This is a genomic window from Methylobacillus methanolivorans (assembly GCF_044751345.1).
GTDB lineage: Bacteria > Pseudomonadota > Gammaproteobacteria > Burkholderiales > Methylophilaceae > Methylobacillus > Methylobacillus methanolivorans.
In genome coordinates this window covers 1-115,343 of record NZ_JBIWXY010000003.1, presented here as the reverse complement: position 1 = coordinate 115,343, position 115,343 = coordinate 1, and the positions used below count along the sequence as shown (strand labels likewise).

Genomic DNA, 115,343 nt, shown 5'->3' with positions numbered 1-115,343 from the left:
TGGCCATGCGCCAGATCAATCCAAGCCATGACAGGCTCTACTGTCTGCTAAGACAGTAGAGCAATAGCCAAATTCCCCAAAGTAGCCTCAATAGTAAAATTTTATTTGCTATCACTCACAAAAAAGGCAGGGATGCCCCCTGCCTGAGTGAAAGCTTACGCTTTGGCAAATACCATACGCCCGCCCTTGAAATCTACGTGCACGGTATCCTTCGCGGCAAAGCTGCCGTTGAGGATTTCCTTGGCGAGTGGATTCTCGATCTCGGACTGGATGGCACGCTTGAGTGGACGCGCGCCATACACGGGATCAAAACCAGCACTGGCAATTTCAGCCAGGGCTGCATCACTCACATCCAACTGCATATCCAGAGCAAGCAGGCGCTTGGCAAGGTTCTGCAACTGGATGCTGGCAATCGATTTCACATGCGATTCGCCCAGTGCATGGAACACCACCACCTCGTCAATACGGTTGACGAACTCAGGCCTAAAGTTAGCCTTCACTTCGCCCATCACAGCAAGCTTCACCACCTGGTAGTCATCGCCACTCATGTTCTGGATCATTTGCGAACCCAGATTAGAGGTCATGATAATCACCGTGTTCTTGAAATCGACAGTACGACCTTGTCCATCCGTCAGACGGCCATCATCCAGCACTTGCAACAGCACATTGAACACATCCGGGTGAGCCTTTTCCACCTCATCCAGCAAAATTACCGAATAAGGCTTGCGGCGTACAGCCTCGGTCAGGTAGCCACCTTCCTCGTAACCCACATAGCCAGGAGGTGCGCCAATCAGGCGCGCCACGGAATGCTTTTCCATGAACTCGCTCATGTCGATGCGGATTAGGTGGTCTTCCGAATCAAACAGGAAGCCCGCCAATGCCTTGGTCAGCTCTGTCTTGCCGACGCCAGTAGGCCCGAGGAACAAGAAAGAGCCATAAGGCTTATTCGGGTCGGACAGCCCAGAGCGTGAACGACGGATCGCATCACTCACCAAGCGGACTGCTTCATCCTGCCCCACCACACGCTCGTGCAGCTTGTCTTCCATATGCAGCAGTTTATCGCGCTCGCCTTGCAGCATTTTAGAGACAGGGATGCCTGTTGCACGCGAGACCACCTCGGCAATCTCTTCTGCGCCAACTTGCGTACGCAGCAAGCGATGTGGTTTTTGCTCGCCTTCTTCCGCACTGGCAGCCTGCTTGAGCTGGGTTTCAAGCTGCGGCAGCTTGCCATATTGCAGCTCAGAGACCTTCTGCCATTCACCCTTGCGCGTAGCTTCCTCAATCTGCAGCTTGACCTTCTCGATTTCCTCTTTCAGGTGCTTGCTGCCCTGCACCTGAGCTTTTTCCGCCTTCCAGATTTCCTCCAGATCGGCAAATTCCTTTTCCAGGCGGCGGATTTCGTCCTCAATCAACGACAAGCGCTTTTGCGAAGCCTCATCCTTTTCGCGATGCACGGCTTCACGCTCAATCTTGAGTTGAATCAGGCGGCGTTCCAGCTTATCCAGTGCCTCCGGCTTGGAATCGATTTCCATCTTGATGCGCGAAGCAGCTTCGTCGATCAGGTCGATGGCCTTGTCCGGCAGGAAACGGTCAGTAATGTAGCGATGACTCAATTCGGCAGCAGCCACAATTGCAGGATCAGTGATCTCCACGCCATGGTGCACTTCATATTTTTCCTGCAAGCCGCGCAGGATGGCGATGGTCGCCTCAACTGACGGCTCATCCACCAGCACCTTCTGGAAGCGACGCTCCAGCGCAGCATCCTTCTCAATGTATTTCCGGTATTCATCCAATGTAGTTGCACCCACGCAGTGCAGCTCACCACGCGCCAACGCTGGCTTGAGCATATTGCCTGCATCCATGGCACCTTCCGCCTTGCCTGCACCCACCATCGTATGGATTTCGTCAATAAAGACGATGGTCTGGCCTTCATCCTGCGCCAACTCCTTCAATACGGCCTGCAAGCGCTCCTCGAATTCACCACGGTACTTGGCACCGGCTAGCAAGCCAGCCATGTCCAGCACCAGCACGCGCTTGTTCTTGAGCGTTTCCGGCACTTCGCCATTAACGATACGCTGGGCCAAGCCTTCAACAATGGCGGTCTTACCCACGCCAGGCTCACCGATCAATACCGGATTATTCTTGGTGCGACGTTGCAATACCTGAATGGCGCGACGGATCTCATCATCGCGCCCGATGACGGGGTCGAGCTTGCCGTGACGCGCACGCTCGGTAAGGTCTACCGTGAATTTCTTCAAGGCTTCGCGATTGCCCTCAGCCTCCTGGCTATTGACGTTATCAGTGCCACGAACAGCGTTTACGGCTTGCTCAAGTGCAGGCTTGGTCAGGCCATGGGTTTTCAGCAGGCGACCGGTATCGCCCTTGTCATCCGCCAGGGCGAGCAGGAACATTTCGCTCGCAATATATGCGTCATTCCGTTTCTGGGCGTTACGGTCAGTGACATTCAGGAGGTTATTGAGCTCGCGGGAAATAGACACTTCACCGCCGTTGCCTTGCACCTTGGGCAGCTTGTCAATCGCAGCCTGCAAGCCAGCTTTAAGCGGGGCGAGGTTGGCACCGGCACGTGCCAATAACGATGCCGTACCGCCATCATCCTGGCCCAATAATGCCAAGAGCAAATGTGATGCTTCTATATTCGGGTTGTCATTGCCGACGGCAATACTTTGAGCATCGGCTAATGCTTGTTGAAACTTGGTAGTCAGTTTGTCGAAACGCATGCTTGCCTTCCTTCAATGTTGAGTTGTTTGACTACTAAGTGGTGGTCATCTAGGTGAATTCAAGCACCAATAGCAACTAAATCCTACATGCTGCTAGCGCTGCTTGTTCCAGGTGCGGCCCTCGTCGTCAGACATCATTTGATGCAATAATGAGGAGCCATCATTGCGAATCTCCAGCCAATTGAGGTTGACCTGTGTATTGAGCGATGTCAGCTCGATATAACTGACATCATCGGTGGACATACGCTTGGGCGGTGAGGATACCCAGGCCGCACCATCCATGCGTGCGTAATACACCCCCTTATTCATGCGCATCCATACCAAGTGCCAACCCCATTGCCCACCCTTGACGATAGCAAGCAAAGGAAAGTGGCAACCCAGGCTGCGACTACCACCATAGGTCACGCGACGAATCCCTTGCAGACGGCCCTCGAGAGAAGTCGCCATCACCAAGTCACGCGTACCGTCATTAAATGTGTGTTGCCAGAAAAATACCGGCTGATCGTTGCTATCTCGCGTAGCGGCCACCCGGCAATTGCTAGGAATACGTTCTGCCAACTGGCGCAGCTTGATATCGTCCTCCTGATTGACGACATCGCGACCAACTTCGGCCGCCAGCGCTGAGCAACTAAGTAATACCCCGATAATTCCAATAATCTGTTGTTTCATGTTTCATTAACTCATGTAGAGCATGACGCAAATGGTGTAGGTGCGACAATCTGCCGCACGCTTAGCAAATCGTTTTGTTGTTATTATCCGCGCCTGGTTGCTAGTAGGCAAAAAACACCAAGAGCTCTTTGGCACAGCTTTTACAGGGATGAATACACACTCGTATCATCTCAAGCCATGCAACTGACAAGACACTGCCTGACCAGCTTTAAACCAGACGGCAAGTATATGCTTTTCTTGCGCAAACTGGCAGGCTTCATGGTAGTTGTCTCATGACCAACAATATGCAATATCGTTTATACAATTATTGCCTCCTCAGGAGCATCTTCATGCCTTATCGTTACCGCGTTATTGCGCTTTTGATCATGACGGCCTGTAGCCAGCGAGCTGTTGCTGACCATGTAGCAACAACCGCCAATGAGCAAGATTCGACCATGACGATTGGTGGCATCGTTGTCACTGGCAACCGCTCCTCCAGCCTGCCTGCACGTAGCATCCTTTCCTCCGTGGACGTGATTGGCAAGGAAGCCATTGAAAACCAGACCGTACAAAACAGTTGGCAGCTGTTCTCCCGCGCGCCTGGCGTCATGCTAACCGAGTACCGCATGGGGACCTCAACAGGAAAATTTTCATTCCGTGGCTTCAATGGCGAAGGCGAGATCAATGCCGTGAAGCTATTGATCGACGGCATCCCCAGCAACAGCAACGATGGCAACATGCCTTATCTCGACATGATCATGCCACTGGATATCGAGGCTATCGAAGTAGTGCGTGGTACCAATGATCCACGTTACGGCCTGCACAACATTGCTGGCAATGCCAACGTCGTCACCCGTATCGGCGGCAACTATACGACAGCACGTGCCAGCTATGGCAGCTTCAATACACGTGAATTGCAAACAGCGATGGGCATTGAGAAAGACGGCTTCAGCCAGAATTATTTTGCTGCAGTGCAGGAATACGATGGTTATCGTGCCCACTCTGATTCCCGCAAGCACTCAGTGGCTGGCAAATGGTTTTACGACTCCAGTGACGGGCGCTTGCGCACCGGCTTGATCGCCCGCCACTACCGGCAGGATGCACAGGAGGCTGGCTACCTCACCTACGATCAGGCACGCGCCCACCCTCGTCAATCCATGCCGCATAACAGCACAGATGGCGGCGAACGTGAGCTCAACCAGCTCAGCCTGCACCTGGACTGGGCCATCAATGACCGCTGGTTTCTTTCCAACAAGGTCTACCTCAACACCATGGATGACCAGCGCTGGGTGCGCTTTTCCATCATGAACCCCAATCAGCAGGAACGCCTGCTCAGGGAAAACCATACCGGGCTACTCTCCACCCTTACGTGGAGACCCAATATCGAGCATCTGGGCCTGCATAGCCTGGCGGTTGAAAGTGGCCTGAGTGCCGAATGGCAGAACAACGAGAACTACCGCTACACGACGAATGCACGTCAGCGACTCAGCGCAACACGCAACCAGCACTATGCCTTCGATACCTATGGTGTTTACCTGCAAGCAGTCATCCGTCCTACCGCGAAGCTCAAGATCGTGCCCGCCTATCGTGTAGATCGCGTAGAGGGGGATTTCAGAAATGTCCTCACAGGCACCACGGCAGATGTCCAAGACTATGGCGCAATCCGCCAACCCAAGCTCAGCGCGGTATATAACTTTTCAGAACATTACAGCGCGTATGGTAATTGGGGCCGCAGCTTCCAGGTAGGCATAGGCGCAGCGACTTATAAAACCAACCCGCTCGCCCCCGACCTCAAACCCTCGATCAATGAGGGTTGGGAGCTGGGCCTGAAGTTCCAGCCAACTCATTGGATGGATGGGCGCATTGCGGCCTGGGAGCAAAAAGCCAACAATGAAGCTCGCCGCATCTTGGGGGGTTCCAGCAACGACTCTGAAAACATTGGCGAGACCTTGCGCCAAGGGATAGATTTCCAGGCTAACCTGCGCCCCACTGAAAAACTGGATATCTGGGCCAATCTCTCGGTGCAACGCTCCGAGATCACCAAACCTGGCAATACTGAGCTTTCTAACAAAGGAAACGAGATTGATCATGTTCCCCGGCAGATTTATGGCCTGGGCGCAGATTACCGCGTATTGCCCACGCTCAAGCTTTCGGCCTGGGGCAATGGCCAAGGCGACTATTATCTTGAGCGTTCCAACACTTGGGGAAAATATGGCGGTTATTTCCTCCTCAACCTCAGCGCAGCCTGGCAAGTGCAGAAAAATATCAGCCTGGAGTTGCAAGTACGTAACCTGATGGATCGTTACTATGAATATGCATACTACGATACTGATTATGCGCAAACCCTGCACTCTCCCGGCGAAGGCCGAGGCGTATATGCTTCCCTCCGGCTGGATATCTGACTGCGATAGCTGCTCATCAACCTCAAAAGGATAAAATAGCAACTTCATCAGGATTAAAAGCAAAGAAAAAGGCTGGGTACCAGCAAGTACCCAGCCCCTGAAAAAAGGCCATAGACCTTTAGATGAGGAATCCTTAATCGGATAAGGGAAATATAAATGCTGTCCTCCAGCCTGTGAATGCGACACGTTGTCGCAGCCTCCAGCCCCTCTTACTCCGGCATAGCAATGATACATCCGTGACATTTTGTCACATGCCCTGCCTGATCATGTCTAGGTTACCATTACGCCATGTCTTCCCTTGCCTTTACCACTAATCTGCGTCGGTTGTTATGGCTACGTGTGGTCATGATGACCGCGCTGGTCATGGCGAGTGTTGTCGCCGCTCAGGCATTTGACATCGTGCTCCCCACGCTCAAGGTCGCCAGCGCCATTAGCTTGATGCTGGTAGTCAACCTCATCAGTTGGTTGAGGCTGTGGCGCAAAGCACGCATTCATGAGCTGGAGTTGCTGACTCAGCTATTGCTCGACATCACCCTGCTCACATGGCTGTTTTATGCAACGGGAGGCTATAGCAACCCTTTTGTCTGGATGTACTTACTACCGCTTTCAGTGGCCGCCGTGGCACTCCCTTGGCGTTATACCTGGCTGATTGCCGCACTGGTCATCACCGCTTACAGCGTGCTCATGTTTTGGTACGAACCTTTAACCATCCATAGCCATATGCAGCATGGCGCACCATATCACGAGCATGATGAAGGCTTCAGCCTGCATTTGCTCGGCATGTGGGGTGGCTTTGTCGTCAGTGCAATCGTCATTGCGTTTTTCGTCGAACGCATGGGACGCAACCTGAGGGAATATGACAAACTACTTGCGGAATCACGGGAAAAAGTACTCGCCAGCGAGCGCATGCTGGCACTTGGCACACTAGCAACAGGGGCCGCTCACGAGCTAGGCACGCCGCTTTCCACCATGGCAGTCATTACTCAGGAGCTAGTACAGGAGCATCAGCACGATCAGGAGCTGACAAGCTCACTCACCCTATTGCGCAAGCAAGTCGACCGCTGCAAGGAAATACTCTCATCCATTACCGCATCGGCAGGCATGATTCGTTCCGATGCGAGCAGCGCCATGCCTGCGCATGCATTTATCCAATACGTCGCGGAGCGCTGGCAAGATATGCGCCCCGCCACGCCGCTCACGCTGGATATACAGCTCACTACATCTTCTCCCATCATCATCGCCGACCTGGCACTAGGCCAGGCTATCAGCAACTTGATCAATAATGCAGCCGATGCCTCGCCGGAGGGAATTAGCCTGGTGGCCAAGATCGCACAAGACAACCTGGTGATTGATATTCATGACCAAGGGCTATTCCCTGGCGCGGACCACCCGGCCTTGCTGGGTAAACCCTTCAACAGCAGCAAGCAAGCCGCTGGCGGATTAGGGTTGGGTATCTTTCTGGCTAAGTCTGTACTGGAAAAATTTGATGGTGAAGTCACCTTTACCCCGCGGGAGACGCAAGGCACGCTTACCCAAGTGCGTATTCCACTGAAGAAACTACAACTGAAACTGCCATCGACACCAGCGCCATGACACAAGAACTCTTACCAGACCAACCGACGATGCTGCTGGTTGACGATGATGAAATTTTTACCCAGGTGCTGGAAAAAGCCATGCATAAACGCGGCTTTCTTGTGCAAATCGCTCACAATGTCGCAGAAGCCATCTCCATGTATGTGGACGAAAGTCCGGAATATGCTGTGATTGACTTGCGCATGCCCGGGGATTCCGGGCTGGCATTGGTCAAACACCTGCATCAACTGGATAACGAAACGCGTATCGTGGTGCTGACTGGTTATGCCAGCATTGCCACCGCCGTAGAGGCCGTCAAGTTGGGAGCCACGCACTATCTTGCAAAGCCTGCAGATGCCGACCAGATTTTGGCCGCTTTCGAGCGCGTCGAAGGTGATATCACCACCCCCGTGCCTAATACGGCACTGTCGGTTAACCGCATGGAGTGGGAGCACATCCAGCGCGTGCTACAGGAAAACGACGGTAATATCTCAGCCACTGCGCGTAGCCTGAATATGCACAGGCGTACCCTGCAACGCAAATTGCATAAGCATCCCGTCAAGAAATAAGGGAAATTCCCAGATAGCTAGATAGCCCCTAGCCCATTTGGACTAGTGCCTGACCTACCCCAACTCACTGCACAGCGTTTACAATCCTGGATTATTGCGTTTGCAAGGGGATTTTTTGTTGTCGCCTTACCGTGACAGGTGACACCAAAGCCCAGAATAAGGCAAAATATTGGTTTTCTTATCTACATCCCCTTAAAATCTTTAGCTTTTTTAGTATCACGCTCCCCAAGCAGCTGCACAGCTCCATGGAAAGCCATACTGAAACAAAAACTTACGTGCGCCCAGCGCTATGTAATTGATGGAGAGTAAACATGTTGGATTACGTAATCGCCTTTGACAAGCTGCGCATCACCGATGTGCCTGCAGTTGGCGGCAAGAATGCCTCTTTGGGCGAAATGATCAGCCAACTCACAGCCAAGGGCGTACGAGTACCAGGTGGTTTTGCCACAACAGCCCACGCCTATCGCCAGTTCCTGGCACAGGATGGCCTCGACAAGCGCATCAATGCAGAGCTCGACAAGCTGGACGTCGATGATGTTGATGCACTGGCTGCCACCGGCGAGAAAATCCGCCAATGGATTGTCGACACGCCTTTCCCTCAGGAATTGCAAGACGCGATTGCCGCGCACTACAAGACACTGACCGCCGACTCTGGCGACGACATGACATTTGCCGTGCGCTCATCCGCCACGGCTGAAGACTTGCCTGATGCCTCTTTTGCCGGTCAGCAGGAAAGCTTCCTCAACATTCATGGCTTGGACAACATCCTGCACGCCATCAAGGAAGTGTTTGCTTCCTTGTATAACGACCGTGCAATTTCCTATCGTGTGCACAAGGGTTTCATTCATGCTGATGTTGCCCTGTCTGCTGGCGTACAGCGCATGGTGCGCAGCAACCTGGGTAGCTCGGGCGTCATGTTCACCATGGATACCGAGTCCGGTTTCCGTGACGTGGTGTTCATCACCTCCTCCTACGGCCTCGGTGAAACCGTGGTGCAAGGTGCGGTCAACCCTGACGAGTTCTATGTACACAAGCCACTATTGGCCAAGGGCTTCCCGGCTATCGTGCGCCGCACGCTGGGTTCCAAGCTGATCAAGATGGTATTCAGCGACAGTAATGTTGCTGGCAAGAGTACTCACACTGTAGAGAACAGCAAGGAAGAAAGCGCACGCTACTCCATCGCTGATGAGGAAATCCTCGAACTCGCACGTTTTGCCGTGCTGATTGAAGAACACTACAAGTGCCCAATGGACGTGGAGTGGGGCCGTGACGGTGTAGACGGCAAGCTTTACATCCTGCAAGCTCGCCCAGAGACCGTGAAGTCGCAAAGCGGCAACATCGTCGAGAAATTCCAGATCAACAGCAGTGGCAATACCGCGATCATCACTGGTCGTGCCGTTACTCAAAAAGTAGGCTCTGGCCCAGTACGCGTGGTCAAGCACGCTTCTGAAATGAACACCGTGCAGCCTGGTGACGTATTGGTGGCTGACATGACCGATCCAAATTGGGAACCCGTCATGAAGCGCGCATCCGCACTGGTCACCAACCGTGGTGGCCGTACTTGCCACGCCGCCATCATTGCACGTGAATTGGGTATCCCCGCTATCGTCGGTAGCGTCAACGCCACCGATTTGCTGGAAGATGGCCAGATCGTGACTGTTTCCTGTGCTGAAGGCGAAACTGGCTATGTCTACACTGGTGCCGTACCTTTCACCGTAACCCAGGAAGAAGAGGCTAAGCTGGCCCCTGCACCGGTCAAGGTCATGATGAACGTCGGCAACCCCGATATGGCATTCAGCTTTGCACAAATCCCGAACGATGGTGTTGGCCTGGCCCGCCTGGAGTTCGTGATCAACAACATGATCGGCATCCACCCCAAAGCCATCCTCAACCTGGATAGCGTGCCTGCCGACCTGCAAGAAGAAATCAAGCGTCGCGCCAAGGGCTACGACAGCCCACGCCAGTTCTACATCGACAAGCTGGCAGAAGGCGTTGCTACCATTGGTGCAGCTTTCTGGCCCAAGCCTGTCATTGCCCGTATGTCCGACTTCAAGTCGAACGAATACCGCAAGCTGATTGGCGGCGAAATCTACGAGCCGGAAGAAGAAAACCCAATGCTGGGCTTCCGCGGCGCAACGCGCTACATCTCTCCTGATTTCGAAGACTGCTTCGAGTTGGAGTGCATTGCCATGCGCAAGGTACGTGAACAGCTGGGCCTCACCAATATCGAATTGATGATCCCATTCGTGCGTACTCTGGACGAAGCGCGCAAAGTGGTCGAGATCCTCGCCAAGCACGGCCTCAAGCGTGGCGAGCATGGCTTGCGCCTGATCATGATGTGCGAGATTCCTTCCAACGCCTTGTTGGCTGAGCAGTTCCTGGAATACTTCGATGGCTTCTCCATCGGTTCCAACGACCTGACCCAGCTCTCACTGGGGATGGACCGTGACTCTGGCCTTGTTGCAGCAGGCTTTGATGAGCGCGACCCTGCGGTCAAGGTATTGCTGGAAATGGCGATCAGCACTGCTAACCGCCTGGGTAAATACGTTGGCATCTGCGGTCAAGGACCTTCCGACCACCCAGATTTCGCCGAGTGGTTGGTAGAAAAGGGCATCAAGTCTGTCTCGCTCAACCCTGATACCGTGATCAATACCTGGCAACGTATCAGCAAGAAGTAATTCATCAGGCTAAAGGGATAGCGCGCCATGCAACAACGTAGTGTATTTTTCATTTCCGACGGTACCGGGATTACTGCCGAATCCGTCGGACATTTGCTGGCGCACTTCCCGACGGTAAGTTTCAAGCATATCCGCCTGCCTTTCACCAACTCTGAACAGAAGGTGGAAGAGGCTTTGGTGAAGATTGCCGATACGGAAAAAGCCGATGGTGCACGTCCTATCATCGTGATGACGCTGGTCAATACCGATCTGCGCGACAAGCTCAAGCAAAGTAATGCCGTGCACTTAGATGTGTTTGGATCATTCGTCGATCCATTGGCAGAAGAGTTGCAAGAGCAGCCCTCGCGCACCTCGGGCATTGCCCACAGCGTTCTGGGTAACAGCTATTACGAGCGTATTGATGCCATCAACTTCACGCTCAATCACGATGACGGCATGACCGACTTCGGCCTGAGCGAGGCACAAGTCATCCTGGTTGGCGTCTCCCGTTGTGGCAAGACACCCACCAGCTTGTACTTGGCCATGCAGTTCGGCATCAAGGCTGCCAACTACCCGCTCATCCCGGAAGATCTAGAGCGTGGCACACTGCCCGAAGCCTTGAAGAAGCACCCAGAAAAGCTCTATGGCCTCTCGATCAACCCAGAGCGCCTGCACAGCGTGCGTAGTGAGCGTCGCCCTGATAGCCACTATGCATCACTGGACAACTGCCGCCAAGAAATCCGTCAAGCGGAAAACCTGATGCAGCGTGAAGGGATCAGCTGGATAGACTCCACCAGTCGCTCCATTGAAGAACTCTCTACCATCATCCTGCAAAAAATCCGGGTAAACCCCCATCAATAAGGCAGCTAGGGCGTACAAAACAAAGGAGCTTATCGCTCCTTTTTTATTGCCCTTCGTTACGCACATCAATTAATTATGCTTATCAATTAAATAGAAACAATCAATTTTTAGTACATGAACGTCATAGGTAAGATGGTTGTCATCCAAGAGGCGCTGTTTTATAAAAGTACTGTGGTATGAATAAAACATTGCCTAAGATAAATAAACAATATACAGCCACCAACCTAGGAGAAAGTCATGAGCACCTTGACCACATCGGCAGGAGCACCGGTTCCAGACGATAACAACAGCATCAGTGTTGGTCCACGCGGACCTCTAACGTTCGACAACCACTACCTGTTCGAGAAGCTTGCACATTTCAACCGTGAACGTATCCCCGAGCGTGTCGTACATGCGCGTGGCACAGGTGCCTATGGCACATTCACACTAACCAAGAGTTTGAGTGATCGCACAATAGCGAGCTTTTTGCAGCAGATAGGCGATAAGACCGAGGTATTCGTACGCTTCTCCACAGTAGGTGGTGGTCAGGACTCCAGTGACTTTGCCCGCGACCCCAGGGGCTTTGCCATCAAGTTTTATACGCGCGAAGGCAATTTTGATCTCGTCGGCAACAATACACCGGTGTTCTTCCTCAACGACCCGATCAAGTTCCCTGACTTTATTCACTCACAGAAAAAAGACCCGCAGACCAATCTGCCCAATCCAGCTAACGCTTATGAATTCTGGGCCAATCACCCACAGTCGTTACATCAGATGACCATCCTCATGTCTGATCGCGGCATTCCTGCGTCTTACCGCCACATGCATGGCTTTAGCTCGCACACACTCAGCTTCTGGAATGACAAGGGCGAACGCGTATGGGTCAAGTGGCACATCAAGAGCAATCAGGGTATCAAGACCGTCACAGCAGATGAGGCTGCCAAGCTGCCCACGCATGGCACACAACAAGACCTGGTAGAAGCAATTGCCAGGGGCGAATTTCCCTCTTGGACTGTCAAAGTGCAGATCATGACGGAAGCTGAGGCGCGCACCTATAAGATCAACCCGTTCGATCTCACCAAAGTCTGGCCCCATAGCGACTATCCCTTGATCGAGATTGGTCAGCTTGAGCTGAACCGTAATGTCGACAGCTACTTTGCCGAAACCGAGCAATCGGCATTTGCGCCCAGCAACCTGGTGCCAGGCATTGGTGCCTCGCCAGACAAGATGTTGCAGGCACGCTTGCTGGCCTATCAGGATGCGCACCGCTACCGTGTTGGGGTCAATGCCAACCAGTTGCCCGTCAATGCCGCACGTTGCCCAGTACACCACTACCAGCGTGACGGCGCCATGGCTGCAGGTTGCCCGGTGACAGGCCATGGTGCATCTGCCAACAGCCTTCACCAAATACCTAACTTCTATCCAAACGACAGAGCAGGTGTATCGCCAGCACCAGCCGCCCGTTATGCCCAACCAGCGCTGCCTGTACTTGAGGATGCCTGGATTGGCTATCACGATCAATCGGATGAAGACTACTACAGCCAGCCTGGTGCCTTGTTCCGTCTGATGGATGCAGAGCAAAAACAGCAATTGTTCAACAACATTGCCGCTGGGTTATCGCAGGCGAATGCCTCTATCCAGGAGCGTATCCTGGCTCAATTCCACCGGGCAGACCCAGCGTATGCAGCAGGGGTGAAAGCCGCGCTGGAGGCCATTGCCAAGGCATAAGCAGCATCGCAGGTAGTATAGATGTGTGCGTCAGCATGGCATCCCCGGCAAAATTGTTTTATGGTGGAGCTTGGCGGCAGATGATATTGATCTGCCGCCAACCATTCCAAATATGAAGCCGAGGAGAAATGAATGAACCAGTATGCACATGTCGTTGGACGTATCCTGCTTGCCATCATTTTCATTGTTGCGGGTGTAGGCAAAATTGCGGATCAGGCTGGCACTATCGCTTATATGGAGTCTGCCGGAATACCGGGCATCCTGTTATGGCCCACCATTGCACTTGAGCTTCTCGGTGGTATTGCCATCATCATTGGCTTCCAGACAAGACTGGTTGCCTGGGCGCTCGCGATTTTCTGTATCGCAGCAGCCTTTCTGTTTCACTTCGATCTCAAAGATTCAATGCAGACTATTCTGTTCCTGAAGGATCTCGCCATGGCTGGCGGCTTCCTGATCCTGGCAAGCTCTAGCGCACTGTGGTTTGCAGTCGATAATCGTCGCAGCTAATCTCGACTCCACTTCAACCCATACCCCACCTGGCCTATCCAGACCAGTTGGGGATTTTATTATTCATTTTTCAGGAATTGTGAAATGAAGTTATTTCCATTCATTGGATCAATGAAGCACGGCATAATCATGCCATCCTCTGATTGTTAACCGTTTTTCATTTCGCCAGGAGCATCGCCATGACCAAAGCCATCAGCTATGCAGCACATGACCCCAAGTCACCGTTATCCCCGTTCACCTTCGAGCGTCGCGAGGTAGGAGCCAACGATGTGCAGATCGAGATTTTGTACTGTGGCGTCTGCCATTCAGACTTGCACCAAGCCAGGGATGAATGGGGCAACTCCACTTTCCCCATGGTGCCTGGTCACGAAATCGTTGGCCGCGTCACCCAGGTTGGTAGTCACGTGAAGAAATTCAAGGCTGGCGACCTTGCCGGCGTCGGTTGCCTGGTAGACTCCTGCGGCACTTGCCCAGACTGCGCAGAGGGCCTGGAGCAATTCTGCAACCAATCCGTGTTCACCTATAACAGCCCGGATAAACAGTCCCCCGGACAATCGACTTATGGTGGTTATTCCAACCTGATCGTCGTCGATGAGCGTTTCACGCTCAAGATTTCAGACAAGCTGAATCTGGCTGCCACAGCGCCCCTACTCTGCGCAGGCATTACCACTTACTCTCCGCTGCGCCACTGGAATGTCGGCCCTGGGCAAAAAGTCGGTATTGTTGGCCTGGGCGGTCTTGGCCATATGGGTGTGAAATTTGCCAAGGCATTTGGTGCGCATACGGTATTGTTCACGACCTCTCCAAGCAAAGTAGAAGATGCCAAGCGATTGGGTGCCGATGAGGTAGTAATCTCGAAAGATGCTGCGCAAATGCAGCAACATGCCCTCAGCTTTGATTTCATCCTGAATACTGTCGCCGCGCCACATGATCTTGATCAATTCATGGGCCTGCTTAAGCGCGATGGCTCCATGTGCCTGGTTGGCGTGCCCGATAGTCCACATCCATCCCCCAGCGTCGCCAACCTCATTTTCAAGCGCCGCAAGCTGGCAGGCTCATTGATCGGCGGTATCAAGGAAACCCAGGAAATGCTCGACTTCTGCGCCGAGCACAACATTACCTCGGATATTGAATTGATCCCCATCCAGGAGATCAATACCGCATTCGAGCGCATATTAAAGAGCGATGTGAAATACCGCTTTGTGATTGATATTGCCAGCCTCAAACAAGCTGCTTAAGCCACACTTCATGCAACAAAAAAGCACACCTAGGTGTGCTTTTTTACTTTTCCATACTGCCAGTATCTCAGGCTTTTTTCCTGAAGCTGTCCAGTATCAGCAACGCCACACCTACGCAAATCGCGGAATCTGCCACATTAAAGGCTGGCCAGTAGTATTCCTGGTAATGGAAGAACAGGAAATCAACCACGTAGCCCAAGGTGACGCGATCATAAAGATTGCCCAAGGCACCGCCCAGCACCAAGGCCAGCGCAAAACAAAACAGATGCTGCTGCGGATGCTTACGCAACAAGCGAATGATGATCGCTGACGCGACCACGGCAATCGCACTGAAAAAGATGCGCTGCCAGCCGCCAGCTGCGGCGAGGAAGCTGAATGCCGCCCCCTCGTTGTGATAGCGCACCAAGTCAAAAAATGATGTTAGCGGCAGGTGTTCGCCATACTCAAACGCCTTGAGCACCCAGTGCTTGGTATATAAGTCCAATGCGATCACGATGCCGCTCAGGCCTAGCCATTTAAGCATAATGACGTGACTCACCCTTGCCAAAGAGATTGCTCACGCACCGTCCACAGATCGTGGGATGATCCGCATCGCTACCCACATCGGCACGGTAATGCCAGCAACGGTCGCACTTGGCATGCGTGCTAGCACTGACCTGTACTTCCAGCTCGCCTTCACCTGCATGCAAGGTAGCGCGCGAAGCCATCAGGACGAAGCGCAAATCCTCATGCAATCTTGCTAGTGCAGCATGGGTCTCACCGCTGGCGTAGATATCCAGCTCGGCCTGTAGTGAAGCGCCTATCTTGCCTTGCGCACGTTCGTTCTCGATGGCTTTATTGGCAACATTGCGCACTTCAAGCACGGCTTGCCAATCTTGCAGCACTGACGCATCCAGACCATGCGCCGGCAATACATACCAGACCTCTTCAAATACCGTGGCCTGGGCATCCAAGCCTAAGGTATTCCAGATTTCATCTGCCGTGAAACTCATGATAGGTGCCATCAGGCGCATCAAGGCATGAGTAATATGGTGTAGCGCACTCTGTGCGGAACGACGCGCGTGGGATTGATCTCCCGAGGTGTACAAGCGGTCTTTCAGTACATCCAGATAGAAGCCGCCTAGCTCCTCGGAGCAGAAGCCCACCAGCTTTTGTACGGCGAGGTGGAATTCATAACGATCAAAATCAGCAATCACTTGCTCCTGCAATTGCTGCGTCAATGCCAGGCCAAAGCGATCCAGTTCCAGCCATTGTTCAACCGGCAGCAAATCCTGCTTGGCATCGAAATCTGCCAGGTTAGCCAGCAGGAAGCGCAGGGTATTGCGAATACGGCGATAGCTATCGGTCACACGCTTGAGGATTTCCTCGGATAACGACATTTCGCCGGAATAATCAGTGGAGGCAATCCACAGGCGCAGCATGTCAGCGCCCAAGCGGTTGCAGATATCCTGCGGCTCAATACCGTTGCCGCGAGATTTGGACATCTTGTAGCCCTTCTCGTCCACGGTAAAACCATGCGTCAGCAAGGCATGATAAGGCGCACGCCCATCAATGGCGCAACCGGTGAGCAGCGAAGACTGGAACCAGCCACGGTGCTGGTCTGATCCTTCCAGATACAGGTCGGCCGGGCTTTGCAGCTCAGGACGGCGCTTTAATACCGCCGCATGCGTAGCACCGGAATCGAACCAGACGTCTAGTGTATCGGTCACCTTTTTATATTGGTCGGCATCCTCTGGCGCATGCTGGTCCAGGAAAGCCGCGCCATCCAGCGAGAACCAGGCTTCAATACCTTGCTGCTCGACTTGCAAAGCCACGGTTTCCAGCAACACCGCAGTTTGCGGATGCGGCTCGCCTGTCTCCTTATGCACGAAGAACGGCATAGGCACGCCCCAGTTGCGCTGGCGGGAGACACACCAATCAGGACGATTCTTGATCATCGCTTCAAGGCGAGCACGCCCCCAGGCCGGGAAGAAAGCCGTATCATCCACCGCCTTGTTGGCCAGCTCGCGCAACGACTTGCCATTGCTACCTACCTGGTTCATGCCGATGAACCACTGGTGAGTGGCAAGTTGCATCAGTGGTGTTTTGTGGCGCCAGCAATGCGGAAAGCTATGGTTGAGGCGTGCACTGGCGAACAACGCGCCTTTTTCCTGCAATACGGTGAGGATGACCTTATTGGCCTCTTGGCGGTTAAGGCCGCGGATAGCAGCAAGCTCAACCAGTTCGCTAGTGAAGAACTTGCCATCGCCGCCGATCAGCACACGCGGCTTTTCTTCAGGGTAGTTGGCACGCATCACCAACCAGTCGTCATTACCGTGAGCAGCAGCCGTGTGCACCAAGCCAGTACCGGCATCAGTAGTGACATGCTCGCCGGTAATAACAGGCACCGTGCGTTGGTCAAAAGGATGTTGCAACAGCAAGCCCTTTAGTGCCACGCCCTTGGCAGAGCCCAGCACTTGCGCCTCTTCTTCACCATAGCGCTTGAGCGTTACCTCGACCAGATCATGCACCAACACCAGCAGGCCTCGCGAAGTTTGTACCAGGTCGTAATCCAGCTCAGGATGGACACTCACTGCCTGATTGGCAGGCAAAGTCCAAGGGGTAGTCGTCCAGATCACGGCATAAGCATCGCCCGTGATGGCGGTATTAAACGCTACGCCCAGCGCGACATTGTCGACAAACTTGAAACCAACATCGATCGCTGGCGAATTGACATCTTCATACTCAACTTCAGCCTCAGCCAATGCGGAACCGCAATCCACACACCAGTGCACCGGCTTGGAACCTTGGTAGAGATAGCCATTGCTATAAATATCGCCGAGTGCACGAATAATGTCAGCCTCGGTATGAAAATCCATGGTCAGATAGGGATGATCCCAATCGCCCAACACGCCGAGACGAATGAAATCCTGCTTTTGCTTGGCTACCTGCTCGGCAGCATAAGCGCGGCATAACTCGCGGAACTGGGCAGGCGGGATATCCTTGCCATGCTGCTTCTCAACAGCAAGCTCAATCGGCAAGCCATGGCAATCCCAGCCCGGCACATAAGGCGCATCAAAGCCGGATAAAGTCTTGGACTTGACGATGATGTCCTTCAATATTTTATTGACTGCATGTCCGAGGTGAATCGCACCGTTGGCATACGGAGGGCCATCGTGCAGGATGAATTTCTTCGCACCTTTGCGTGCATTGCGTATACGCTGGTACACCTGTTTTTCCTGCCAGCTCTTCAGCCATGCGGGTTCACGCTTTGCCAAGTCTCCACGCATAGGGAAGCTGGTTTCTGGCAGATTCAACTTGTATTTGGTGTTTTCGCTCATCGGTCTAGTGTCTATCTATCTTCAAAATCTTTTTTAAGGATAGCTGCGGAAATAATCACGCGCCATCTCTGCGTCCTTGGCAATCCAGTACTTCAATGTATCTAGGCTGTCGAACTTCATCTCATCCCGTATCTTGTGCATGAACTTCACCCGTACATGCCTGCCATAGATATCGCCATTAAAATCAAACAAATGCACTTCCAGCGTCGGCTTGCCATTTTGCTTGACCGTTGGCCGCACGCCAAGGCTGGCAACGCCGGGAAGGTCTGCCCCATTGCCTTCAGCCAAACCCTCTAATTTTACCGCATAGATGCCAAACAACGGTGGCCTATCGTGCAGCATATGGATATTCGCCGTCGGGTAACCTAGCTCTCGCGCCAGCTTATCGCCATGTACCACCTTGCCGCTAATGCTGTAAGGGCGCCCCAGCAAGCGCGCAGCCTCCACCAGCTGGCCTTGGGCAAGCGCTTCACGCATGGCAGTACTGGAAACACGCTTACCATCAAGGTTGACCTGCGGCTGACTTTGCAGATTAAACCCGGCGCGGACAAAGTCCTGCATGCTGCCCTGCCGCCCTGCGCCGAAGCGAAAATCTTCGCCGACCAAGACCGCACGTGCATCTAGCGCATTGCGCAAAATGTCCTGCATAAAAGCTTCGACGGTGATCGCAGCGAAACGGCGATTAAAATGGCAGACATAGACGTACTCCACGCCAGCCTCGGCAAATAACTCCAGCTTCTCACGTAACGAAGTCAGCCGCGCAGGTGCCTGATCAGGCGCAAAAAACTCTCTGGGATGCGGCTCAAAAGTCATCACTGCCGATTTAAGACCTTGTGCTGCTGCCACTTCATTGAGGCGCTGCAACAAGGCCTGATGCCCTAAGTGCACGCCATCAAAATTGCCAATTGCTACAGCGAGTGGATGATGAGCGGCCTGGTGAAAATGACGGAATATCTGCATACAACCAGGCTCCTCAGCTCACACTACGCTTGATGAAATCACGCACACGCAAGCCCATCAACCACAAGGCAGAAAAATAGACCACTACGCCCAGGCCCACCAATCCAATCAAGTAAACAAGCTTTTGCCATAAGGTGGCTTGGAGCCAATATGCGCTATCTCCTGCGCCCCACCATAGAGCAACACCCATGACCAGCAAAGCCACGACAACGCGTGCAATGAAGCCCAACCAACCAGGCTGTGGCTGGTAAATCGCGCTCTTGCGCAGGTTGTAATAAAGCAATCCAGCGTTGATGCACGCCCCCAGACCTATAGCCAATGCCAGGCCAGCATGCTGGAAGATACCGACAAACGCCAGGTTCATCAGCTGAGTAGCGATCAAGGTCACCACGGCAATCTTGACCGGCGTCTTGATGTTCTGGCGCGCATAAAAGCCAGGCGCCAGCACTTTCACCAAAATCAGGCCGAGCAAGCCCAGGCTATACGCGATCAAGGCCTGGCGCGTCATCCAGACGTCATGCTCGGTAAAAGCACCATAGTGGAATAAAGACGTTACCAAGGGCACAGACAATACCGCCAACGCCACGGCAGAAGGCAAGGCCAGAATCAAAGTCAGGCGCAAACCCCAATCGAGCAATGCGGAGTATTCCTGCTCAGCCTTATCCGCCACGCTCTTGGATAAGCTAGGCAGCAGAATCGTCCCGAGCGCCACGCCAAGCAAGCCAGTGGGGAACTCCATCAGGCGATCTGCGTAATACAGCCAGGAAACACTGCCGGTGGCCAGGAAGGAAGCAAAAATGGTGTTGATCAGCAATGACAGCTGAGCAATGGAGACACCGAATACCGCCGGCCCCATGAGGCGCAGGATACGCCAGACCCCTTCATCATGGAAATCGAAGCGTACACGGGGCAACATACCGATCTTGCGCAAGAAAGGTAATTGGAAAGCCAGCTGTAGCACACCGCCCGCAAATACCGCCCAAGCCAGCACCATAATAGGAGGATCAAAGTAAGGCGCAAAAAACAATGCCGCAATGATAAAAGCAATATTGAGCCAAACTGGAGTAAACGCTGGCACAGAGAACTTGCTGTAAGTATTCAACACCCCACCAGCAAGCGACACCAGGGAGATCAGCAAGATATACGGGAAAATAATGCGCAGCATATCTATCGTCAGCGCAAAGCTTTCCGGCTCGCTATGCGCCCAACCAGGGGCGCTAACATAGGCAATGGCAGGAGCGGCCAGCATACCGAGCAAGGTCACACCCATGAGCACAAGGCCCAACAGAGTGGCTACTTTGCTGATCAGATCATAGGTTTCATCGTGGCCACGGCGATTCTTGTACTCGGCGAGAACCGGCACAAATGCCTGGGAAAAAGCCCCCTCGGCAAACAGACGGCGCAAGAGATTGGGTATCTTGAAAGCGACAAAAAAAGCATCGGTGTAGATCCCGGCACCGAATACGCGTGCAATCAATGTATCCCTGACAAACCCCAAGATGCGGGAAAGAAATGTCATGCTCCCGACAGCAGCCAACGCTTTTAACAGATTCATTGCACACGCATCACAGTCATCAAGTCCAACGGATAGACCAAAGCGGTGATTTTATCACGGCTAGTCCATCAACTCACTGAAAGCGCAACATAGGGATTGCGTTTACTCAGAATATTAGTTAATATGCTGGGCTTCGATTTCAATTTACAGGAATTATCATCCATGGCTAATAGCGCACAGGCGAGAAAGCGTGCACGTCAGGCAATCAAGCAACGCGCCCACAATGCAAGTTTGCGCTCGGCTCTGCGTACCGCGGTCAAAAAGATCATTAAAGCGGTAGAAGCCGGCGACAAGACTGCAGCACAAAGCGTGTTCAATGAAAATGTCAGCGTGATCGACCGTATTGCAGACAAGAAAATCATTCACAAGAACAAGGCAGCTCGCCATAAGAGCCGCCTGAGTGCAGCGATCAAGGCTCTTGCCTAACAAGCTCACTTACTTGTGTAAAAAAGCCGGGATATCCCGGCTTTTTTATTGCCCTCAGCTCCAGAAATTCCGAATATCCTCTTAGCCACTCGAGCGCTATCCGATGATTGAAACAAAAAAGCCAGGCACTCGACCTGGCTTTGACATAATCAGAACCTTAGTCCTCAATCCCTAATGCATGACGCACCTTCAAGGCACCCTGCAAGGTCTGCTCCATTTTCTCGCCAATAACGGTAAAGTGGCCCATCTTGCGACCCGGCCTGGCTTCATGCTTGCCATACAAATGCATCTTCAGGCCAGACTCGGCATAGGCCTGATCCCATGCAGGCTCACCATCACCCCAGATATCTCCCAGCAGGTTGACCATGACCGCAGGACTATGCTGGCGCGCATCACCCAGCGGCAAGCCAGCCAACACACGAACCTGCTGCTCAAATTGATTAGTGACACAAGCATCAATGGTGTAATGCCCGGAATTATGTGGGCGCGGCGCCATTTCATTGACCAGCAAACGACCCTCACTTACAAAAAACTCCACACCCAACACACCGGTGTAATTAAGCTTTTTCGCCACTTCAATCGCTAGCTGACGCGCCTGATCGCGAATAGAGGCATCCCCACGTGCAGGTGCAATGCTGACATCCAGAATGCCATTGAGGTGACTATTTTCTGCCACAGGGAATGTTTCAACATTGCCATCTGCGTCACGCGCCAGCACCACGGAAACTTCATAATCCAGCTTGAGCATACGCTCCAAGACGCAGACTTCCGCGCCAAACTTCTCAAATGCAGCATGCGCTTCTTCTGGCGTTTTTATCCGTGCTTGACCTTTTCCGTCGTAGCCAAAACGCGCCACCTTGAGGATTGCAGGATAAAGCCCACTATCTTCCGCCGGAATATCAGCTTCCTGCTGGATCACAGCATAAGGCGCCACAGGCAGGCCAGAATCCCGGAAAAAGTTTTTCTCTGCTACGCGGTTCTGCGCAATAGCAACAGAAGCCGCAGCAGGGCGCACAGTCCTGTGCTGCGCAAGAAATTCCAGCGTCGAAGCTGGCACATTCTCAAATTCGGTGGTGATGGCGGCACACTGCTCGGCCAGAGACTGCAATGCCACTTTGTCGTCATAAGCCGCACAAAGATGCACATCGGCAATCTTGCCAGCAGGACTGTTGCGGTCAGGGTCCAACACTGCCACCTTGTAGCCCATCTCATGCGCCGCAATAACGAAGAAACGGCCCAATTGACCGCCACCCAACATCCCCAGCATTGCTGGGGGCAATATGGTTGTTGCACTACTCACGTACAAGCTCCTTAAAACTCAATATCCAGCATTGCAATCAAGGCTGGTCTTGCAATGTCATATCCAACACGCGCGCAGACTGCGCGGCACGGAAATCAGCCAGCTTTTGCGCCAGCGCAGCATCGGTGGTCGCAAGAATGGCAGCAGCAAAAAGGCCAGCATTCGCCGCCCCCGCTTCGCCAATGGCGAATGTCGCCACAGGGATTCCCTTAGGCATTTGCACGATAGACAGTAAAGAATCCTGGCCTTGCAAATGCTTGGAAGGCACTGGCACACCCAGCACCGGCAATGTCGTCTTGGCTGCCACCATGCCCGGCAAGTGCGCAGCACCGCCAGCACCTGCAATGATCACACGCACGCCACGCTCGGCTGCCTGCTCGGCAAACTCGAACATCAGGTCTGGCGTACGGTGTGCCGAGACAACGCGCGCCTCATAGGCAATACCGAAATCCGCCAGCATTTGTGCGGCAGCACGCATCACGGGCCAATCGCTATCAGAGCCCATGATGATGCCTACTAATGGTTGAGACATGATTTCCCCTTATACCAGAATCAGGTTATCGCGATGAATGAGTTCAGCCTCATCGACATAACCCAGAATATGTTCAATGTCGTGACTAGGCTTACGCAATATGCGCGCCGTTTCCAGGGCGCTGTAATTTACCAAGCCACGGGCAATTTCCCGCCCTTCCGCGTTGACGCATGACACAACCTCGCCACGTTCAAAGCTACCCTCAACGGCGATCACGCCAATCGGCAACAAGCTGCGCCCACCTTCAAGCAAAGCCTTGGCAGCGCCGTCATCCAGCACCACTTTACCAGCCAAGCGTAAATGATCAGCCAGCCACTGCTTGCGTGCCAAGGTCTTGACCTGGCCCGCCTTGAGGTGAGTGCCTAGCACATCACCTTGCGCAAGCCTGATCAGCACGTCTGGCTCACGCCCGGAGGCAATAATGGTATGTGCACCGCTACGCGCAGCACGCTTGGCAGCAAGTATTTTCGTTAACATGCCACCACTGCCAATCAATGTACCAGCGCCGCCCGCCATTTTTTCCAGCGCAGGATTTCCAGCGGTTTCATGCTGAATGAATTCCGCATCTGGATGCTTGCGTGGGTCGGCTGAATACAAGCCCGGCTGATCGGTCAAAATAACCAGGGCATCAGCTTCAATCAGATTGGCCACCAAAGAACCCAAGGTATCATTGTCGCCAAAGCGGATTTCATCCGTCACCACCGTGTCATTTTCATTGATGACGGGGATCACGCCCAGATCGAGCAAGGTGCGCAAGGTAGTGCGGGCATTCAGATACCGCTTGCGATCTGCAAGATCAGCATGCGTGAGGAGGATTTGTGCAGTGTGTAGCCCATGAGAGCTAAAACAGGTTTCATACATCTGCACCAAGCCCATTTGTCCCACAGCCGCCGCCGCCTGCAATTCATTGATAGCTACCGGGCGCTTTTTCCACCCCAGGCGCTGCATGCCCTCGGCAACCGCACCACTGGAGACCAGCACCACCTGCTTGCCAGACTGCACCAGCCGGGCAATCTGATCTGCCCAGGCGGCAATGGCAACCTTATCCAAACCAGCACCATTATTGGTGACTAGACTGGAACCAACCTTGACTACCAAGCATTTCGCATTCAACAACAATGACGTCATGTCCGCCTATCCGCCAGCCTAATACCCAGTAACTGAGTCAGCCCCAGCACTGGCAGCTGCTTCGTGATCGGCACGACTCGTTTCTTCCACATGCTCCATGATGGCATAGGTCAATTCACGGCAGCCAATGCCAGCCAAGGCTGAAATCGCAAAATAACGGCCTTCCCAGCCCAGCTTCTGGACAAACTCAGCAACCTTTTCTTCGCTGTCTTCCAGCATGTCAACTTTATTGAGCACCAGCCAGCGCGGTTTGTTATACAACTCTTCGTCATACTTGCGCAGCTCTTCCGTGATAGCGATCGCCTCGCGAACCGGATCTACTGCCTCATCAAATGGCGCCAAATCAACCAAATGCAGCAACAAGCGAGTACGTGAAAGATGACGCAGGAATTGGTGGCCAAGGCCTGCACCTTCAGCCGCCCCTTCGATCAGCCCTGGCACGTCGGCAATCACGAAGCTGCGATTAGCATCTACACGAACAACACCAAGGTTGGGATGCAAGGTGGTAAAAGGATAATCCGCCACCTTGGGCTTGGCCGCAGAAACTGAACGAATGAACGTAGATTTTCCAGCGTTGGGCATTCCCAACAAGCCAACATCAGCCAACACCTTCAGCTCAAGATAGAGTTCGAACTCCTCCCCTGCATCGCCCTTGGTACACTGGCGCGGCGCGCGGTTGATACTGGACTTGAAATGGATATTGCCCAAGCCGCCATTGCCACCCTTGGCAACCATCACCCGCTGATCATGCTCTGCGAGGTCAGTCAGCACCTGTCCTGTCGCCTTGTCACTAATGACAGTGCCGACAGGCACCCGCAGCACCATGTCATCGCCACCCGCACCATATTGATCCGAGCCACGACCATTTTCACCGCGCTTTGCGCGGAAAACACGCGTATAGCGATAATCCACCAGGGTATTGATATTGCGGTCAGCGATCATGTAGATAGAGCCACCACGACCGCCATCCCCACCATTGGGGCCACCCATGGCTTCATATTTCTCGCGGCGGAATGTGGCGACACCGTTACCGCCATCACCTGCATAAACCTTGATCGTGGCTTCGTCTATAAACTTCATGATCGCTATCTGTTAAGGGTTGAACCGATTAAGGCAGTTATCATACTGCCTGAAATAAAAAAGCCCTATCAATGCGATAGGGCTTTTTCCGAATCACGCCAGTATTAAGCTGGAACGATGCTGACCAACTTGCGACGCAATGCGCCTTTCACGGAGAAAGCCACTTTGCCGTCAACCTTGGCATACAAGGTGTGATCCTTGCCAATACCAACATTTTCGCCTGGGTGCATCTTGGTACCACGCTGACGAATGATAATGCTGCCAGCGGAAACAAACTGGTCGCCAAAAGCCTTAACACCCAGTCGCTGCGCTTGTGAGTCGCGACCGTTACGGGAACTACCGCCTGCTTTTTTGTGTGCCATTTTTCACTACTCCTTACTTAGCAGCAATCTTTTCAATCTGGATTTCAGTAAAGCTCTGGCGATGGCCTTGAGTTTTACGATAGTGCTTACGACGACGCATCTTGAAGATCAAGACCTTGTCGCCACGACCGTGAGCCACAACCTTGGCTTGTACGCTCGCACCCTGAACCAGAGGAGCACCAATGGTGGTGTTTTCACCATCAGAAACCAACAATACCTTGTCGAGGGTGATTTCGCTGCCGACTTCGCCCGCCAACTTTTCTACCTTAAGCTTGTCACCAGCGGCTACGCGATATTGTTTGCCACCAGTTTTGATAACTGCATACATGGTTATGCCTCGTTTGCTACGCATTCAAATGAATCGGGCATTATACGGAAAACTACACGGAAAGCAAATGCTATTATTGACCATGCTAATTAGCCACGAAAACGGCAATTTTAAAATGCCTCTCCGGCATGCGGGCGCTGTTTCCGCTATTGCATATGCTAGAATCCCGAGACTTATTTTTGGCAGCCAGACGTGTCCCTAGCTTTTATTCAATCCTGCATCGCAGAAGACATGCAAAAAGTCGATGCGGTGATTCGCAAATCCCTGCATTCCGATGTCGTCCTGATCAATCAGGTGGCTGATTATATCGTCAATAGTGGCGGCAAGCGCTTAAGACCTGCCTTGGTACTACTCTCTGCCGGAGCATTTGGACGTATCGAACCGCAGCATCACGAACTGGCTGCCGTCATTGAACTCATCCACACATCGACGCTACTGCATGATGATGTCGTCGATGAGTCTTCATTACGGCGCGGCAAGGCAACTGCCAATACATTATTCGGCAATGCAGCCAGCGTACTGGTGGGTGACTTTATTTATTCACGCACATTCCAGATGATGGTCAGCATCAAGAGCATGCGGGTGATGGAAGTGTTATCCGAAGCGACCAACACGATCGCTGAAGGTGAAGTGCTGCAACTACTTAATGTCCACGATGCCGACATCACGGACGAAGCCTATTTAAAGGTTATCCACTACAAAACCGCTAAGCTGTTCGAAGCGGCCACACGGTTAGGTGCCATCATCTGCGGCACCGACGCTCAGGATGAAGCCGCGATGGCAGAATACGGCATGCGCTTGGGCACAGCATTCCAGCTGGTTGACGATGTGCTCGACCTAAGCGGCGACAGCACAGAAATTGGCAAGAATCTGGGGGATGACCTTGCTGAAGGCAAGCCCACCCTGCCCTTGCTATATGCCATGCGCCATGGCACCGAAGCTCAACGTACGATTATTCGCCATGCCATCGAGCAAGGCGGCTTGGATGAGTTGCCTGCGGTAATTGATGCAGTCAAGAATACTGGCGCATTGGAGCATGTACGCAAAGTTGCCAGTGATGAGGCTGCCACTGGCTGCAAAGCCATTGCCCACTTACCAGAAACCCCTTACAAGCAGGCCTTGTTACAGCTGGCTGAATTTGCCGTCTCGCGCAGCTACTAAACGTAGCAACGATTTAAGAGCCAAACTCTATTTGCCCATATCCCAACAGGGTACCAGTGGTATAAGCCACATCGATCAGCGCCACCTGGTAATCCACCAGGGCACGTATTTCCTTGATCTGCGACTCGCCTAGCCTACTCAGCATTTCCAGCACCTCGGTCATGTTGCGCAAGCCTTCATTAAACTGTTTCAACTCACCATCATAATTGACACCCGCCAGCATCACTTGCTGCCTCGCGGCAATCATGCGCTGCCAATGCTGCTCTGCCCGGTCTACGCCATCATGAATCTCGCGCTTGACCGTCAACACTTGTAACTCCTTGGTTGCCAAGCGCTGCATGCGCTGCTGCACGGCCTGTTGCAGCTGGTTACGGCGCGCCTCATTGGTCATGGGCAACTCGAAACGCAAGCCCACGGACCAATCATTAAAGCGATTATCGAAGGGGCTGTTATAAACTTGGGAAAGACTATTGTCTCCAGCAGACAAGGCCCCATAACTGTAATCTAGTGTGAATAACGGCAATGTCTGATTCTGCAAATACTCGATCTTGTTGAGATCGGCAGCAAGCTTCAGCTCAAGCTCCAGCAACTCCAGCCTTCCCTGCATCGCTGAATCCACCAGCCTATCTCTATCAAACTCATAATGCACAAGGATGGGCTCGGATTGCGGACGAATCAACGCATGGCCTTCAAAGGTATATTGTGGATCATTAAGCAAGAACTGCAATTGGCGCTGGCTAAGCTGCAAGCGGGTCTTCGCCATGATCAATGCTTCTATGCGATCAGACACGCCGATTTCTGCACGACTGGCCTCAATGCTTGCCACCAGCCCCTCTTGCACCTTGCGTCGTACCATCTCAAGGTTACGCGTAGCCAGTTCGTACTGTTGCTGCCTTACCTCCAACTCTGCCCAGGCAGCATACAAATCCCAATAAGCCTTGTCTATCAAGGCAATGACACGTATGGATTGCAAGCGGGTACTGGCATCTACCGCCTGCCTATCTAAGTCAGCAATGCGAATACTGGCCTCGTTGACCTTGATGCCAGCATTGCGCAATAAGGGCTGGCTGATTGAAAACCGCGTGGCGCGCCTGTACTCATCAGTACCCAACGCCCCCTCGGTCAGCTTGCGTTCAAAAGGCGTACTCAAACGCACCGTACCACCGGTCCTCAGCGGAATGGCAATGCCAGCTTCACCATCTAGGTAATCGATTTGCTGCTCAGCCTTGTTCAACTTGACCAATTGCCCATCCAGCGAGGCATCCTCCGCCTTGAGCTGCACGATATCGCCACTGGTCAATGGACGATTTTCGCGCGTGCGTCGCAAGCTGGCATAGATGATGTTATCGAACTTGGCGCGTTCAGCCCCCAGAACGCTTTGCGCAATTTGTGGATCAAACTGCACCACTTTAAGAGAAAGGTTGTTACGTAAGGCGCGTGCCCTTACATCCGCAATCGTCAGCCCATGCTCAACGCCAGTCGGCGCCAATACCTGCCCAGGATGCTCCGCCAACAAATCATCGAGTTTGATATTGAGCTTGTTGGGCGAGGATAATTTGTATTCTTGCTGTGTCGCAGCATAGTCTTCATCCAACGTGGTTGCACGCCCTTGACTCATACTGTTGAGGTCCAGGCGATCTGGCAGGCGAATCGCCTGCGCTGGTACATCTCCTGCCATTTCTGTTGCAGCCCAGGCCGCAACTGGTGCCAGGGCGACAAAACCCAGACACACCAATACTCGGCAATGGTTGATGATTGATTCCGGCCTCATACCCTTCACCATCATGTTCCCTGATGACTCCCAGCCGTAACTTGCGGCACACGTGGAGGGAAACCATTGAGCACACGCCAGATTTCATAGCCGATTGAGACCTCTTCCAACAGTATCCAGCCTCGCGATGAGCTGCCCTGCCGCAAGAAGCGCTCACCAGGCCACTTTTGCACACTTTCATCGGGCACCACCATGACGCGGAAACGTCCCGTGCCGTCATCACTGGCATCCACAAAAGCCACTTTGCCAGCGAACGTGCCGATAGCCACATTAGGCCACCCAGACACCTGGAGCGCCGGCCAACCATCAAACTCCAGCCGAACGCGACTGCCTGGCAAGATCAAGGCAGCATCAAGACCACTGACGATCAATTCCACTGCCTGTTGCTCGGTGTCAGGAATAATCACCAATAGCGGCTGTCCCTGGCTGATCACCTGGGATTGCGAATTCACCGGCACTCTGAACACGGTGCCTGCTCGTGGCGCCCTCACCAATTGTGACTCCTGGCGCGAAACGCTGATCTCGAGATTGGTCAATTCATTCTGCGTATCGGCGACCTCAGAGCCTATCTTGCTCAACAAGGCGCGACTTGCATCAATATTGGCCTGGGTTTCCGCCTTCACTTGCACCAAATTAGCAGCGGCAGTTTTTTCCTCGGCCCGCGCTGAGTCCAGGGCGGCCTTGACGCTATTCACACTCCTGAGCGCCACGGCCCTGTCGCGCTCCGCCACTTCGACATCGCGCCTGGAAACCAGGCCTTCCTGCACCAAGCGCTGCATTCTGCTCACCTGAAAATCCGCTGCATCCAACGTGGCTTGTGCTGATTCGACATTCTCCGCCGCTGCCACCACCTTTTGCCTGGCAACATCTAATCCATATTCTGCAGCATTGACCCTGGCCTGGCGCACGGCAAGCAAATTCTGCAACTGCACTTCGTAAGCCTGTAGCTCATCCTGCTTGGCCTTGAGCTTGGTCGCACTGGTCTGCCGCTGCGCAGCCAAACGCTCCTTGAACTTTGGGTCAACATCACTAATTTGTAGCAGAGGATCGCCCGCTTTCACACGTGCTCCCTCGCGCACAAACCATTGCTTGATAACACCACCAACTGGCGCATCCACGCTTTGACGCCTTTCCAATGGTGCAAATGCGGTAACCGAGCCCATCGCTTGTACGTTCTGCTGCCAGGGCAGGAACAACATCAAGGTCGGCACAATAAAGCACAACACGACGATCCATACCAAGATGCGCTTCACCATCCTAGGAGTTGCGGTATATTTCTCGAACTGCTGATGATCGCTCAACTTATATGCCATGATCATGCACCTCCAACGTCAGCACCTGCGAGCAGCGCTGAGCGATCGATGCATGGCGTGTCAAAATAACGACGCTGCATGCGGGCAACTCCAGTAATAATGGCAAGGCACGATTCAAATCTGCCTCATCTAGATAATCCAGCAAGCCATCAACAATCAACAATCCCGGTTGACCAACAATGCCACGAGCCAGCATCAGCAAATTGGCCTGGGTTGTCGAAAGCGGTGCCCCATTCACAGCAAGCAGGGTATCCAAGCCACTGGGTAACCGATTGATACTGGACATCAAGCCTAGCTTATTCAGCAACTGGGTGACATCTCCTAACGGAATATCGTCACGCCCAACCAAAACGTTTTCAAGAATGCTACCCTCAATCACCTCCAGCTTACCTACACACCCAAGATATTGACGCAAGGTATTCAGGTTGTATTGCTCAAGCGCAATGTCATTGAACTCCACATGCCCTTGCTCAGCTTGCTTCAAGCCTGTGAGCAAGGCCGCCAACGAGGACTTTCCTGCGCCAGCAACCCCGAGCACAGCCAAACTGCTACCTGGCTGCAACGTAAAACTGATGCCAGACTGTGAAGCGGTATGCCGCAGATAATCGTAACCAAGGTTCACTGCGCTTAACTTGATGGGGCGCTTGATCTCGAAGTGACGGGTAGATACCTTCTCCTGTGGCAGATCTTGGATATAACCGATCTTGTCGAGGCTGGCGAGCAAATCGTAATAATACTCAAGCTGGCCGATAAACCTCAGGAAAGAAGCCAGCACGGCAAAGATGATCAGCTCAGCCGCGACAAACTGGCCCAAATTGATCTGCCCCTGGATCACCAGCGTGCCTCCTAAAGCCAGCATCGCCGTACCACCCAAGGCATAAATGACCACACCCCCGAGATACTGCTTGATGAGCACACGGAAATGCGCACTGCGCTTTTTCAGGTATTCAGCCGCCAATTGGCCAGTTCGCTCCTGTGCCAGACGCACCCCGGAGGAAAACTTGAAGGTATTGAGGTTACGGGCAATGGTTTCCAACCACGCCGCCAATTCAAACTTGGCATGGGATTCCGCAATTGCAGTCAGTGGTGCCTTACGCCCGATCACATACACAATGACCAGGATGATGAGCATGACCAAGGCCACTACCACGGCAAAATAAACGCTGTAGAACACCAGGATAATACTGCCCACCACCCCCTGAAGGATCGTGGCCACACCTATAGTCAACAAGGTGGCAACAGACTTTTGTACCGACGTCACCTCAAAGAAGCGGTTGATGAGCTCCTGCAAGTCATCCGCACTTGCCACATCGTATTTTGCCCCTTGAGTCTTGCTGGCCGAATCTATGGCAATACGGCAGAAAATCCGCCGCTGGATCAGCTCGACAATAAAAATCTCGAGCACGTAAAACAATCCCGCCAATAGCAAGAATATGAACAACATGAAGGAGATAATGAGCAGCGGCTTCATCAAGCTGCCCATCGTGACCGTATTGATGAGCGCTTGCACTGAAATAGGTATCGCGAGATTGATGAAACCAACCCCACCCATCAGGATAATAATCAGTAATATATCTTTGCGCTCTAGGCTCAGAAGATCAATCAACCTTTGCCTAGGCAGCATTTTGTATTCAGCGTTATTGTTCATACTCTAGTGATCACATCAGGCCCTGCAAAACGACACTAAGCGCTGGAGTTTAGTTCCTAAAACTGAACAATAAACACATTAAAAAGCCCTGCAAGCAGGGCTTTGGTTCATCCTCAATTCAAGGTGATCAATTCTCCGTTCTCTGCATGGTAGTAGCTGAGATGCGCGCAATCACTGGTTCTCGTGGTCAAGGAACCATCAAACAAGGATTGCCCATCGACATCAACAGTAGCATAGCCATTATGATAGAGAGTGATTTCCGCCTGCTTACGCCCATGACGCATGGCAAAACTCATGTAGTTTTCGTCCTCGGCTTCGTCATAGACCTCCCAATGCGAGTTCCCCGTCAGTTGTTCCAGCCAACCCGACAAATCGACTTCAACGCGGCAAATAACAGGGGCATCCCATGCAGCTTGCGTTTCGGTATTCATCATATGCATTCCTTTCAGGCTAGTGACGAGAAAATGTGAGCAACACATAGATGGCGATCTTCCTGCCTATTTCAAGCCCATCCGGGCCAACGCCACTGCGGTTGCCATACTTATATAACGGTGCGATGATGCGGAAAGTTTACCGACAATCTAATTTATGCCTGATTTTGTTTTTGTATTCCTCGATACATTGAGGGACAGCCCCGGCTTCTTTATCATCTTTTCCACCTTGCTTGGGCTCATGGTGGGCAGCTTTCTCAATGTGGTCATCCACCGTCTGCCGCGCATGATGGAACTGGCCTGGCAAGCAGAGCACCTGGAAGCAGAAGGTAAGCCCCAGCCAGAGCGAACCCGTTACAACCTTGTCACGCCCAGGTCACGTTGCCCCCACTGCCAGCACGTCATTGGCGCCATGGAAAACATCCCTGTCTTCAGCTACCTGCTATTGGGCGGCAAATGCAGGCAATGCAAAACCAAGATCAGCCCACGCTACCCATTGGTAGAAATATTCACTGCAGCCCTGACTGGCCTTGCCAGTTGGCACTTCGGCTACTCAAGCCTGGCCGTGGCAAGCTGGTTTATCATCTTCGCCCTGATCGCCTTAACCTTTATCGATCTTGACACCCACTTGCTACCGGATGACATCACCCTCCCCCTGCTCTGGGCTGGCCTGTTATTCAATCTCAGCGATGGCTTTACCGACTTAAGCTCTGCCGTAGCAGGCGCTGCGGCAGGCTATCTCGTATTATGGTCGGTATATTGGCTGTTCAAGCTGGTCACCGGCAAGGAAGGCATGGGTTATGGCGATTTCAAGCTTCTGGCCGCACTGGGGGCATGGTTTGGCTGGCAATTGCTACCCGCTGTCATTTTATTATCATCCATTGCTGGTTCCATCATCGGGATTGGCTTGATCGTACTGACTAAGCATGGCCGCGAAACCCCCATCCCATTTGGGCCTTACTTGGCATTAGGAGGAGTTGCCGCACTTTTCTTCGGCAAACAACTCTCACAACTATATCTAGGAGGCTGATCAATGTATGTAGTTGGATTGACTGGCGGCATTGGTGCCGGCAAAAGTGAAGCAGCAAGAATGTTTAGCGATCTGGACGTACCCGTCGTAGACGTCGATGTCATTTCCCGCCACCTGACGAGCGCAGGCCAACCACTGGTCAGCAAAATTGCAGAGGCCTTTGGCACAGAATACGTCACTGAGGATGGTGCCATGGATAGGGGAAAAATCCGTGACCGTATCTTCAATAATGATGCAGATCGCCGGATGCTGGAATCCATCCTGCACCCTGCCATACACAGCGAAGCATTACGCGAGCTGGAGCAATACAATCAGTCACCCTACCAGATACTGGCTATCCCTTTGTTTTTTGAGTCCAATCGCTACGAAGGCATCGTCAACCGCACTTTATTGATTGATTGCGACGAAGAGAAGCAGATCAGCCGCGTCGTCAATCGCAATGGCTTTACCGAGAAGATGGTGCGCTCCATCATCGCCGCACAAGCATCGCGCAGTTTCCGTCGCGCACTAGCCAACGACATTATTGACAACAATGGCAGCATTGAAGAGCTGCAACAAAAAATTCACCAAATGCATGAAAAATTCATTAAGACTTGCATAGTTAGCGAATAAATCTGATAATTCACGACAACTACTATAAACAAACGGATCAGCCTCGAGAAGCCCGTGCCTAGTTACGATTACCCCTTTAATGAACGCATCCGTACCCTGTTGCGTCTGGAAGACCTCTTTATCAAGGTCTTGCACAATATTGAGGGTGAACACGAGTTTATCCACCATAGCGTCCTGCTTTCCATCTTCCAGATACTAGACATCATTGAGCGCGCAGAGCTCAAGATGGATCTGCTGCAGGAGTTAGACCGCCAAAAAATGGTGATGAACAACCTGCGCGGCAATCCATCCATTGAGGAAAAAGTACTCAATGACCTGGTCACCGATATAGAAAACGCTGCACGCCCCTTGCGCAATACGCCCGGCAAACTAGGGCAAACCCTGCGCGACAATGAATGGTTAATGAGTATCAAGCAGCGCTCGGTGATCCCGGGTGGCGTCTGTGAGTTCGATTTACCGTCTTACCATTACTGGCTAGGCTTGAGTAGCGAGCGCCGCAAGCATGACCTCAGTGTCTGGATGAGTCCGCTAATGCCGTTGCATGATGCCATCCGTATCATTCTGCACATTTTGCGTGGAAGTGGCATGACTTCCAACATGACAGCAACCAACGGGGCTTATCAGCAGATGCTGGGCGGCGCCAAACCAGCCCAAATGTTACGCGTGGAGATCAGTGACGATACACCCTGTTTCCCCGAAGTGAGCGCTAACAAGTACGCCATTAATATCCGCTTCAATAGCCTGGATAATGCCCAGCGCCCGCGTCCCTGCGATCACGATATCAACTTCTCACTGACACTGTGCAACCTGTAAGCAAGAAAAAAATGGTCGCCTGCCCGCAATGCGGGGAGCTGGCTGAATACTCCAGCACCAATGCCTATCGCCCATTCTGCTCAGAGCGCTGCCGCCTGATCGACCTCGGCCAATGGGCCAGCGAAAACTATCGCATCCCCGATACCAATCCCAAGCTCGACGAAGAAGACTACTAGGCCAATCTGTTACTGGGTAGTCAATGTCAATTGATAATGTGCTGGGAGAGCTTGCGATGAATGCTTGATGTCAATCAGCATGATCCAGTCACTGCGCCCGCTGACGCACAACGGCAATGTCACCATAGCACGCCAACTCCCATCGGGCTGACGCTGGAAGCGATAACGATTCATCCCCATCTGCATATCCACCATATCGAAGCTCGCATGCACAGATTCTGCGCCAGGCGAGCTGATACGCACCTCGAATGCCTGCATAGTAGTAGGCGGAGTCATTGCCCGTACCGTCAGGTCTCCATGCGTACAGCCCTGCACAATAGCATCGCAGACAATGGTTTCAATCGCATCGTGGTTTGATTTCAGCCAGAAATAACCCAAGCTACCCAAGATCAACAGCAAAACAATGCCCCATCGCAGCGGTCGCTTGAAGGACATGATTAGCCCCATGCTCCGCGCATCATGGCGATACCATGAGCCCCCTGTTGCCAGGCCTGCTCCAGATATTCCGGCTGCATACCGCCAAGCGCGTAAACCGGCAGGCTACTTTCATGCGCCAAGTCAGCAAAACCGTCCCAACCCAAGACTGGAGCATCAGGATGACTCAATGTTGGCAGCACAGGCGACAACACGACAAAATCCAGCGCCAAGGATTGCGCATGCGCCAACTCGCGGGCATCGTGGCATGAAGCCGCGCACAGCATTTGCTGTGGACGCTCCGACAATGCCATCAGGCTGGCAGCAGAGAAATGTACACCTGAAAAACCCAATGCTCGTGCAGTGTCGACATCGCCGTTGAGTAGTACTCTCGCCTGATAAGGCTGTGTCATTTTCAACACCTGTTCAGCGAGACGCTGCAATCCGTCAGCAGACAGATGCTTTTCACGTAATTGCAGCAAGCGCAACCCTTGATCCAAGGCAGACTGCAGGCGATTCAGAAAAGCCTTTTCACCCAACTCGGCAGCATTGCTGATGGCATAGATGGATGGCAGGCTCAAGGCAGCAAGAATAGGCTCGTTCGCCGGCAACATCGGGCCTACAGTCAATGCAGTCGGGTGCTGCCAGCTTAATTGCTGCCCCTCGCAACTACGTGGCTCATGCTGCCAATCACGTACAATAAAGAAATGTAATTCGACTTTGCGATCAGGGTAGTCAAAGCGACGTAACATCCAGGGCGTCGCCTTTTCCACCTCGACGCCAAGCTCCTCGCGCAACTCACGCACCAAGGCATGAAAAGGGGTTTCACCTGCCTCTATCTTGCCTCCAGGAAACTCCCACCAGCCTTCCCAAGGCTTGCCTACTGGGCGCTCGGCCAACAACACCTGCCCATCAGGGCGTTGCAAGATAGCTACGGCGGCACGCACAACACTCATGACACCTTGCCTCCGGCTAATGATTGGCGGCCCACATGATCACGGGCAAATTGATAGGCTACTCGGCCACTACGGGCGCCACGGGTATGAGAAAACAGCAAGGCTGCGCTACGGGTTGCTTCATCCACTTGCTCAATACCGTAATGCTTGAGCCATTGCTCCACCACGGCCAGGTATTCGTCCTGATTGAAGGAGTAAAACGATAGCCAAAGGCCAAAACGCTCCGACAACGAGACTTTTTCCTCGGTGGTGTCCCCTGGCCGGATTTCCTCGCTATGTCGCGTTACCTCAAGATTTTCCGACATGAACTCAGGCATCAAGTGGCGGCGATTGGAAGTGGCATAGACCACGACATTATCGGACGTCGCGGCAATCGAGCCATCCAGCACCACCTTGAGAGCCTTGTAGCCCGGGTCACTAGACTCAAATGACAAATCATCACAAAAGATGACGAATCGCTCCTTGCGTTCACGCAGCAAGCTGACGATTTCCGGCAATGCCACCAAATCCTGCTTATCGACTTCGACCAGGCGCAAGCCCTGCTCTGCAAATGTACTCAGCACTGCTTTGACCAATGAAGATTTTCCGGTGCCACGGGCACCAGTCAACAACACATTATTGGCAGGATAGCCATGCACAAACTGCTCGGTGTTGCGCACAATCTCGGCCTTTTGCTCATCCACATTGCGGATGTCATTCAGGCTGATGTGATGGGGATGCTCCACAGCCACCAAATGCCCACGACCATTGAGGGTTTGCCAGCGCCAGGCAATGGCACTCCAGTCAGGTGCGGGAGCAGGCGGTGGCAAGAAGCTTTCCAGCCTTGCCAGCACAGCCTCGGCTCGCGTGATCAACTGCTCAAAATCAGCCATCCTGCACCCTAGCTGCGGTAGTCCGCATTAATGCGAACATAGTCATAAGAGAAGTCGCAAGTCCACACCGTGGCATTGGCCTGCCCCCGATTCAGCACCACACGCACGGTAATTTCAGCTTCCTGCATCACGGCAGCACCTTGCTCTTCGACATAGCTTGCAGCACGACCACCATGCTCCGCCACCAATACATTACCCAGGTAAAGCTGCATGGCGTTCACATCCAGATCATCAATACCAGCATAGCCGATAGCCGCCAAGATGCGGCCTAGATTAGGATCTGAGGCAAAGAAAGCGGTCTTGATCAATGGAGAGTGCGCAATTGCATAAGCGACCTTGCGGCACTCTTCCACATCTTTTCCAGCTTCGACCTGGATAGTCATAAACTTTGTCGCACCTTCACCGTCACGCACAATCGCCTGCGCCAGCTCAATGGATAACTCGGTAATAGCATCCTGCAATTGCTGGAATTCTGTACTGTCTACATCACTGATCTCGGCATTACCCGCCTGACCAGTCGCCATGACAATAAAAGAGTCGTTGGTAGAAGTATCGCCATCTACGGTAATACAGTTGAAAGAACGATTGACGGCATGATCAATCAAGGCCTCCAGCGCAGCCTGGCTAATCGCAGCATCAGTCGCCACATAACCCAGCATGGTCGCCATGTTGGGGTGGATCATGCCAGAGCCCTTGGAAATACCGGTAATCGTCACAGTCTTGCCACCCAGCGTGATTTGCCGTGATGCCCCCTTGGAGACAATATCCGTGGTCATGATGGCTTCGGCAGCATCAAACCAGTGCTGCTCGCCCAGATTAGCAACACATTGCGGCAAGCCAGCAAGCAAGCGCTCCATGGGTAAAGGTTCTAGGATGACGCCAGTAGAGAAAGGCAAGACTTGCTCAGACTTGATGTTCAGCAACCCAGACAGTGCCTCACAAGTAGCCCTTGCATTCTGTAAGCCTGGCTCTCCAGTGCCCGCATTAGCATTGCCAGTGTTGACCACTAGCGCACGAATACCATGCCCTGCTGCCAAGTGCTGCTTGCACACAGTCACAGGTGCTGCACAGAAACGGTTTGTGGTGAACACGCCAGATACGCGTGCGCCTTCTGCCAGTTTGATTACCAGCATATCCTTGCGGTCTGGCTTACGGATATGCGCCTTGGCAATACCCAGCTCCACACCTGGAACTGGCAACAGGGAGTGCGCCTCGGGCGCGACAAGATTGACTGGCATGATAGCTTTTCTCAGAAAGGCAAAAACCTGATTTTACCGTAATCAGGTGACGCTTGCCCCATGGCAGCATGGCATGTGCACAATAAAAAAGCCGGGAAATCCCGGCTTTTTTATTGAATGCTACAACTGTCATGGCTAATGCTTGGCAGTAGGTCGCCTGGCTTCAATCACCTTGAGCACTTGCAAGCGCTCGCGGTCACTCATGGTACGCCAGCCCCTGATTTCTTCGAGCGTACGCCAGCACCCTGTGCAATGTTGCCGCTCACTATCCAGCGCACATACACCAATACAAGGAGAGGCGACCTGAGGAACTGATTGCATCCCTGCAGACGCTTAACTCAGCTTGCCATGGCACTGCTTGTACTTCTTACCAGAGCCGCAAGGACATGGATCATTGCGACCGACCTTGGCACCTACGCGCTCGAATGTCGATGCTGAGGCTTCATCATCGGCTTCATCGCTGCTGCCAAGCGCTTCATCATAATCCGCATGCTGGTATTGCACGTTCTCAAGCTCGGCAGGTTTCTCAACCGCCTCGACATCAGCTTCGCTCTGCACCTTCACCAGCATGGTCACCTGGGTCACTTCACGCTTGACGGTGTCCAACAGGCTGGAGAATAAGGCAAAAGCTTCGCGCTTATATTCCTGCTTGGGATTTTTCTGGGCATAGGAGCGCAAGTGAATACCTTGACGCAAATGATCCAACGCAGCCAAGTGCTCGCGCCAGTGGTTATCCAGGCTTTGCAGCATCACGGCACGCTCGAACTGACGCAACACAGACGCAGATGCCTGATCTTCCTTGGCCTGATAAAGCGCATTAGCTGCATCCACAATGTGTTCACGCAGGGTTTCTTCATGCAGATTGGGATTTTCTTCCAGCATCTTTTGCAATGGAATTTCCAGGCCTAGGTCTGCCTGCAACGCTTTCTCCAACCCAGCAACATCCCACTGTTCTTCCAGGCTTTCTGGTGGGATATAAGTCGCGATCAGGTCATGAATCACGTCGACACGCATCACAGCAATGGTTTCACCCACATCAGCAGCTTCAAGCAACTCGTTACGCTGTTGGTAAATCACTTTGCGTTGGTCATTCGATACATCGTCATACTCAAGCAATTGCTTGCGAATATCGAAGTTACGTCCCTCAACCTTACGCTGGGCATTCTCGATTGCACGCGTCACCCAGGGATGCTCAATCGCCTCGCCTTCAGGCATCTTCAAGCGCTCCATGATGGCAGCAACACGGTCAGAAGCAAAAATGCGCAGCAGTTGATCTTCCAACGAAAGATAGAATCGACTGGAGCCTGGGTCACCCTGACGACCAGCACGACCACGCAACTGATTGTCAACACGACGGGATTCATGGCGCTCGGTACCGATAATATGCAAACCACCGGCAGCCAGCACGGCATCATGCTGCACTTGCCACTCTGCCTTCAACTTGGCAATACGATCAGCCTTGTCTGATTCAGACAAACTTTCATCGGCCTCAATCACGGCAATCTCAGGCTCGGGGTTACCGCCCAACACAATATCGGTACCGCGGCCAGCCATATTGGTTGCAATCGTGATCATGCCAGGACGACCCGCTTGCACAATAATGTGAGCTTCACGTTCATGCTGCTTGGCATTCAGTACCTGATGGTCTAGCTTGGCCTCGTTGAGATATTTTGAGATTAACTCGGAGTTTTCAATAGAGGTAGTCCCGACCAGCACAGGCTGGCCACGCTTCTGGCACTCTTTAATATCTTCAATAACAGCCTGATACTTTTCCTTGCCTGTGCGGTATACCTTGTCCATCTGGTCTTTACGTTGCAAGCCACGATGGGTAGGAATCACGACAGTTTCCAGGCCGTAAATCTGGTTGAATTCATAGGCTTCGGTATCGGCAGTACCTGTCATACCAGACAGCTTGCCGTACATGCGGAAATAATTCTGGAAGGTAATCGAAGCCAGGGTCTGGTTTTCCTTCTGGATGGTCACACCTTCTTTGGCTTCAACAGCCTGGTGCAAGCCATCAGACCAGCGGCGACCAGCCATCATGCGGCCGGTAAATTCATCGACGATCACGATTTCGCCATCGCGCACCACATAGTGCTGATCGCGGTGATAGAGCGATTGCGCACGCAGCGCAGCATACATATGGTGCACCAGGCTGATATTGGCAGCATCGTAGAGGCTGCTACCTTCAGCCAGCAAGCCCGCTTCGGCCAGCAGAGCCTCTGCATGCTCATGTCCTTGCTCCGAGAGCAAGACCTGGTGTGACTTTTCATCCACCCAGAAATCACCTTCGCCATCTTCTTTTTCCTGGCGAATCATCTTGGCAGCAATGCTGTTCATCTGCAGATACAGATCAATACTGTCATCGGCCTGGCCGGAAATAATCAGTGGTGTACGTGCCTCGTCAATCAAGATGGAGTCAACTTCATCAACCAGGGCATAATTAAGGCCGCGCTGCACGCGCTCCTCTGCGGTAAACACCATATTGTCGCGCAGGTAGTCAAAACCGAATTCGTTATTGGTGCCGTAGGTAATATCGGCCGCATAAGCCTTTTGCTTTTCGTCATGCGGCATTTGCGACAGGTTAATACCCACGCTCAATCCCAGGAAGTTATACAGGCGAGACATCCACTCAGCATCGCGTCGTGCCAGGTAATCATTCACGGTGACAACGTGCACACCCTTGCCACTGAGAGCATTCAAGTAGGCTGGCAATGTCGCCACCAAGGTCTTACCCTCACCGGTACGCATTTCGGCAATCTTGCCTGCGTTCAATACCATGCCGCCGATCATTTGCACATCGAAGTGGCGCATATTGAGCACACGGCGACCACCTTCACGCACTACGGCAAACGCTTCTGGCAACAACTTGTCGAGCGACTCGCCCTGCTGGTAGCGCTGTTTGAATTCATCTGTCTTGGCTTTGAGCTGTTCGTCCGTCAATGCCTGCATGCTGGGTTCCAGCGCATTAATAGCCTTGACGTTTTGTGCATACTGCTTGACCAGCCGTTCGTTACGGCTACCGAAGATTTTTTTGAACAACGCGGAGAACATGAAGTGGCACCACTTTTCCGTTAGACGGAAACCTCTAGGTTAGCTTTATAAGTTAGTTAATAAATCAAATATTTAATTTGCACTTTGCAAATACTTGCGTGGATCCAAGGCTGCTCCATTCAAGCGCACCTCGAAATGCAGGTGTGCCCCGGTAGAGCGCCCAGTACTACCAACGCGGGCGATCAACTGCCCACGCTCAACCCGCTCCCCTGCCTTCACCAACAACTGTGACGCATGGGCATATCGTGTTTCCAGCCCCGAGCCGTGGTTAATCTTCACGATTCTACCATAGTCGGGGGTCTGCTCCGCAGCCGTTACAATTCCTGCGGCAGATGCATAAATCGGTGTTCCGCTGTCCGCGACAAAATCCAGGCCTTCATGAAAAGCCTCCTTGCCAGAGAAAGGGTCCACTCTCCAACCATAACTGGAAGAGTTATAAGCCACCACCGTCGGCATGGTGCTCGGCAATGTACTCGCCTTCAAGCGCTGCTGCAACATCGTGGCCTCAAGCAGGCTTAATTTATCGCCATTAAGCTCTATGGATTGCGTCAAGGCATGGATGTGTTTCTCCAGCTCAACACCTGACATAGTGCGCGCATCCACCATAGGGCCACCACGCCCAGGCGGCAAGGCATCTGCATCCGCCCCCTTGACTCCAGCCAGGTTCGAGAGCCTTGCCCCCAAGGCATCAAGCCGCAATACCCGGGCCTCCATCTCGCCCACCTGTTGCGCCAAGGCGTCAATATGCGCCTGCTCGCTGGCACTGACGAAATGGATCGAGGTGGGGATGCCTTTGTGCTGGTGTGTGCCATGTGGCACAATAAGGGCCCAAACCAGCAAGGCTGGTAGCAAACTCAACAGCCCGATGATAAGCAAGACCAGTGGCAACGAGATGCTGCGCGTCCGTGCTGTACTATTCGATACTAATATGATGTTCATTGCTTCCCCTTGGGAGAGTCCGGCATGCTGCGTGTAAGTGCATTGTTTACTGAAAGCGCCGAACTGGCAGCGCTGTCGCAACAAGCAGAACAATTGACACTGTCGCAGCAAAAATGGAATGCCGTCGTTCCCGCTGCACTGAAACCTTATACGCAAGCAGGAAGTCTCAGCCACAAGCGCCTGACGGTCTATGCCACCAATGGCGCCATCGCTGCAAAAATCAAGCTAATGCTGCCCAGCCTGATGCTTGGGCTGAAAAAACAAGGGCTTGAAGTTACTTCAATTCGGGTGGAAGTGCAAGTGCAATCTGTCGCAGGAAAACCTGCCAAACAAGTGCGCACGCTAAGCCCAGCCGCAGCAGCCAGCCTTGAAAAACTGGCGAAGGAATTGCAGGGTTCTCCGCTTGGAGATGCGATCGCACGACTGTCGAGTCGACGATAGTAACCACCCACCCTTCCTCTGTTATTGATCAGGATAAAGTCAGACCTTCACTATGGAATTTTTACTCTACTTCATTGCCGGCGCCGGGGCAGGTATCCTGTCGGGTCTACTAGGCGTAGGTGGTGGCACGGTGATTGTGCCCATTCTCGTCTTCATCTTTACGGCGCTCGCGTTTCCGGCACAGCACATCATGCATATTGCGCTAGGCACATCGCTGGCGACCATCATCGTCACCTCGATCTCCTCAGCCCGAGCACACCATAAAAAACAGAATGTGCATTGGCCTGTGGTCAAGCTCATTACGCCCGGGATTGTCATGGGCACCCTACTCGGAGCAGTGTTGGCGGGCCAACTCAACACGGTCATACTCAAAGTCATCTTTGCCGTGTTCGCATTATTGATTGCCACCCAGATGGTGCTGAACTTCACACCAGCCTCCCATCGGCAATTGCCCGGCAAGTTCGGCACCTTGAGCATGGGCGGCCTGATCGGCGTTTTGTCCAGCCTAGTCGGTATTGGTGGAGGATCGCTCTCAGTACCTTTCCTCCTCTACTGCAATTTCAACGCACGCTATGCCATCGGTACTTCTTCGGCGATAGGCCTACCGATTGCCGTCGCTGGCACCATGGGGTTCATCATCACCGGATTAGCGCAAGGTAATTTGCCGGAATACAGCCTCGGTTATATTTACCTGCCAGCATTCATTGGCATTGCACTTGCCAGCATGCTAACTGCCCCTTTAGGCGCTTATCTGGCACACAAATTACCTGTTCCGGTATTGAAAAAATTATTTGCACTATTGCTTTACATCGTTGGCCTTAAAATGATCTGGAGCTTGATATGAGCCCAGCACTCGTGATTGAGGTTCAGGGCCTATACAAATACTTTGACCAATTCTGCGCCGTCAACAACCTGAATTTCCAGGCAAAGCGCGGCGTTACCACCGCCTTGCTGGGTGGCAATGGCGCAGGAAAAACCACGACGATTGCCATGCTGTTGGGCTTGCTCACACCGAGCCAGGGGAGCATCCGCATCTTGGGTGAGGATATGCTGCAACATCGCTACCGCCTGTTGCACCGCATGAACTTCTCCTCACCTTACGTAGACCTGCCGCAAAGACTTACCATTCGCCAGAACCTCACGGTTTACGGCCACCTTTACCGCTTACCCGCACTGAAGCAGCGCATTGAAGAGTTAGCCACTGCCCTTAACCTTGATACATTACTGGACAAACGCTATGGACAACTTTCTGCTGGGCAGAAAACCCGTGTTTCCCTGGCTAAATCCCTGCTCAACAAACCAGAGTTACTACTGATGGACGAACCAACGGCATCCCTCGACCCTGATACTGCCGACTCAATTCGCAGCTATCTGGAGCAATACCAGCGCGACACTGGCGCCAGCATTCTGCTGGCTTCACACAACATGGCCGAGGTCGAGCGTATGGCTGCGGATGTCATCATGATGCGCAAAGGGCAAGTTGTGGACATTGGCACACCCGCCAGCCTGATCGCAAAATATGGCCGCAACAACCTTGAAGAAGTCTTTATCGACATCGCTCGCAGCCAGGAGCTTGCCTGATGCAAGACGTGCACTTTTCCTTGCGCCGCATCGGCGCAGTAGCATTACGCCACCTTTACCTCATGCGTTCATCCTGGCCGCGGGTGCTGGAGATGGTGTACTGGCCTACCGTGCAAATGGTGCTATGGGGCTTCATCACCTTATACCTGCAAGGCAATAGCAGCCTGATTGCACAGGCTAGCGGCATCCTGCTTTCGGGCGTATTGCTATGGGACGTACTCTTCCGTGGCCAGCTCGGCATTGCGCTCGTCTTCATGGAGGAAATGTGGTCGCGTAACCTGGGGCATTTATTCGTCAGCCCTTTGCGCCCGTATGAAATGGTAGCCTCCCTGCTGCTCATGAGCCTGATCCGCACCTTGATTGGCATCGGTGGTGCAACACTGATCGCCATCCCGCTATTCGGCTACAACATCTACGACATGGGCCTGCCTCTTATCGCCTTTTTCCTCAACCTCATCGTCATGGGCTGGGCGATTGGCCTGATGGTATCCGGTATCGTACTGCGCTACGGCATGGGGGCTGAAAGCATTGCCTGGGTCAGCGTCTTCGCGATCCAGCCTTTATGCGCTATCTATTACCCGGTTGCTACCTTGCCACACTGGCTACAGCCTGTTGCGCTGGCATTGCCTGCCAGCCATGTGTTTGAAGGCATGCGCGAATTGCTGCTGGAGCACAGCTTCAACCTGCATCACATGCAATGGGCGATTGGCCTCAACATTGTCTTCATCAGCATTGGCATTGCCGTGTTTTTGGGCTATTTCAGAATTGCCCGGCAACGAGGCCTTCTGCTACAAGTCGGTGAATAGCGTTATTCTCCAGCAATAAAAAACGGCGCTTAAGCGCCGTTTTTTATTCATGCCAATCCAGAAAAACTTACTTGCCGTAACGCGCTACGCCAGCAACGATTTCTGCCTTGGCTTCATCTACACCCTTCCACTCGCCGACCTTGACCCACTTACCTTTTTCGAGATCCTTGTAGTGCTCGAAGAAATGGGCGATTGGCGCCAGCTGGAACTCAGGGATATCGTGATAGCTCTTCACATCCTTGTATTGTGGGCAAATTTTGTCCACAGGCACAGCCAGCACCTTGGCATCCACACCACCATCATCTTCCATGGTCAGTACACCAATCGCACGGCAACGGATCACGACGCCTGGCTGCAATGGGATGGGCGTGATCACCAACACATCAACCGGGTCACCATCTTCTGACAGCGTTTGCGGGATATAGCCATAGTTGCATGGATAGTGCATGGAAGTACCCATGAAACGATCAACGAATACTGCACCGCTATCCTTGTCCACTTCGAACTTGATGGGCTCGCCACGCATGGAGATTTCGATAATGACGTTAAAGTCGTTAGGGATGTCTTTGCCTGCTGGCACATTAGAAAGGGACATGCGGTTATCCTTAAAATATGGGTTGGTTTGAATGATGGATGGTTTTTGCAAACCACGTAAAGTTAACGCGGGATTTTAGCCTAAATCAGCAGTAAAAATCACCTGGGGCTTGCCTCGCGTGCGGCGACTTCGCGCCTGCATTCCACGACTACCTCTATCGGCACACACCTGACGCCCAGGTAGAACAAGGCTGGAACAATGACCAAGTCATCCAGTTGCCCAAGAATGGGAATAAAGTCAGGGATCAAGTCAAATGGCAATAGCAAGTAACCCACTGCCAAACCTAGCAGCACCTTGGCAAGCCAAGGCGTCTGCGGGTGGCGCAACACCAAGCGATAGACTTCCAGCTCAGTCTTGAGCTGTCGCGCCAGTGATTTCAGCTTATCTATCAATGGCACTTATCCAGCTACCTAGCGTTAAAACGGCTTGCCAGTCAGGCGTTCGTAGGCCTCGCGATACTTGGCAGCAGTGCTTGCCGCAACATCATCAGGCAATTGCGGGCCAGGAGGAGTCTTGTTCCAGCCGGTAGATTCAAGCCAGTCCCTGACATATTGCTTGTCAAAACTGGGCGGGTTGCTACCCACCTGATATTGATCCTGCGGCCAGAAGCGTGATGAATCAGGGGTTAATACTTCATCGATCAAGTACAGCTCACCCGCTTCATCCAGACCAAATTCGAATTTGGTGTCAGCGATGATAATGCCGCGGCTCAAGGCATAAGCTGCAGCCTCCTTGTATAACTGCACGCTGATACGGGCGACTTTGTCAGCCAGCTCTTTTCCGAGTAACTGGGCGCATTTTTCCAGGGTGATGTTCTCATCATGATCACCCACCTCTGCCTTGCTCGAAGGCGTAAACAATGGCTCTGGCAACTGTGATGCCTCTTGCAGGCCTGCTGGCAGGGGGATGCCACATACGCTCTGGCTGGCCTTGTATTCTTTCCAGCCGGAACCCGCGAGGTAACCACGCACAATCGCCTCGATTGGCAAAGGCTTCAACTTTTTCACCACCAATGCACGTGGCCCAAGCTGGGCTTTCTCAGCGGGGTCAGTCACAACGCTATCAGGGTCGATACCCGTCAAGTGGTTAGGCACCACATGCTGGAGTTTCTCAAACCAGAAATTGGCAATCTTGGTGAGAATCGCGCCTTTATCCTGGATAGGCGTTGGCAGGATCACATCGAACGCTGATAAACGATCACTCGCCACCAGCAACATATATTGGTCATTAATATCGTAGATATCCCGTACCTTGCCCTGATTAATCAGTTTCAGGCTCTTGATACTGGACTGCATGAGGGGAGTAGTCAAAACGCTTACCTTTATCAAAAACTATTTCGAGTGATGGTCCTGTTCAGGGCCATCGGAATAAGGGAATTTCACATGCCCGTAGCGCACCACCAAGATGGCAATCGCTATCAGCAGGATAGAAGCTGCCACGGCAAAAATACGCCAGGCCTCCAGCTCCTTGATGTCGAGCACCAAGTAACGCGCCAGCGCGATAATGCCGATATACAAGGGATAACGCACCGGCAATGTGCCCGAGCTCAAGTAATGGTTGAGCATGGTGAGAATTTCGAGGTAAAGAAATAACAGCAGCAAATCTGCCACGGTTACCGCCCTCATTTCCCAGATATGCAACGCGGCCTGCCCTGTAGCCACGATCGTTGCCAGCGCAATGAATACCAGCAGGGCCTGCTCGACCAAACCGATGCCTTGTTGACCTAATTTACTGTATTTATTGGGCTGCATAGCGATAAGTACCAGGCAAATAATCCCGGCATTATACGCTGTAAATTCTGCACAACGTGAGCAATGAGATCAGGTTAAAAAATAGCGCTGAGCCATTTTCTCGAGTGGAATTGGCTTGATTTTCGCCGCATGTCCTGCTGAGCCAAATGCCTCAAAACGCTCCTGGCATAAGCCCTGCATCGCCTGGGTCGCCGCCGCCAGTATTTTACGTGGGTCAAACTCGGCCCGGTGTTGCGGCCGCCCAAGGAAATGGCGCAAAGCCCCGGTAAAAGCCAGGCGCAGATCAGTATCAATATTTACCTTACGCACGCCGTTTTGTATGCCTTTGACGATTTCTTCCACCGGGACGCCATAAGTCTCAGGGATTTCGCCACCATACTCATTGATTACACGTAACCACTCTTGCGGCACGGAAGATGAGCCATGCATCACTAAATGCGTATTCGGCAGCTGGGCGTGGATTTCTCGAATACGGCTGATGGAAAGCGTTTCGCCAGTCGGTGGGCGCTTGAATTTATAAGCCCCATGTGAAGTGCCAATCGCAATCGCTAACGCATCTACACCTGTCTGCGCGACAAAATCCACTGCCTCAGCCGGACTGGTGAGCAACTGGCTGTGATCAAGATGCCCCTCAGCCCCCACACCATCCTCCTCACCTGCCAGGCCAGTTTCCAGTGAGCCAAGTACGCCAAGCTCCCCTTCCACCGACACGCCCACGGCATGGGCTGCCAGCACCACCTGTCGCGTTACCTCGACGTTATAGGCATAGTTCGATGGCGTCTTCGCATCCTCCAGCAAAGAACCATCCATCATCACACTGCTAAAGCCGTGCTTGATGGAATGCAAGCATACAGCCAGGCTGGTGCCATGATCTTGATGCAGCACAACAGGAATATGCGGATAACTGCTGATCGCAGCCTCCATCAACTTGAGTAGAAACTCCTCGCCCGCATATTTGCGAGCACCGGCAGAGGCCTGCATGATCACTGGGCTATCACAGGCATCTGCCGCCTGCATGATGGCCTGCACCTGCTCAAGGTTATTGACATTGAACGCTGGCACGCCGTAATCGTGCTCGGCCGCGTGATCCAGCAATTGACGTAAGCTAATCAGTGCCATGGGCACATCCTCTCATGTTGTTGAGCGGCCTCGTCGCTCTCGCCTAATGTTGTTCACGCCTGTGCTCGCCCACTTTAACAATCTGCAAGGTATTGGTGCCCCCCGCCTTGCCAATGGGCTCCCCAAACGTCAGCATCATGAGATCATCGCGCTGCACCGCACCAAGGCGCAACAGCAACTCTTCGGCATCGTAGAGAATCTTGCCTAGCTCGCGGCTAGGCTGCTCGATGTGGTACGGGTATACGCCGCGATACAGCGACAGCTTGCGCCGCGTGTTGCGCTCGGTCGTGAGCGCATAAATCGGCACATTAGTGTTGGAACGTGACAACCAGGTGACAGAAGACCCTGACTTGGTCAGTGCCGCAATCGCCTTCACATCCAGGTGCTTGGCCGTATATACCGCCGCCATCGCAATCGCTTCATCGATAAAACCAAACTCATCATGAATAGGCGCTTTCAAGTGCTGGCTGTCGTATTCTTTTTCCGCCTCTAGGCAGACGCGATGCATGGCCTGGATAGCCTCCACCGGATAATGCCCTACTGCGGTCTCGCCCGAGAGCATCACTGCGTCGGTGCCATCCAACACCGCATTCGCCACATCAGAAACTTCCGCCCGGGTTGGGATCGGGCTACTGATCATGGATTCCAGCATCTGCGTTGCCGTGATCACCAGCTTGTTGCGCATGCGCGCAGTGCGGATCATGCGCTTCTGCAAGCCAGGCACCGCCGCATCACCGACTTCTACACCGAGATCACCACGCGCGACCATGATCACATCGGCCGCATCGATAATCTCCTCTAGCGCATCAATCGCCTCCGCGCGCTCGATCTTGGCGACAATGGCTGCATGACCGCCAGCCTCTTCCACCAACTGGCGAGCAAGCTCTATATCCGCACCACTGCGCGGGAATGAGACCGCAATATAATCCGCTTCTAACGCCACTGCAGTCTGGATATCTTCCTGGTCTTTCAGCGTCAGTGCCGGGGCAGAGAGCCCGCCACCTTGACGATTGATGCCCTTGTTGTTGGAGAGCATCCCGCCAGCCGTGACCGTACAATACACCTCGCCACCATTCACGGCGTCCACACTCAATACAATACGTCCATCATCCAGCAGCAACACCGCCCCCGGCTCCACCTCGGATGGCAAGGTCTTGTAATCCAGCCCCACCCGCTCCTGATTACCCAGCTTGCATGCTGCATCCAGGATGAACTTGTCTCCGACCTTGAGCAAAATGCGGTCATTCTCAAATTTACCGATGCGTATCTTCGGCCCCTGCAAATCACACAACACCCCCACAGGGCGTCCACTACGCCGCGATATATCACGCACCAGTTCAGCGCGGTCTATATGATCCTGCGCCGACCCATGCGAAAAATTCAACCGCACCACATCCACGCCGGCATCCACCAACCGCTCAATCACCGACTCCTCACTGGAAGCCGGCCCCAGCGTCGCCACAATCTTGGTTTTACGTAATGCCATAAACATTTTCCTAACTATTCCTCTAGGGACTCATGTTAAAGCTGACAGCACCTAGGGGGAATGGTGCATATTTTGTGCCATTAAAATAGGCTTAGGTGACGTGTTGCAATCAGATGTGGGCACCCTACGCAATGTGTTGCCCGTGGACTGAGGAAAGAAGTAAGCTTCGAGGCTATAAGCACTAAGCTAGAAAGAGATGCTTATGGCAATCCAACATCAGCTTTATGCTTAAAAAAGTTGCGGACATCTTTTAAATCCGCCCCTATGACTGACGAGCAAGATGCATCTTGCATTCGCCAGACACCATCTCAGCACAAGCTCAGTTGCCAATCACCTAACAGCATTGAGCAAAGCTGGCTGTCCAAATTCCAGCAATTGCGCATTAGAGCGCTGAAAATATTGTTTCCAAAAATTTTCCAGCGCCTGCATTGTTTGCGGTGACCGATAGACTGATTTTGTCTTAGCATCATCAGCCAACAGACCTGCACCAATGACATACACTCTCGCTCCGGCAAAATCACCGAACAAGCCGTGCTTCTCTACGAGCGCTAATTCTTTCTCTGGCTGAATAGTGCGCACTGCCTGATTAGCATAAAAACTGGTCACCGAAGAGTTCTCTAACATATCTGAAGCCACTAGCACGACTTTCTGACTAGCTGATGATTGACGTACCCTGCTTGAAATATCTTTAAGGCTGCCGATCACATCAGATTTACTAATAGATGCACTACTCCCTCCAAACGCTTTTTTTAGTGCCGCTCCCGCCAACTGCGCAGCTAGTTTAGGCTGATTGTCCATACACTGATCAAACTTGGACAAGATAGGCTTGGATATGTCGTTTCTAGCACTTTGCTCAATCAATGGATCCAGACTACCAGCAGACAATATTTCAGTATATTGCCCTTGTGTGTAGGCTGAAAAACGAATGACAGAAAATGCATTGTTGGCACTTAAAAACGGACGCACATTATTTGCAATCGATTGCTTCAATGCATTGTCAAACATCGTGGTCTGATCCACGACAACAAAGATTTCAGTGTCTGTTTTAACGCCTTGAGGCAGAAGCTTGGCCTGATAACAGGTAGGTACCGCGCCTCCTGCCTGCGCCAACCCGGACAAAAACAGCATCCCAACCGAAGCTATGAGGTGGTTATATTTCATAATAAATCATCCAATTCCGAATCCAGCTTGGAGCGATTCACTTTTTCCTGCTCTGCCAGCTTGGCCTTTTTGATAGCTTCAAGCACCTCTGTCTGTAACTCGACTGGTAAGCTATGAATAAAGTCTTTCTTTGCGTTTTTATCTTGCAGACTATCAAGCGTACGCAATGCATCTGGCAATGAAACCACTACACTAAAATCCTGAGCATTTGTCACAACCTTTGTCTGGCGTGCTTCAGCCTGACGCTGCGTATGTTGACGTTGGCTTTCACGATCCTTGGACTCTTCTTGACGACTCAATTCCAGAAAATCGTAAAAACTTTTACTTGTATGCATACCATCTGTTCCATGCTGCGCATTTCTATCCATCAACTTTTGTTGTAGCGTTTCAAGCTTGGATTGTGCCGTATCAGTAATCTCTTGATAGTGCTCGCGAACGTCCGAGTACGTGTTGTAACGCCCATAACCAATATCAGCAAATGCCGCTGCGCTGTTCTGACCTGCAAATCCCCATCGGTGACCAAATATCACCCCAAGAATTTGTAAGAACACGAAGACAAATGCCAGCACAATAAAAGTTGCCCAGCCGCCATGACGATCTATTGAGGTTTCATCGGCGCGAGCCTTATCCACCGCTGCTTGGTTTTGAGCCAAATCAGCTTCCGGCAACACAAGATCATTCGAGAAGTCCAAGCCATCTGCATTGTTCGCACCGACTACCTGACTAGCTCCAACCACCTCCTGATGCAAGGATTTCTCCAATACTTGCCCGCGAACATATGTTGCAAATACTGCAACAGAAACGACAAACACTGCCGTGAGAATAGTAATCTTATAGCTGGGATGCGTACCTACGCGGTTGCATAACTGGGTATAACGCGGTTGATCATCATCAATCGATTGTGGTTTGGCTAAAGCAACCGTCCCGGTCGTCAGTTTATGCTTGCGCCCATCCTCAGCCCATTCGCGCCGCGCATGCGCAATCTTTCCTGACTTATACAACTCATGTCCGGCAAAATGGGTTAAGGCCACCAAGATTATAGATATTAGGAAAGCGATACCGTAAGCACCGGTTTGTTGTAGATTCTCACTTGCGCCTGGCAAGGTATATCCAGCGAGGACATAACTAAAACCCATCGCCTCGACAAACACCATAGCGACGGTCAGTATCCATATCCACATAGGAATCGCTTTGCGTCCGTTATCTCCGGCTTTAGTCAAATATTCAATCTTGTCATTGAAATCCAGCTCATTCTGGATCCTGATAAACTTTTTGTAATCTCGGCAAAGCGCCTTTTCTGCCTTGAACCATGAAGGATTTGTTACATCACGGTTCAGGTCTTTGGACAACGTGTTAATTCGTCCGATGAGAGGAAAACTCATCCAGGTATTCAGCCACCACCACTTTACTTGATCCCATAATGCCACTACCACCACCAAGGCAATCATAGTGCTGACCACGCTCCAGGCTAGCAATGGATAGGTTGCAAAAAACTCTTGCATATTATTGTTCCCCTTTAAGTTGTTATTATCGAATTACTTTGTAGAGTTGATCAGTTTAGGTTTGAAATCAACTACGTACTCATTGCCAGAACGACTATAAAGTATCTTGCCTGCCTTGGCAGTGACCAGACCACTGTCCTGAGGCCAAAGAATATCCATACATTTCATGCCAGCCTCCCCTCCCATAAACACACGATAAAGCAAGCCATTACTGCCTTGATAGGTATTGACTACAGGAGTGAGGTCGACATCTGCCTTGGATTTTGTTTTGGATGCGTCATATTGGGTATACACCTTCACCCCTGGTGCATTAGCAGGTGCAGCGCCATCGCGCAGCACAGACACATTGTTCAGCACGACTAAATGTCCTCCGACACTATCGTACCAGCTACGCCCATAAAGCCCTGGCAAATGCTCACTCGTTGCGACTGCCTTATCTCCTTTCAGGGATTTGACCGCACCAGTTTGGCGAGGTCGATCCAGGTCACAGGTGCGGATAGCGGACATATCACTGGCCTCAGCCTCACTGATCAAGCGCAAAGTGCGGCCGGATGGCTTGATTTCCCCTACATCAAGACTCGCCACTTTTGTGCTGAACGGCACACCGCCAAAATCAATGGTGTTGGAAGCAGGGACAATAACGGGCGCAGGTGTTTTAGATCGTGTCTTCTCATCTTTAGGAGTAGACAGGGGCAAACTCTTGGAAATTTTGGTTTCAACCACTTTCTTATTCGTTTGTTTGACTACGGCAGCCTCTTGATGAGCCGACTTCATCACAGGATTTTCTGACTCAGCAGGTCGATAATAGGCGGTATTAGCACGGCGTGTTTGCAAATAAAGATTAAATACCTCCTCATTACTAAGGTCGACAATCTCTACACGCCGATTTTTCGCGCGTCCATCCAGCGTGCGGTTATCTGCGATCGGCAGAGTTTCGCCTGCCCCTTGATAATAAAGTTGCTCCTCACCAACACCATTGGCTTTGAACAGGGCAGCCACAGCACGTGCACGCTGTTCCGAGAGATCAGCATTCAGTGTCGTATTACCAGTGTCATCGGTATGCCCAATCAATAACACTCTTTTCACCTTAAATGCTTGATCTACCTTGTCTTTTTCCTGATGAGAGGCATTACTCCCCAAAGCCTCAAGCTGAGCTTTCAAGGAGTATTGCCGGGCAATTTCAGCGAAATGTATCTTGGCATCAGGTTCCAGGTTGGCAGAGCCTGAATCGAATTGAGGTTTACCATCCACATCCACGACAGAAACCGACAAGCCAACTTTCTGCATCTCAGCTGGTTTTGAAGCACTGCCTTCAACGGCCTGTACCTCAATTGGGATAACCTGCATCTCTAAATCGTATTTTTTCTGAATCTTGGCTAGTTCGCATTGTCGCTTATCAACCTCAGAGCCGATCAGCCCACCCACAGCACCACCCAAACCCAAACCAATTAACGTACCCACAACCTTGTTACTGCCACCGACTTTATTGCCGACCAGTCCACCAATCAATGCACCTGCCACAATCCCAATATTACGAGCATTGTTAGCACAGGGGTCATCACTCGCAAAGGTTTGCTTGAAAGTTTCACCGAGAGAAGGCCGACCTGTTTTTGGATCTGTAGTGACGCAACTCTGAAGACCAAGAGATAAAGATACGACGATGACTACCCATCGCTTAGGATATGGCACAGATGACAAACGAGACTCCCCCTTGAATATATGCTGTTAATTTATTATTAGAAGTCCCAAGTTTGAGATAACGCAGATGTACCTGTCAACTCAAGCGCTATAATTTCCAAGCTTACTCTCAGAATGACAACATCAACATTCTTGCTTATGCCCAAGGAGCATAAGTAAAAAAAGAGCCCACAGGCTCCTTTTTATCAAACTAATCTAAACAATCAACTCTTGGCACGCTGCTCCAAAATTTCCACTGCTGGCAATTTCTTGCCCTCAAGAAACTCTAGGAATGCACCGCCAGCTGTCGAGATGTAAGACACCTTGTCGTAGATGTCGTATTTCTGGATGGCAGCGATGGTGTCGCCGCCGCCAGCCAGTGTAAAGGCCTTGGTCTTGGCGATGGCATCGGCGATGGTTTTGGTGCCTTTGCCGAATTGATCAAATTCGAATACGCCGACCGGGCCATTCCAGACCACAGTGCCGGCATTCATGATGATCTCGGCAAGCTGCTTGGCGGATTCTGGGCCGATGTCGAAGATCATGTCATCAGCAGCAACATCATCGGCAGACTTGAGCACGGCGGGCTCATCGGGGTCGAATTGCTTGCCGCAGACCACATCCACGGCGATTGGCACAGCGGCACCGCGCTTGGACATTTTTTCCATCAGGCATTGTGCGGTGGGCACGAGATCGTCTTCATTCAATGAGCGACCAATCGGCTTGCCTGCGGCCTTGAGGAAGGTGTTGGCGATGCCACCACCGACAACCATTTGGTCGACTTTTTCAGCCAGGCTTTCCAGCACTGTCAACTTGGTGGAAACCTTGGAGCCACCAACGATAGCGACCATCGGGCGTGCAGGCTCGCATAAAGCCTTGCCCAGGGCATCCAACTCGCCAGTGAGCAGCAAGCCAGCAGCAGCGACGGGGGCATACTGTGCGATGCCATAGGTAGAAGCTTCTGCACGGTGGGCGGTACCGAAGGCGTCCATGACAAAGACATCACACAAGGCAGCGTATTTGCGTGCGGTTTCTTCGAGATTCTTTTTCTCACCCTTGTTGAAGCGGCAGTTTTCCAGCAGCACCACTTCGCCTTCTGCCACCTCAAAACCGCCATTGACCCAATCCTTGATCAGGCGCACAGGCTGGCCGAGCTTGTCAGCTAAGACATCAGCAACGGGTTGCAAGGAATTTTCCTCTGAATACACGCCTTCTTCCGGGCGTCCCAGGTGGGAAGTCACCATGACGCATGCCTTGGCATCCAAAGCCTGGCGAATCGTTGGGATGGATGCCGTGATACGTGCATCGGAAGTTACCTTGCCATCGCTGACTGGCACATTGAGGTCAGCGCGAATAAAGACGCGCTTGCCCGCCAAGTCGAGGTCTGTCATGTGGATTACTGTCATGGTCTACTCCCCGGCTTAGCTGGCGATATGACGCACCAGGCGCATCATGTTGCAGGTGTAGCCATACTCGTTGTCGTACCAAGCCACGATCTTGACGAAGGTAGGATCAAGCTGGATACCAGCATCAGCGTCAAAAATGGAAGGGTAGGCATTGCCACGGAAATCGGTGGAGACAACTTTTTCATCCGTGAAACCAAGTACACCCTTGAGCGGGCCACTTTCAGAGGCAGCCTTCATGGCAGCAACGATCTGCTCGTAAGTGGCTTCCTTGTTCAGCTCAACGGTCAAGTCGACGACGGATACATCGCTGGTCGGGATGCGGAACGCCATGCCAGTGAGCTTTTTATTCAACCCAGGAATCACCTTGCCCACGGCCTTGGCAGCACCGGTGGAAGAAGGAATGATGTTTTCCAGGATGCCGCGACCACCGCGCCAATCCTTGTTGGAAGGGCCATCGACAGTTTTTTGTGTCGCAGTGGCTGCGTGTACAGTGGTCATCAAGCCGCGCTTGATGCCGAAACTGTCGTTCAATACCTTGGCAACAGGTGCCAAGCCATTGGTGGTGCAGGATGCAGCAGAAACGATCGCCTGACCCTTGTAGGTGTCATGGTTCACACCGTAGACAAACATGGGGGTATCGTCCTTGGAAGGGGCAGATTGCACAACCTTCTTGGCACCTGCGTCAATGTGCTTCTGGCAGGTTTCTTCGGTCAAGAAAAAGCCGGTACATTCCACCACAACATCGACACCGACTTCATCCCATTTCAGGTTAGCAGGGTCACGCTCTGCAGTCAGGCGGATAGTTTTGCCATTCACGATCAGATTATTGCCACTGACGGCGACATCGCCATTGAAGCGACCATGCACGGAGTCATGCTTGAGCATGTAAGCCAGGTAATCTGGCTCCAGCAGGTCATTGATTGCGACTACTTCGATATCAGTAAAATCCTTGATCGCCGCACGGAATGCCATGCGACCGATACGGCCAAAGCCATTGATGCCAACCTTGATTGTCATGAGTTTTTCCCTGTCCTGATTGTGTTCTTTAAAAACAAAAAGGGAGCCAGCATGACTGGCCCCCTTTTTTAGTTACTACCTGTCATTACAGCACGGACTTGACGGTCTTCACTACGTTTTCAACAGTGAAGCCGAAGTGCTTGAACAGCGCGCCACCTGGAGCGGATTCGCCGAAGGTATCGATACCAACAACAGCACCTTCCAGACCAACATACTTGCGCCAGAAGTCGGTTACGCCAGCTTCAACAGCTACGCGCTTCACACCTGGAGTCAATACGCTGTCCTTGTAGGCTTGGTCTTGACGGTCGAATACGTTGGTGGATGGCATGGAAACCACGCGCACCTTGGTACCAGCAGCGTTCAGCTCAGCAGCAGCCTTGATCGCCAGATCCAGTTCGGAACCGTTACTGATGATGATGACATCAGCCTTGCCTGCAACGTCAGAGAACACATAACCACCCTTGCGGATCAGGTCGAAGTGCTGCTCGTCGTGCTTGATGCCAGGCACGTTTTGACGGCTCAATACCAAGCTGGAAGGACCATCGTTACGCTCAACTGCAGCTACCCATGCAATCGCAGTTTCAACGGAATCAGCAGGACGCCATACATCCATACGAGGAATGTAACGCAGGCCAGCAGTGTTTTCGATAGGCTGGTGAGTAGGACCATCTTCGCCTTGACCGATAGAATCGTGTGTCAGGACAGCGATAGTGCGCTGTTTCATCAGGGCTGCCATACGCAGTGCGCTCTTGGCGTAGTCGGAGAACATGTGGAAAGTACCGCCGAATGGCAACAAGCCACCGTGCAGTGCCATACCGTTCATGATCGCGAACATACCGAATTCACGCACACCGTAAGAGATGTAGTTACCTGGGTTCTTGCCATCAACGTGCTTGAAGCTGGAGCAGCTAGTCAGGTTGGAACCTGTCAAGTCAGCAGAGCCGCCGAGGAATTCTGGCAATACAGGTGCCAGGGCAGCAATCGCGTTTTGGGAAGCCTTACGTGTAGCAACGCCTTCAGCCTTTTCGTTGGTTGCCTTGATGAATGCATCAGTGGCTTCCTTCCAGTTAGCTGGCAGCTCGCCTGCCATACGGCGCTTGAACTCAGCAGCTTCTGCTGGGTAGATCTTGGCATAAGCGTCGAACTTAGCATCCCAATCGCTTTCCAGCTTGGAACCCTTAGCCTTGCCATCCCAGCCAGCGTACACCTCTTCAGGGATAACGAATGGCTCGTGTGTCCAACCCAGCGCTTCACGAGTGGCTGCAACTTCTTCCAGGCCCAGTGCGGAACCGTGGCAGTCGTGGGAACCAGACTTGTTCGGGGAACCCTTGCCGATGATAGTCTTTGCAGCAATGAAAGTTGGCTTGTCAGTAACCTTCTTCGCAGCTTCGATAGCAGCGTTCACAGCTTCAAAGTCGTGACCGTCAACGCTAATCACGTGCCAGCCGTAAGCTTCAAAACGCTTCACTGTATCGTCTGTGTACCAACCTTCGATGTGACCATCGATAGAGATGCCGTTGTCATCCCAGATTGCGATCAGCTTGCCCAGACCCCATGTGCCAGCCAGCGCAGCAGCTTCGTGGGAAACACCCTCCATCAGACAGCCATCACCGAGGAAGCAGTATGTGTAGTGGTTAACGATGTCGTGACCAGGCTTGTTGAATTGGTCAGCCAGCAGCTTTTCAGCCATCGCAAAACCAACTGCATTGGTGATACCTTGACCCAGAGGACCAGTCGTAGTTTCAACGCCAGGAGCATAGCCATATTCAGGGTGGCCAGCGCAACGTGAATGCAGTTGACGGAAAGACTTGATGTCATCCATGTTCAGGTCGTAGCCTGTCAGGTGCAGCAAGGAGTAGATCAACATGGAGCCATGGCCGTTGGACAGAATGAAACGGTCACGGTCAGCCCAGTTAGGGTTGCTTGGGTTGTGGCGCAGATGGTGGTTCCACAGAACTTCTGCGATATCTGCCATGCCCATCGGTGCACCAGGGTGTCCAGAGTTTGCCTTCTGAACTGCGTCCATGGATAACACGCGGATGGCATTTGCCAATTCTTGACGAGTTGCTGCCATACATATCTCCCTACGGTTGAAGAGAAAAAGGCTTCTCCAGCACATACAAGGCTGGAGGAAGCCTCACTCAAATTCTTGAAAAACCTCTGAATAGTCAGGATGCCGAAACAATTGCAAGCCTCAGCGACGAAGAGGTATTTAGCCCATAATTATTCCTTAGATGAGCCTTTTCAGCAATACCAACAGGAGATTAATCCTGTTGATGCCACAGCATATTCATTTATATTGTTAAACGGCTATGCCACTTCACGCCACTTGATGGAGCAACCAATCGAGGGCGTCTGCTCCGCCGGGCCACGCCCAGTTTCGGCCACCAGCTTCATTGCGCTATATAGATCGCGTGTGGGGTTATCCACTGGTGTCATCACCCGTCCCTGGTTGTCAAAACGCCCCCGGTACTGCAATTCAAGATGGGCATTGAAGCCAAAGAAATCAGGCGTACACACCGCGCCATAAGCCTTGGCGACTTGCTGGCTATCATCAAACAAGTAAGGAAAAGGAAAGTGAAACTCGCGGGCCACCTCGGCCATTTTTTCAAAGGAGTCATCGGGGTAAGCCTCTGCGTCATTGGAGGAAATCGCGACGGTATTAATACCCAACTCACGCAAGGCACGCACGTCTGCCACCAGTCGCTCGCGAATGGCCTGCACATAAGGGCAATGATTACAGATAAACATCACCAGGGTGCCGTTAACGCCTTTTACCTGAGACAGCGACCAGTCGCGTCCATCAACACCGGACAGCTTGAAATCTGGCGCTTTCCAGCCAAAATCACACACTGGTGGATTTAGACTTGCCATAACGCATGCTCCTTCCATTAGAATTCTTGTAAATTAACCGCCAATATTACACCACCTCATGTCCGCACCCCGCTTTTACCACCCTGGCGCACTATCTCCCGGCCACGAAACCACATTGCCAGACAATGCCGCAATTCACGCGAGCAAAGCGCTGCGCATGCAAGTGGGCGATGCTGTCATCCTATTCAACGGCGATGGGCACGATTACCTGGGCAAGCTGACGTCTGTCCGCAAGCAGGAGGTCAATGCCCTGACGATTGAGGCGCACCCACGCCCCACAGAGTCGCCGCTCAAGATCACACTGGCACAAGCCATTTCCTCTGGCGACCGCATGGACTTCACTATCCAGAAAGCGGTAGAGATGGGCGCATTTGCCATTCAGCCCATTGCCAGCCAGCGCAGCGTGGTCAAGCTAGCGGGCGAACGCGCAGAAAAACGTCGCGAGCATTGGCAGAATGTCGCCATTTCTGCCTGCGAACAGTCTGGCCGCGCTTTTGTGCCTCAAGTTGCATCACCCCTAAGCCTGCCTGAATGGCTAGCGCAAAAACCTGCAGCAGATGCATTGATCACCCTGGCACCGAATGCACCACAAACACTGCCACAGCTCAAGCTCACAGGCAGCAACATCTGCCTATTAATCGGCCCTGAAGGTGGCCTGACCGACCAGGAAATCGACATGGCGGCACAACATGGCTTTACCCCGGTGCGCATGGGCCCGCGCGTGCTACGCACAGAAACTGCAGCCCTTGCTGCCATCGCCAGCATGCAGATCTTGTGGGGCGATTTCACTGCATAACACCCCTCCTGACGCAGATCAAAATTGCACCTGAAGTGCATTTACTGTAAAAATATGCTTTATCTGCAAATTCAGGACAACTCAACATGGCGCTAGGCAGTGCAATCCGTAAACGCCGCAAGGCACTCAACATGACGCTGCAAGAGCTTGCGCGCAAGGTTAACGCCAATAGCGGCAACCTTTCCCGCATTGAACGCGGCGCACAAGGTGTTTCTGAAGCCATGTTGCGCAAGCTTTGTACGGCACTGGATTGCACCGCAGCACATCTTTATGCGCAAAGCGATGCAGAAAGTGGGCACAGCACCAATACCTCGCGGCTGACACTGCACCAGCCACAGGAGTTCGTGCGCTGGTTTCGCTCTGCCGCGCCTTATATTCATGCATTTGGTGGTCGCACTTTCGTCATCGCGTTTGGTGGCGAGGTCGTGGATGACGGCCAGTTCGTTGCGCTTTCGCATGACCTTAACCTGCTCGCCAGCCTGGAAGTCCGGCTGGTGCTGGTACATGGTGCCCGCCCGCAGATCGAAAGCCGCCTCAAACGTGCCCGCCTGCAAACTCGCCTGGTCAATGGCCTGCGCGTGACAGATGACGAGGCAATGGAAGCCGTGAAAGAAGCCAATGGCGCCGTGCGCGTGGAGATTGAGTCCCTGCTCTCCATGGGCCTGATCAACTCACCAATGGCGGGTGCGGATATCCGGGTTGCCAGTGGCAACTTCGTTACCGCCAAACCGCTGGGGGTGCGTGAGGGCATTGATCTGCAACACACTGGCGAAGTGCGCAAGGTCGATGCCATCGGCATCCAGAAACGTCTGGACGATGGCGAACTGGTATTACTTTCACCGCTAGGTTATTCGCCGACTGGCGAGGTGTTCAACTTGACGCTGGAAGATGTCGCCACAAGCGCAGCCATTGCCCTGGATGCAGATAAATTGATCTTCCTCATGGATTCCAGCGGCGTACATAATATTCGCGGAGAACTGCTGCGCGAAATGACTACCGACAAGGCCAAGAACCTCCTGCGCCACATCGGCAACAACGGCGCACAGCAAATCACGGAAGACGAATTCTATTACCTGCCCGCTGCCGTCCGCGCCTGCGGCCAGGGTGTGGCCCGTACCCACCTGATCAGCCGCCACGTCGATGGGGCCATCCTGCAAGAGCTATTCACGCATGATGGCATAGGCACCATGATCACCGAAGACCCGCTCGAATCCATGCGCCCAGCCGATATCGGCGATGTGGGCGGTATTTTGCAGTTGATAGAGCCACTGGAAAACGAAGGCATTCTGGTACGGCGTGGCCGCGAACGACTGGAAATGGAGATCCATCATTTCCATGTCATGGAGCATGATGGCAAAGTGATTGGCTGCGCAGCACTCTACCCTTTCCCTGACACCAAAACCGCAGAGCTTGCCTGCATGGCAATTCATGCTTCATTCCGTCGCGGCGGGCGTGGCGACCGCTTGCTAAGCTATTGCGAGGAACAAGTCCGGGAGCTGGGCCTGAAATCAGTGTTCGTACTCACCACTCGCACCGAGCACTGGTTTCTCGAGCGTGGATTCACGGAAGGCAGTGTCGAGCAATTGCCGGGCGAAAAACAAAAGCTCTACAACCTGCAACGGCGCTCCAAGGTATTTATCAAGAAGATTTAAGTCGCCACACAAAAAGGCTCACATTCGCCATTGACCTTTTAAATGATAATAATTAACATTAACTCATTCATCGCTACTCAGTGAGTTGCACACCTCCCGAGCAGTCATGAATGTCCTACCCCGGTACGGCAATCTCCCAGCACTCAAGGGAGGTTGCCGTTTTTATTTGCCCGCATGGAATTGCCAAACAAATCCGTTTAATAAAGGCCAGTCACACGACCCTCGTCATCAATATCAATCCTCGTCGCACAAGGCTCCTTGGGCAGGCCAGGCATGGTCATGATGTCATCACAAATCATCACCACAAACTCTGCCCCCGCACACAACCGCACTGCGCGCACAGTCAGGATATGCTCGTGTGGCAAGCCTCTTTGCGAGGCATCGGTAGAAAACGAATATTGGGTTTTGGCAATGCACACCGGGTAATGCCCATAGCCATCGGTCTGCAATTTATCGATCATGGCCCGCACCCGCCTTGGCGCATGCACCTCGACAGCACCATAGATATTGCGGGCAACCTTGCCTAGTTTTTCCCATAATGAGTCTGCATCTGCATAAACATAACGCATCTGTGCCTGCGCAGACTCTACCAAACTCAACACACTCTTGGCCAGTTTTTCAGCGCCAGCACTACCCTTGGCCCAATGCTCGGCCAGCACCACTTCCACACCACGCCGCGCCATGCGCTCGGTCAGCAAGGCCAGCTCCGCAGCAGTATCATGATCGAATCGGTTCAATGCCACCACGGCGGGCAAGCCATATTGCTGGGTGACGTTTTCCAGATGCTTTTCCAGATTGGCAATCCCTAGTGCCAAGGCCTGCAGATTTTCCTGCGACAATGCAGATATCTCCTGCCCACCGTGATACTTGAGTGCCCTGATGGTAGCCACAATGACACAAGCATCAGGCTTTAGCCCTGCCTTGCGGCACTTGATGTCGATGAACTTCTCTGCGCCGAGGTCGGCACCAAACCCAGCTTCCGTAATGACGATCTCGCCCAGCTTGAGTGCAGCACGTGTAGCAATCACCGAATTACAGCCATGCGCGATATTGGCAAACGGCCCGCCATGCAGCAGGGCCGGGGTATGCTCCAGGGTCTGCACCAGATTAGGCTTGATGGCGTCCTTGAGCAACACGGCCATGGCACCATGCGCCTTGAGATCACGCGCCGTCACGGGATGACCATTCAAGCTATAGCCGATGACAATATTGCCCAGCCTCTCGCGCAAATCATGCAAGGAGTCCGCCAGACAAAACACAGCCATCACTTCAGACGCCACGACAATGTCAAAACCATCCTCGCGGGGCTGGCCATTGACCTTGCCTCCCAGCCCAATCACCACTTGACGCAGTGCACGGTCATTCATATCCATCACGCGTTTCCAGGTCACTTGGCGCGGGTCGATCTGCAATGCATTGCCATGATGAATGTGGTTGTCGATCATGGCAGCCAATAGATTATGTGCCAGCGCAATCGCGGCAAAATCACCGGTAAAGTGCAGGTTGATATCCTCCATCGGCACCACTTGGGCATAGCCACCGCCCGCAGCGCCTCCCTTCATGCCAAATACCGGCCCCATGGAAGGCTCGCGCAAGCAAATCACGGCGCGCTTGCCCAAGCGCTGTAACGCATCGCCCAGACCCACGGTGGTGGTGGTTTTCCCCTCACCCGCCGGTGTGGGGCTGATAGCCGTGACCAATATCAACTTGCCATCAGGGTGCGCCTGCAATTGTGGATTGGCATCAAGGTCTATCTTGGCCTTATATCGCCCATAGGGGATCACTGACTCATCGCTGAGACCAAGCCGGGCGGCAATGTCGGTGATGTGCTTGAGGGTTGCCTGTTGGGCAATGTCGATATCGCTGGGCATGCGCATTCCTGTTCTGGTTGTTGACGGATGCCAAGAAAGTGAACACCTTTCAAACCGAGTTTACCGCTGCCATGCCAGGTTTGATAGTGAGTTTTAGCGCGCTGTCGCGTGATTTTCATATTAAACCAGTTAAAATGGGAGGATATTTATTCACTCGCATTCAGAGAGAGTCGATGCTCAACCAAACTACCGCTATCCAGAAAGCCCAAACCCTGGCCGAAGCCTTGCCTTACATCAAGCGCTTCTTCGATAAAACCATCGTGATCAAATACGGCGGCAACGCCATGACGGACCCACACCTCAAGGAATGCTTCGCCAGCGATGTTGTATTGCTCAAGCTGGTTGGCATGAACCCAGTGGTTGTGCATGGTGGCGGCCCACAGATCAACGAACTGCTGGATAAGCTGGGCAAAAAAGGTGAATTCATCCAGGGCATGCGTGTCACCGATGAAGAAACCATGGATATTGTAGAAATGGTGCTAGGCGGCCAGGTCAACAAGGAAATCGTCAACCTGATCAACCGCAACGGCGGCAAGGCGGTTGGCCTCACAGGCCAGGATGGTAACTTCATCCACGCGCGTAAACTGCTGATACAGGACCTGCAAAACCCGAGCAACATGATTGATATCGGCCAGGTCGGCGAGATTAGCGGCATAGACCCTAGCCTGATCCAGTTTCTCGACAGTGGCGACTTTATCCCGGTGATTGCCCCGATTGGCGTAGGTGCCGATGGCGAGACCTACAACATTAATGCTGATGTCGTGGCAGGCAAGCTAGCGGAAATCCTGGGCGCGGAAAAACTCATCCTGCTCACCAATACCCCTGGCGTACTGGATAAATCAGGCAACCTGCTCACCGGCCTGACACCGAAGCAGATCGACGACCTTGTCGCTGATGGCACGCTCTCTGGCGGCATGCTGCCGAAGATCAGCTCCGCCCTGGATGCGGCTCGCAGTGGCGTCAAGTCTGTCCATATCATCGATGGCCGTGTTGAACACGCCTTACTGCTCGAAGTATTGACTGACGCTGGTGTGGGCACACTCATTACTGCCAAGTAACATATAGCAAGCACGCCTGATGTCGCGCAAGGTCTGGATTTTTGACCTCGACAATACCCTGCATGATGCAGATGCGGAGATATTTCCGCATCTGCATGTTGCGATGACACGCTACATCATGAGTGAGCTGAAGCTGGAGGAAGAAGAAGCCTGCCTCCTGCGCCAGCACTATTGGCGCATCTATGGCGCAACCCTCAAAGGCCTCATGCGGCATCACCGTGTACACCCCCGCCACTTCTTGCAACAAACCCACCAGCTAGATGAGCTTGAACACATGGTCAGCACAGTCAAAAGACTGCGACACACGTTGCAACAGCTCTCTGGCCGAAAGGTAGTATTCACTAACGCACCGATGAGTTATGCAAAAAGAGTGTTAAAATTGCTCGCTATCGACGATATATTCGATCAGGTTTTCAGCGTGGAATCTTCTGGTTTTCACCCTAAACCTGCCATGCGGGGGTTTCAACACTTGTTGCAAACACTCAAGGTCAACGCTGGAAATTGCATCCTGCTTGAGGATAGCCTGCCAGCGTTGATGACTGCCAAACGCCTGGGGATGAAGACCATCCACGTCTCACCCAAGCCCAGGCGCCCCAGCTATGTCGATGTGCGCATTTCCAGCGTGCTGGAGCTACCGCACACCTGGCTTTATAAAACATATAACAATGCAGAATGTCACCAGAGATAGAGCGCTGGCTTCTGCCTGAATCAAGAGGTAAAAAGAAATGGCTTTGAAACCCGGAGAACGTAAGCAGCAAATCCTGGAAACCCTGGCAAAGATGCTGGAATCGCCCAAGCGCGAAAAAATCACTACAGCATCCCTGGCTGCCAAGCTTGAGGTCAGCGAGGCTGCGCTCTATCGCCACTTCCCCAGCAAGGCACGTATGTTCGACAACTTGATCGAGTTCATCGAACAAACCTTGTTTGGCCTCATCAACAAAATCACCTCGGAAGAGGAAGAAGGCCTACGCCAAGCACGCCGTATCGTCACGATCTTACTATTGTTCGCGGAAAAGAATCACGGCATGACGCGCGTATTGATCGGCGATGCGCTGGTCAACGAAGACCCTGCACTGCAGACCCGCATCAACCAGTTGTTTGACCGCATCGAATCCACACTAAAACAAAGCCTGCGTATTGCAGAAACCCAGACCGGCCGCAAGTTCGACCCTGAATCCCAGGCCAACCTGCTGCTGTGCTTTGTGATCGGGCGCTGGCACCAATTTGCCAAGAGCGGCTTCAAGCGCAAGCCGATGGAGTTCGTGCAACAGCAACTGACGTTGCTGTATGGGCTGGAAGAGTAAAACCCCTCCCGTCCAAAAGCCTCTTTAAGATTGGATTGCCCACGAAAGACTGGATATTGATCTACCTTTCGTGGGCATAAAAAAACTTGTCCAATCGCAACAGAAATTAGAAACTACCGCGTAAAGTCAGCATCGCACTACGCGGTTCACCGTAGAAATTCCCCCAACTCACTGCGCCTATCGTCGAGTAATAGCGTTTATCGAAGATGTTGTTCAGGTTCAATGCCAGGCTCCATTTGTCATCCAGACGGTAATTGACCCTAGCGTTCCAAACTGCATATCCTCCTTGTTGAACCTTGATAGTACCAACCTGGCGGTAATTATCACTTTGCAAGTTCACACCACCACCAAGGCTCCAGCGCTCCAGATCACCTCCGAATTTGTACTCTGACCAAGCTCGTAACAAGTGCCGAGGAACATAACTGTTATAGGCAGTGCCTACATTCGTAACAGTAATATCCTTGAGATATTCAGTCTCAGTGTAGGTATAGCCTGCCATTACTTGCAAGCGCTCCAACAACTGTCCGCTTACTTCTGCTTCAGCCCCCTGCGCACGCACCTTACCAGTAGCTGCATAGCAATACCCATCTAATGAGCCTACACAAGATGAGTTGTAATCGGTTTCTGCGCGATTTTTTTCCACAGTCCGGAATAGCGTAAATGCAGTATTCAGGCGCCCATCCAACCAGTCGCCTTTAATACCTATCTCATAACTAGCACCTGTTTTCGGCTGTAACTTGCTGCCATCTGCAGTGACATACGTACTCTGCGGTTGAAAAATATCGGCGTAGCTTGCATACAGCGCCAGGTTAGGCGTGATGTCATAAATCAATGCAGCAAATGGCGTTACTTCGCCAGACTCCTTCGACTTGTCATGCTGCCAATAATCCCAGGCCAAGGTATAGGAATCACGCTGATCTCGATACCAGCTGACTCGGCTACCCAGCACCACAGTCAATGGATCGGTCAGTTTGTAACGCAGATTAGCGTACATGCCATATTGCGTTGTTTTGTTACGCGTCGGAATCGGACCACCACGATAGGCATTGGGCGCATAAACACTATCATCCGGCTCGGGAATATGATGGTTCAGAGCAAATAGGTTCAATGTCTGAGGTAAACGAATAAGCGCCATATAATCATGCTTCTTGGAGCGACTTGCATTCATACCCACGGTCAGCTCATGTTGACGGCCAAATGCAGCAAACTTTCCTGTCAGGTTGGCATCAATACCGTAATCCTGCTGATTGTAATCGAACAGACCGGAATAGAGTGTTTGGCTGGTCGCCGAAGCACCTAGCGGAACAGCGTCATTAGAATAGGCATATTTGTTATCTTGCAGATTGTGGGTATATACCGATGCCACACTGAGCAGCCAATCTTCATTGAGTTTGTGCTTGATATCAGCGAATAATGTACTACGCTCACTCTGCCAGTTATTCCAGTTTGCACTCGGACATGTAGAACGCTTTAACTTGAGGTCGCTGCCGTTCGCATAACGCGGCAAGCCGTGGAAACAAGGCGTCGAATCGAGTCGTTCATATGCATAGGCCACACCAACAGTTGTTGCCGGTGAAATATCATAATCAAGTGCGGCATAAAATATCTGGTCCTTGCGGTCGCCCAGATCATAGAAAAACTGTCTATCCTGCAAAGCAATCACAGTACGCCCTCGCAAGCTGCCATCTTCGTTCAACGGACCGCCGACATCGATCTGAGCGCGATAGTTATCCCATGATCCAGCAGAGAATGTGATCTGGTTCGTGAACACATCCTGTCCTCGCTTACGCACCAGGTTGACCGCACCACTGGAAGTACCTACCCCCTTCATCATGCCTGCAGCACCCCTCAATACTTCAACGCGATCGTAATAAGCCATATCACCACTGAAGCTATCAGCCTGAACATAATTGCCACCAGTATCCAGCGGCACGCCATCATACTGATATTGCCCTAACATCATGAACCCGCGCGAATAGAAATACTTGCCCCCCATAGGGGAGTCATACACGGTAATGCCTGGCGTTTTTTCCATGACTTGCTCAATGGTATTGAGGTTCTGGTCATCCAGAAACTTGCGCGTTAATACCGTTACTGATTGCGGAGTTTCCTTGAGGCTATGCGCTCCCTTGCCAATCGTGATTGCCTGGGCAGCATAAGAATGACTGCCTTCGGTCGCTACAACCCTTTCCGCCCTGGCCTCCACGCTGACTTCTGGCAACATATCGCCCTTTGCATTGGCAGCAACGGGAGCCGGCTTGAGGCTGAAACTACCCACATCGGTCACCACAAGTCTAAGGCCCGTCCCTACCAAGGCCTGCTCCAGTGCTTGTTGCACGGTATATTGCCCATGTACAGCAGCTGCCTGTTTGCCTGCAACCAAGCTGGCATCAACGGTCAAGGCAACCCCTGCCTGCTTCGCGATAGTGTTTAACGTCGACGCAAGCGAAGCTGCTGCAATATCGTAAGTCTGTATTGTTTGGGAGGTGACTACTTCAGCTGCATAGGCAGTCGAAGCAGAAACACTGGCTATACTCAAAGCCAAGACTGCGGCCAATGGCCGGAGGCGCGCATGATTCATGGATGGAAAAACGATGGAAAACAATCTGAACTCCCCTATTAATGAGCGCCAAGAACAGGCGCCTTCCTGTATCTGTCGAAGCAGTCAGGAAAAGTGATAGGGATAAATAGAAAAAATTCTTATTTTTGTTATTTTTCGTTGACGTTCTGTTCGCGCTTCTGGGCAAAACCAATATCTTTCAAGTGCGTAAGATTCCGCCACAACCCAGCAATATTAGTCACACGCACTGGTAATGTCTGCGTAATCGCCGCAATGGAATAATCAATATCGTCGATAGGGAATGTGCCAGTAATCCGCAGGGCAGCCACATCAGGATGCACCCTGATAATGCCAACACGATACCGCGCCAACTCTGCAACTACATCTTCCAGCGTTGTATTCTCAACCACCAGCATGCCGTCCTTCCATGCATCAATGAACGGCGGGCTTGCCAAAGGCTGGGAAAATACCTCCGGATGTAAAACGATGGATTGTGCTTCCCGGACAACGACTTCAGCGCTGCATGCTTCATTGGCGCGGATACTACAACTGGCTGGTCGTACTGCTACAGCTGCTTGCGTTACACTGAGCAATGTAGTGCCCTCGCTGAGCTTGCGTACGACGAACCGTGTACCTAGCGGACGCAAGCTGCCTGACTCCGTCGCTACCATTAATGACAGGTTTTCAATAGTGCCATGGCCGGTTTCTACTTCAATTTCGCCGTCACGTAGGATAATGGTGCGTTGCTGCGCGTCTTCCTCGATATCGATGGCGGTGCGGGTATTGAGGCGGATCATGGTATTGTCGGGCAACACCACCAACTGCCGCTCGCCGGTGGCGGTATGGTAATCCGCGAACCAGCCGCTCCATGGCTGGTACTGGCCATACAATGCAGCAGCCGATGCAATCGCCAGCACCGCTCCCAGCGAGCCAGCGATGCGCTTGGCCTTGCGCGCCTTGAGCAGCTGGGTCAGTACATGGCGTACAGGTTGGGACTCGGCGGGAGCAAGCGAGGCATCCAGGCGGACAAGCTGTTGCCAGGCCCGGGCATGATCCGGATGCGCGGAAAGCCAGAACTCCAACGCGATCGCATCACGCTCGGTGCTTTCCCCGGAACTCATACGCACTTGCCAATCGATGGCCTGGTCCAGCACGCGCCGGGAAACCGGTGAATCAGGATGGCTCATGTCTAGCAGACTGGCGCACGACGCGAATCTCGTTGGCGCTGGTCTCCTCGCTGCCGTAACGCATCAGGTATGCCTGCCGCGCCGCACGCGCCAGGTATTGGCGCACGCGAGGCACTGACACCCCGAGCAACTCGGCAATTTCCGCATGCTTGAGGCCATCCAGCCGGCTATACAACCAGGCAGCACGCGCCCTGGTGCTCAACCCATCCAACAGCCTGTCCATTTCCTGCAACAGCTGTATGGTTTGCAAGCGCTCCTCAGCGGAAGGCCGCATGGTTTCGGGCAATTGCGACAAAGCTTCGAGATAGGCGCGCTCAAGGTCGGCGCGGCGGAAAAAATCCGCCATCAGCCGCTTGGCAATAGTAGTAAGATAGGCCCGGGGTTCGACGATTTCAGACACCGGTCGCAAATCTTCAGCTGCAAGAATGCGTGTAAATGTGTCCTGGGCAAGATCCGCTGCATTGTCAGGGCATCCCAGCTTCTTGCGCAGCCAAGACTGCAACCATGCGTGATGGTTAAGGTATAAAGCTTGCAGCAATGAAGGAGGAAACTTGCTCATGTGTCATTTTATGATGAGCGAGGCCACCATTTAATTGAGAACGTTTCTCATTTTATCAGCGAGCGGGAATTTTGGATAGCCGCAGCAGCGATGCTCACTAACCGACAGATTCTTTGAGCGGAAACCGGTACATCGACTCCATCGCCGTCACCCGTGCAGCAAATACGGCTTCCTTGATAGCTTCTGGGCTGTTTTGCTGGCGGGCAATTGCTCCAGCATCCACCGACATGACAAGATTCAATATCTCCAGCAATAGCGGAAACAGCGGCAACGCCTGCTGCTCAAAGCCGGTACGCCCACGGGCATCGGCCTCGCAGGCCCGGAGAAAATCGCAGAACCGCTGGGGCTGGCGCAGTGCATCGGTCTCTTGCAGGAAACGCAGAACGGTCGCTGCCTTCATCTCGCCGACTTGATGCACCTTGCCATGAAATTTGGCCACCACCAGCGCAAGCTCCTTGCAATCATTCGGTACGCGTAGACGCTTCACCAATGGTTGCAGCATATTGACGCTACGTTCCTCATGCCCGATATGCCTGGGCAGGATATCGGCGGGCGTCGTCCCTTTGCCCAGATCGTGCGTCAATGCGGCGAAGCGCACCGGTAAGCTGAAGCCCGCCTGCGCGGCATAGTCGATCACCATCATCACATGCACGCCGGTGTCGATCTCGGGATGATATTGGGCAGTTTGCGGCACGCCAAACAGGCGATCCAGCTCAGGCAGAATACGTTGGAGTGCGCCGCAAGCACGCAGCACTGCGAACATGCGGCTGGGTTGCTGCTCCATGAGACCCTTGGCCAGCTCCTGCCACACCCGCTCTGGCACCAAGGCATCCACCTCACCATCCTCAACCATATTGCGCATGAGCGCCATAGTTTCGTCAGCAACGCTAAACTCGGTAAACCTTGCTGCAAATCGCGCTGCGCGCAGGATACGCACCGGGTCTTCGCTGAATGCGGGGCTGACATGGCGTAACACTCTGGCCTGGATATCGCTGACACCGTGATAAGGATCAATCAATTGACCATGCTCGTCCTCGGCAATGGCGTTAATGGTGAGGTCGCGCCGCGCCAAGTCTTGCTCCAGCGTCACATCGGGGGCCGCATGCACCTGGAAGCCTTTATACCCTTTGCCAGTCTTGCGCTCGGTGCGCGCTAGCGCATATTCCTCGTGGGTGTTTGGGTGCAGGAACACGGGAAAATCTTTTCCCACGGGGCGGTAACCCAAACTCGCCATGGCCTCGGGGGTGCTGCCGACGACGACATAATCCCGGTCCTTGACTGGCAAGCCGAGCAGCTTATCCCGGACTGCGCCACCCACCGCATATATTTGCATGGCTCAGCGCCTGCCGAAAGTTCTGCCTGCCAGACTACGGAAGCGGTCATAAGCACCGCGAGGGGTATCACCGACCAGATATTCTGGTGCAACAGCTTCCAGTGCCGTGGTCGAATTGCCAAACAGCTCCTTGACTGGTGCGGCACAGACGCTATCGACTTCCATGCTGAAGAGGTTGTCTCGCGTCATCAGCTTTACCGGCAGCTTTTCCATGACATAGGCTTGGTAGTAAGAGAGCTTGTCATTCAGCGGTACGATACGGCGCTTCTTGCCGAGCAAGAAAGCAACAAACTCAATCAACTGCTGCAAGGTATACACCTGCGGGCCACCCAGATCCATGCTGCGGCCGTAAGTGCTGATATTTTCGAGCGATGCCACGAACACATGCGCGACATCCTCCACCCAGATCGGCTGAAAACGCGCATGAGGCTTGGCAACCGCAATCACTGGCAATATCTTCACCACATTGGCAAACAGGTTGAGGAACTGGTCGCCACGCCCAAAAATAACGGAAGGACGGAACACCGTGACATCCACCTCACGGGCACGTGCCAGCACCGCAGCTTCTCCTGCTGCCTTGGAGCGCAGGTAAGCACTCTTGGCATTTGCACTGGCTTGCAGTGCACTCATGTGCAACAGGCGCTTCACGCCTTGCTTGCAGCAGATATCAGCCAAACGTGCAGGTAACTCGGCATGCAACTTGTCGAAGCGGGCCTGTGATGTCTCATGCAGGATACCTACGAGATTGATCACGGCATCCTGCCCATGCAAGTGTCCAGATAGCGCCGTGTCATTAAAGATATCGCATTCCACAACCTGCACATTGGGTAACAAGATCAGGTGCTTGCTGCTCTCGCGCCGCCGCGTCAACACCTTGACGTCATAACCTGCGACGCTGAGCTTGTGCACAATCGCACTTCCCACAAAGCCAGAGCCGCCAATCACACATATTTGCCTGATACGTTGCATTACTTCATGTCCCTTTTTTTCCTGCTTGAAGCAGGGTTAATCTTGTTCCGGATTAATAGGCTCGCCCACGCCAGGCACCACGCCCAAACGCTGTTTCAAGCTCTGGGGCTTGGTGCCCAATTGCTGTGAGTAATACATGGAGTTGCCCAATACTTTTTTCACGTAATCGCGCGTTTCGCTGAAGGGAATGGTTTCTGCATACACAGCACCTTCCAATGGCTTGTCCGAAGCCCAGCGCTTGGGCCTGCCCGGTCCGGCATTGTAGGCGGCGGTCGCCATCAATGGCTGCTGATCCATCCTGTCCATGGTATAGCGCAGGTAGTGCGTACCAAACTTCAGGTTGGTATCGAGTTGGTTGATCATGGCAGGCTTGTAATCACCCATGCCCATACGCTTGGCAATCCACTTGGCAGTTTCCGGCATCACCTGCATAAGGCCGGAGGCGCCCACCACCGATTTAGCCCAACTGACAAAACGGCTTTCCTGGCGAATCAGGCCATAAATCCAGGCTTCATCCAGTGAGTTATCAGCCGCATAGCCCTGCATGATGTCGCGGTAAGGCGCAGGGTAACGCAAGGCAAAATCATGCAGTAGCTTGGTGCGATCAGCCGTACTGATCGCCACGTCATACCATCCCTCGCGGAAGGCAATTTCCGCGGTGGCTATCAATTGCTTGTCGTCGAAATCACGGCTGGCATAGCGCCATTCGTCGCGGGATTCGGTGCGCATTTCCAGCCGCCGCAATGCCAAGGCACGCTGGATACCCGCGTTATCCAATACCGCCCGCATCTCTTCTGCATTGGCTTTATAAGGTGCAGGAGTCGCGGTGATCACATCTCCCATTTCCTCTTCTGCCAATAGCCCGTAATAGGTATTTTCCTTGGAGAGCTTCACCAGGATCAGATTAGCCGCAACGATCTGCTTTTGCTCCTTGAGCGCACGGGCCTTCCAGTATTGCCAAACTTGCTCTTCCTGCTGCGATTCCGGCATTGCCGCAATGGTCAGCTGTAATGCTTTCCAGTCACCCGCACGCATGGCGGCCCTGGCTTTCCACTCTTGCTGGTCCTTGTCCAGCACAGCGCTTCCAGCCCTCTGGAAATAAGTAAGCGCCGCAGGGTCGTGTTTACGGGCGGCATGCAAAGCGAAACGGCCCCAGAAATAATCACGATCAGCGACATCAAAGTTAGTATGCAGTTTTTCCCATAGATCCAACGCCAATGCAGGCTGGCTACGACTCAAGCGCTCCAGCGCATAGAGATTAAGCTCTTTGCCCAATCGGGTCTTAAAGCTGATTTGGCGTTTTTCCAGCACTTGCTGCGGGTTCTGGTAAGCCTTGTCCAATAACTTGAGATTATTCTTGTCGATATTCGGCAATCGTTGCAGCACGGTCTTGGCAACCGTCATTTTGGAACCTTGCAACAGCAAGCGGGTACGTGCCCAGATATCTTCCTCGCGCAATACCCCGCCGGTCTGCAAACGCTCAAACACCGCACCACAATTGGCAGGCAATTCATTGCCCGTCATCCACAGCGCTTTGCCCTCGCGTACAGCCGATTCCTGCCCCTGTTGGATGCCACCATCAGCAGCATAGCAACTCACCGCCATATCATCGCGCTGAAGCTTGGGGTATTCCTCGAAGAAAGTGCTCCAGTCCTGACGCCGGGCAAGCACCTTCAACCACTCTCCGCGCAGGCGATCAGCGAATGGAGCATCGCGATACTGCTCCAAGAAAGCCTGTATCGAGGCTTTATCGGCCTGGTTAAGATCAAGTAAGAAACGCCAATAATCGGTATAAGGAGCAAGAATATAGCGCTGCGCATGCAGGGCTTGGGAAGCAGAGGTCAACGCATTGAGATTTCGCGTGTTGTAGGCATTGCGTGCACTCAGGAACAGGTCATCAGGGCTGTCAGCATGGACAACTTGACCACAGGCGAGCAAGCCCACCAACAAGCATGAAGCGATTAGCCTCCTGCCAATTCCCCCTGGCAAGCGTGCCAGGGCAACACCAAACTTACTTAACTGCATTGTGTATACCCAAACCATGACGCTTGACCAAGGATAGCATAGCCATCCACCGGATGACGGCCCTTTGCGCAAGCTAATAGAGAACGATACGACCCATGGCAATGACCAAGGCGACCACCATGAGCAAGACCAAGGTGAACTTGATGAGTTGCCAAGTGAACTTGAGATAACGCTTGTCACCTGAAATGACGTAAATACCCAGCGACACCGCGACCGAGATCACCCCCAGTATCAGCAGTATGCGTAAGACCAGCATGGCTTAGACGTATTGCAGGGCCGGCGGCATGCCGATAGGCGTTTGGAAGGCGCCGGGCGCTTCCTCGAACTTGTCGAAAGTCGCGTATTCCCAGGCGTCACTGTCAGCAAGCAAGGTGCGCAGCAACTGATTGTTCATGTAGTGACCAGCCTTGAAAGCGCTGAATGCGCCAATCAGGGGATGGCCCAGAACATAAAGATCACCAATCGCATCCAGCATCTTGTGTTTGACGAACTCATCGTCATAACGCAAACCGTCGCTGTTCAGTACGCGATACTCATCCAGCACGATGGCATTATCCAGGCTACCACCACGGGCTAGGCCCATAGAGCGTAATGCCTCCACTTCATGCATGAAGCCGAAAGTGCGAGCGCGGCTGATTTCCTTGATGTAGGAGTTATCAGCGAAATCAATGGTGATACGCTGCCCAGTGTGCTCCACGGCAGGATGGTTAAAATCAATGGTGAAGTCGAGCTTGAAGCCGAAATAAGGGTCAAAACGCACCCATTTATCGCCTTCGTGATATTCAACGGTTTTCTTGATACGGATGAATTTCTTCATCACGGGTTGTTCGACAATGCCAGCCTGTTGCAGAAGGAATACAAAAGGCCCGGCACTGCCGTCCATAATCGGCACTTCGCCTGCATTCAGCTCAATGAGGATGTTGTCTATGCCTAACCCGGCAAGGGCAGACATCAGGTGTTCAATCGTGGCAACCCGGGCACCGTTGCACTCCAGCGCAGAGCACAACTTGGTATCGGTAACGAGATGAGGCTGCACCTTGAATTCAGCGGTGTCGGGCAGATCGACCCTACGGAATACAATACCAGTGTCAGGGGCCGCAGGGCGTAAGGTCAGGGTAACCTTGTCGCCCGAATGCAAGCCCACACCGGTGGCGCTGATTTCAGTTTTCAGTGTTCTTTGTTTAAGCACTGCTGTCCCTCTCGCGAGAGTCCTCATTCATATAGTTGCCACAATTATAACACGCGACGCTGCGCCCACCCGAGCAGGCAGCCAGCCTCACCATGCCTATGCAGGCTTATTGCTTAGTCAGCCTGCTTGCGCAGGAATGCAGGAATATCATATTCCTCCACGCCTGACATCTTCATGGCTTCCACCTGGGCGCGACGGCCATTGGAGCTGAATACCGCAGGGCCTTCATCATCCATGCCACCCATGTAGACAGGCTGGTTGGTCGTACCATCACGCACCTGGGTCATCACACGCAGCTCAGGCTTCTGTTGGCGACGTGCTACTGCACCATTCAAGCCAGTGGCCACCATGGTCACACGCAGGCCGTCACCGATGGACTCGTCAAACACGTTACCAACAATCACGGTTGCATCTTCAGCGGTGAATTCCTTAATGGTGTTCATCACATCGTAGTACTCCTTCATCTTGAAGGAAGTGCTTGCTGTAATGTTCACCAGCACGCCACGCGCATTGGCCAGGTTCACGTCTTCCAGCAATGGGCTGGCAACCGCTTGCTCAGCAGCAATACGTGCACGTTCGCTACCAGTCGCTGTAGCAGACCCCATCATTGCCATGCCCATTTCGGACATCACGGTACGTACGTCGGCAAAGTCGACGTTCACCATGCCTGGGCAATTAATGATTTCTGCGATGCCTGATACAGCGTTGTGCAACACATCATTCGCTGCCTGGAATGCTTCCAGGAATGGCACATCCTCACCCAACACTTGCATGAGCTTTTCATTGGGGATGATGATAAGAGAGTCGACGTGCTTGGAAAGTTCTTCCAGGCCTTCTTGTGCCACCTTGGTACGCTTGCCTTCAAAAGAGAATGGCTTGGTCACTACGGCAACAGTCAAGATACCCATTTCCTTGGCCACTTCCGCAATGATAGGTGCAGCACCGGTACCAGTACCACCGCCCATACCCGCAGTGATGAACAGCATATCTGCGCCATCAATGATCTCGGCAATGCGGTCACGGTCTTCCAGCGCAGCTTCGCGACCGATTTCTGGCTTAGCGCCAGCGCCCAGGCCCTTGGTGATGTCAGTACCAATTTGCAATACCGTCTTGGCATGGCTCTTTTTCAAGGCCTGCATATCGGTATTCGCGCAAATGAATTCCACGCCGCCAACTTCCTTGGCAATCATGTGTGCCACGGCATTACCACCGCAACCACCCACGCCTATCACTTTGATCACGGCCTCTTGTGAGTCCCTGTCCATAATCTCAAACATGTTAAATTCCTCCAAAGTTACGTCTGCCTAAACTCGAAAAAAGCACTATTGCTTACACACAATCGCTTACAAACACGCTACTCAACTACTAGAAATTACCCTGGAACCAACTCTTCATCCGGCTCAACACCTGGCTGAAAGAATTGGATTCCATCTGTCCCTGGAGCTGACGTTCCACTTGCTGCTGTCCCATCAATACCAGTCCCACCCCGGTGGCATAACGCGGATTACCTACCACCTCGGACAAACCTCCCACATTGCGCGGCATGCCAAGGCGCACCGGCATGTGGAAAATCTCTTCACCCAGTTCCACCATCCCCTTCATGAGGGAGGAACCACCTGTAATCACAATGCCGGAGGCAATCATTTCCTCCATGCCGCTACGGCGCAATTCGCCGAGCACAAACTCATATAGCTCAACCACGCGTGGCTCGATCACCTCAGCCAGGGTCTGTACCGACAATTGGCGCGGGTCACGGCCATCAACGCCCGGCACTTCCACCACCTCACGTGCATCAGCCAGCTGGCGCAAGGCGCAGCCATGCTTGATCTTGATTTCTTCTGCCGATTGGGTCGGCGTGCGGAAAGCAACGGCAACGTCGTTGGTGATCTGGTCACCCGCAATCGGCACCACGGCGGTATGGCGGATCGCACCCTGCTTGAACACGGCAATGTCGGTTGTGCCACCGCCAATATCCACCAGGCACACGCCCAGTTCTTTTTCGTCTTCAGTCAATACCGCCAGGCTGGATGCCAAGGGCTGCAAGATAAGATCGCTTACTTCCAGGCCGCAACGCTTGATGCACTTGACGATGTTCTGCGCAGCAGAAACAGCGCCAGTGACGATATGCACTTTGACCTCCAGCTTCATACCACTCATGCCCAGAGGCTCGCGTACGTCTTCCTGACCATCGATAATGAATTCCTGCGTCAAGATGTGTAGGATCTGCTGGTCGGATGGCAAGGCAATCGCCCGCGCAGTCTCGATCACACGATCCACATCCATCTGCGTCACTTCGGCATCCTTGATCTTCACCATGCCGTGCGAATTCAGGCTCTTGATATGCGAGCCTGCAATGCCGGTGAACACGGTGCTGATCTTGCAATCCGCCATGAGCTCGGCCTCTTCCAGCGCACGCTGGATCGCCTGTACGGTGGAGTCGATATTCACCACCACACCCTTCTTCAAGCCGCGCGAGGTGTTTTGCCCCAAGCCGATGACCTTGAGGCTGCCATCCAGCTGTAGCTCGGCCACAATCGCCACGATCTTCGAGGTGCCAATATCCAGCCCGACTATCAGGTTCTTATCTTCCCGGACCCTGCTCATTTATTTCTCCAATTTTCCATAGTACTCAGGCTGCTCCTGTCTTGCGTTTTGGCGGCAATCCCTCGGGCTTGCGCACGGCAAACCCATTGGGATAGCGCAAATCGGCGTAGCTGATTGCCACTTTCAGCCCGCCCAATGTCTGTTTGTAAACGCTGGCAAACTTCTGCAAGCGCGTTTCCATATCTTCCCGGCCCAGCTCAATCACCATGCCGCTGTTGGTCTTGATCTGCCAGGCACGGCGCGGGGTCAATGCCAACTGCGCGATATGCATGCCTGTGCTTGTCCCCAATATCTGGCTATACACGCCATATTGCTTGGCCACTTCCGCCACACCATCGCCAGGCCCGTAGAACACCGGCAAATCACTATCCGACGCTGCATGGAACAACTCGCCATACGTGTTCACCAAGGCAATATTGCCCCAGCGCGCCAGTTCCTTTTGTTCCTCAACCACCACTTCCAGCCGGTCTGGCCAGCGCTTCCGTACGCTAACCTTGCGTGCCCACGGCAGCTTCTGGAAGGCATCCCTGGCCTTCACCACATCCACCGTAAAGAAATTACCCTGCAAGTGCCTATCGACGATGAACTTGATCTGTTCACGCGTCACATGGTCCAGCTTGCCTTCCACCCGCACTTCCTTGAGCGGGAAAATCGGCAGGTGCACAATCACATACACCAGCCCGTACAAAAACATGACTGCTGCCAGCGCATTCAGCAGGTTCGCGATCCAGTTAAGGACGCGCGGCTTATCCCACATGCGCCAGCTCCAGCACCTTGAGCACCAGCTCATCGAAACTCAGGCCGATCGCCCTGGCCCCCATGGGCACGAGGCTATGGTCTGTCATGCCAGGTGAAGTATTCACCTCCAAGAAATAATGCTGCCCGGCTTCATCCATGAGGAAATCCACCCGGCCCCAGCCTTGGCCGCCCACCACGCGGAACGCCTGCAAGGCCTCTGCCTTGATTTTTTCTTCCAGCGCAGCATCCAGGCCACATGGGCAGAGATACTGCGTATCGTCGCGCAGGTATTTAGCTTCGTAGTCATAGAACTCGTTGGCAGGCACGATGCGGATCACCGGTAACACCTGATCACCGAGAATACCCACGGTATATTCGCCGCCGCCGACAAACTGCTCCGCAATGACCAAAGGGTCAGACTTGGCAGCCAGTTCATAAGCTGCCTTGAGGCCGCCTGCCGCTTTGACCTTACTAATGCCAATGCTGGAGCCTTCATTGGCAGGCTTCACGAACAATGGCAAACCCAAGCGCTGCTCTATCGCAGCAAAATCGCTATCGGCATTCACCAATTCAAATTCCGGCGTCACAACCCCGGCAGCACGCCACAGCAGCTTGGTGCGCCATTTATCCATGCCCACGCTGGAAGCCATCACGCCGCTGCCGGTATAGGGAATCCCCATTAACTCCAGGGCACCCTGGATAGTGCCGTCCTCGCCATAGCGACCATGCAAGGCAATAAAGACGCGGTCAAACGCTTTCAGTTCGCTCAGTTCACGCGTTGCAGGATCAAAAGCATGGGCATCCACGCCTCCGCGTAACAAGGCCGCCAGCACTGCAGCACCGCTTTTTAGCGATACCTCGCGCTCACCTGACTTGCCGCCAAACAGCACGGCTACCTTGCCGAAATTCCTACTCATGCCCATTTTCTCCAATCACTCTCACTTCTGGATGCAGTGCCACGCCCTGCTGTTGCTTCACCACTGCCTGCACATGCAGGATCAGCTGCTCAATATCCGTTGCCGTTGCTTCGCCCTGGTTGACAATGAAATTGGCATGTTTTTCCGACACCTCTGCCCCACCCAGGCGGTAACCCTTCAAGCCACTCGCCTCGATGAGTCGCGCAGCATGATCACCCGGCGGGTTGCGGAACACCGACCCTGCATTGGGCAAGTTCAGCGGCTGTGTCGCCAAGCGCCTCGCCAGCAGTTGCTTGATCTTTGCTTCAGCCTCCGTCGCATCGCCATCAGCCAGACGAAACCAGGCGGCCACGAACCACTCATCTGCCACCGGCATGTCTACATGGCGATAAGCCGTGCTAAATGCCTGGTGGTTACGCTCATGCACCTCACCAGCGCGGTCTATGGTCAACACTCGCTCGACGATTTCCCAGGTTTCGCCGCCATGGCAACCAGCGTTCATTGCCAGTGCACCACCCACGGTGCCTGGAATACCCGCCATGAACTCTGCGCCGTGCAAATGCTGGCGTGCAGCGAACTTGGCAAGCTTGGCACTGGTGACACCTGCCTCGGCATAGACCATGCCGTGATCCAGGTGTAATGCGCTCAACGCACCATGCATCAGGATGACCGTTCCCCTCACACCACCGTCACGCACCAACAGATTGGAACCCAGGCCAATGAAATACACAGGCTCACCCGCTGGCAGACCAGACAAAAACTGTTGCAAATCTTCGAGGCTGGCTGGCACATACAGGCAATCAGCCGCACCACCGGTGCGCCAGCTGGTATAACGCGCCAGCGGCTCGTTATGCAGCAGCTTGCCTGTCACGACAGTGGTCATGGCTGCACAGCCTCCAGCGCCATCGGTTGTACCGATGCCATGTCTTTGGTATTGGCTGCCACTTGGCCGATGGAGCCTGCCCCCATGACAATCACCACGTCGCCATCCTGCGCCATATCGATAATGGTTTGCGGCAACTCCTGCGGCGTATCAACAAACAGGGGCTCCACCTTGCCTGCCACCCGGATGGCACGCACCAATGAGCGGCCATCAGCGGCTACAATCGGCGCCTCACCCGCGGAATACACTTCGGTCAACAGCACCACATCCGCACCGGACAGCACCTTGACGAAATCCTCGAAGCAATCACGGGTGCGCGTGTAGCGATGCGGCTGGAAAGCCAGCACCAGCCTACGTCCTGGGAAGGCATCGCGTGCCGCAGCAATCACCGCATTCATCTCAACCGGGTGATGGCCATAATCGTCAATCAGGGTGAAGTGACCGCCATCCTTAGCTGGCACCTCACCGTAGCGCTCGAAACGACGGCCCACGCCCTTGAACTCGGCCAGCGCCTTCACAATGGCGGCATCAGGCACATTCAGTTCACTTGCTACAGCAATAGCCGCCAGCGCGTTCAGCACATAATGCTTACCCGGCAAGTTAAGCGTGACATCGAAGGTGGTGGTCACGCCGTTGATGCGGCTCACGGTGAAATGCATACGGCCATTCTCTGCCCGCACATTGCTGCCACGGATACGCGCTTCCTCCGAGAAGCCATAAGGCATCACCGGTTTGGACACTTGTGGCAGGATGGCACGGATATTCGGGTCATCGATGCAGACCACGGCCATGCCGTAGAACGGCAGGCGTTGCAGGAACTCGACAAACGCGCCCTTGAGGCGCTCGAAATCATGACCATAAGTATCCATGTGGTCAGCATCGATATTGGTGACCACGGAAATGATAGGTGTCAGGTGCAGGAAGGAAGCATCGGACTCATCGGCCTCGGCCACAATAAACTCGCCGGTGCCCAGGCGTGCATTGCTGCCAGAGGCTTCCAGACGCCCACCAATGACAAAAGTAGGGTCCATCCCGGCCTCTGCCAGAATGCTGGCAATCAGGCTGGTAGTCGTGGTCTTGCCATGCGTACCGGCAATTGCAATGCCCTGGCGGAAACGCATGAGCTCTGCCAGCATCAAGGCCCGCGGTACGATAGGGATGCTACGCTCACGCGCTGCCACGACTTCGGGATTATCATCCTTGACCGCGCTGGAAATCACCACCACATCCGCTTGCCCCAGGTTTTCTGCCGCATGCCCCAAGTGCAAGGTGGCGCCGAAGCCAGCCAGCCTGCGCGTGGTCGCATTATCTGCCAGATCAGAGCCGCTCACGCTGAACCCCAGGTTGAGCAGCACCTCGGCGATACCGCTCATGCCAGAGCCACCGATACCAACAAAATGTACGTGTTTTACTTTATGTTTCATGGGCGCGTCCCTCCCTGCACTGGCAGGGCAATACTTTCCAATTCGTTGGCTATCGTGTCTGTTGCTTGTGGCCTGCCCAGCTCGCGTGCGGCTTGCGCGATGGTCAGCAAACGGCTGCGTGTTAACTCCTGCAACAAACCAGCTAACCTTTGCGGCGTCATTTCCTGCTGCGGCAAATGAATCGCCGCATTGTGCTCAGCCATCCAGCGCGCGTTGTCGCGCTGATGTGACGTTGTCGACACCACCAGCGGCACCAGGATGCTGGCGACACCTGCAGTGGCCAACTCACTCACCGTGATTGCCCCGGCTCGGCATACCAACACATCAGCCTGTGCATAAGCACTGGCCATATCATCAATAAACGGCACCACATTGGCCTCTACACCAGCTGCCGCATAAGCTGCACGCAAGGCATCAATATGCTGAGCACCAGATTGATGCGTCACCAGTGGACGCTGTTTGGCGGGCAACAAAGCCAAGGCCTTAGGCAAAGTGGCATTAAGCACTTGCGCCCCCAGACTGCCCCCCACCACCAACACATGCAGCGGACCACTCCGCTGGGCGAAGCGTTGCTCTGGTGTTGCAATATTCATAATCTCGGTGCGAACCGGGTTACCTGTCACGCGTGCCTTGAAAGCCATATCGCCCAAGGAGGTCGCGCCACCGTCAAAACCAAACAACACACGGCGCGCATGCTTGACCAACGCACGGTTCGACATCAGCAGTGCCGCATCCGCATTAACTAACGCCAGCGGCACACCAGCCACTCGTGCCGCCCAGCCTCCTGGCACAGTCACGTAACCACCCATACCAAGCACAACCTGCGGCTTCAATGCACGCATCAAACGCCATGCAGATAATGTTGCACCGACCAAGCGGAACACACCCAACAGGCTATGCTTCCAGCCCTTGCCTCGCAGTCCTGAGAACTGGAGCTGCGTCATCGGCAAGCCACTAGGTGGCACCAGGCGGTTTTCCATGCCATGCGTCGTGCCTAGCCAATGTACCGTCCAGCCGCGTTCCTGCATTGCCTTGGCAATAGCCAGGCCTGGCATCACGTGTCCACCAGTGCCGGCAGCCATGATGAGTACAGTTTTACTCATGCTGGCAATCCTTTTTGAAGCCGACGATTTTCCCAATCAATGCGCAGGAGAATTGCCAGGGCAATACAATTAGCCAGAATGCCGCTACCGCCGAATGACAGCAGAGGCAAGGTCAGCCCCTTAGTAGGCAATACGCCCATATTCACGCCGATATTGATAATGCTTTGCACGCCGATCCAAACACCTATGCCTTGTGCAAGCAGGGCGGAGAAGTAGCGCTCGTTGGCAACCGCTTCCTTGCCGATGCGGAAGGCACGAATTACCAGCCAAGCAAACAGGCCAACCACCACCATGACACCGATAAAGCCCAGCTCCTCGGCAATCACCGCCATCAGGAAGTCGGTATGTGCTTCAGGCAAATACAGGAGTTTTTCCACGCTGGCACCCAGGCCAACGCCTAGCCACTCACCACGGCCAAAGGCAATCAGCGCGTGTGAAAGCTGGTAGCCCTTGCCGAATGGGTCGGCCCAGGGATCCATAAAGCCAATCACGCGTTGCAAGCGATATGGTGAACTCCAGATCAAGCCCACCACGGCCACCGGCAGCAAGGCCACCAGTCCGCCAAAAATACGGCCATTAATCCCGCCCAGCCACAGAATCGCCATCGAGATAGAAACGATCACGCTAAATGCGCCGAAATCAGGCTCGCGTAGCAGCAGCCAGCCTACAACGACCATAACAGCGACCATCGGCAGGAAACCACGCTTGATGCTATCCATCACCTCAGCCTTGCGGATGGTGTAATCGGCTACATAGATCGCGGCAAACAGCTTCATGAATTCAGAGGGCTGCAAATTGATCACGAAGAGCGACAACCAGCGCTGGCTACCATTGACGTTGCGCCCCACGCCGGGCACCAACACCAGCACCAGCAGGAACAAGCCCAGCATGAATAGATAAGGGGCCATCTTCTGCCAGAAGCGCGTAGGCACCTGGAAAGCGACCAGGCCTGCCAGCAGGCTTATCACCAGGAAGATGCTATGGCGCACAAGGAAATACGTGGGCTGATGCCCTGTCATTTTGTCGGCCTCGGCCAGCGCGATAGAGGCGGAATACACCATGACCAGGCCTATGCCCAGCAGGGTCAACACTACCCAGACCAATGCTTGATCATAAGTAGAGGAGGAAGAAGGCAGGCGGTCACGACCACTCAGCATGTACATCATGTTCTTCATGCCCGCACCTCACTTACTTGCAGGTCATGCACGGCCTGCACAAAAACCTCGGCGCGGTGCACGTAATTGCGGAACATATCCAGGCTGGCGCAAGCGGGTGACAACAGTACGGCATCGCCTGGCTCGGCCAGTTTGAAAGCTTGCTCCACAGCACTTTCAAGGCTGGCGGCAGGCTCAAGTTGCACACCTGTCTCCTGCAAGGCTGTAGCGATCAAGCCAGCATCGCGCCCGATCAACACAACAGCACGTGCATGCTGAGCCACAGGGGCTTGCAATGGGCTGAAATCCTGCCCTTTGCCATCGCCACCAGCGATCAAGACAACTTTGTTCGACAGGCCATTGAGTGCCGCGCAAGTGGCTCCAACATTGGTGCCCTTGGAATCATCATAGAACGAGACACCACCCACATCAGCCACCCACTGCACGCGATGCGGCAAGCCTGTGAAATCACGCAAGGCTTGCAAAGCCACGGCTTCATCAATATGTAGCGCACTGCACAAGGCCAATGCAGCTAATGCATTGGCTGCATTGTGCAAGCCAGCAATTTTGAGTTGGGAAACCGGCATCAATTGGCGCTGGCCTTGCGCCAGCCAGACATCGCCCGCTTCGTGTAGCAAGCCAAAATCCATGTCGCTGACAGGCAGACCCAAGCCAAACGTCAGCTTCGCTATGCCGTCAATCGCCATTTCACGGCTCCAGGCATCATCAGCATTGAGCACTTGCAGGCTGGCATGGGCAAAAATACGTGCCTTGGCATTGGCATAGGCCTGCATGCCTTCGTAACGATCCATGTGGTCTTCGCTGATATTGAGCACCGTGGCTGCATCAGCCTGGAGACTGTAAGTCGTTTCCAATTGAAAGCTGGATAGCTCCAGCACATAAACTTCAGCGGCTTCATCCATGGCCTCAAGCACGGGCAGGCCGATATTGCCTGCCACCACGGTCTTGAAGCCAGCGGCTTTACATATTTCACCCACCAGCGTGGTCACAGTGCTTTTGCCGTTAGCCCCGGTAATGGCAATCACCTTGGCATTCGCCGACTTTGCCTGGGCAAATAGCTCAACATCACCCACAACCGGAATACCACGCACGATAGCTGCCTGGATTTCAGGCTCAGCAACAGGAATACCAGGGCTAACCACGATCAACTCTGCATGCTCAAATGCCGCTGCAGTCAATGCGCCCAAATGAATGCTGAGCCCCGGAAACTCCTGCTTGATGTCCTCCAGGCCAGGCGGCGTTGCACGCGTGTCTGCAACGGACAGGCGCGCACCCTGGCGCGCAAGCCAGCGCAATGCCGAAAGGCCGGTATTACCCAGCCCTAGCACCAGCACTTGTTTGTCCTTGAGTTGCAGCATATTGTCTTGACCGGTTTCTTATCTCAACTTCAATGTAGAAAGACCTACCAGCACCAGCATCATGGTGATGATCCAAAACCTGACGACGACTTGCGTCTCTTTCCAGCCCTTGAGCTCATAGTGGTGATGCAAAGGCGCCATGCGGAAAATCCGCTTGCCGGTGAGCTTGAATGAGCCGACTTGCAACATCACGGAAATAGTCTCCATCACGAACACGCCCCCCATGATGAACAACACGATTTCCTGGCGCACGATCACCGCGACGGTTCCCAACGCTGCACCCAGTGCCAACGCGCCAACATCGCCCATGAATACCTCTGCCGGGTAAGCGTTGAACCAGAGGAAGCCCAATCCAGCCCCACCGATGGCGGCACAGAACACGGCCAGTTCACCGGCACCTGGCACATAAGGCACGCCAAGATACTTGGAGAAATACAAGTGGCCCGCCACATAGGCGAAGACGGCCAACGCGCTCGCCACCATCACGGTGGGCATGATGGCGAGGCCATCCAGGCCATCAGTCAGGTTGACGGCATTACTGGTGCCGACAATGACGAAATAAGTCAGCACGATGAAACTCACCACACCCAATGGCAGCACCAAGTGCTTGAAGAATGGCACGATCAACTCGGTTTCAGCAGGCACCGTCGCGGTGTAAAACAAATAAACTGCGACGCCCGCACCAATCAATGATTGCCAGAAGTATTTAGCCTTGGCGGACAAGCCCTTGGGATTGCGGTAGACCACCTTGCGCCAATCATCCACCAGCCCAATCACGCCAAAACCTAGCGTCGTGATCAGCACAACCCAGACAAAGCGATTGGTCAGGTCGGCCCAAAGCAAGGTCGAGACTGCTATCGCAATCAGAATCAATGCACCGCCCATGGTGGGCGTACCTGCCTTTACCAAGTGGGTTTGCGGGCCATCGTCACGCACGGACTGGCCTACCTTGTATTCGGTCAACTTGCGGATCAGCTTGGGCCCGACCAGGAAAGAGATAGCCAATGCCGTCAATGTCGCAAGCACGGCACGCAAGGTAATGTAATTGAACACATTAAAGCCGCGAATATCCTGGGCCAGCCAGCGAGCGAGTTCAAGCAACATGATGGTTCTCCTTTTGTTCTTGCAGCAGGTCGACGACCCGCTCCATGCGCATAAAACGCGAGCCCTTGACCAGGACCGTGGTATCAGGTGTCAGTTCAGGTAGTAATGCAGTCGTTAGTGACTCAACCGTGTCGTAGTGGCTAGCGCCGCTGCCATACGCCTGGACTGCCTGTTCGGCCAATGCGCCCAATGCATACAAGCCATCCAGCCCGGCTGCCTTGGCATAAATCCCCAGCTCAGCGTGCAATGCCTGCTCGTTCTCGCCAAGCTCACCCATATCGCCCATCACCAACAAACGCTTGCCAGACTGGTGAGCCAATACATCAATGGCAGCACGCATGGAGGCAGGGTTGGCGTTGTAGGTATCATCAATGATCAAAGCACCTTGCTGGCCGGGCTTGCGCTGCAACCGCCCCTTGACGCCACCAAAGCCGTTTAGCCCCATTGCGATTGCATCCAGGGATGCCCCTACGGACAAAGCTGCAGCAGTAGCTGCAAGTGCATTCCTGATATTGTGCAAACCTGGCACAGGCAAACGGAACGATTGCTCACCGACAGGCGTCGACAAATGCAACTTACTGCCATCGGCCTCCAAGCTATACTCAGCACTGACATCTGCCCCTGCATTGAGACCGAATGTAAGTACCTTGTGCTCAGCCGCCAATGTTTGCCAGAAACCCGCAAAGGCATCATCCACATTGATGACTGCCGTGCCATCTGCCACTAAGCCTTCAAAAATTTCACCCTTGGCTTTTGCCACACCCTCGACTGAACCCAGGCCGCCCAGGTGGGCAGAGGTCGCGTTATTGATCAGGGCCACATCAGGGCAGCCAATCTTTGTGAGATAACTAATCTCGCCGGCATGGTTCATGCCCATCTCTACCACGGCATAACGGTGCGTTTCACGCAGGCGCAGCAAGGTCAATGGCAAGCCGAGATCATTATTAAGATTGCCTTGGGTTGCCAGCACGGCATTCTCCGAACCGGCTGCAACACGCAGGATAGCCGCCAGCATTTCCTTGACACTGGTCTTGCCATTGCTGCCGGTAATCGCCACCACAGGAATACTGAATTTTTGTCGCCAGTAAGCGGCCAGGCAACCAAGCGCCAAACGGGTGTCATCCACCAAGACCGCAGGCAACGCATCAACCTCATGCGACAACAGCACGGCTGCCGCACCTTGCTTCAATACATCGCAGGCATAATCATGGCCGTCAAAATGCTCACCCTTGAGCGCAACAAACAATTGCCCGGCTTCCAGCTTACGGCTGTCGGTACCGACAGACTGAATCAGTACATCCTCACCCAGCAGGGTGCCGCCTGTCGCCTTTGCGATTTCAGACAAATACATCATGCCGCGGCTCCCAAGGCGCTAGCAGCCACTGCAGCATCGTTGAATGGATAACGCACACCGGCGATTTCCTGGTAATCCTCATGCCCCTTGCCCGCAATCAGCACGACATCTCCAGCCTGGGCAGACCTGACTGCCTGGACAATAGCGCGTTCGCGGTCTGGCTCCATTTGCGCCAACCCATGCAAGCCCTTCACGATCTCATTGATGATCGCTGCTGGCTCTTCACTACGTGGATTATCTGAAGTCACCACCACCTTATCTGCTAGCCTTGATGCAACCTCTGCCATGAGTGGGCGCTTACCTTTATCTCTATCACCACCACAACCAAATACACAGACCAGCTCTGCCTTGGCTTGCTCGCGCAAGGCTAACAGTGCTTTTTCCAAAGCATCGGGCGTATGGGCATAATCCACTACCACCAGCGGTTGATCACCCCCACCCAACTGCTGCATGCGGCCTGGTGCAGGACGAATCTCAGCCAGCACACTCACGGCATCTTGTAACTCAACGCCTGAAGCCAACAATGTCGCAAGCACCGCAAGCAGATTGCTGGCATTGAAACGGCCGACCAGCTTGGCATGCAGCGTCGCGGCACCTTGCGGGGTCTGTACTTGCATATGCAAGCCATCTGCATCGAAATACAGATCATGGCCGCGTACATCGCCACCGCTCAAGCCATAGCTCAAGGTTGGCTGACCGCGGGATTTGAGCTCGCTCAGTAGCTCCCGGCCAAAAGCGTCATCCTGGTTGAGGATGGCCATTTGTAAACCGTCGACATAAAATAATTTGCGCTTGGCATCAGCGTAGCTGGCCATATCGCCGTGGTAATCCAGGTGGTCGCGCGTCAAGTTGGTCAACACCGCTACCTTGAAGGCCACCCCACTCACGCGGCCTTGATCCAGGCCGTGCGAAGACACTTCCATCGCAGCAACTTGAGCACCAGCGTGCAAGTAGTCTGCGAGCATAGCTTGCAGGTGGATGGGATCAGGCGTGGTATTAACAGCCACAGATAAAGCATCCGGGAAGCCATTACCCAACGTGCCAATCACAACCGCCTTATGCTGCAAGGCATTGAATGCCTGTGCCAGCCAATGGCTGCAAGAAGTTTTGCCGTTGGTACCCGTCACGCCTATCATCCAAAGTAAACGCGATGGGTGTGCATAAAACTGCCCGGCGATTTGACTCGTTTGCTGCCGCAGGCCAGAAATTGGCTGATTGAGCACAATCCATGCAGGGTTCCAGTCAAAACCTTCCTGCTCCCAAAGTACGCCCGTAGCGCCTTGCGCAATGGCCTGCCCAATAAAGCGACGGCCATCGGCCTGCTCACCTGGATAAGCAAGAAACAGGTTGCCAGCCTTCACTTGGCGGCTATCAGAGGTAATGCCAGTGAAATGGTTTACATCAAGGCTAGGCAGGCTCATACCACCTCCTTGATTTCAGGCAGATCATCTACCGGAATGACGACGTTATTGTTCGGTGCATCCTGCGGCACAGCCAGCATACGCAAAGCACCAGCCATCACCTTGCTGAATACCGGTGCAGCCACCGTACCGCCGTAATACTTGCCGCCGCTTGGATCATCTATCATCACGGCAATGATCAGGCGTGGATTGGATGCGGGTGCAAACCCGACAAATGAAGACACATAATGATTAGCCTGGTAGCCGCCTACGCCTGGCTTATGCGCCGTACCAGTCTTGCCACCTACGCGATAGCCCAGCACCTGCGCACGAGGTGCGGTCCCACCAGGCTGGATCACGGTTTCCATCATATCTTTCAAATGCCTTGCGCTTTCTGGCTTATAGACTTGATGTCCTACTGGTGGCTCCTTGAGCTTGAGCAAAGATACCGGCAATACGGCACCATCATTGGTGAATACCGTGTAGGCCCGCGCCAGCTGTAACAAAGTCAGGCTGATACCATGCCCATACGACATGGTAGCCTGTTCAATCGGACGCCAGGTTTTGTAGTTGCGCAATTTGCCAGAAGCCTCCCCAGGGAAGCCAATGCGCGTGGGAGAGCCAAAACCCACTTGGTTGTAAATGCTCCACATGTAATGCGGCTCCATGCTTAGCGCCATTTTGGCGGAGCCGATATTGGAGGATTTCTGGATGACTTGAGCCACTGTCAGCAAGCCTTGTTGGTGGGCATCACGTATTGTGGCCGTGCCTATACGCATCGCACCAGGCGATGTTTCGATCAGCGTGCTGGGCTTGTAGCGCCCACTATCTAAGGCCGCCGCCGCTGTAAATGGCTTCAGTGTAGAGCCAGGCTCAAAGGTATCGACAATGGCACGGTTGCGTGACCGCCCGCCGGTCAGGTTCACAGGATTATTCGGGTTATAACTGGGGACATTGGCCATGGCCAATACTTCGCCAGTCTTGGCATCCAACACCACTGCAGAACCGGCCTTGGCCTTGTGTTCTTCCACCGCAGCCGCCAATTCCCGATAAGCCAGGTATTGGATCTTGCGATCAATGGACAACGTTAGATCATGACCATCCTGCGGCACCTTGACTGCCTCCAGGTCTTCCACAATACGGCCTTGCCTATCCTTGATCACACGGCGGCTACCGGGCTTGCCTGACAACCACTTTTGCGAATGCAGTTCAAAGCCTTCCTGGCCGTTGTCATCAATTCCGGTAAATCCAACCAGGTGAGCAGTCACTTCCCCAGCAGGATAGTAACGGCGGTATTCACGCTGCATGAATACACCAGGAATACCTATCCCCATCACTTGTGCGGCGAGCTCTGGTGGCAAGCGTCGCTTGAGGTACACAAACTCGCGCTGCGTGTTATCAAACTTGGCTTTTACCACTTCCCGCTTGAGCTTGAGTATGCTGGCTAGCTTTGTCAGTTGTTCAGGTGTTGCCTTGACATCGGGCGGGCTGGCCCAGATAGATTCAACCGGCGTGCTGATCGCCAGCGGCTCACCATAGCGATCCGTAATCTTGCCGCGATGCGCAGGCAAGCTTAGTAAGCGGCTGTAACGCGCATCGCCTTTTTGCTGTAAAAATGCTTTATGCACACTTTGCAAATACACACTGCGCCCCAGCAGGACGGCAAAACCGCCCAGCACCACCGCCAACAATAAACGGCGACGCCACACTGGCAGCCTGACTACCACGCGCGGTTTAGAACCAACGCCACGGGTACGCATTGCATGCATCATGGCGCCACCACCTGTATACGAGCAGGGTCTGGCACCTGCATATTCAGGCGCTTCTCAGCAATGCGCTCAATACGTGAATGCATGGCCCAGGTGCTTTGCTCCAACTGCAATTGTCCCCACTCAATCTCGTACTGTTTCGCCATATCCTCTTGCTGCTGCAACTCGATATACAGCTTGCGCGCCTTGTGTTGTGACGTAATCACGCCGAGCGCCGCCACAATAACCACCAAAAAGAGGATAAGGTTGAGCTTCACCATCATTGCACCGCGGTTCTTTCCGCGACGCGCAGCACCGCGCTACGCGAGCGAGGGTTACGCTTCACCTCAGCTTCACTTGGGCGAATGGCACGACCAACCGCCACCAAGCGTGGCTGTGGCAAGTCTTTAGCGCGCACCGGGAAATTGGCAGGCAAGTCGTCCCTATCCTGCTCAGCACGCACAAAGCGCTTGACGATGCGATCCTCCAGCGAATGAAAGCTGATCACAGCCAAGCGACCTTGCGGAGCCAGCACAGATAAACACTGAGGAAGTGTCAGCGACAATTCCTCAAGCTCCTGATTGATGAAAATCCGTAGAGCTTGAAAGGTGCGCGTCGCCGGGTCTTGGCCAGGCTCGATTTTGGGGACCGCCCCTGCCACGATCTTGGCAAGTTGTCCGGTAGTGGAGATGACCATCCCTCCTGTGCGCTGCGCAACAATCGCCCTTGCAACCTGTTTAGCAAACCGTTCTTCACCATATTCCTTGATTACCCCCGTCAATTCCTGTTCAGTCGCCGTCGCAATAAACTCCGCGGCAGTCTGCCCACGACTTTGATCCATACGCATATCAAGCGGGCCATCAAACCTGAAGCTGAAGCCGCGCTCGCCCTCGTCGATCTGCGGAGAAGAAATCCCCAGATCAAGCAACACACCATCTACTCGTTGAATATTCAGATCTGCCAGCACTTGTGCCATGGCAGCAAAATGACTATGGACGATCGTGAATCGCGCATCCTGGATATTCCGTGCCGCCTCAATGGCAGCCAAATCACGATCCAACGCGATCAACCGCCCTTGCGGCCCCAGTTGCTCCAGCATCTTGCGACTATGCCCGCCGCGACCAAACGTACCGTCGACATAAATGCCATCGGGCTTGATCGCCAGAGCCTCCACTGCCTCATCCAACAAAACCGTTACATGCTGAGAAACCTGGGGAGCGGGTACATGGCGAATGCCTGCACTCACAGCGAGAAGCCCTCCAACTCGGCCGGCAACTCCATATTCTCGGCTGCCATCACTTGCTGCAACTGAGCGCGCCAAGCCTCCATCCCCCACAACTCGAAATGGCTACCCTGCCCCACCAGCATCACCTGCTTCTCAAGCCCGGCAAATTCACGCAAGACTGGTGAAACCAGCAAACGACCAGCGCTATCCAGCTCGACATCCTCGGCAAAACCAACCAGCAAACGCTGCAAGGCACTGGATTGACGATCAAAACTGGAAAGTGCCATCACCTTGGACTGGATAGGCTCCCAGGAAGGCTGGGGATATAGGAGCAAGCAACGATGAGGATGCGCAGTCAGGACAAGACTGCCCTCACTTTGAGCGTGCAGGGCGTCACGGTGCTTAGCTGGCACAGCCAGCCTGCCTTTGGCATCCATATTCAAAGATGTCGCACCGCGAAACATGAGGCCCCTTTACCGGATACTGGCACCATTTCGCACAGGTGACAGCATGTTGTGTTAATGAAATCAGGAGTCGAGAATCGCCAACCACCTGGAGATGAGCAATCAACTTTTGGCTGGCGATACCCCACAAAACTCCACTTTTCTCCACTAACACCCACTATAGATAAAAAAAAATGCCAATGCAAGGGCTTTTTTAGGATTTTTCCTTTACAGGACAATGACTTAGACGATTTCCATGAGAAAATTTTTATCCTTAAAAAATAAGGAGATAGGAAATGTAGTGAAAGTGCTTTATGAGAAACGCTAAAGAGGTGATTGAATCTTGGTAGAAGGGATGAAAAAGAGAAAGTATTGACCGGGCTGGTCGCAAAAATACAAGAAAATGAAGCTGGCCGATAAGCCGGGTTTTGTTCCCGCAATGCGGGTGGCAGCCATTCATCTAGGCCTGGCGTTACCGCCAGGCTCGAGCAGCCTACCCGGTAGCAGCGCGAGCCACGCCATTGCTACCCTATTTGGCCTTGCTCCGGATGGAGGTTACCGCGTTTCACATCCACCTTGCGGCTTACTCGTCTCTGTGGCCCTATTCCTCGCCTTGGCCTTCATGTTTTGCAACATAAAGGTTGCTGCGTACGGCCGTTAGCCGTCATCCCGCTCTATGGAGCCCGGACTTTCCTCCCCTCGCTTACGCGAGCGGCGGCTGCCTGGCCAGCTTCGGCGTCAGTTTACCACAAGCCCTGCCTAGAGCACGCAAGGACCAGGGCAAACCAAGCAATGCTTACTTCAAGCGCCAGGCAATGGTGCTGCCTGCACGCAAAGGCACCAGCTCATCATCGACAAATGGCAGGCTGACTGGCACTTCCCATGTCGCCTTCTCTAGCGTGACCGTATCCACATTGCGGGGCAAGCGATAAAAATCTGGCCCATAAAAACTGGCAAATCCTTCCAGTTTATCCAACGCACCTGCCGCCTCGAATGCCTCTGCATATAGCTCTATGCCAGCATGTGCGGTGTACATGCCCGCACAACCGCAAGCCGCTTCTTTTGCAGACTTGGCATGGGGAGCACTATCTGTACCCAGGAAGAACTTGGCACTGCCAGAAGTCGCCGCGGCAACCAAGGCCAGGCGATGCTCTTCGCGCTTGAGTACAGGCAAGCAATAATGATGTGGCCGAATCCCGCCATTAAACATGGCATTACGATTCATCAGCAGGTGATGCGCTGTCACGGTAGCTGCGATATTGTCAGGCGCCTGGGCAACAAAGTCAGCCGCATCCTTGGTCGTAATATGCTCAAATACCACACGCAAGCCCTGGAAGCGCTGCAACAAGGGGATCATATTACGCTCGATAAACACCCGCTCACGGTCAAACACATCAATATCGGCATCAGTGACTTCCGCATGCACCAGTAAGGGAATGCCGTGTTTCTCCATAGCTTCCAATGCTTGCACACAATGACCAAGATTGGTCACGCCAGAGTCCGAGTTGGTCGTCGCACCAGCTGGATAAAGCTTCACACCATGCACAATGCCACTTTCCTTGGCCAATGCTATGTCTTCCGCACTGGTATTATCTGTCAGGTACAAGGTCATCAAGGGCTCAAACCTTGAACCTGCTGGCAAAGCCTGCAAAATGCGCTCGCGATAAGCCCGCGCCAGCGCAGTGGTCGTCACAGGCGGGCGCAGATTGGGCATTACGATCGCACGCCCAAAGCGCTGTGCAGTATCAGGCAGCACTGCAGATAAAGCTGCGCCATCGCGCAAGTGCAGATGCCAATCATCAGGACGGGTAATCGTGATCGTAGTCGTCATGAAACTCTCTATTCAATATATCTAACTATAGTATTCAGGATTGCTTGAGACTGAGGGCCAACTCATAAAGTGCATTTTTCTTGGCCCCGGTAATCTCAGTGGCAAGCTTGACCGCCTGCTTCAAGGGCAACTCAGCCAATAGCAAGGTCAGCACCCGCACCGCCTCATCATCAAGTACAGCGACTTCCTTTACAGGTGCAGGCGCTACCAACAGTACAAACTCACCCCGCTGGCGATTACTATCAGCTTCCAGCCACTCCCTCGCTTGTGCCAATGGCAAACGATGTATGGTTTCAAAGGTCTTGGTCAGCTCACGGGCAATAATCAGGGTGCGATCCTGCCCGAGCACAGTAGCCATATCTTCCACGCTATCCAGCACCCGGTGCGGCGCCTCATAAAACACCAGCGTTACCGCGACATCTGCCAACGATTGCAAGGCAGAGCGACGCTGGCTACCGCTAGCTGGCAGAAAACCATGGAACTGGAACCCTGGCGTCATCACGCCAGATGCCGACAGCGCAGCCACCACGGCAGAAGCACCTGGCAACGGCACCACCTTAATGCCTGCTGCGTGCGCCAAATCAACTACCACAGCCCCAGGATCACTCACGCCCGGGGTACCGGCATCACTGACCAGCGCGACAGACTCCCCTGCCTGCAAGCGTTGTATCAATTGCTCACCCGCCTTGCGTTCATTGTGCTCGTGCACCGCCACCAGCTTTTTCTGCAGGGCGAAATGCGATAGCAGCCCTGCCGTATGCCGCGTATCTTCCGCGGCAACCACATCCACCGCTTTTAGCACCTCCAGCGCCCGCAAGCTGATGTCTTGCAGGTTTCCAATTGGCGTGGCTACCACATATAATGTTCCACTATGATCCAAAGACTGCTCGCCCTTCTGTATTTCACATGGATGTTGCTGCCCATGCAGGTTATGGCAGCGACGACTGTTCCCAACACCGTCCCGCCCGAGACTCGATTCCACGAGGGCATGGTATGCCTGCAGACCCGCAACATCGATTGTGCCACGCTGGTACTGAACCGGATTCCCAGCCAGTCGGCTTATGCCAAGCTGTTGGCAGGTAATATTGCTGCTGCGCAACAGGACTTTGATTCTGCCTTCAGGCTACTGCTGCCATTAAAAGCCAACCCATCACTCAACAACGAAGCAGCCGCAAGTTTACACGCAAGCCTTGCGCTCGCCTATGAGCAAGAGCCTGATCCCTTACGTGCATTGACTGAACGGGTCATCGCCGAGAAGTTTCTGGATGATGACCCAAGCCGCAATCAGAATCATGAGAAAATCTGGGTTGGTTTGAGTCAGCTCAGTCGTGAGGACCTCGTCAACATCCGTGGCGAAAGCCCGGATACTGATATCCAGGGCTGGATTGACCTTGCCCTGGCTGCCAAAGAGCAAAACGATAGCGCACTGAAAACCTGGGCCGACTTTTACCCCGGCCACCCGGCAAGCAAAGGCTTTAGCCAACAGCTCCTTGCCCAGCGCCCACAAAACGCAGCAACAACCACAAATACTGCGGCCATCGACAATCAACCGGGCGGCAAGATAGGCATTATCCTGCCCTTCGCGGTAGAGGCTTACTACCCAGCTGCGGATGCTATAGAGCAGGGGTTTGCCGCTGCCCAATCACAAGCGAAAGATCAACGCGAACTCACGCTATACGCGACCGATGGCAACCCGGCCAATATTGCCGACACCTACCAACATGCCGTCAATGATGGCGTGCAAGTGATTGTGGGGCCGCTCACGCGAGATGAAGTCACCCGCTTAAGCCAACAGGCAATTACCATCCCCACCCTGGCCTTGAACCAAAGTGACACCGCTGCCAGCAACACACCCAACCTCTATATCTTTGGCCTGCCGCTTGAAACGGAAATTGCTCAACTCGTCAGACTGGCACAACGCCTGGGCATGCAAACTGCCACGATCGCAACCGGCAGCAACCACTTAGCTGAGCGCATGGCCGAAGCCTTCAATAGCGCATGGACCGCAGCAGGCGGACGCATTACGCAACAGCTGGCATTTACGGACGGCAGCAACCCAACAGAACTACAGGCCAAAATCACCGCAAGCCCGGCAGATATGATTTTTCTTGCGGCCAATTATGAGGAAGCCAGGACCATCCGACCTTATCTTGATACAGCCACGCCCACCTTTGCCACCTCACACATTTATGCAGGCGTAGCACAAGATAAAGAAAACGATGTCCTGAATGCGGTACGCTTCCTGGATATGCCCTGGTTACTCAAGCCAGATGCAACGGAATTTGCCAGCCTGCGCCCCTCCGCTGCTGACCTTCCGCCGGGAGAAATGCAGCGCTGGTTTGCATTAGGTGCAGATGCCTATCGCATCCTCACTCACCTGAGCCAGCATCCGCAGCAAGCACAGACTTTGCAGGGACTCACAGGCAAGATTAGCATTTCACCTGAAGGCGTGATTAGCCGCGAATTAGCCAATGGCCGCTTCAGCGCACAAGGTGTCGTGCTGGAAACCACTCCTTGAAGCAACTCGGAGATGATGCCGAAGCCCTGGCCGCCAATTACCTGCAAAGCCAAGGTTTATCATTGCTGGCACGCAATTATCGTTGCCGATTTGGCGAAATAGACCTCATCATGCAACAAGGCAGCAGCATTGTTTTTGTTGAGGTGCGCATGCGCAGCCAAACCAGATTTGGCGGTGCCGCTGCCAGCATCAATGTTCCCAAGCAGCAAAAACTGATTCGCACTGCCGAACACTTTCTGCAACAACACGGCAACCAAGCTCCCTGCCGCTTTGATGCAGTGTTGCTCACGGGACTCAACACAAATCATATTGAATGGATTCAGGACGCATTTAGCGCCTGATAGCGAAAATAACTACCGACATCACACCATGAATGATCTTCACACCCGCATTACCGCACATTTTGAAGAAAGCGGACACCTCAAGCTTGAGCTAGCCGAGCTGCTGGCAACACCCATTGCCAACTCCGCAGAATTGATTGTTCAAGCACTACTCAATGAGAAAAAGATTCTTGCATGCGGCAATGGCGGCTCCGCCTCGAATGCACAATACTTCGCATCTCGCATGCTCAACCGCTATGTGCATGAACGTCCTGGATTAGCCGCTATCGCCCTGCCTGCCGACATTTCAACCCTGACATCGATTGCCAACGACAATCACTTTGAACAGGTGTTTGCGCGGCAAATCACTGCTCTCGGCCATCACGGAGACATCCTGCTGGCCCTGAGTACCAGCGGCAACTCTAAGAATATCCTGCACGCCATCTCAGCAGCCAAGGAAGCAGGCATGCACGTCATCGCCTTTAGCGGTGGGGATGGTGGCGAGCTCGTGGAACTTCTGACAGAAGAAGATATCCATATCGGGGTGCCGCACGAGCACCCTGCCAGAGTCCAGGAAGTTTATATGTTGACCCTGCATTGCATCTGCGATGCCATTGATTGTCTTTTGTTAGGAGTGAATTAATATGCGCGCACTTTCCCGCTTACCACTAGCCCCCGTATTCCTGGCGCTGGCTTTATCTACCCAACTTGCCGCTTGCGTGCCCGCCGTCATTGGCGGCGCAGCGGCTGGCGGTGCCATGGCTGCCGACCGCAGAACTTCTGGCATCTATATCGAAGACCAGAACATAGAGCTCAAGGCCTCTCACGCCGTGAAGCAAGAACTTGGGGAAAAGAACAACATCACGGTCACCAGTTACAATCGCAATGTCTTGCTCACCGGTGAAGCTGTAGACGCAGCCAGCAAGGAAGCTGCTGAAAAAGCCGTGCGCACTGTCGATAACGTACGCAATATCACCAATGAGATCGTGATTGATACCAAGAGCACCTTTAGCGAGCGTAACAATGACACCTACATCACCTCCAAGGTGAAAGCACGCATGGTGAAGGAAAATCGCTTCCCCTCTAACTATGTCAAGGTAGTGACAGAAGCTACAACCGTGTTCCTGCTCGGCATTGTGACCAAGCAAGAGGCTGAAGATGCCGTAGACATTGCCCGTAGCACCAGCGGCGTAAGCAAGGTCGTCAAGGTATTTGAGTATATCGACTAAGCAACACTATCACACTGCCACCCAATCAGCCCGTGCGGCTCGATTGGGTGCTAGAATGCCCTACAAGATTGAGCGAATGGTTATACAAGTATGAGCACGACAGAAAAATCAGGCATCAACGAAATCATCATTCAAGGCTTAACCCGTGCTGGCAAGCCTTTCCGTCCCAGCGACTGGGTAGATAGAATGTGCAGCACATACGCCAGCTTCGGCGCAGATCGCAAGTTGCGTTACTCACCTTATCTCAAGCCTCGCGTTATTGAAGGTGTACGTTGCCTGGCTGTCGACCTGAAGCTAAAGGATACAAACCCTGAAGGCTTCAACCAACTCATGCATTTTGTCGATGAGAACCAGCTCAATGTGCTGGATGCCGACGGCAACAGCATTTCTGCGCAATAAATACTCTCAACCAGTCCACCACATAGGTAAGAAGCCGGTAAAGCGCCACAGGCTTTATTCAGGCAGTGACAAAACAACCAAGACTAATTACCATCCCCACTTTAAAGGGGATTAAGATGAGGGGACGGTCTTGAATTTGAATGTACCAGTGCTGGTGGATCATCCACTCATTGTCGCGGAGACAAGGCCAGCCAAGATTCTCAAGTTCCTGAACGCGCTTCCGGTCACCAATATTCTGGAAACCTCCCAAGCGTTGCAAGAAGAGCTGGAAATCCTGAATAGGCAAAAGGTTGCAGCGGATACCAGGATCAAAGCACTGGAAACTTACCGCCCGGCGATCATTTCGACCACGGAGTCGCTTGCTAACCACTACTGCAACGCGCCGCTTCCTCTCCCTGAGCAAGAAAAGCAATATGCGGCTTTAGCCAATACCTTGTGGACGGAAATGGCCTACGGCTACAAGCTTGCGCTGCTTGACTTTGAAGCCAAGCTGTTCAAATTTGGCGGCACCAAACCCCTTGCGCAGTGCCTGCATCGCATACTCGATGCCTTGCGCATGCAGCTCGAGATTTATTATGAAACCTATCGGGCGCAACCTCCTTCACTCTGGGGCGAGTTGCACCAAGTGTATTCTTTTGCCGTACAACGCGAGTTAGAAGCCAGTACGGTTGAAGATCCAGTACGCAATCAACTCTTGCCGATCAGCCATATTTACAAGCAAGCACTCTTGCTCAGCTTGGCTGACCCGCAACATCTCTCCCAGAGAGACATCAAGTTAACCTGCGACTACATTACCCGATTCGCACATCTCACCCAGCTACAACGCCCTGAGACTATTGAAAACCCAGCGGCTATTTTCCTGATCTCCAGCAACCGGGATAAACCACCCGTACCGCTAGGAAAACGCTTGCGCAAAGTCGACGAAGAACAAGATTTCTTCTTATTGACTATGGATCTCGCCCGCCAGATCCACCAACACATCAAACAAGGCCAGCTTGGCCCATTCCCGGCAGAAGCTGGCTTGCCAGAAAGTGCAAGCCAACCACGTTACCAGGATTTGCTGACCTATTTACTGCGTCATTGGGGAGCATCTCCCAAGCGAATTTTCACGCGCACACCGAAGAATGATGGCATTGAGCTGGCGATTGGTTTACCAGCATTGCATCACACACTCATCACCAAGAACCTGTCTACTTTAGACAACATCCCTGGCAAGCTGCCTCGCAATTCACGCTGGCAAGCACTCAACATCAGCGCAGGCGGTATGGCCTTGCGTAAACTGCCTGCGGCGGAAGCGCACTTACATATTGGTGACTTGGTCGGTGTAAGAATCAGCCATACCACGCACTGGGCAATTGGTGTGTTGCGTTGGGCAAGCCATACGGAGAATCGCCATCTAGACATCGGCATCCAGCTCTTAGCGCCAGAAGCCAAGCCTATCAACATGCAGACAGAAGATAACGGCGCTGTACCCTTGTTCTTGTTGCCCGAAATACCTACGCTCAAGCAGTCGCCCTCCCTGATTGGCGCACCTGGCACTTATGGCCCGGCAAAAACCATAGAGCTGCTGCTTGAAGATGGGAGCCATCAACGCGTGATGATTACGCGGCTGATCGAGCGCACCAATCAATTTGATCACTTTCAGTTCAGCACGGTATAAGCACTCTAATCAAGCACCAGCATAGTGCGCGGCTATGACCCAGCGCACTATTTCACGCCACCGACCTCGTCACTCCAGTGAAAGTCAAAACACAGTACGCTAATCTCGCCATGTAACACCACGGCCATGGATAACGTGACGCACAACTTACCTGTCGCAATCGAAAGATAGGGGCGCGTCATCTGCAATGATCCAGGGTTTTGCAAGGCACGGCGCAAATATGGACGACGCAACCATACCGCTCCTCGCCCATCTGCGAGCGGTTGATAACAACGATCTGTCACACGCTTAGCACTATCCGCCAGGCAACTTGCCCCAAGCTGCACTCCTTGCTGATCCAGGATGTAGCACCGATCTGCGCCCCTCAACCCCAAGAGCTCGCCAAATGCTTGCTCCGGGGCTTGTCCCGCCTGCAATTGAGCGACTGCCTGTACAAAAGCGCTACGATAATAGGCTAGGCACTTTTGGGTAGAATCCAGCGCCGACGAAGCCTGATAGCGCTCAAACAAAGACAATATCTTGCCTTCACTATGGGATTCATCAAGGGTATGCGCAGGCATGCCAAAATAATGCCCTTGCACTAGATCAACATCGGTCTCCATGGCGACCATGGCCTCTTCCAAGGTTTCTATCCCCTCGATGAGCACCAGACTGCCTGCCTCATGGATCAGGGATACGATACCAGGCAACAAGCGTCGTGCCATTGGCTTGTGCATCGCCTGCACAATCATGGAGCGATCCAGCTTGACGATATCTGGGGAAAGCCGCCAAATGCGTTCGAAGTTGGATTGCCCCGCGCCAAAATCATCAATCGCAACTAAGCATCCCAGGTCTTTGTAGAAGCCCACCGACTCAGACAATTGCAGTTCATCGTCAATCGCCCCTTCCATAATTTCCACAACGACCCGCTCAGGCGGCATATTATTTTCTTCAAGCAATTGCCTAAAAAAAGCACCATATTGCTTTCCCTGCACGATCACGCGAGGATCGACATTCAAGAACAGCCACTCTACGCCATCGCGTCCCATGCTACAAAAATTACGCAAATGCAGCGCACGTGACAATCGATCCAAATGCACGATGCTCGCTTCATCGCGAGCCAGGGAAAATATCTGGTAAGGTGAAACCTGCCTACGCCCGTCAATCGCCCGCAACAAGCCTTCATAGCCAACGATCCGGCAATGCGACAAGCTATAAATAGGCTGAAAAGCACTATATAACTTCATATGCTCATAAGTAGCGAATACCTTGCCGTGCTCTCCAGGCTCATCCAGGAATTGAAACTTGCCTGTCGCGTTTTCGGTCATTTATGAAGCCCTGTCGTGATGGATTAAGCGATTTCTGCACGATAGATCGCAAAAATCCATGCATCCCAGCAATATCTATGCCTGATTCAATACTTCACTTGCAGGATTTTTTTCGCTAGGATAGCGAAATTACTTGGCACACTCCGCCAATATCAAGCTGGCTAATGCAATGTATCCAGCATAACCAAACCATCACTAGAGGTTCAAATGAGCGAACATATTACCCACATCAGCGACGATACTTTTGATCAGGAAGTCCTGCAATCCCAGGTACCTGTGCTGGTAGACTACTGGGCAGAATGGTGTGGTCCTTGCAAAATGATTGCGCCGATTCTGGACGAGATTTCCAAAGAGTACGCTAATCGCTTAAAGATCGCCAAGCTCAATATCGACGAAAACCAAAATACGCCACCTAAATATGGCATTCGCGGCATCCCCACTTTGATGTTGTTCAAGAACGGCAATGTGGAAGCAACCAAAGTGGGCGCACTTTCCAAATCCCAATTGACAGCATTTATTGACAGCAATATCTAATAGCGCTACCCTGGCGCCAGGTTCCATCTACTAGCTAAAAGCACAACTCGCCACAGGAACCTGGCGGTCATCCTTCAAACAATCCCCGTTTTACAGCACTTCTGATTTCCAACGAGCCTTCCCAAATATGCATTTATCAGACTTGAAGCACCTCCCTGTCACTGAACTAGTCGAAATGGCCATCGCCAATGAGATTGAAGGCGCAAGCCGCATGCGCAAACAGGACTTGATCTTTGCCATATTGAAGAACAAGGCCAAGAAAGGTGACAGCATCTTCGGCGACGGCACCTTGGAAGTATTGCAAGACGGCTTTGGCTTCCTGCGCTCTCCCGATACCTCGTACCTTGCCGGGCCTGATGACATTTATGTCTCGCCTTCGCAAATCCGCCGCTTCAACCTGCATACTGGCGATACCATCCAGGGCGAGATTCGCACACCTAAAGATGGCGAACGCTACTTTGCCTTGGTCAAAGTAGACAGCGTCAATGGCGAGGCGCCGGAGAATAGCAAGCACAAGATACTGTTTGAAAACCTGACACCGCTTTTCCCGACCAAGCCATTAGTGCTGGAACGTGATATTCGCGGTGAAGAAAATATTACCGGCCGCGTCATCGACATGATCGCACCGATCGGCAAAGGCCAGCGCGCATTACTGGTTGCTCCGCCGAAATCTGGCAAAACAGTCATGATGCAGCATATTGCACATGCCATTACGGCCAACCATCCTGACGTGGTATTGATTGTATTGATGATCGATGAGCGTCCAGAAGAAGTCACCGAAATGACTCGCTCTGTCAGGGGTGAGGTCGTAGCCTCCACCTTCGACGAGCCAGCGACCCGCCATGTGCAAGTCGCCGAGATGGTGCTGGAAAAAGCCAAGCGCCTGGTTGAGCATAAGAAAGACGTCGTCATCCTGCTCGACTCCATCACCCGTCTTGCACGCGCCTACAACACTGTGGTGCCCGCTTCAGGCAAGGTACTCACTGGTGGCGTGGATGCTAATGCGCTTCAACGTCCAAAACGCTTTTTCGGTGCAGCACGTAATATTGAAGAAGGTGGCTCCCTCACGATTATTGGTACCGCCTTGGTGGATACCGGCTCACGTATGGATGATGTGATCTACGAAGAGTTCAAGGGTACCGGCAATTCCGAATTGCACCTTGACCGCCGCATGGCAGAAAAACGCATTTATCCTGCCATCAACGTCAACAAATCCGGTACTCGACGTGAAGAGCTGCTCATCGAAAAAGACGTATTGCAGAAGATTTGGGTACTCCGCAAATTGCTCTACCCCATGGATGACCTAGAGGCGATGGAGTTCCTGCTCGACAAGTTGAAGGCCACCAAGAACAACGCCGACTTCTTCGACTCCATGCGCAGAGGCTAATACAAAGTATCGCCTGTCAGGATTTGCAATTTCTTGACAGGCTGCATATAATGCTCCCCTTTCCTGCTTGGCAGGACCCTAACACTTGCTCGCCGCACAAACCGGCAATATAGAGGTAAAACATTATGAAACCTGGCATTCACCCAGATTACCGCGAAGTTGTGTTTCAGGACATCGGTGCTGATTTCAGCTTCCTGACACGCTCCACTATCGCTGCAAAAGAAACCATCAAGTGGACAGATGGCAAAGAATACCCACTGATCAAGATTGAAGTTTCTTCTCAATCCCACCCATTCTATACTGGCAAGCAGAAGATTCTTGACACCGCTGGTCGTGTTGAGAAGTTCCGTCAGAAATACGGCATGTAACCCAAAGGGTGATATGTTGTACAAAAAGGCAGCCTGGGCTGCCTTTTTTGTTTTTCCCAGCATCATGATCTAAGCGATTAAAATGCATAGGCATTACCGAACAAAACTAAAGGATATTCATGGCATTCGAGCTTGAGCACGATTGGCAAGCACACTTGGCAACTCCACGCGCACGAGTAGGTGAGCGCGCCAAGACTCATCTGCTGATATTGCTCTGTGTGGCCTGGATATTCCTGGGCTTGGTCGGGCACGAACCATGGAAGCCGGATGAGGCTCAAACTATCAGCATCGTCAAGAACATGGTACAAGGCCAAGGTTTGCTTGTGCCTATTGCCGCAGGACAGCAAAGCATAGAATATCCACCACTTTACTACTGGAGCGCAGCAGGTAGTGGCAAACTACTCTCTGGCATTCTCCCACTCCATGATGCTGCCCGGTTGATCAACAGCCTGTGGATGACCATTACCTTGCTCATGGTGGGCATGCTGGGTCGGGAACTATGGGGTGTGGGCATAGGCCGCCAGATCACCTTTATATTCATCGCCTCTATCGGCCTCATTGCCTCATCGCACCTATTGATGCCACAAGTAGCCTCCCTGGCTGGCCTGTCAATGGGATTGTATGCGTTAGCACTTGCCAAACGTCGCCCCTTGAGAGCGGCAGCATTACTCGGCTCGGGAATCGGTATCAGCTTTCTGGCCACCGGGGTTGCGAGCGCGCTCATCGTACTCATCACCATGGCACTATTGCCCATCTTGTTCGCCCAATGGCGTAGCAAAAGCTTCGCCATTGTAGCTATATTGAGCTTGATGGTCGCAAGCCCCTGGCTGCTTGCCTGGCCATGGCTACTGTTCAATGCTGAGCCTGGCCATTTCAATAGCTGGTGGCAAAGCAGCCTGTACGGTTCAGGTAGCATCAATCACCCTTATATCCTGCGCACCATACTCTGGTACGCTTGGCCAGCATTGCCTATTGCCGCCTGGGGTGCATGGCGCTACCGGGCAAGCTTGCTAACCAAGCCCAAGATGCAGTTACTTTTGGTATTTTCTGCTGCCAGTTTCGTGATCATTGGGTTGATGTTTGAGCGTCGTGAAATTCAAATTCTGCCGCTCTTGCTGCCACTTGCCGTACTCGCCGGAGGCAGCGTAGAAACATTGAGACGAGGCGCTGCTGGCGCACTGGACTGGTTTGGCCTGCTGCTGTTCGGCATGATGGGATCACTGATCTGGCTGGGTTGGTTCGCGATGCTCACAGGCACTCCCGCCAAGATCGCAGAACGCATGCAGTTTCTTGCCGCCACTCAAGAAGCACATTTGAATATTCTGGCGCTAGCCGCCGCACTGACAGTCACCATCATCTGGTTATTTGTTGTCGCCAATAGCAAACGTTCAAATCGTGGTGCACTCACCAACTGGGCAGTCGGCATGACCATGGCGTGGGGATTATTGATGACCTTGTGGCTCCCTTGGATAGATAACGCCCGCAGCTACAAGAATGTATTTGAAGACCTGAGCAAGGCCATGCCTGCCGAATATTCATGTATCAATAGCTACGGCATCGGCATGGCACAAACTGCCCTGCTTGATTATTACACCGACCTAGTTATTCAACCACAGAGCGCCCCGGCAAGCTACAACCCTGCTTGCGACCTTTACCTGATTCAAGATGATAGTCGCCATGTCCGCTTGACGCCGGGTGACAACTGGCAGCTGATATGGTCGGGCAATCGTGCACTAGACAGGCGCGAGAGTTTCCACCTATTTGTACGTCGTGAGTAAACCCTTAAAGTGGCTGTAACATTGACGCTAGTGCCTCGGCATCCTGAGCAATACTCTGGTTGGCTTTAGCCTCCATCGCACGATACCGCGTCAGCACATCCAGGCCAAATGGCGTCACCCTGGCACCACCACCGTGGCTACCTCCCGTTGCCGTTGCCACCAGCGGCTCACGAAAACTCTTATTCATGGCATCCACCAGGTCCCAGGCGCGCTTGTAAGACATGCCCATGGCGCGGGCACCTGCAGATATCGAACCACTTTGATTGATCGCTTCGAGCAAGTCTGCCTTGCCTGGGCCAATGGCGACCAGGTGCTGATAAGGCAGACGAATCTTGATGCTAATGGCGCTCATGTGGAATTTTCACCTCTGATTGCAGTCATAAAGACAGACTACAATCCATATTGTTTGTATTGACTGAAGGACTTACAATCCACGCATCTTATCGCATCCAACCTGGGCCTGAAATAGCTGCCAATGTCTGACATCCTCCACACTCCCCAATTGATCGACCAGTTTGGTCGTCGTGTGGACTATATTCGTCTGTCGATCACTGACCGCTGCGATTTTCGTTGTGTCTATTGCATGAGTGAGGAAATGAGCTTCCTCCCGCGCGAAGAGGTACTTTCCCTGGAGGAATGTGGGCGACTGGTAAAGACTTTTGTCAGCCTTGGTGTCAGCAAAGTACGTATCACAGGCGGAGAACCCTTGGTGCGAAAAAACGCATTATCGCTGTTTGAAGACATCGGCCACCTGCCAGGATTGCGCGAGTTGACGATGACGACCAACGGCTCACAACTTGAGCATTATGCCCATGCCCTGAAAAAGGCTGGGCTACATCGCATCAACATCAGTGTTGATAGCCTTGATGCCGAGCGTTTTCGCAAGATCACCCGTGTTGGCGACCTCAATAAAGTGTTACGTGGCATCCAGGCCGCCAAGGATGCAGGTTTTACCAACATCAAGCTCAACACAGTACTGATGCGAGGCTTCAACGATGATGAAGCCATTCCCTTGCTGCAATTTGCCATTGAACAAGCACTGGATGTTGCTTTCATTGAGGAAATGCCGCTCGGTGAAGTCGACCATAGCCGTGGGTCTACCTATGTCAGCAACCAGGCGACACTCAAATTATTGCAGGAACACTTCCCGTTGGTCAGCAGTACAGAAACAACAGGCGGCCCAGCACGTTATTGGCGCGTAGCCCACACGAATACCCGGGTTGGCTTCATCTCACCACACAGCCATAATTTCTGCGAGGCTTGCAATCGCGTACGCATCACCTGCAAAGGAGAACTTTTCCTCTGCCTGGGGCAGGAAAGCAAAATTGACCTTATGCCCTTGCTACGTGAACACCCACATGATGACCAGCCTTTACGCGACGCTATCCTGGCCTCCATGCATATCAAGCCCAAGGGCCATGATTTTGACTTGCAGCGCACCGCTCCTGCAGTCATTCGCTTCATGTCCCAGACCGGCGGCTAATTTGGCTCTAGCATTTCCTGCTGGCAATTGGCTGTAGCAAGTATGGAAAATAAAGTAAAATTTCCCCTTCGCAATCAATCACATTTATTGGCACATCCTGATGATGAGCCAATATTTGACCAAGACATATGAGTATTACAGGAATCGTGCTTGCAGGTGGTCAAGGCAAGCGTATGGGCGGTGCTGACAAAGGTTTGGTGGAATTCAATGACCAGCCCATGATCAAGCATGTATTACAGCGCCTTGCGCCACAAGTGAACGAAATACTGATCAATGCCAACCGCGAGATTGATCGTTACCAGCAACTGGGTTATCGCGTGATAACAGATGAAATAGGTGGTTTTGCTGGCCCGCTGGCAGGCTTGCATGCTGGCATGCTGCATGCACAACATCCTTATATCCTCACCGCCCCTTGTGACTCACCGCTATTACCTTCTAGTTTGGCCAAGCGCCTGATGAATGCATTGATCGAGCGGGATGCTGATATTGCCGTTGCTAAAACCGGCAAACAAGCACATCCCGTTTTCTGTCTATGCCGTCGCTCTTTGCTGCCCAACCTTGAGCAGTTTTTACAGCAAGGGGAACGCAAAATGGCAGACTGGATCGCCCAGCTCGATAGCACTGAAGTCTCATTTACCGATCAGGCCCAGGCTTTCACCAACATCAACACGCGCGAAGAACTACAAGGCCTGGAACAGGCCTCGTGAATACCTTCACCGCATTCCCGCGCCCCATCATGGGCTTTTGTGCCTATGGTAGCGGCTCGGGAAAAACCACACTGCTCACCAAACTGATCCCGACACTCACCGCCCGGGGCCTGCGACTGTCAGTGATCAAGCACGCACACCACAAATTCGATGTAGACAAGCCGGGTAAGGATAGCTATCGCCTGCGTGAAGCCGGTGCCGTGCAAACCTTGGTTGCCTCTGATATCCGCTGGGCCCTGATGACCGAGCGCCAGCGTATCCCCGAGTTGGCAGCAAACCCCGTGAACCTTGAAGAGCTATTGCCACAGCTTGATCACGAAGCCATAGACTTGGTGCTGGTGGAAGGCTTCAAACAAGCTGGCATCAACAAAATTGAGATTCACCGACCTAGCCTAGGCTATCCCTTACTGGCATTGGATGACCCCAGCATCATTGCTGTCGCCACCGATACACATCTTGGTAACATGGCCACGCCAACATTAGACCTGAACAACCCAGAAGCCATTGCCGACTTTATCGAGCAATGGATGAAAGACCTGACACCATGACCACAAGCCAATCGCTTAACCAACTCATCAGTTGCCAGGATGATTATGATCCCAACTCGATGCCCGTCCAGCAGGCAAGAAAATTTATCCAGCGCTTTCTGAACCCAGTCAGCGACACTGAAACCCTGCCACTAAAAGCCGCAGTTGGGCGCGTGCTTGCGCAAAGTGTCATCTCGCCGTTGAATGTGCCCAGCCATGATAATTCCGCCATGGATGGCTTTGCCCTGCATAGCCAGGACATCAACACTCCTGCCCTGAACATCATCGGCACAGCCTATGCTGGCAAACCATTCACAGGCAATGTCAATGCGGGAGAATGTATACGCATCATGACAGGCGCAGTGATTCCACAAGGTACTGACACTGTGATCATGCAGGAGCGCACTGAGGTTTCTGGCAATCGCATGACAATGCTCGAACCTCCCAAACCCCAGGCCAATGTCCGCTACGCTGGTGAAGACCTGAAAGAAGGACAAGCCGTCTTGGAAATGGGTCGCCAATTGCGGCCAGCGGATATTGGCCTAATCGCATCCCTTGGTATCGGAGAAGTCTCAGTCTATCGCAAGTTAAAAGTCGCCTTCTTCTCAACAGGAGATGAGCTGGTAAGCATTGGCCAACCATTAAGTGCAGGGCAAATTTACGACAGTAATCGCTACACCCTGCATGGCATGCTGCTCGGCCTGAACGTAGACATCATTGATATGGGTGTTGTGCGTGATGATCCTGCCGCATTGGAGCAGGCGCTCATAGAGGCCTCCACCCAGGCAGATGTCATCCTGACGAGTGGAGGTGTTTCCGTGGGTGAAGCCGACTTCATGAAACAACTATTGGAAAAGCTAGGCCAAGTCGTCTTCTGGAAAATCGCCATGAAGCCAGGCCGTCCTCTCGCCTATGGCAAAGTAGGCTCGGCGCATTATTTCGGCTTGCCCGGCAACCCAGTCTCCGTCATGGTCACGTTTTACCAATTCGTCAGAGATGCCTTGCTATATCTCGCAGGGCAAAACCCGGTGCCTGCATTGCCATTACTCAAAGCCACCTGCACAGAGCCTATCCGCAAACTAGCAGGTCGCACAGAGTTCCAGCGCGGCATCTTATTCGCTGACGCAGCGGGCAATTGGCAAGTGCGCCCGACAGGCAACCAAGGCTCTGGCATCCTGCGCTCCATGTCAGAAGCCAATTGTTTTATTGTCCTGGACGACACGATAGGTAATTTACCCGCAGGTGTAGAAGTGCAAGTTCAAGTCATGGAAGGTTTGTTGTAACTCTCCCCCCGCTGGTTTTTCTCAAATGCGCTAGCCATGATATGCACCTGAGTGTGCAAGGAATATCACAGATAAGATCGAGTGTATGTATATTCCTGTTGAACTTTCGACACATCGGCGGTTAATATGCAGGTGGATTTTTTGTAGGCCCTATGCGTGACCCCATTAAAAACCACCAAAGCTCATGTAGCCTCGATTACTGATCTGATTCGACTAGACAAGGATGCAACTGAACCGTTGTATGCACAGTTGTATCGGCAACTTGAGGCTCTGATATTGCAGCAGGAACTCAAGCCGGGGACACAATTGCCCACTGAGACTGTATTTTCCGAGGCGCTAGGCGTCAGCAAAATCACGATCAAGCGCAGCTATATGGAGTTGCGTAACCGCAAACTGATCACCAGCAACCGTAAAGGCGGCACCACAGTGCTGACCCCTGGCCGGCTGGATACCCATATGTTCAGGTTACGCGGCTTTACTGATGAAATGCATGAGCTGGGCATGAAGCCCTCTACGCGCATCCTCGAACAATCCATCACCAATGACCGTGGCATGGCCTCCATGTTCGGCCTCAACTCCAATGCCCCACTCCTGAAATTGGAGCGTATCCGCTACGGCGATGACAAACCACTCTCTCACGAGATTGCCTGGTATAACCTGCACCATCTACCAGAGCTCGCTTCTGCTGACTTACAAGGTTCCATCTATCAAGCCATCAACCAGCAGTGCAAGCATCACCTGGAGTGGTGTGAACAAACGGTAGAGGCCGTACTCTCCAATGAAGTCGAGAATCAGGCTTTCGGCTTCAGCTTCGCACAACCTTGCCTGCTGATCAAGCGCCGTAGCTATTCTCACGATGGCATTCTACTGGAATATGTCGAGGGTACTTTCCGTGGTGATGCCTATGCCTACCGAGTCAAGATGAAAGGCTAGACGATCATGCTGGCAAGCTTCAAACCTAGCAGCTCGAATGCTTATATCCTTGCCAGCCTGATGATCGCGCATGTGTACTTCGTGCGCCGCTTCCCTGCTCCTGGTGAGTCCTTGCAAGCTGAAAACTTTTACGGTGAAACTGGCGGCAAGGGACTCAACGTTCTAGTGGGCCTACACAAATTAGCCGTGCCCGTAAACGGCATCCTGCCCTGCGGATACCACCCCACATCACAGCAGCAACTGCAACATATATTGGCGGAATGGCAACTCAACCATATCACTCCAGCCATCATCGCCGAGCATAATGGTCATGGTGTCGCCCTGATTGATGCGCAGGGTCAAAACCAGATCATCATTTTCCCCGGCGCCAATGCCCTGCTTGGCGAGGCCGATATACAACGGCAAACCGCGCATATACAACAAGCGGACCTCACTTATGCCCCTTTCGAGCTGCCTGATGCCGCCATCATCGCAGCATTTAGCATTGCTCGTGCGGCAAACCGCATGACAGTACTCAACCCATCTCCCTACCGCACCATTAACCCTACGCTGCTGGCAGTAACCGATGTATTGATCATGAACCAGACAGAAGCTCAAGCCTGGCTAAATGGATCACCTGAACATTTTTCAACGCGAAGCACCACATTGGCATGGTTAAGACACATCCAGTTCAACCAACGCTTTCCAGGAAAATCTCTCGTTATTACTCTGGGCGACCAAGGCGTTGTCGCCCTACTAGAGGATGGCAGCATCCATCAACAAGAAGCTTTTGACACCCAAGTAGTTGATAGCATAGGTGCTGGCGACGCTTTCGCTAGCGCTTTCCTGGCAAGCCTGTTGCAAGGAAATCATTTATCTACCGCCTTGCAATATGGTTGTGCCAGCGCGAGCCTGTGCATCCGTCAATCCGGCCTGCTAGCCCACCTTCCCACGCGCGACATATTGCAATCTTTCCTTTCCGGGCAAGGTTCCGGAACAAATTCATGATTATCTTGATGGTCAAACTCACCGCTTTCGCCTATGCTCGCCACCTTATAAAACAGTTTAAAAGCATTATTGGGGAGTCAGCATGCATCGTTCTAGGTTTCATCTCAAACTCATTCCACTTGCTGTATTAAGCATATGGAACAGTGGCCCTGCCATGGCAGAAGATGCCTCCACAGAAACCCGCGAAGGCTTACAAGTCGTCTCCCCCGTTGTCGTAACAGCTACTCGCGCAGCACAGCGCAGCTTCGATTTGCCAGTCGCCATTGACGTTGTCAGCAAGGAAAACATTCAAGACGGCCAGGCACAAATGACCTTATCCGAAAGCCTGATCCGCGTTCCCGGCATCACTGCCCAAAACCGGACTCAAATGGCACAAGACCCCCAGATTTCCACCCGCGGCTTTGGAGCTCGCTCTGCATTTGGTGTGCGTGGCGTGCGCGTCTACGTTGATGGCATCCCCTTGACCTACCCTGATGGCAGCGGGCAGCCTGGCAGTGTGGATCTAGGCGCTATGCAAGGCATCGAAGTCATGCGCGGCCCTTTCTCAGCGCTGTACGGCAACTCTTCTGGTGGCGTTGTACAACTGCTGACAGAAAATGCTCCTTCCGGCCATGAGTTATCGGCTGGCGTATTATTCGGCAGCTACAACACCCGTCGCGAAAATGCTCGCGCAGCCGGCACTGCAGATGGACTCGAATACCTCATCAACTACAGCAATTACTCTTCCGACGGCTATCGCGATCACAGCCGCAACAAGAAAGAACAAGGCACCGCCAAATTCCGCTTCAATTTAAATGAAGACACCAAGCTCACATCGCTAATCAACTGGTTTGACCAAGAAGCGGATGACCCGATCGGACTGACTAGTAGCGAAGTACGTACAGATCGCAAACAAGCCGCACCAAACGCACTTGGCGCAAACACGCGAGTTTCCCGTAGCCAAACCCAAGTTGGTTTTAATCTTGAACATACGATTAACGAGAATAACTTAATCAACCTGATTTCTTATGTTGGCAATCGCAAAAACGAGCAATACCTCTCGACCAGTCAAACTATCGATGGGCAAGGACGATGGGCTGGCCGCGCCAGTAGCATTGATCGTGACTTTTGGGGAACAGATTTACGTTGGACCAATACCGGCAAACTCCTTAACCGCGCTTACAGTCTGAGTGCAGGATTTACGTATGGAAAGATGAGCGATGATCGCTTAGATATCAATGCTTACAATGGTGTAAAACGTACAGATGCTGGCCGCTTAAATCGCGATGAAGAGAATATTGCAACTAACTCTGACAAATATATCCAAGCCCAATGGTCTATCTTAGACAATCTGGATTTACATGCAGGGGCGAGACGTACAAAGGTTGTTCTTAAAATCAATGACAATCTTCTTAATGTTGGTGGAGATAATGGCGGCACAGTTTCCTACGAGAAAACCACTCCAGTTGTGGGCGCTGTTTGGAAATTAACTCCAGCATGGAATGTATATGCTAACTTTGGGAAAGGTTTTGAAACACCCACTTTTGTTGAAGCTGCGTATGCCACTACAGCAATCACTAGCGGCCCCAACTTGAGCCTAAAACCTAGTGAGAGTCGCAATTTTGAGATCGGAACAAAAGCAATCATCGGTAATAACACAACGGCTAATCTGACTTTATTTACCGTACGTACTGATGATGAGTTAGTCATTAGTGGCAACTTAGCAGGTCGTACAAGCTATAGAAATGCCAGCAAGACAAAACGGAATGGTGCCGAGTTTTCGATTGAGTCAAAATTCGACAACAATATTGCGTTTTTTGGTTCGTATACCCTGCTAAATGCAAAGTTTGACTCCAGTTATCAGTCGCTGAATGGGCCTGTAGACTCTGGGAATATCATCCCTGGTACATATCACAGCCAAATCTACAGTGAAATTTCCTGGAAGCATCAAGCTTCTGGTTTTAATACCGCTTTTGAAGCTCGTCGTAATAGCAAAACCTACGTAAATGATACAAACACAGCAACTGCTGGTTCCTACACCATTTTCAACATCCGAGCCGGTTTCCAGCAGAAATTACAAAATTGGCGCTTCAGTGAATATGTCCGCGTAGAAAATATTTTCGACAAAGAATATGTGGGCTCTATTAGAGTAAATGACAGTGCTAATCGCTTTTACGAACCGTCTGCAGGTCGAAACTGGCTACTTGGCCTCAATGCAACTTATATCTTCTAAACTCTATATTTAAGATAGCTTTGTAAAAAAGGGGCACTGCTAACACAGTGCCCCTTTTATTTTCTCCTGACACTCAAACCCCTCACACACCAACTCTTCGATTTTACCGAAGTATTGATCAGTTGATCGTATGTTTTTCCCAAGGGATTACTCCAGTATGATTCACC

At 53.0% G+C, this 115,343-nt stretch carries 105 protein-coding genes and 1 other RNA gene; 40 read left to right on the top strand and 66 right to left on the bottom strand.

Going from position 1 to position 115,343, the window contains the following annotated elements; genetic code table 11:
- Positions 1–155: 155 nt before the first annotated feature.
- Together clpB and ACIKP9_RS12855 are read right to left on the bottom strand one after the other, a co-directional pair.
- Positions 156–2,738 (bottom strand): ATP-dependent chaperone ClpB, encoded by a 2,583-nt coding sequence (clpB, locus tag ACIKP9_RS12860; RefSeq protein ID WP_400883649.1) that lies wholly within the window; start codon positions 2,736–2,738, stop codon positions 156–158.
- Between the two features lie 93 nt (positions 2,739–2,831).
- Positions 2,832–3,407 carry a hypothetical protein gene (locus tag ACIKP9_RS12855; RefSeq protein WP_230348898.1) on the bottom strand — a complete coding sequence of 192 codons (576 nt, stop codon included), beginning with the start codon at positions 3,405–3,407 and terminating at the stop codon, positions 2,832–2,834.
- A gap of 329 nt (positions 3,408–3,736) precedes the next feature.
- Between ACIKP9_RS12855 and ACIKP9_RS12850 the strand changes: the two genes are divergently transcribed.
- The 8 genes from ACIKP9_RS12850 (at position 3,737) to ACIKP9_RS12815 (ending at position 14,899) form a co-directional block, all read left to right on the top strand.
- On the top strand, positions 3,737–5,788 hold the full coding sequence (locus ACIKP9_RS12850) for a TonB-dependent receptor (protein ID WP_400883646.1): 2,052 nt from the start codon (positions 3,737–3,739) through the stop codon (positions 5,786–5,788).
- Positions 5,789–6,076: 288 nt separating this feature from the next.
- Positions 6,077–7,381 carry an ATP-binding protein gene (locus ACIKP9_RS12845; RefSeq protein WP_400883643.1) on the top strand — a complete coding sequence of 435 codons (1,305 nt, stop codon included), beginning with the start codon at positions 6,077–6,079 and terminating at the stop codon, positions 7,379–7,381.
- A complete protein-coding gene (locus ACIKP9_RS12840; protein WP_400883641.1) occupies positions 7,378–7,929 on the top strand; it encodes a response regulator transcription factor in 552 nt (183 codons plus the stop codon). The genes ACIKP9_RS12845 and ACIKP9_RS12840 overlap by 4 nt, the downstream gene beginning before the upstream one ends.
- Before the next feature lie 311 nt (positions 7,930–8,240).
- Positions 8,241–10,607 (top strand): phosphoenolpyruvate synthase, encoded by a 2,367-nt coding sequence (gene ppsA / locus ACIKP9_RS12835; RefSeq protein ID WP_400883639.1) that lies wholly within the window; start codon positions 8,241–8,243, stop codon positions 10,605–10,607.
- A 27-nt stretch (positions 10,608–10,634) separates the two neighbouring features.
- Positions 10,635–11,447, top strand: a complete 813-nt coding sequence (ppsR, locus tag ACIKP9_RS12830; protein WP_400883636.1) for a posphoenolpyruvate synthetase regulatory kinase/phosphorylase PpsR — start codon at positions 10,635–10,637, stop codon at positions 11,445–11,447.
- A 237-nt stretch (positions 11,448–11,684) separates the two neighbouring features.
- Complete coding sequence (locus ACIKP9_RS12825) at positions 11,685–13,154, top strand: catalase (protein ID WP_400883633.1); 1,470 nt, start codon at positions 11,685–11,687, stop codon at positions 13,152–13,154.
- Positions 13,155–13,286: 132 nt separating this feature from the next.
- Positions 13,287–13,661, top strand: a complete 375-nt coding sequence (locus tag ACIKP9_RS12820) for a DoxX family protein (RefSeq protein ID WP_400883631.1) — start codon at positions 13,287–13,289, stop codon at positions 13,659–13,661.
- 179 nt (positions 13,662–13,840) lie between these two features.
- Positions 13,841–14,899: an NAD(P)-dependent alcohol dehydrogenase gene (locus ACIKP9_RS12815; RefSeq protein ID WP_400883628.1), complete on the top strand. Its 1,059-nt coding sequence runs from the start codon at positions 13,841–13,843 to the stop codon at positions 14,897–14,899.
- A gap of 67 nt (positions 14,900–14,966) precedes the next feature.
- On the opposite strand, the gene lspA is transcribed toward ACIKP9_RS12815, so the two are convergent.
- The 4 genes from lspA to murJ are packed head-to-tail and all read right to left on the bottom strand — an operon-like array spanning position 14,967 to position 20,734.
- Positions 14,967–15,422, bottom strand: a complete 456-nt coding sequence (gene lspA, locus ACIKP9_RS12810; RefSeq protein ID WP_400883625.1) for a signal peptidase II — start codon at positions 15,420–15,422, stop codon at positions 14,967–14,969.
- Entirely contained in the window at positions 15,415–18,219 is a 2,805-nt protein-coding gene (ileS, locus tag ACIKP9_RS12805; RefSeq protein WP_400883623.1) for an isoleucine--tRNA ligase, read from the bottom strand. The genes lspA and ileS overlap by 8 nt, the downstream gene beginning before the upstream one ends.
- A gap of 33 nt (positions 18,220–18,252) precedes the next feature.
- Entirely contained in the window at positions 18,253–19,179 is a 927-nt protein-coding gene (locus ACIKP9_RS12800) for a bifunctional riboflavin kinase/FAD synthetase (RefSeq protein ID WP_400883620.1), read from the bottom strand.
- 13 nt (positions 19,180–19,192) lie between these two features.
- On the bottom strand, positions 19,193–20,734 hold the full coding sequence (murJ, locus tag ACIKP9_RS12795) for a murein biosynthesis integral membrane protein MurJ (RefSeq protein ID WP_400883617.1): 1,542 nt from the start codon (positions 20,732–20,734) through the stop codon (positions 19,193–19,195).
- A 162-nt stretch (positions 20,735–20,896) separates the two neighbouring features.
- Here murJ and rpsT point away from each other — a divergent pair, with 162 nt between their 5' ends.
- On the top strand, positions 20,897–21,160 hold the full coding sequence (gene rpsT / locus ACIKP9_RS12790; RefSeq protein WP_230348911.1) for a 30S ribosomal protein S20: 264 nt from the start codon (positions 20,897–20,899) through the stop codon (positions 21,158–21,160).
- A 157-nt stretch (positions 21,161–21,317) separates the two neighbouring features.
- On the opposite strand, the gene ACIKP9_RS12785 is transcribed toward rpsT, so the two are convergent.
- The 6 genes from ACIKP9_RS12785 to rplU form a co-directional block, all read right to left on the bottom strand.
- Positions 21,318–22,460, bottom strand: coding sequence for a 5-(carboxyamino)imidazole ribonucleotide synthase (locus tag ACIKP9_RS12785; RefSeq protein ID WP_400883613.1), 1,143 nt, complete (start codon positions 22,458–22,460; stop codon positions 21,318–21,320).
- A 37-nt stretch (positions 22,461–22,497) separates the two neighbouring features.
- Positions 22,498–22,992, bottom strand: coding sequence for a 5-(carboxyamino)imidazole ribonucleotide mutase (gene purE, locus ACIKP9_RS12780; RefSeq protein ID WP_400883606.1), 495 nt, complete (start codon positions 22,990–22,992; stop codon positions 22,498–22,500).
- Positions 22,993–23,001: 9 nt separating this feature from the next.
- Positions 23,002–24,120, bottom strand: a complete 1,119-nt coding sequence (gene proB, locus ACIKP9_RS12775; protein WP_400883604.1) for a glutamate 5-kinase — start codon at positions 24,118–24,120, stop codon at positions 23,002–23,004.
- 18 nt (positions 24,121–24,138) lie between these two features.
- Positions 24,139–25,200: an Obg family GTPase CgtA gene (gene cgtA / locus ACIKP9_RS12770; protein ID WP_400883602.1), complete on the bottom strand. Its 1,062-nt coding sequence runs from the start codon at positions 25,198–25,200 to the stop codon at positions 24,139–24,141.
- A gap of 104 nt (positions 25,201–25,304) precedes the next feature.
- Entirely contained in the window at positions 25,305–25,562 is a 258-nt protein-coding gene (gene rpmA / locus ACIKP9_RS12765) for a 50S ribosomal protein L27 (protein ID WP_230348915.1), read from the bottom strand.
- Between the two features lie 13 nt (positions 25,563–25,575).
- On the bottom strand, positions 25,576–25,890 hold the full coding sequence (rplU, locus tag ACIKP9_RS12760; RefSeq protein WP_230348916.1) for a 50S ribosomal protein L21: 315 nt from the start codon (positions 25,888–25,890) through the stop codon (positions 25,576–25,578).
- 192 nt (positions 25,891–26,082) lie between these two features.
- On the opposite strand from rplU, the gene ispB reads away from it, so the two are divergent.
- Positions 26,083–27,051, top strand: coding sequence for an octaprenyl diphosphate synthase (ispB, locus tag ACIKP9_RS12755; protein WP_400883599.1), 969 nt, complete (start codon positions 26,083–26,085; stop codon positions 27,049–27,051).
- Between the two features lie 13 nt (positions 27,052–27,064).
- On the opposite strand, the gene ACIKP9_RS12750 is transcribed toward ispB, so the two are convergent.
- From ACIKP9_RS12750 to ACIKP9_RS12735, 4 genes are all read right to left on the bottom strand, one after another.
- Positions 27,065–28,822, bottom strand: coding sequence for a TolC family protein (locus tag ACIKP9_RS12750; RefSeq protein WP_400883597.1), 1,758 nt, complete (start codon positions 28,820–28,822; stop codon positions 27,065–27,067).
- 11 nt (positions 28,823–28,833) lie between these two features.
- Positions 28,834–30,135, bottom strand: coding sequence for an HlyD family secretion protein (locus ACIKP9_RS12745; protein ID WP_400883594.1), 1,302 nt, complete (start codon positions 30,133–30,135; stop codon positions 28,834–28,836).
- Positions 30,125–31,783 carry an ATP-binding cassette domain-containing protein gene (locus tag ACIKP9_RS12740; RefSeq protein WP_400883592.1) on the bottom strand — a complete coding sequence of 553 codons (1,659 nt, stop codon included), beginning with the start codon at positions 31,781–31,783 and terminating at the stop codon, positions 30,125–30,127. The genes ACIKP9_RS12745 and ACIKP9_RS12740 overlap by 11 nt, the downstream gene beginning before the upstream one ends.
- Positions 31,784–31,896: 113 nt before the next feature.
- Positions 31,897–32,217 (bottom strand): hypothetical protein, encoded by a 321-nt coding sequence (locus ACIKP9_RS12735; protein ID WP_230348921.1) that lies wholly within the window; start codon positions 32,215–32,217, stop codon positions 31,897–31,899.
- A 154-nt stretch (positions 32,218–32,371) separates the two neighbouring features.
- Here ACIKP9_RS12735 and ACIKP9_RS12730 point away from each other — a divergent pair, with 154 nt between their 5' ends.
- Genes ACIKP9_RS12730 through ACIKP9_RS12715 form a run of 4 tightly spaced genes read left to right on the top strand, consistent with a single transcriptional unit; the run spans position 32,372 to position 34,845 of the window.
- Positions 32,372–33,244, top strand: a complete 873-nt coding sequence (locus ACIKP9_RS12730) for a prepilin peptidase (protein ID WP_400883589.1) — start codon at positions 32,372–32,374, stop codon at positions 33,242–33,244.
- Positions 33,245–33,247: 3 nt separating this feature from the next.
- Positions 33,248–33,856, top strand: a complete 609-nt coding sequence (coaE, locus tag ACIKP9_RS12725) for a dephospho-CoA kinase (RefSeq protein ID WP_400883586.1) — start codon at positions 33,248–33,250, stop codon at positions 33,854–33,856.
- Positions 33,857–33,910: 54 nt separating this feature from the next.
- Complete coding sequence (gene zapD / locus ACIKP9_RS12720; RefSeq protein WP_230348924.1) at positions 33,911–34,669, top strand: cell division protein ZapD; 759 nt, start codon at positions 33,911–33,913, stop codon at positions 34,667–34,669.
- An 11-nt stretch (positions 34,670–34,680) separates the two neighbouring features.
- On the top strand, positions 34,681–34,845 hold the full coding sequence (locus ACIKP9_RS12715) for a DNA gyrase inhibitor YacG (RefSeq protein ID WP_400883583.1): 165 nt from the start codon (positions 34,681–34,683) through the stop codon (positions 34,843–34,845).
- Between the two features lie 9 nt (positions 34,846–34,854).
- On the opposite strand, the gene ACIKP9_RS12710 is transcribed toward ACIKP9_RS12715, so the two are convergent.
- The 7 genes from ACIKP9_RS12710 to ACIKP9_RS12680 form a co-directional block, all read right to left on the bottom strand.
- On the bottom strand, positions 34,855–35,280 hold the full coding sequence (locus ACIKP9_RS12710) for a hypothetical protein (protein WP_400883581.1): 426 nt from the start codon (positions 35,278–35,280) through the stop codon (positions 34,855–34,857).
- Between the two features lie 2 nt (positions 35,281–35,282).
- Positions 35,283–36,215 carry a Nudix family hydrolase gene (locus ACIKP9_RS12705; RefSeq protein WP_400883578.1) on the bottom strand — a complete coding sequence of 311 codons (933 nt, stop codon included), beginning with the start codon at positions 36,213–36,215 and terminating at the stop codon, positions 35,283–35,285.
- The gene (locus tag ACIKP9_RS12700; protein WP_400883576.1) at positions 36,212–37,087 is read right to left on the bottom strand and encodes an ATP-binding protein; all 876 of its coding nucleotides are present in this window, start codon (positions 37,085–37,087) and stop codon (positions 36,212–36,214) included. Before ACIKP9_RS12700 ends, ACIKP9_RS12705 begins: the two co-directional genes overlap by 4 nt.
- A gap of 8 nt (positions 37,088–37,095) precedes the next feature.
- Complete coding sequence (gene argJ / locus ACIKP9_RS12695) at positions 37,096–38,325, bottom strand: bifunctional glutamate N-acetyltransferase/amino-acid acetyltransferase ArgJ (protein ID WP_400883574.1); 1,230 nt, start codon at positions 38,323–38,325, stop codon at positions 37,096–37,098.
- Positions 38,326–38,460: 135 nt separating this feature from the next.
- Positions 38,461–38,646, bottom strand: coding sequence for a DUF1289 domain-containing protein (locus ACIKP9_RS12690; protein WP_230348930.1), 186 nt, complete (start codon positions 38,644–38,646; stop codon positions 38,461–38,463).
- 12 nt (positions 38,647–38,658) lie between these two features.
- Complete coding sequence (gene secA / locus ACIKP9_RS12685) at positions 38,659–41,379, bottom strand: preprotein translocase subunit SecA (protein WP_400883572.1); 2,721 nt, start codon at positions 41,377–41,379, stop codon at positions 38,659–38,661.
- 72 nt (positions 41,380–41,451) lie between these two features.
- The gene (locus ACIKP9_RS12680) at positions 41,452–42,318 is read right to left on the bottom strand and encodes a M23 family metallopeptidase (RefSeq protein WP_400883570.1); all 867 of its coding nucleotides are present in this window, start codon (positions 42,316–42,318) and stop codon (positions 41,452–41,454) included.
- Between the two features lie 24 nt (positions 42,319–42,342).
- Between ACIKP9_RS12680 and ACIKP9_RS12675 the strand changes: the two genes are divergently transcribed.
- The 4 genes from ACIKP9_RS12675 to ACIKP9_RS12660 are packed head-to-tail and all read left to right on the top strand — an operon-like array spanning position 42,343 to position 45,146.
- Positions 42,343–42,759: a DciA family protein gene (locus tag ACIKP9_RS12675; protein WP_400883567.1), complete on the top strand. Its 417-nt coding sequence runs from the start codon at positions 42,343–42,345 to the stop codon at positions 42,757–42,759.
- Positions 42,760–42,811: 52 nt separating this feature from the next.
- On the top strand, positions 42,812–43,603 hold the full coding sequence (locus ACIKP9_RS12670) for a sulfite exporter TauE/SafE family protein (protein ID WP_400883564.1): 792 nt from the start codon (positions 42,812–42,814) through the stop codon (positions 43,601–43,603).
- Positions 43,600–44,340, top strand: coding sequence for an ABC transporter ATP-binding protein (locus tag ACIKP9_RS12665; protein ID WP_400883562.1), 741 nt, complete (start codon positions 43,600–43,602; stop codon positions 44,338–44,340). The genes ACIKP9_RS12670 and ACIKP9_RS12665 overlap by 4 nt, the downstream gene beginning before the upstream one ends.
- Positions 44,340–45,146, top strand: coding sequence for an ABC transporter permease (locus tag ACIKP9_RS12660; RefSeq protein WP_400883559.1), 807 nt, complete (start codon positions 44,340–44,342; stop codon positions 45,144–45,146). The genes ACIKP9_RS12665 and ACIKP9_RS12660 overlap by 1 nt, the downstream gene beginning before the upstream one ends.
- A 67-nt stretch (positions 45,147–45,213) precedes the next feature.
- Here the strand turns inward: ACIKP9_RS12660 and ppa are convergent, their stop codons facing one another.
- The 13 genes from ppa to ACIKP9_RS12595 form a co-directional block, all read right to left on the bottom strand.
- Entirely contained in the window at positions 45,214–45,741 is a 528-nt protein-coding gene (gene ppa / locus ACIKP9_RS12655; protein ID WP_400883556.1) for an inorganic diphosphatase, read from the bottom strand.
- Between the two features lie 98 nt (positions 45,742–45,839).
- Positions 45,840–46,133, bottom strand: coding sequence for a YkvA family protein (locus ACIKP9_RS12650; RefSeq protein WP_400883876.1), 294 nt, complete (start codon positions 46,131–46,133; stop codon positions 45,840–45,842).
- A gap of 24 nt (positions 46,134–46,157) precedes the next feature.
- Positions 46,158–47,051, bottom strand: coding sequence for a phosphoribosylaminoimidazolesuccinocarboxamide synthase (locus tag ACIKP9_RS12645; RefSeq protein ID WP_400883555.1), 894 nt, complete (start codon positions 47,049–47,051; stop codon positions 46,158–46,160).
- Positions 47,052–47,072: 21 nt separating this feature from the next.
- Positions 47,073–47,492 (bottom strand): phosphate-starvation-inducible protein PsiE, encoded by a 420-nt coding sequence (locus ACIKP9_RS12640; RefSeq protein ID WP_230348940.1) that lies wholly within the window; start codon positions 47,490–47,492, stop codon positions 47,073–47,075.
- A gap of 69 nt (positions 47,493–47,561) precedes the next feature.
- Positions 47,562–48,611: a class II fructose-bisphosphate aldolase gene (fba, locus tag ACIKP9_RS12635; protein ID WP_400883552.1), complete on the bottom strand. Its 1,050-nt coding sequence runs from the start codon at positions 48,609–48,611 to the stop codon at positions 47,562–47,564.
- Positions 48,612–48,654: 43 nt separating this feature from the next.
- On the bottom strand, positions 48,655–50,097 hold the full coding sequence (gene pyk / locus ACIKP9_RS12630; RefSeq protein ID WP_400883549.1) for a pyruvate kinase: 1,443 nt from the start codon (positions 50,095–50,097) through the stop codon (positions 48,655–48,657).
- 330 nt (positions 50,098–50,427) lie between these two features.
- Positions 50,428–51,258: a hypothetical protein gene (locus ACIKP9_RS12625; protein ID WP_400883547.1), complete on the bottom strand. Its 831-nt coding sequence runs from the start codon at positions 51,256–51,258 to the stop codon at positions 50,428–50,430.
- Positions 51,255–52,760, bottom strand: a complete 1,506-nt coding sequence (locus ACIKP9_RS12620; RefSeq protein ID WP_400883545.1) for a hypothetical protein — start codon at positions 52,758–52,760, stop codon at positions 51,255–51,257. Before ACIKP9_RS12620 ends, ACIKP9_RS12625 begins: the two co-directional genes overlap by 4 nt.
- A 33-nt stretch (positions 52,761–52,793) precedes the next feature.
- Entirely contained in the window at positions 52,794–54,449 is a 1,656-nt protein-coding gene (locus ACIKP9_RS12615; RefSeq protein ID WP_400883873.1) for an OmpA family protein, read from the bottom strand.
- A 212-nt stretch (positions 54,450–54,661) separates the two neighbouring features.
- On the bottom strand, positions 54,662–55,843 hold the full coding sequence (locus tag ACIKP9_RS12610; protein WP_400883542.1) for a phosphoglycerate kinase: 1,182 nt from the start codon (positions 55,841–55,843) through the stop codon (positions 54,662–54,664).
- Positions 55,844–55,858: 15 nt separating this feature from the next.
- Entirely contained in the window at positions 55,859–56,860 is a 1,002-nt protein-coding gene (gap, locus tag ACIKP9_RS12605) for a type I glyceraldehyde-3-phosphate dehydrogenase (RefSeq protein WP_400883540.1), read from the bottom strand.
- 85 nt (positions 56,861–56,945) lie between these two features.
- Positions 56,946–58,934 (bottom strand): transketolase, encoded by a 1,989-nt coding sequence (gene tkt / locus ACIKP9_RS12600; RefSeq protein ID WP_400883537.1) that lies wholly within the window; start codon positions 58,932–58,934, stop codon positions 56,946–56,948.
- 236 nt (positions 58,935–59,170) lie between these two features.
- A complete protein-coding gene (locus tag ACIKP9_RS12595; RefSeq protein ID WP_400883534.1) occupies positions 59,171–59,734 on the bottom strand; it encodes a thioredoxin family protein in 564 nt (187 codons plus the stop codon).
- A gap of 58 nt (positions 59,735–59,792) precedes the next feature.
- Here ACIKP9_RS12595 and ACIKP9_RS12590 point away from each other — a divergent pair, with 58 nt between their 5' ends.
- Both ACIKP9_RS12590 and argA read left to right on the top strand, forming a co-directional pair.
- Positions 59,793–60,530, top strand: a complete 738-nt coding sequence (locus ACIKP9_RS12590; protein WP_400883532.1) for a 16S rRNA (uracil(1498)-N(3))-methyltransferase — start codon at positions 59,793–59,795, stop codon at positions 60,528–60,530.
- An 86-nt stretch (positions 60,531–60,616) separates the two neighbouring features.
- Positions 60,617–62,182 (top strand): amino-acid N-acetyltransferase, encoded by a 1,566-nt coding sequence (gene argA, locus ACIKP9_RS12585; protein WP_400883529.1) that lies wholly within the window; start codon positions 60,617–60,619, stop codon positions 62,180–62,182.
- Positions 62,183–62,379: 197 nt separating this feature from the next.
- Here the strand turns inward: argA and ACIKP9_RS12580 are convergent, their stop codons facing one another.
- Positions 62,380–64,053: a formate--tetrahydrofolate ligase gene (locus ACIKP9_RS12580; protein ID WP_400883526.1), complete on the bottom strand. Its 1,674-nt coding sequence runs from the start codon at positions 64,051–64,053 to the stop codon at positions 62,380–62,382.
- A gap of 173 nt (positions 64,054–64,226) precedes the next feature.
- Here ACIKP9_RS12580 and argB point away from each other — a divergent pair, with 173 nt between their 5' ends.
- The 3 genes from argB to slmA are packed head-to-tail and all read left to right on the top strand — an operon-like array spanning position 64,227 to position 66,415.
- Complete coding sequence (argB, locus tag ACIKP9_RS12575) at positions 64,227–65,111, top strand: acetylglutamate kinase (protein WP_230348950.1); 885 nt, start codon at positions 64,227–64,229, stop codon at positions 65,109–65,111.
- 19 nt (positions 65,112–65,130) lie between these two features.
- Positions 65,131–65,799 (top strand): pyrimidine 5'-nucleotidase, encoded by a 669-nt coding sequence (locus tag ACIKP9_RS12570; RefSeq protein WP_400883522.1) that lies wholly within the window; start codon positions 65,131–65,133, stop codon positions 65,797–65,799.
- 37 nt (positions 65,800–65,836) lie between these two features.
- Positions 65,837–66,415 carry a nucleoid occlusion factor SlmA gene (gene slmA, locus ACIKP9_RS12565; RefSeq protein ID WP_230348952.1) on the top strand — a complete coding sequence of 193 codons (579 nt, stop codon included), beginning with the start codon at positions 65,837–65,839 and terminating at the stop codon, positions 66,413–66,415.
- Positions 66,416–66,521: 106 nt separating this feature from the next.
- Here the strand turns inward: slmA and ACIKP9_RS12560 are convergent, their stop codons facing one another.
- From ACIKP9_RS12560 to rsmI, 27 genes are all read right to left on the bottom strand, one after another.
- On the bottom strand, positions 66,522–68,960 hold the full coding sequence (locus ACIKP9_RS12560; protein WP_400883520.1) for a TonB-dependent siderophore receptor: 2,439 nt from the start codon (positions 68,958–68,960) through the stop codon (positions 66,522–66,524).
- A 164-nt stretch (positions 68,961–69,124) separates the two neighbouring features.
- The gene (locus ACIKP9_RS12555; protein ID WP_400883518.1) at positions 69,125–70,162 is read right to left on the bottom strand and encodes a FecR domain-containing protein; all 1,038 of its coding nucleotides are present in this window, start codon (positions 70,160–70,162) and stop codon (positions 69,125–69,127) included.
- Positions 70,149–70,721 (bottom strand): sigma-70 family RNA polymerase sigma factor, encoded by a 573-nt coding sequence (locus ACIKP9_RS12550; RefSeq protein WP_400883516.1) that lies wholly within the window; start codon positions 70,719–70,721, stop codon positions 70,149–70,151. The genes ACIKP9_RS12555 and ACIKP9_RS12550 overlap by 14 nt, the downstream gene beginning before the upstream one ends.
- 97 nt (positions 70,722–70,818) lie before the next feature.
- A complete protein-coding gene (locus ACIKP9_RS12545; protein WP_400883513.1) occupies positions 70,819–72,054 on the bottom strand; it encodes a multifunctional CCA addition/repair protein in 1,236 nt (411 codons plus the stop codon).
- A gap of 3 nt (positions 72,055–72,057) precedes the next feature.
- Complete coding sequence (locus ACIKP9_RS12540; RefSeq protein WP_400883510.1) at positions 72,058–73,023, bottom strand: complex I NDUFA9 subunit family protein; 966 nt, start codon at positions 73,021–73,023, stop codon at positions 72,058–72,060.
- A gap of 36 nt (positions 73,024–73,059) precedes the next feature.
- Positions 73,060–75,048 (bottom strand): transglycosylase SLT domain-containing protein, encoded by a 1,989-nt coding sequence (locus tag ACIKP9_RS12535; protein WP_400883507.1) that lies wholly within the window; start codon positions 75,046–75,048, stop codon positions 73,060–73,062.
- Between the two features lie 73 nt (positions 75,049–75,121).
- Positions 75,122–75,304, bottom strand: a complete 183-nt coding sequence (locus ACIKP9_RS12530; RefSeq protein WP_400883504.1) for a hypothetical protein — start codon at positions 75,302–75,304, stop codon at positions 75,122–75,124.
- 3 nt (positions 75,305–75,307) lie between these two features.
- Positions 75,308–76,237, bottom strand: coding sequence for a UDP-3-O-acyl-N-acetylglucosamine deacetylase (gene lpxC / locus ACIKP9_RS12525; protein WP_400883501.1), 930 nt, complete (start codon positions 76,235–76,237; stop codon positions 75,308–75,310).
- A gap of 113 nt (positions 76,238–76,350) precedes the next feature.
- Positions 76,351–77,514: a cell division protein FtsZ gene (gene ftsZ / locus ACIKP9_RS12520; protein WP_400883498.1), complete on the bottom strand. Its 1,164-nt coding sequence runs from the start codon at positions 77,512–77,514 to the stop codon at positions 76,351–76,353.
- Positions 77,515–77,602: 88 nt separating this feature from the next.
- Positions 77,603–78,841 (bottom strand): cell division protein FtsA, encoded by a 1,239-nt coding sequence (ftsA, locus tag ACIKP9_RS12515; RefSeq protein WP_230348959.1) that lies wholly within the window; start codon positions 78,839–78,841, stop codon positions 77,603–77,605.
- 25 nt (positions 78,842–78,866) lie between these two features.
- Complete coding sequence (locus ACIKP9_RS12510) at positions 78,867–79,598, bottom strand: cell division protein FtsQ/DivIB (protein WP_400883494.1); 732 nt, start codon at positions 79,596–79,598, stop codon at positions 78,867–78,869.
- Positions 79,588–80,496, bottom strand: a complete 909-nt coding sequence (locus ACIKP9_RS12505; RefSeq protein WP_400883491.1) for a D-alanine--D-alanine ligase — start codon at positions 80,494–80,496, stop codon at positions 79,588–79,590. Before ACIKP9_RS12505 ends, ACIKP9_RS12510 begins: the two co-directional genes overlap by 11 nt.
- On the bottom strand, positions 80,489–81,379 hold the full coding sequence (murB, locus tag ACIKP9_RS12500; protein WP_400883488.1) for a UDP-N-acetylmuramate dehydrogenase: 891 nt from the start codon (positions 81,377–81,379) through the stop codon (positions 80,489–80,491). Before murB ends, ACIKP9_RS12505 begins: the two co-directional genes overlap by 8 nt.
- The gene (murC, locus tag ACIKP9_RS12495; RefSeq protein WP_400883485.1) at positions 81,376–82,803 is read right to left on the bottom strand and encodes a UDP-N-acetylmuramate--L-alanine ligase; all 1,428 of its coding nucleotides are present in this window, start codon (positions 82,801–82,803) and stop codon (positions 81,376–81,378) included. The genes murB and murC overlap by 4 nt, the downstream gene beginning before the upstream one ends.
- A complete protein-coding gene (gene murG / locus ACIKP9_RS12490) occupies positions 82,800–83,906 on the bottom strand; it encodes an undecaprenyldiphospho-muramoylpentapeptide beta-N-acetylglucosaminyltransferase (protein WP_400883482.1) in 1,107 nt (368 codons plus the stop codon). The genes murC and murG overlap by 4 nt, the downstream gene beginning before the upstream one ends.
- Positions 83,903–85,081 carry a putative lipid II flippase FtsW gene (ftsW, locus tag ACIKP9_RS12485; protein ID WP_400883479.1) on the bottom strand — a complete coding sequence of 393 codons (1,179 nt, stop codon included), beginning with the start codon at positions 85,079–85,081 and terminating at the stop codon, positions 83,903–83,905. The genes murG and ftsW overlap by 4 nt, the downstream gene beginning before the upstream one ends.
- Positions 85,078–86,439: a UDP-N-acetylmuramoyl-L-alanine--D-glutamate ligase gene (gene murD, locus ACIKP9_RS12480; protein ID WP_400883476.1), complete on the bottom strand. Its 1,362-nt coding sequence runs from the start codon at positions 86,437–86,439 to the stop codon at positions 85,078–85,080. Before murD ends, ftsW begins: the two co-directional genes overlap by 4 nt.
- Positions 86,440–86,457: 18 nt before the next feature.
- Positions 86,458–87,543, bottom strand: a complete 1,086-nt coding sequence (mraY, locus tag ACIKP9_RS12475; RefSeq protein ID WP_400883473.1) for a phospho-N-acetylmuramoyl-pentapeptide-transferase — start codon at positions 87,541–87,543, stop codon at positions 86,458–86,460.
- On the bottom strand, positions 87,533–88,897 hold the full coding sequence (locus ACIKP9_RS12470; RefSeq protein ID WP_400883471.1) for a UDP-N-acetylmuramoyl-tripeptide--D-alanyl-D-alanine ligase: 1,365 nt from the start codon (positions 88,895–88,897) through the stop codon (positions 87,533–87,535). Before ACIKP9_RS12470 ends, mraY begins: the two co-directional genes overlap by 11 nt.
- Positions 88,894–90,318, bottom strand: coding sequence for a UDP-N-acetylmuramoyl-L-alanyl-D-glutamate--2,6-diaminopimelate ligase (locus tag ACIKP9_RS12465; protein WP_400883468.1), 1,425 nt, complete (start codon positions 90,316–90,318; stop codon positions 88,894–88,896). Before ACIKP9_RS12465 ends, ACIKP9_RS12470 begins: the two co-directional genes overlap by 4 nt.
- Entirely contained in the window at positions 90,315–92,069 is a 1,755-nt protein-coding gene (locus ACIKP9_RS12460) for a peptidoglycan D,D-transpeptidase FtsI family protein (RefSeq protein WP_400883465.1), read from the bottom strand. The genes ACIKP9_RS12465 and ACIKP9_RS12460 overlap by 4 nt, the downstream gene beginning before the upstream one ends.
- On the bottom strand, positions 92,066–92,329 hold the full coding sequence (ftsL, locus tag ACIKP9_RS12455) for a cell division protein FtsL (protein ID WP_400883462.1): 264 nt from the start codon (positions 92,327–92,329) through the stop codon (positions 92,066–92,068). The genes ACIKP9_RS12460 and ftsL overlap by 4 nt, the downstream gene beginning before the upstream one ends.
- Complete coding sequence (rsmH, locus tag ACIKP9_RS12450; protein WP_400883459.1) at positions 92,326–93,291, bottom strand: 16S rRNA (cytosine(1402)-N(4))-methyltransferase RsmH; 966 nt, start codon at positions 93,289–93,291, stop codon at positions 92,326–92,328. The genes ftsL and rsmH overlap by 4 nt, the downstream gene beginning before the upstream one ends.
- Complete coding sequence (gene mraZ / locus ACIKP9_RS12445; protein WP_230348971.1) at positions 93,288–93,734, bottom strand: division/cell wall cluster transcriptional repressor MraZ; 447 nt, start codon at positions 93,732–93,734, stop codon at positions 93,288–93,290. Before mraZ ends, rsmH begins: the two co-directional genes overlap by 4 nt.
- Positions 93,735–94,114: 380 nt before the next feature.
- Positions 94,115–94,447: RNase P RNA component class A (gene rnpB, locus ACIKP9_RS12440), an RNA gene on the bottom strand.
- A gap of 62 nt (positions 94,448–94,509) precedes the next feature.
- A complete protein-coding gene (gene pyrC, locus ACIKP9_RS12435) occupies positions 94,510–95,544 on the bottom strand; it encodes a dihydroorotase (protein WP_400883455.1) in 1,035 nt (344 codons plus the stop codon).
- Between the two features lie 34 nt (positions 95,545–95,578).
- Positions 95,579–96,424, bottom strand: a complete 846-nt coding sequence (rsmI, locus tag ACIKP9_RS12430) for a 16S rRNA (cytidine(1402)-2'-O)-methyltransferase (protein ID WP_400883452.1) — start codon at positions 96,422–96,424, stop codon at positions 95,579–95,581.
- Between rsmI and ACIKP9_RS12425 the strand changes: the two genes are divergently transcribed.
- The 6 genes from ACIKP9_RS12425 to ACIKP9_RS12400 all read left to right on the top strand — a co-directional run bounded on the left by ACIKP9_RS12425 (position 96,416) and on the right by ACIKP9_RS12400 (position 101,670).
- The gene (locus tag ACIKP9_RS12425) at positions 96,416–98,062 is read left to right on the top strand and encodes a penicillin-binding protein activator (RefSeq protein ID WP_400883449.1); all 1,647 of its coding nucleotides are present in this window, start codon (positions 96,416–96,418) and stop codon (positions 98,060–98,062) included. The two genes, rsmI and ACIKP9_RS12425, sit on opposite strands and share 9 nt — an antisense overlap.
- Positions 98,059–98,403 (top strand): YraN family protein, encoded by a 345-nt coding sequence (locus ACIKP9_RS12420; RefSeq protein ID WP_400883446.1) that lies wholly within the window; start codon positions 98,059–98,061, stop codon positions 98,401–98,403. The genes ACIKP9_RS12425 and ACIKP9_RS12420 overlap by 4 nt, the downstream gene beginning before the upstream one ends.
- Positions 98,404–98,431: 28 nt before the next feature.
- Positions 98,432–99,025 carry an SIS domain-containing protein gene (locus ACIKP9_RS12415; RefSeq protein ID WP_230348976.1) on the top strand — a complete coding sequence of 198 codons (594 nt, stop codon included), beginning with the start codon at positions 98,432–98,434 and terminating at the stop codon, positions 99,023–99,025.
- A 1-nt stretch (position 99,026) separates the two neighbouring features.
- Positions 99,027–99,611 (top strand): BON domain-containing protein, encoded by a 585-nt coding sequence (locus ACIKP9_RS12410; protein ID WP_400883443.1) that lies wholly within the window; start codon positions 99,027–99,029, stop codon positions 99,609–99,611.
- A gap of 90 nt (positions 99,612–99,701) precedes the next feature.
- Complete coding sequence (locus tag ACIKP9_RS12405; RefSeq protein ID WP_400883440.1) at positions 99,702–100,010, top strand: DUF3579 domain-containing protein; 309 nt, start codon at positions 99,702–99,704, stop codon at positions 100,008–100,010.
- A 130-nt stretch (positions 100,011–100,140) separates the two neighbouring features.
- A complete protein-coding gene (locus ACIKP9_RS12400; RefSeq protein WP_400883438.1) occupies positions 100,141–101,670 on the top strand; it encodes a hypothetical protein in 1,530 nt (509 codons plus the stop codon).
- A gap of 47 nt (positions 101,671–101,717) precedes the next feature.
- Here the strand turns inward: ACIKP9_RS12400 and ACIKP9_RS12395 are convergent, their stop codons facing one another.
- Positions 101,718–102,977 (bottom strand): sensor domain-containing phosphodiesterase, encoded by a 1,260-nt coding sequence (locus ACIKP9_RS12395; RefSeq protein WP_400883435.1) that lies wholly within the window; start codon positions 102,975–102,977, stop codon positions 101,718–101,720.
- Between the two features lie 207 nt (positions 102,978–103,184).
- On the opposite strand from ACIKP9_RS12395, the gene trxA reads away from it, so the two are divergent.
- The 4 genes from trxA (at position 103,185) to ACIKP9_RS12375 (ending at position 107,044) form a co-directional block, all read left to right on the top strand.
- Positions 103,185–103,511 (top strand): thioredoxin TrxA, encoded by a 327-nt coding sequence (trxA, locus tag ACIKP9_RS12390; RefSeq protein ID WP_400883432.1) that lies wholly within the window; start codon positions 103,185–103,187, stop codon positions 103,509–103,511.
- Positions 103,512–103,638: 127 nt separating this feature from the next.
- Positions 103,639–104,898, top strand: a complete 1,260-nt coding sequence (gene rho, locus ACIKP9_RS12385; protein WP_400883429.1) for a transcription termination factor Rho — start codon at positions 103,639–103,641, stop codon at positions 104,896–104,898.
- Between the two features lie 125 nt (positions 104,899–105,023).
- Entirely contained in the window at positions 105,024–105,266 is a 243-nt protein-coding gene (locus ACIKP9_RS12380) for a type B 50S ribosomal protein L31 (protein WP_230348982.1), read from the top strand.
- Between the two features lie 119 nt (positions 105,267–105,385).
- On the top strand, positions 105,386–107,044 hold the full coding sequence (locus tag ACIKP9_RS12375) for an ArnT family glycosyltransferase (RefSeq protein WP_400883425.1): 1,659 nt from the start codon (positions 105,386–105,388) through the stop codon (positions 107,042–107,044).
- A gap of 4 nt (positions 107,045–107,048) precedes the next feature.
- On the opposite strand, the gene ACIKP9_RS12370 is transcribed toward ACIKP9_RS12375, so the two are convergent.
- Complete coding sequence (locus tag ACIKP9_RS12370; RefSeq protein ID WP_400883422.1) at positions 107,049–107,396, bottom strand: winged helix-turn-helix domain-containing protein; 348 nt, start codon at positions 107,394–107,396, stop codon at positions 107,049–107,051.
- Between the two features lie 123 nt (positions 107,397–107,519).
- Here ACIKP9_RS12370 and moaA point away from each other — a divergent pair, with 123 nt between their 5' ends.
- The 7 genes from moaA to ACIKP9_RS12335 all read left to right on the top strand — a co-directional run bounded on the left by moaA (position 107,520) and on the right by ACIKP9_RS12335 (position 115,176).
- Entirely contained in the window at positions 107,520–108,527 is a 1,008-nt protein-coding gene (moaA, locus tag ACIKP9_RS12365) for a GTP 3',8-cyclase MoaA (protein ID WP_400883419.1), read from the top strand.
- Positions 108,528–108,655: 128 nt separating this feature from the next.
- Positions 108,656–109,234 (top strand): molybdenum cofactor guanylyltransferase MobA, encoded by a 579-nt coding sequence (gene mobA / locus ACIKP9_RS12360; RefSeq protein ID WP_400883416.1) that lies wholly within the window; start codon positions 108,656–108,658, stop codon positions 109,232–109,234.
- Complete coding sequence (gene mobB / locus ACIKP9_RS12355) at positions 109,231–109,782, top strand: molybdopterin-guanine dinucleotide biosynthesis protein B (RefSeq protein ID WP_449816073.1); 552 nt, start codon at positions 109,231–109,233, stop codon at positions 109,780–109,782. The genes mobA and mobB overlap by 4 nt, the downstream gene beginning before the upstream one ends.
- Complete coding sequence (moeA, locus tag ACIKP9_RS12350) at positions 109,779–111,044, top strand: molybdopterin molybdotransferase MoeA (RefSeq protein ID WP_400883413.1); 1,266 nt, start codon at positions 109,779–109,781, stop codon at positions 111,042–111,044. The genes mobB and moeA overlap by 4 nt, the downstream gene beginning before the upstream one ends.
- Positions 111,045–111,200: 156 nt before the next feature.
- A complete protein-coding gene (locus tag ACIKP9_RS12345; RefSeq protein ID WP_400883411.1) occupies positions 111,201–111,977 on the top strand; it encodes a GntR family transcriptional regulator in 777 nt (258 codons plus the stop codon).
- Between the two features lie 6 nt (positions 111,978–111,983).
- Positions 111,984–112,964: a PfkB family carbohydrate kinase gene (locus tag ACIKP9_RS12340; protein WP_400883408.1), complete on the top strand. Its 981-nt coding sequence runs from the start codon at positions 111,984–111,986 to the stop codon at positions 112,962–112,964.
- A gap of 82 nt (positions 112,965–113,046) precedes the next feature.
- Entirely contained in the window at positions 113,047–115,176 is a 2,130-nt protein-coding gene (locus ACIKP9_RS12335) for a TonB-dependent receptor family protein (protein ID WP_400883405.1), read from the top strand.
- Positions 115,177–115,343 lie beyond the last annotated feature (167 nt).

What these genes read in the sequence shown, in the direction of transcription:
- ACIKP9_RS12705 (WP_400883578.1), bottom strand. Translation starts at nt 36,215, where the DNA reads ATGAGTGTTGTGCGTGCCGCCGTAGCTATCTTGCAACGCCCTGATGGG.
- ACIKP9_RS12595 (WP_400883534.1), bottom strand. Translation starts at nt 59,734, where the DNA reads ATGGCAAGTCTAAATCCACCAGTGTGTGATTTTGGCTGGAAAGCGCCA.
- ACIKP9_RS12680 (WP_400883570.1), bottom strand. Translation starts at nt 42,318, where the DNA reads ATGAACATCATATTAGTATCGAATAGTACAGCACGGACGCGCAGCATC.
- fba (WP_400883552.1), bottom strand. Translation starts at nt 48,611, where the DNA reads ATGGCACTGATTAGCTTACGTCAATTGCTGGATCACGCGGCCGAGCAC.
- ACIKP9_RS12425 (WP_400883449.1), top strand. Translation starts at nt 96,416, where the DNA reads ATGATCCAAAGACTGCTCGCCCTTCTGTATTTCACATGGATGTTGCTG.
- ACIKP9_RS12550 (WP_400883516.1), bottom strand. Translation starts at nt 70,721, where the DNA reads ATGAGCAAGTTTCCTCCTTCATTGCTGCAAGCTTTATACCTTAACCAT.
- ACIKP9_RS12730 (WP_400883589.1), top strand. Translation starts at nt 32,372, where the DNA reads ATGCCTGATTTTGTTTTTGTATTCCTCGATACATTGAGGGACAGCCCC.
- ACIKP9_RS12855 (WP_230348898.1), bottom strand. Translation starts at nt 3,407, where the DNA reads ATGAAACAACAGATTATTGGAATTATCGGGGTATTACTTAGTTGCTCA.
- ACIKP9_RS12815 (WP_400883628.1), top strand. Translation starts at nt 13,841, where the DNA reads ATGACCAAAGCCATCAGCTATGCAGCACATGACCCCAAGTCACCGTTA.
- ftsZ (WP_400883498.1), bottom strand. Translation starts at nt 77,514, where the DNA reads ATGTTTGAGATTATGGACAGGGACTCACAAGAGGCCGTGATCAAAGTG.
- ACIKP9_RS12395 (WP_400883435.1), bottom strand. Translation starts at nt 102,977, where the DNA reads ATGACCGAAAACGCGACAGGCAAGTTTCAATTCCTGGATGAGCCTGGA.
- ACIKP9_RS12505 (WP_400883491.1), bottom strand. Translation starts at nt 80,496, where the DNA reads ATGAGTAGGAATTTCGGCAAGGTAGCCGTGCTGTTTGGCGGCAAGTCA.
- ACIKP9_RS12690 (WP_230348930.1), bottom strand. Translation starts at nt 38,646, where the DNA reads ATGCAATCAGTTCCTCAGGTCGCCTCTCCTTGTATTGGTGTATGTGCG.
- slmA (WP_230348952.1), top strand. Translation starts at nt 65,837, where the DNA reads ATGGCTTTGAAACCCGGAGAACGTAAGCAGCAAATCCTGGAAACCCTG.
- ACIKP9_RS12620 (WP_400883545.1), bottom strand. Translation starts at nt 52,760, where the DNA reads ATGCAAGAGTTTTTTGCAACCTATCCATTGCTAGCCTGGAGCGTGGTC.
- ACIKP9_RS12335 (WP_400883405.1), top strand. Translation starts at nt 113,047, where the DNA reads ATGCATCGTTCTAGGTTTCATCTCAAACTCATTCCACTTGCTGTATTA.
- ACIKP9_RS12820 (WP_400883631.1), top strand. Translation starts at nt 13,287, where the DNA reads ATGAACCAGTATGCACATGTCGTTGGACGTATCCTGCTTGCCATCATT.
- murG (WP_400883482.1), bottom strand. Translation starts at nt 83,906, where the DNA reads ATGAGTAAAACTGTACTCATCATGGCTGCCGGCACTGGTGGACACGTG.
- moeA (WP_400883413.1), top strand. Translation starts at nt 109,779, where the DNA reads ATGACCACAAGCCAATCGCTTAACCAACTCATCAGTTGCCAGGATGAT.
- gap (WP_400883540.1), bottom strand. Translation starts at nt 56,860, where the DNA reads ATGACAATCAAGGTTGGCATCAATGGCTTTGGCCGTATCGGTCGCATG.
- ACIKP9_RS12470 (WP_400883471.1), bottom strand. Translation starts at nt 88,897, where the DNA reads ATGATGTATTTGTCTGAAATCGCAAAGGCGACAGGCGGCACCCTGCTG.
- trxA (WP_400883432.1), top strand. Translation starts at nt 103,185, where the DNA reads ATGAGCGAACATATTACCCACATCAGCGACGATACTTTTGATCAGGAA.
- ACIKP9_RS12555 (WP_400883518.1), bottom strand. Translation starts at nt 70,162, where the DNA reads ATGAGCCATCCTGATTCACCGGTTTCCCGGCGCGTGCTGGACCAGGCC.
- ACIKP9_RS12415 (WP_230348976.1), top strand. Translation starts at nt 98,432, where the DNA reads ATGAATGATCTTCACACCCGCATTACCGCACATTTTGAAGAAAGCGGA.
- ftsW (WP_400883479.1), bottom strand. Translation starts at nt 85,081, where the DNA reads ATGAAGAACATGATGTACATGCTGAGTGGTCGTGACCGCCTGCCTTCT.
- ppsA (WP_400883639.1), top strand. Translation starts at nt 8,241, where the DNA reads ATGTTGGATTACGTAATCGCCTTTGACAAGCTGCGCATCACCGATGTG.
- ACIKP9_RS12665 (WP_400883562.1), top strand. Translation starts at nt 43,600, where the DNA reads ATGAGCCCAGCACTCGTGATTGAGGTTCAGGGCCTATACAAATACTTT.
- mraY (WP_400883473.1), bottom strand. Translation starts at nt 87,543, where the DNA reads ATGTTGCTTGAACTCGCTCGCTGGCTGGCCCAGGATATTCGCGGCTTT.
- rho (WP_400883429.1), top strand. Translation starts at nt 103,639, where the DNA reads ATGCATTTATCAGACTTGAAGCACCTCCCTGTCACTGAACTAGTCGAA.
- pyrC (WP_400883455.1), bottom strand. Translation starts at nt 95,544, where the DNA reads ATGACGACTACGATCACGATTACCCGTCCTGATGATTGGCATCTGCAC.
- ACIKP9_RS12640 (WP_230348940.1), bottom strand. Translation starts at nt 47,492, where the DNA reads ATGCAGCCCAATAAATACAGTAAATTAGGTCAACAAGGCATCGGTTTG.
- clpB (WP_400883649.1), bottom strand. Translation starts at nt 2,738, where the DNA reads ATGCGTTTCGACAAACTGACTACCAAGTTTCAACAAGCATTAGCCGAT.
- ACIKP9_RS12530 (WP_400883504.1), bottom strand. Translation starts at nt 75,304, where the DNA reads ATGCTGGTCTTACGCATACTGCTGATACTGGGGGTGATCTCGGTCGCG.
- ACIKP9_RS12510 (WP_400883494.1), bottom strand. Translation starts at nt 79,598, where the DNA reads ATGTGGGATAAGCCGCGCGTCCTTAACTGGATCGCGAACCTGCTGAAT.
- ACIKP9_RS12540 (WP_400883510.1), bottom strand. Translation starts at nt 73,023, where the DNA reads ATGCAACGTATCAGGCAAATATGTGTGATTGGCGGCTCTGGCTTTGTG.
- ACIKP9_RS12340 (WP_400883408.1), top strand. Translation starts at nt 111,984, where the DNA reads ATGCTGGCAAGCTTCAAACCTAGCAGCTCGAATGCTTATATCCTTGCC.
- ACIKP9_RS12460 (WP_400883465.1), bottom strand. Translation starts at nt 92,069, where the DNA reads ATGATGCATGCAATGCGTACCCGTGGCGTTGGTTCTAAACCGCGCGTG.
- ACIKP9_RS12610 (WP_400883542.1), bottom strand. Translation starts at nt 55,843, where the DNA reads ATGACAGTAATCCACATGACAGACCTCGACTTGGCGGGCAAGCGCGTC.
- ACIKP9_RS12745 (WP_400883594.1), bottom strand. Translation starts at nt 30,135, where the DNA reads ATGGCATATAAGTTGAGCGATCATCAGCAGTTCGAGAAATATACCGCA.
- ACIKP9_RS12675 (WP_400883567.1), top strand. Translation starts at nt 42,343, where the DNA reads ATGCTGCGTGTAAGTGCATTGTTTACTGAAAGCGCCGAACTGGCAGCG.
- ACIKP9_RS12375 (WP_400883425.1), top strand. Translation starts at nt 105,386, where the DNA reads ATGGCATTCGAGCTTGAGCACGATTGGCAAGCACACTTGGCAACTCCA.
- argJ (WP_400883574.1), bottom strand. Translation starts at nt 38,325, where the DNA reads ATGCCAGTCAATCTTGTCGCGCCCGAGGCGCACTCCCTGTTGCCAGTT.
- proB (WP_400883604.1), bottom strand. Translation starts at nt 24,120, where the DNA reads ATGACGTCATTGTTGTTGAATGCGAAATGCTTGGTAGTCAAGGTTGGT.
- ACIKP9_RS12850 (WP_400883646.1), top strand. Translation starts at nt 3,737, where the DNA reads ATGCCTTATCGTTACCGCGTTATTGCGCTTTTGATCATGACGGCCTGT.
- ACIKP9_RS12580 (WP_400883526.1), bottom strand. Translation starts at nt 64,053, where the DNA reads ATGCCCAGCGATATCGACATTGCCCAACAGGCAACCCTCAAGCACATC.
- murJ (WP_400883617.1), bottom strand. Translation starts at nt 20,734, where the DNA reads ATGAATCTGTTAAAAGCGTTGGCTGCTGTCGGGAGCATGACATTTCTT.
- ACIKP9_RS12405 (WP_400883440.1), top strand. Translation starts at nt 99,702, where the DNA reads ATGAGCACGACAGAAAAATCAGGCATCAACGAAATCATCATTCAAGGC.
- ileS (WP_400883623.1), bottom strand. Translation starts at nt 18,219, where the DNA reads ATGAGCGAAAACACCAAATACAAGTTGAATCTGCCAGAAACCAGCTTC.
- mraZ (WP_230348971.1), bottom strand. Translation starts at nt 93,734, where the DNA reads ATGTTTCGCGGTGCGACATCTTTGAATATGGATGCCAAAGGCAGGCTG.
- lspA (WP_400883625.1), bottom strand. Translation starts at nt 15,422, where the DNA reads ATGCTTAAATGGCTAGGCCTGAGCGGCATCGTGATCGCATTGGACTTA.
- ACIKP9_RS12735 (WP_230348921.1), bottom strand. Translation starts at nt 32,217, where the DNA reads ATGATGAATACCGAAACGCAAGCTGCATGGGATGCCCCTGTTATTTGC.
- ACIKP9_RS12590 (WP_400883532.1), top strand. Translation starts at nt 59,793, where the DNA reads ATGTCCGCACCCCGCTTTTACCACCCTGGCGCACTATCTCCCGGCCAC.
- ACIKP9_RS12660 (WP_400883559.1), top strand. Translation starts at nt 44,340, where the DNA reads ATGCAAGACGTGCACTTTTCCTTGCGCCGCATCGGCGCAGTAGCATTA.
- ACIKP9_RS12715 (WP_400883583.1), top strand. Translation starts at nt 34,681, where the DNA reads ATGGTCGCCTGCCCGCAATGCGGGGAGCTGGCTGAATACTCCAGCACC.
- murC (WP_400883485.1), bottom strand. Translation starts at nt 82,803, where the DNA reads ATGAAACATAAAGTAAAACACGTACATTTTGTTGGTATCGGTGGCTCT.
- argB (WP_230348950.1), top strand. Translation starts at nt 64,227, where the DNA reads ATGCTCAACCAAACTACCGCTATCCAGAAAGCCCAAACCCTGGCCGAA.
- moaA (WP_400883419.1), top strand. Translation starts at nt 107,520, where the DNA reads ATGTCTGACATCCTCCACACTCCCCAATTGATCGACCAGTTTGGTCGT.
- ftsL (WP_400883462.1), bottom strand. Translation starts at nt 92,329, where the DNA reads ATGATGGTGAAGCTCAACCTTATCCTCTTTTTGGTGGTTATTGTGGCG.
- ppa (WP_400883556.1), bottom strand. Translation starts at nt 45,741, where the DNA reads ATGTCCCTTTCTAATGTGCCAGCAGGCAAAGACATCCCTAACGACTTT.
- ACIKP9_RS12380 (WP_230348982.1), top strand. Translation starts at nt 105,024, where the DNA reads ATGAAACCTGGCATTCACCCAGATTACCGCGAAGTTGTGTTTCAGGAC.
- secA (WP_400883572.1), bottom strand. Translation starts at nt 41,379, where the DNA reads ATGTTCTCCGCGTTGTTCAAAAAAATCTTCGGTAGCCGTAACGAACGG.
- tkt (WP_400883537.1), bottom strand. Translation starts at nt 58,934, where the DNA reads ATGGCAGCAACTCGTCAAGAATTGGCAAATGCCATCCGCGTGTTATCC.
- argA (WP_400883529.1), top strand. Translation starts at nt 60,617, where the DNA reads ATGGCGCTAGGCAGTGCAATCCGTAAACGCCGCAAGGCACTCAACATG.
- ACIKP9_RS12840 (WP_400883641.1), top strand. Translation starts at nt 7,378, where the DNA reads ATGACACAAGAACTCTTACCAGACCAACCGACGATGCTGCTGGTTGAC.
- mobA (WP_400883416.1), top strand. Translation starts at nt 108,656, where the DNA reads ATGAGTATTACAGGAATCGTGCTTGCAGGTGGTCAAGGCAAGCGTATG.
- murB (WP_400883488.1), bottom strand. Translation starts at nt 81,379, where the DNA reads ATGACCACTGTCGTGACAGGCAAGCTGCTGCATAACGAGCCGCTGGCG.
- ACIKP9_RS12370 (WP_400883422.1), bottom strand. Translation starts at nt 107,396, where the DNA reads ATGAGCGCCATTAGCATCAAGATTCGTCTGCCTTATCAGCACCTGGTC.
- rpmA (WP_230348915.1), bottom strand. Translation starts at nt 25,562, where the DNA reads ATGGCACACAAAAAAGCAGGCGGTAGTTCCCGTAACGGTCGCGACTCA.
- ACIKP9_RS12800 (WP_400883620.1), bottom strand. Translation starts at nt 19,179, where the DNA reads ATGCAGATATTCCGTCATTTTCACCAGGCCGCTCATCATCCACTCGCT.
- ACIKP9_RS12410 (WP_400883443.1), top strand. Translation starts at nt 99,027, where the DNA reads ATGCGCGCACTTTCCCGCTTACCACTAGCCCCCGTATTCCTGGCGCTG.
- ACIKP9_RS12710 (WP_400883581.1), bottom strand. Translation starts at nt 35,280, where the DNA reads ATGTCCTTCAAGCGACCGCTGCGATGGGGCATTGTTTTGCTGTTGATC.
- ACIKP9_RS12700 (WP_400883576.1), bottom strand. Translation starts at nt 37,087, where the DNA reads ATGGCTGATTTTGAGCAGTTGATCACGCGAGCCGAGGCTGTGCTGGCA.
- ACIKP9_RS12570 (WP_400883522.1), top strand. Translation starts at nt 65,131, where the DNA reads ATGTCGCGCAAGGTCTGGATTTTTGACCTCGACAATACCCTGCATGAT.
- pyk (WP_400883549.1), bottom strand. Translation starts at nt 50,097, where the DNA reads ATGGCATTACGTAAAACCAAGATTGTGGCGACGCTGGGGCCGGCTTCC.
- coaE (WP_400883586.1), top strand. Translation starts at nt 33,248, where the DNA reads ATGTATGTAGTTGGATTGACTGGCGGCATTGGTGCCGGCAAAAGTGAA.
- ACIKP9_RS12545 (WP_400883513.1), bottom strand. Translation starts at nt 72,054, where the DNA reads ATGCAAATATATGCGGTGGGTGGCGCAGTCCGGGATAAGCTGCTCGGC.
- murD (WP_400883476.1), bottom strand. Translation starts at nt 86,439, where the DNA reads ATGCTGCAACTCAAGGACAAACAAGTGCTGGTGCTAGGGCTGGGTAAT.
- purE (WP_400883606.1), bottom strand. Translation starts at nt 22,992, where the DNA reads ATGTCTCAACCATTAGTAGGCATCATCATGGGCTCTGATAGCGATTGG.
- ACIKP9_RS12465 (WP_400883468.1), bottom strand. Translation starts at nt 90,318, where the DNA reads ATGAGCCTGCCTAGCCTTGATGTAAACCATTTCACTGGCATTACCTCT.
- ACIKP9_RS12535 (WP_400883507.1), bottom strand. Translation starts at nt 75,048, where the DNA reads ATGCAGTTAAGTAAGTTTGGTGTTGCCCTGGCACGCTTGCCAGGGGGA.
- cgtA (WP_400883602.1), bottom strand. Translation starts at nt 25,200, where the DNA reads ATGAAGTTTATAGACGAAGCCACGATCAAGGTTTATGCAGGTGATGGC.
- ACIKP9_RS12625 (WP_400883547.1), bottom strand. Translation starts at nt 51,258, where the DNA reads ATGAAATATAACCACCTCATAGCTTCGGTTGGGATGCTGTTTTTGTCC.
- ACIKP9_RS12750 (WP_400883597.1), bottom strand. Translation starts at nt 28,822, where the DNA reads ATGAGGCCGGAATCAATCATCAACCATTGCCGAGTATTGGTGTGTCTG.
- ftsA (WP_230348959.1), bottom strand. Translation starts at nt 78,841, where the DNA reads ATGAGCAGGGTCCGGGAAGATAAGAACCTGATAGTCGGGCTGGATATT.
- ppsR (WP_400883636.1), top strand. Translation starts at nt 10,635, where the DNA reads ATGCAACAACGTAGTGTATTTTTCATTTCCGACGGTACCGGGATTACT.
- ACIKP9_RS12740 (WP_400883592.1), bottom strand. Translation starts at nt 31,783, where the DNA reads ATGAACAATAACGCTGAATACAAAATGCTGCCTAGGCAAAGGTTGATT.
- rplU (WP_230348916.1), bottom strand. Translation starts at nt 25,890, where the DNA reads ATGTATGCAGTTATCAAAACTGGTGGCAAACAATATCGCGTAGCCGCT.
- ACIKP9_RS12845 (WP_400883643.1), top strand. Translation starts at nt 6,077, where the DNA reads ATGTCTTCCCTTGCCTTTACCACTAATCTGCGTCGGTTGTTATGGCTA.
- rpsT (WP_230348911.1), top strand. Translation starts at nt 20,897, where the DNA reads ATGGCTAATAGCGCACAGGCGAGAAAGCGTGCACGTCAGGCAATCAAG.
- ACIKP9_RS12825 (WP_400883633.1), top strand. Translation starts at nt 11,685, where the DNA reads ATGAGCACCTTGACCACATCGGCAGGAGCACCGGTTCCAGACGATAAC.
- ACIKP9_RS12670 (WP_400883564.1), top strand. Translation starts at nt 42,812, where the DNA reads ATGGAATTTTTACTCTACTTCATTGCCGGCGCCGGGGCAGGTATCCTG.